The organism is Pseudomonas sp. Irchel s3b5 (assembly GCF_900187435.1).
Lineage (GTDB): Bacteria > Pseudomonadota > Gammaproteobacteria > Pseudomonadales > Pseudomonadaceae > Aquipseudomonas.
In genome coordinates this window covers 1-115,343 of record NZ_FYDY01000014.1, presented here as the reverse complement: position 1 = coordinate 115,343, position 115,343 = coordinate 1, and the positions used below count along the sequence as shown (strand labels likewise).

Annotated in this window: 95 protein-coding genes, 3 tRNA genes and 9 pseudogenes (1 of these 107 running past the window's edge); 60 read left to right on the top strand and 47 right to left on the bottom strand. The window is 55.5% G+C overall.

Annotation, left to right across the window (positions count from 1 at the left end; all coding sequences use genetic code 11):
- Positions 1-882: the 3' portion of an amino acid deaminase gene (locus CKW15_RS16510; protein ID WP_095152438.1), read on the top strand. 336 nt of this gene lie to the left of the window's left edge; only the last 882 of its 1,218 coding nucleotides appear in the window; its start codon lies beyond the left edge, outside the window; it ends in the stop codon at positions 880-882.
- A gap of 95 nt (positions 883-977) precedes the next feature.
- On the opposite strand, the gene CKW15_RS16505 is transcribed toward CKW15_RS16510, so the two are convergent.
- The 12 genes from CKW15_RS16505 to CKW15_RS16450 all read right to left on the bottom strand — a co-directional run bounded on the left by CKW15_RS16505 (position 978) and on the right by CKW15_RS16450 (position 17,122).
- On the bottom strand, positions 978-1,253 hold the full coding sequence (locus CKW15_RS16505; RefSeq protein WP_007898282.1) for a peptidylprolyl isomerase: 276 nt from the start codon (positions 1,251-1,253) through the stop codon (positions 978-980).
- A 68-nt stretch (positions 1,254-1,321) separates the two neighbouring features.
- On the bottom strand, positions 1,322-3,859 hold the full coding sequence (locus CKW15_RS16500) for a PAS domain-containing sensor histidine kinase (RefSeq protein ID WP_095152437.1): 2,538 nt from the start codon (positions 3,857-3,859) through the stop codon (positions 1,322-1,324).
- A gap of 190 nt (positions 3,860-4,049) precedes the next feature.
- Entirely contained in the window at positions 4,050-6,005 is a 1,956-nt protein-coding gene (locus tag CKW15_RS16495) for an acetoacetate--CoA ligase (RefSeq protein ID WP_095152436.1), read from the bottom strand.
- A gap of 188 nt (positions 6,006-6,193) precedes the next feature.
- Positions 6,194-6,967, bottom strand: a complete 774-nt coding sequence (locus CKW15_RS16490) for a 3-hydroxybutyrate dehydrogenase (protein ID WP_095152435.1) — start codon at positions 6,965-6,967, stop codon at positions 6,194-6,196.
- 7 nt (positions 6,968-6,974) lie between these two features.
- A complete protein-coding gene (locus CKW15_RS16485) occupies positions 6,975-8,366 on the bottom strand; it encodes a GntP family permease (protein WP_095152434.1) in 1,392 nt (463 codons plus the stop codon).
- A gap of 287 nt (positions 8,367-8,653) precedes the next feature.
- A complete protein-coding gene (locus CKW15_RS16480; RefSeq protein ID WP_095058114.1) occupies positions 8,654-10,069 on the bottom strand; it encodes a sigma-54-dependent Fis family transcriptional regulator in 1,416 nt (471 codons plus the stop codon).
- Positions 10,070-10,173: 104 nt separating this feature from the next.
- A complete protein-coding gene (locus tag CKW15_RS16475; RefSeq protein WP_095152433.1) occupies positions 10,174-11,751 on the bottom strand; it encodes an ABC transporter ATP-binding protein in 1,578 nt (525 codons plus the stop codon).
- A gap of 14 nt (positions 11,752-11,765) precedes the next feature.
- On the bottom strand, positions 11,766-12,788 hold the full coding sequence (locus CKW15_RS16470) for an ABC transporter permease (RefSeq protein WP_095058116.1): 1,023 nt from the start codon (positions 12,786-12,788) through the stop codon (positions 11,766-11,768).
- Positions 12,788-13,849: a microcin C ABC transporter permease YejB gene (locus CKW15_RS16465; RefSeq protein WP_095058117.1), complete on the bottom strand. Its 1,062-nt coding sequence runs from the start codon at positions 13,847-13,849 to the stop codon at positions 12,788-12,790. Before CKW15_RS16465 ends, CKW15_RS16470 begins: the two co-directional genes overlap by 1 nt.
- Positions 13,849-15,717 (bottom strand): extracellular solute-binding protein, encoded by a 1,869-nt coding sequence (locus tag CKW15_RS16460; RefSeq protein ID WP_095058118.1) that lies wholly within the window; start codon positions 15,715-15,717, stop codon positions 13,849-13,851. The genes CKW15_RS16465 and CKW15_RS16460 overlap by 1 nt, the downstream gene beginning before the upstream one ends.
- Before the next feature lie 133 nt (positions 15,718-15,850).
- A complete protein-coding gene (locus CKW15_RS16455; protein ID WP_003445034.1) occupies positions 15,851-16,132 on the bottom strand; it encodes a peptidylprolyl isomerase in 282 nt (93 codons plus the stop codon).
- A 108-nt stretch (positions 16,133-16,240) separates the two neighbouring features.
- Positions 16,241-17,122 (bottom strand): triacylglycerol lipase, encoded by an 882-nt coding sequence (locus CKW15_RS16450; RefSeq protein WP_095152432.1) that lies wholly within the window; start codon positions 17,120-17,122, stop codon positions 16,241-16,243.
- 338 nt (positions 17,123-17,460) lie between these two features.
- On the opposite strand from CKW15_RS16450, the gene CKW15_RS16445 reads away from it, so the two are divergent.
- Positions 17,461-18,522, top strand: coding sequence for a hypothetical protein (locus tag CKW15_RS16445; protein ID WP_095152431.1), 1,062 nt, complete (start codon positions 17,461-17,463; stop codon positions 18,520-18,522).
- A gap of 57 nt (positions 18,523-18,579) precedes the next feature.
- Here CKW15_RS16445 and CKW15_RS16440 read toward each other — a convergent pair whose 3' ends face one another.
- A complete protein-coding gene (locus CKW15_RS16440) occupies positions 18,580-19,644 on the bottom strand; it encodes a 3-deoxy-7-phosphoheptulonate synthase (protein ID WP_095152430.1) in 1,065 nt (354 codons plus the stop codon).
- Between the two features lie 714 nt (positions 19,645-20,358).
- Between CKW15_RS16440 and uvrY the strand changes: the two genes are divergently transcribed.
- From uvrY to CKW15_RS16420, 4 genes are all read left to right on the top strand, one after another.
- Entirely contained in the window at positions 20,359-21,000 is a 642-nt protein-coding gene (uvrY, locus tag CKW15_RS16435; RefSeq protein WP_095152429.1) for a UvrY/SirA/GacA family response regulator transcription factor, read from the top strand.
- Positions 21,001-21,002: 2 nt separating this feature from the next.
- A complete protein-coding gene (gene uvrC, locus CKW15_RS16430) occupies positions 21,003-22,826 on the top strand; it encodes an excinuclease ABC subunit UvrC (RefSeq protein ID WP_095152428.1) in 1,824 nt (607 codons plus the stop codon).
- A 33-nt stretch (positions 22,827-22,859) separates the two neighbouring features.
- Positions 22,860-23,420, top strand: coding sequence for a CDP-diacylglycerol--glycerol-3-phosphate 3-phosphatidyltransferase (pgsA, locus tag CKW15_RS16425; protein WP_095058124.1), 561 nt, complete (start codon positions 22,860-22,862; stop codon positions 23,418-23,420).
- A 63-nt stretch (positions 23,421-23,483) separates the two neighbouring features.
- Positions 23,484-23,559 (top strand) — tRNA-Gly (locus tag CKW15_RS16420).
- 225 nt (positions 23,560-23,784) lie between these two features.
- On the opposite strand, the gene CKW15_RS16415 is transcribed toward CKW15_RS16420, so the two are convergent.
- The 4 genes from CKW15_RS16415 to CKW15_RS16400 all read right to left on the bottom strand — a co-directional run bounded on the left by CKW15_RS16415 (position 23,785) and on the right by CKW15_RS16400 (position 28,656).
- Positions 23,785-24,498, bottom strand: a complete 714-nt coding sequence (locus tag CKW15_RS16415) for a hypothetical protein (protein ID WP_095055985.1) — start codon at positions 24,496-24,498, stop codon at positions 23,785-23,787.
- Between the two features lie 183 nt (positions 24,499-24,681).
- A complete protein-coding gene (locus tag CKW15_RS16410) occupies positions 24,682-25,947 on the bottom strand; it encodes an MFS transporter (protein ID WP_095152427.1) in 1,266 nt (421 codons plus the stop codon).
- Between the two features lie 33 nt (positions 25,948-25,980).
- A complete protein-coding gene (locus CKW15_RS16405) occupies positions 25,981-27,051 on the bottom strand; it encodes a sugar phosphate isomerase/epimerase (protein ID WP_095152426.1) in 1,071 nt (356 codons plus the stop codon).
- 99 nt (positions 27,052-27,150) lie between these two features.
- On the bottom strand, positions 27,151-28,656 hold the full coding sequence (locus CKW15_RS16400) for a PLP-dependent aminotransferase family protein (protein ID WP_095152425.1): 1,506 nt from the start codon (positions 28,654-28,656) through the stop codon (positions 27,151-27,153).
- A 314-nt stretch (positions 28,657-28,970) separates the two neighbouring features.
- Here CKW15_RS16400 and CKW15_RS16395 point away from each other — a divergent pair.
- From CKW15_RS16395 to CKW15_RS16360, 5 genes and pseudogenes are all read left to right on the top strand, one after another.
- A tRNA-Cys gene (locus CKW15_RS16395) sits at positions 28,971-29,044 on the top strand.
- 565 nt (positions 29,045-29,609) lie between these two features.
- On the top strand, positions 29,610-32,060 hold the full coding sequence (locus tag CKW15_RS28795) for a hypothetical protein (protein ID WP_256583226.1): 2,451 nt from the start codon (positions 29,610-29,612) through the stop codon (positions 32,058-32,060).
- A gap of 1 nt (position 32,061) precedes the next feature.
- Positions 32,062-33,261: an O-antigen ligase gene (locus tag CKW15_RS16375; RefSeq protein WP_159953408.1), complete on the top strand. Its 1,200-nt coding sequence runs from the start codon at positions 32,062-32,064 to the stop codon at positions 33,259-33,261.
- A gap of 245 nt (positions 33,262-33,506) precedes the next feature.
- Positions 33,507-33,591, top strand: a tRNA-Leu gene (locus tag CKW15_RS16370).
- Between the two features lie 541 nt (positions 33,592-34,132).
- Positions 34,133-34,657 (top strand): annotated as a pseudogene (locus CKW15_RS16360) (tyrosine-type recombinase/integrase); the annotation flags it as partial.
- On the opposite strand, the pseudogene CKW15_RS16355 reads toward CKW15_RS16360, so the two are convergent.
- The 3 genes and pseudogenes from CKW15_RS16355 to CKW15_RS16345 all read right to left on the bottom strand — a co-directional run.
- A pseudogene (locus CKW15_RS16355) lies at positions 34,635-34,787 on the bottom strand (AlpA family phage regulatory protein); the annotation flags it as partial. The pseudogenes CKW15_RS16360 and CKW15_RS16355 sit on opposite strands and share 23 nt — an antisense overlap.
- A 295-nt stretch (positions 34,788-35,082) precedes the next feature.
- Positions 35,083-35,832 (bottom strand): hypothetical protein, encoded by a 750-nt coding sequence (locus CKW15_RS16350; RefSeq protein ID WP_095152422.1) that lies wholly within the window; start codon positions 35,830-35,832, stop codon positions 35,083-35,085.
- Between the two features lie 636 nt (positions 35,833-36,468).
- Positions 36,469-37,383, bottom strand: coding sequence for a LysR family transcriptional regulator (locus tag CKW15_RS16345; protein WP_095152450.1), 915 nt, complete (start codon positions 37,381-37,383; stop codon positions 36,469-36,471).
- Between the two features lie 103 nt (positions 37,384-37,486).
- Here CKW15_RS16345 and CKW15_RS16340 point away from each other — a divergent pair, with 103 nt between their 5' ends.
- From CKW15_RS16340 to CKW15_RS16330, 3 genes are all read left to right on the top strand, one after another.
- Entirely contained in the window at positions 37,487-38,539 is a 1,053-nt protein-coding gene (locus CKW15_RS16340) for an aromatic ring-hydroxylating dioxygenase subunit alpha (RefSeq protein ID WP_095152421.1), read from the top strand.
- Between the two features lies 1 nt (position 38,540).
- Positions 38,541-39,497 (top strand): PDR/VanB family oxidoreductase, encoded by a 957-nt coding sequence (locus CKW15_RS16335; RefSeq protein WP_095152420.1) that lies wholly within the window; start codon positions 38,541-38,543, stop codon positions 39,495-39,497.
- A gap of 220 nt (positions 39,498-39,717) precedes the next feature.
- On the top strand, positions 39,718-40,443 hold the full coding sequence (locus tag CKW15_RS16330) for an alpha/beta hydrolase (RefSeq protein ID WP_159953407.1): 726 nt from the start codon (positions 39,718-39,720) through the stop codon (positions 40,441-40,443).
- Between the two features lie 125 nt (positions 40,444-40,568).
- Here the strand turns inward: CKW15_RS16330 and CKW15_RS16325 are convergent, their stop codons facing one another.
- From CKW15_RS16325 to CKW15_RS16310, 4 genes are all read right to left on the bottom strand, one after another.
- Positions 40,569-41,591, bottom strand: a complete 1,023-nt coding sequence (locus CKW15_RS16325) for a transketolase family protein (protein ID WP_095152418.1) — start codon at positions 41,589-41,591, stop codon at positions 40,569-40,571.
- Positions 41,588-42,436, bottom strand: coding sequence for a transketolase (locus CKW15_RS16320; RefSeq protein ID WP_095152417.1), 849 nt, complete (start codon positions 42,434-42,436; stop codon positions 41,588-41,590). The genes CKW15_RS16325 and CKW15_RS16320 overlap by 4 nt, the downstream gene beginning before the upstream one ends.
- A 17-nt stretch (positions 42,437-42,453) precedes the next feature.
- A complete protein-coding gene (locus tag CKW15_RS16315; protein WP_095152416.1) occupies positions 42,454-43,752 on the bottom strand; it encodes an MFS transporter in 1,299 nt (432 codons plus the stop codon).
- A 100-nt stretch (positions 43,753-43,852) separates the two neighbouring features.
- Positions 43,853-44,602, bottom strand: coding sequence for an SDR family NAD(P)-dependent oxidoreductase (locus CKW15_RS16310; RefSeq protein ID WP_090455942.1), 750 nt, complete (start codon positions 44,600-44,602; stop codon positions 43,853-43,855).
- 207 nt (positions 44,603-44,809) lie between these two features.
- Here CKW15_RS16310 and CKW15_RS16305 point away from each other — a divergent pair, with 207 nt between their 5' ends.
- Complete coding sequence (locus CKW15_RS16305) at positions 44,810-45,724, top strand: LysR substrate-binding domain-containing protein (RefSeq protein ID WP_095152415.1); 915 nt, start codon at positions 44,810-44,812, stop codon at positions 45,722-45,724.
- 235 nt (positions 45,725-45,959) lie between these two features.
- Here CKW15_RS16305 and CKW15_RS16300 read toward each other — a convergent pair whose 3' ends face one another.
- The 3 genes from CKW15_RS16300 to CKW15_RS16290 are packed head-to-tail and all read right to left on the bottom strand — an operon-like array spanning position 45,960 to position 49,501.
- A complete protein-coding gene (locus tag CKW15_RS16300; protein ID WP_305883341.1) occupies positions 45,960-47,411 on the bottom strand; it encodes an NAD-dependent succinate-semialdehyde dehydrogenase in 1,452 nt (483 codons plus the stop codon).
- Between the two features lie 28 nt (positions 47,412-47,439).
- On the bottom strand, positions 47,440-48,450 hold the full coding sequence (locus tag CKW15_RS16295) for a dihydrodipicolinate synthase family protein (protein WP_090454380.1): 1,011 nt from the start codon (positions 48,448-48,450) through the stop codon (positions 47,440-47,442).
- A 46-nt stretch (positions 48,451-48,496) separates the two neighbouring features.
- Positions 48,497-49,501 carry an ornithine cyclodeaminase family protein gene (locus CKW15_RS16290; RefSeq protein WP_095152413.1) on the bottom strand — a complete coding sequence of 335 codons (1,005 nt, stop codon included), beginning with the start codon at positions 49,499-49,501 and terminating at the stop codon, positions 48,497-48,499.
- A gap of 518 nt (positions 49,502-50,019) precedes the next feature.
- On the opposite strand from CKW15_RS16290, the gene CKW15_RS16285 reads away from it, so the two are divergent.
- Complete coding sequence (locus CKW15_RS16285; RefSeq protein WP_095152412.1) at positions 50,020-51,132, top strand: FAD-dependent oxidoreductase; 1,113 nt, start codon at positions 50,020-50,022, stop codon at positions 51,130-51,132.
- A 108-nt stretch (positions 51,133-51,240) separates the two neighbouring features.
- On the opposite strand, the gene CKW15_RS16280 is transcribed toward CKW15_RS16285, so the two are convergent.
- Positions 51,241-51,834 (bottom strand): TetR/AcrR family transcriptional regulator, encoded by a 594-nt coding sequence (locus tag CKW15_RS16280; protein ID WP_056723297.1) that lies wholly within the window; start codon positions 51,832-51,834, stop codon positions 51,241-51,243.
- A 332-nt stretch (positions 51,835-52,166) separates the two neighbouring features.
- On the opposite strand from CKW15_RS16280, the gene CKW15_RS16275 reads away from it, so the two are divergent.
- The 7 genes from CKW15_RS16275 to CKW15_RS16245 all read left to right on the top strand — a co-directional run bounded on the left by CKW15_RS16275 (position 52,167) and on the right by CKW15_RS16245 (position 58,239).
- Positions 52,167-52,409 carry a hypothetical protein gene (locus CKW15_RS16275; protein ID WP_095152411.1) on the top strand — a complete coding sequence of 81 codons (243 nt, stop codon included), beginning with the start codon at positions 52,167-52,169 and terminating at the stop codon, positions 52,407-52,409.
- Between the two features lie 2 nt (positions 52,410-52,411).
- Positions 52,412-52,867: a hypothetical protein gene (locus CKW15_RS28125; protein ID WP_143498459.1), complete on the top strand. Its 456-nt coding sequence runs from the start codon at positions 52,412-52,414 to the stop codon at positions 52,865-52,867.
- 3 nt (positions 52,868-52,870) lie between these two features.
- The gene (locus tag CKW15_RS16265; RefSeq protein WP_095152409.1) at positions 52,871-54,547 is read left to right on the top strand and encodes an FAD-binding oxidoreductase; all 1,677 of its coding nucleotides are present in this window, start codon (positions 52,871-52,873) and stop codon (positions 54,545-54,547) included.
- Positions 54,544-54,888, top strand: a complete 345-nt coding sequence (locus tag CKW15_RS16260; RefSeq protein WP_218239568.1) for a cytochrome c — start codon at positions 54,544-54,546, stop codon at positions 54,886-54,888. The genes CKW15_RS16265 and CKW15_RS16260 overlap by 4 nt, the downstream gene beginning before the upstream one ends.
- Positions 54,885-56,057 carry an MFS transporter gene (locus CKW15_RS16255; protein ID WP_143498457.1) on the top strand — a complete coding sequence of 391 codons (1,173 nt, stop codon included), beginning with the start codon at positions 54,885-54,887 and terminating at the stop codon, positions 56,055-56,057. Before CKW15_RS16260 ends, CKW15_RS16255 begins: the two co-directional genes overlap by 4 nt.
- Before the next feature lie 43 nt (positions 56,058-56,100).
- Positions 56,101-56,874, top strand: a complete 774-nt coding sequence (locus CKW15_RS16250) for an SDR family NAD(P)-dependent oxidoreductase (RefSeq protein WP_090454395.1) — start codon at positions 56,101-56,103, stop codon at positions 56,872-56,874.
- Between the two features lie 66 nt (positions 56,875-56,940).
- Positions 56,941-58,239 (top strand): NADH:flavin oxidoreductase, encoded by a 1,299-nt coding sequence (locus tag CKW15_RS16245; protein WP_095152407.1) that lies wholly within the window; start codon positions 56,941-56,943, stop codon positions 58,237-58,239.
- Between the two features lie 122 nt (positions 58,240-58,361).
- Here CKW15_RS16245 and CKW15_RS16240 read toward each other — a convergent pair whose 3' ends face one another.
- The gene (locus CKW15_RS16240; protein WP_095152406.1) at positions 58,362-58,985 is read right to left on the bottom strand and encodes a TetR/AcrR family transcriptional regulator; all 624 of its coding nucleotides are present in this window, start codon (positions 58,983-58,985) and stop codon (positions 58,362-58,364) included.
- A gap of 610 nt (positions 58,986-59,595) precedes the next feature.
- Here CKW15_RS16240 and CKW15_RS16235 point away from each other — a divergent pair.
- The 8 genes and pseudogenes from CKW15_RS16235 to CKW15_RS28785 all read left to right on the top strand — a co-directional run.
- On the top strand, positions 59,596-60,765 hold the full coding sequence (locus CKW15_RS16235) for a p-hydroxyphenylacetate 3-hydroxylase oxygenase component (RefSeq protein WP_095152405.1): 1,170 nt from the start codon (positions 59,596-59,598) through the stop codon (positions 60,763-60,765).
- Between the two features lie 77 nt (positions 60,766-60,842).
- Positions 60,843-61,793, top strand: coding sequence for a p-hydroxyphenylacetate 3-hydroxylase reductase component (locus tag CKW15_RS16230; RefSeq protein ID WP_095152404.1), 951 nt, complete (start codon positions 60,843-60,845; stop codon positions 61,791-61,793).
- Positions 61,794-62,826: 1,033 nt separating this feature from the next.
- Positions 62,827-63,825 (top strand): fumarylacetoacetate hydrolase family protein, encoded by a 999-nt coding sequence (locus tag CKW15_RS16215; RefSeq protein ID WP_095152403.1) that lies wholly within the window; start codon positions 62,827-62,829, stop codon positions 63,823-63,825.
- Between the two features lie 83 nt (positions 63,826-63,908).
- Complete coding sequence (locus tag CKW15_RS16210; protein WP_095152448.1) at positions 63,909-64,838, top strand: VOC family protein; 930 nt, start codon at positions 63,909-63,911, stop codon at positions 64,836-64,838.
- Between the two features lie 18 nt (positions 64,839-64,856).
- Entirely contained in the window at positions 64,857-65,210 is a 354-nt protein-coding gene (locus tag CKW15_RS16205) for a Rieske 2Fe-2S domain-containing protein (protein ID WP_095152402.1), read from the top strand.
- A gap of 131 nt (positions 65,211-65,341) precedes the next feature.
- On the top strand, positions 65,342-66,250 hold the full coding sequence (locus CKW15_RS16200; protein WP_095152401.1) for a transporter: 909 nt from the start codon (positions 65,342-65,344) through the stop codon (positions 66,248-66,250).
- 66 nt (positions 66,251-66,316) lie between these two features.
- The gene (locus CKW15_RS16195; RefSeq protein WP_095152400.1) at positions 66,317-67,546 is read left to right on the top strand and encodes an NAD(P)/FAD-dependent oxidoreductase; all 1,230 of its coding nucleotides are present in this window, start codon (positions 66,317-66,319) and stop codon (positions 67,544-67,546) included.
- Between the two features lie 696 nt (positions 67,547-68,242).
- Positions 68,243-68,995, top strand: a pseudogene (locus tag CKW15_RS28785) (reverse transcriptase domain-containing protein); the annotation flags it as partial.
- Here CKW15_RS28785 and CKW15_RS16185 read toward each other — a convergent pair.
- Positions 68,984-69,372: pseudogene (locus CKW15_RS16185) on the bottom strand (group II intron maturase-specific domain-containing protein); the annotation flags it as partial. The pseudogenes CKW15_RS28785 and CKW15_RS16185 sit on opposite strands and share 12 nt — an antisense overlap.
- Before the next feature lie 189 nt (positions 69,373-69,561).
- Between CKW15_RS16185 and hpaR (CKW15_RS16180) the strand changes: the two are divergent.
- On the top strand, positions 69,562-69,984 hold the full coding sequence (hpaR, locus tag CKW15_RS16180) for a homoprotocatechuate degradation operon regulator HpaR (protein WP_095152399.1): 423 nt from the start codon (positions 69,562-69,564) through the stop codon (positions 69,982-69,984).
- Between the two features lie 64 nt (positions 69,985-70,048).
- Here hpaR (CKW15_RS16180) and hpaI read toward each other — a convergent pair whose 3' ends face one another.
- From hpaI to CKW15_RS16140, 8 genes are all read right to left on the bottom strand, one after another.
- Positions 70,049-70,849 carry a 4-hydroxy-2-oxoheptanedioate aldolase gene (gene hpaI / locus CKW15_RS16175; protein WP_095152398.1) on the bottom strand — a complete coding sequence of 267 codons (801 nt, stop codon included), beginning with the start codon at positions 70,847-70,849 and terminating at the stop codon, positions 70,049-70,051.
- Between the two features lie 18 nt (positions 70,850-70,867).
- Complete coding sequence (hpaH, locus tag CKW15_RS16170; protein WP_090454405.1) at positions 70,868-71,671, bottom strand: 2-oxo-hept-4-ene-1,7-dioate hydratase; 804 nt, start codon at positions 71,669-71,671, stop codon at positions 70,868-70,870.
- Positions 71,672-71,683: 12 nt separating this feature from the next.
- Entirely contained in the window at positions 71,684-72,988 is a 1,305-nt protein-coding gene (locus CKW15_RS16165) for an MFS transporter (protein ID WP_095152397.1), read from the bottom strand.
- A gap of 43 nt (positions 72,989-73,031) precedes the next feature.
- A complete protein-coding gene (locus tag CKW15_RS16160) occupies positions 73,032-73,424 on the bottom strand; it encodes a 5-carboxymethyl-2-hydroxymuconate Delta-isomerase (protein ID WP_095152396.1) in 393 nt (130 codons plus the stop codon).
- Between the two features lie 62 nt (positions 73,425-73,486).
- The gene (gene hpaD, locus CKW15_RS16155; protein WP_095152395.1) at positions 73,487-74,344 is read right to left on the bottom strand and encodes a 3,4-dihydroxyphenylacetate 2,3-dioxygenase; all 858 of its coding nucleotides are present in this window, start codon (positions 74,342-74,344) and stop codon (positions 73,487-73,489) included.
- 107 nt (positions 74,345-74,451) lie between these two features.
- Positions 74,452-75,912, bottom strand: coding sequence for a 5-carboxymethyl-2-hydroxymuconate semialdehyde dehydrogenase (hpaE, locus tag CKW15_RS16150; RefSeq protein ID WP_095152394.1), 1,461 nt, complete (start codon positions 75,910-75,912; stop codon positions 74,452-74,454).
- A gap of 5 nt (positions 75,913-75,917) precedes the next feature.
- Positions 75,918-76,688, bottom strand: coding sequence for a fumarylacetoacetate hydrolase family protein (locus tag CKW15_RS16145; RefSeq protein ID WP_095152393.1), 771 nt, complete (start codon positions 76,686-76,688; stop codon positions 75,918-75,920).
- Positions 76,685-77,359, bottom strand: a complete 675-nt coding sequence (locus CKW15_RS16140) for a fumarylacetoacetate hydrolase family protein (protein WP_095152392.1) — start codon at positions 77,357-77,359, stop codon at positions 76,685-76,687. The genes CKW15_RS16145 and CKW15_RS16140 overlap by 4 nt, the downstream gene beginning before the upstream one ends.
- Positions 77,360-77,536: 177 nt before the next feature.
- Here CKW15_RS16140 and hpaA point away from each other — a divergent pair, with 177 nt between their 5' ends.
- On the top strand, positions 77,537-78,439 hold the full coding sequence (hpaA, locus tag CKW15_RS16135; RefSeq protein ID WP_077431812.1) for a 4-hydroxyphenylacetate catabolism regulatory protein HpaA: 903 nt from the start codon (positions 77,537-77,539) through the stop codon (positions 78,437-78,439).
- Positions 78,440-78,564: 125 nt separating this feature from the next.
- On the top strand, positions 78,565-78,987 hold the full coding sequence (gene hpaR / locus CKW15_RS16130; protein WP_095152391.1) for a homoprotocatechuate degradation operon regulator HpaR: 423 nt from the start codon (positions 78,565-78,567) through the stop codon (positions 78,985-78,987).
- A 59-nt stretch (positions 78,988-79,046) separates the two neighbouring features.
- On the opposite strand, the gene CKW15_RS16125 is transcribed toward hpaR (CKW15_RS16130), so the two are convergent.
- On the bottom strand, positions 79,047-79,610 hold the full coding sequence (locus tag CKW15_RS16125; protein ID WP_159953406.1) for a MarR family winged helix-turn-helix transcriptional regulator: 564 nt from the start codon (positions 79,608-79,610) through the stop codon (positions 79,047-79,049).
- Positions 79,611-79,891: 281 nt separating this feature from the next.
- Here CKW15_RS16125 and CKW15_RS16120 point away from each other — a divergent pair, with 281 nt between their 5' ends.
- From CKW15_RS16120 to CKW15_RS16090, 7 genes are all read left to right on the top strand, one after another.
- Positions 79,892-81,139: a Rieske 2Fe-2S domain-containing protein gene (locus CKW15_RS16120; RefSeq protein ID WP_090454420.1), complete on the top strand. Its 1,248-nt coding sequence runs from the start codon at positions 79,892-79,894 to the stop codon at positions 81,137-81,139.
- Between the two features lie 77 nt (positions 81,140-81,216).
- Positions 81,217-82,176 (top strand): PDR/VanB family oxidoreductase, encoded by a 960-nt coding sequence (locus CKW15_RS16115; protein ID WP_056723249.1) that lies wholly within the window; start codon positions 81,217-81,219, stop codon positions 82,174-82,176.
- Positions 82,177-82,273: 97 nt separating this feature from the next.
- Entirely contained in the window at positions 82,274-83,119 is an 846-nt protein-coding gene (locus tag CKW15_RS16110; RefSeq protein WP_095152389.1) for an ABC transporter substrate-binding protein, read from the top strand.
- 13 nt (positions 83,120-83,132) lie between these two features.
- The gene (locus CKW15_RS16105; protein WP_218239567.1) at positions 83,133-84,122 is read left to right on the top strand and encodes a fumarylacetoacetate hydrolase family protein; all 990 of its coding nucleotides are present in this window, start codon (positions 83,133-83,135) and stop codon (positions 84,120-84,122) included.
- Positions 84,123-84,133: 11 nt separating this feature from the next.
- The gene (locus CKW15_RS16100) at positions 84,134-84,604 is read left to right on the top strand and encodes a PaaI family thioesterase (RefSeq protein WP_056723243.1); all 471 of its coding nucleotides are present in this window, start codon (positions 84,134-84,136) and stop codon (positions 84,602-84,604) included.
- A gap of 55 nt (positions 84,605-84,659) precedes the next feature.
- Positions 84,660-85,199, top strand: coding sequence for a cupin domain-containing protein (locus CKW15_RS16095; protein ID WP_056723418.1), 540 nt, complete (start codon positions 84,660-84,662; stop codon positions 85,197-85,199).
- Complete coding sequence (locus CKW15_RS16090) at positions 85,196-86,122, top strand: 3-keto-5-aminohexanoate cleavage protein (protein ID WP_095152386.1); 927 nt, start codon at positions 85,196-85,198, stop codon at positions 86,120-86,122. Before CKW15_RS16095 ends, CKW15_RS16090 begins: the two co-directional genes overlap by 4 nt.
- 101 nt (positions 86,123-86,223) lie before the next feature.
- Here CKW15_RS16090 and CKW15_RS16085 read toward each other — a convergent pair whose 3' ends face one another.
- Positions 86,224-86,820 (bottom strand): TetR/AcrR family transcriptional regulator, encoded by a 597-nt coding sequence (locus CKW15_RS16085; RefSeq protein ID WP_208601454.1) that lies wholly within the window; start codon positions 86,818-86,820, stop codon positions 86,224-86,226.
- Positions 86,821-87,104: 284 nt separating this feature from the next.
- Between CKW15_RS16085 and CKW15_RS16080 the strand changes: the two genes are divergently transcribed.
- The 10 genes and pseudogenes from CKW15_RS16080 (at position 87,105) to CKW15_RS29080 (ending at position 100,006) form a co-directional block, all read left to right on the top strand.
- Entirely contained in the window at positions 87,105-88,103 is a 999-nt protein-coding gene (locus CKW15_RS16080) for a fumarylacetoacetate hydrolase family protein (RefSeq protein ID WP_095152385.1), read from the top strand.
- Between the two features lie 95 nt (positions 88,104-88,198).
- Positions 88,199-89,125: a VOC family protein gene (locus tag CKW15_RS16075; protein WP_056723238.1), complete on the top strand. Its 927-nt coding sequence runs from the start codon at positions 88,199-88,201 to the stop codon at positions 89,123-89,125.
- Positions 89,126-89,144: 19 nt separating this feature from the next.
- Entirely contained in the window at positions 89,145-89,495 is a 351-nt protein-coding gene (locus tag CKW15_RS16070) for a Rieske 2Fe-2S domain-containing protein (protein WP_095152447.1), read from the top strand.
- Between the two features lie 390 nt (positions 89,496-89,885).
- Positions 89,886-90,482: a transporter gene (locus CKW15_RS16065; RefSeq protein WP_095152384.1), complete on the top strand. Its 597-nt coding sequence runs from the start codon at positions 89,886-89,888 to the stop codon at positions 90,480-90,482.
- 656 nt (positions 90,483-91,138) lie between these two features.
- A complete protein-coding gene (locus CKW15_RS16060) occupies positions 91,139-92,842 on the top strand; it encodes a DUF1302 domain-containing protein (protein ID WP_095152383.1) in 1,704 nt (567 codons plus the stop codon).
- Positions 92,843-92,854: 12 nt separating this feature from the next.
- Positions 92,855-94,216 carry a DUF1329 domain-containing protein gene (locus CKW15_RS16055; RefSeq protein WP_095152382.1) on the top strand — a complete coding sequence of 454 codons (1,362 nt, stop codon included), beginning with the start codon at positions 92,855-92,857 and terminating at the stop codon, positions 94,214-94,216.
- Positions 94,217-94,293: 77 nt separating this feature from the next.
- Positions 94,294-95,397, top strand: a complete 1,104-nt coding sequence (locus CKW15_RS16050; RefSeq protein WP_095152381.1) for a YCF48-related protein — start codon at positions 94,294-94,296, stop codon at positions 95,395-95,397.
- A 4-nt stretch (positions 95,398-95,401) separates the two neighbouring features.
- Positions 95,402-97,864 carry an RND family transporter gene (locus CKW15_RS16045; protein ID WP_095152380.1) on the top strand — a complete coding sequence of 821 codons (2,463 nt, stop codon included), beginning with the start codon at positions 95,402-95,404 and terminating at the stop codon, positions 97,862-97,864.
- Between the two features lie 201 nt (positions 97,865-98,065).
- A pseudogene (locus CKW15_RS29085) lies at positions 98,066-99,148 on the top strand (HAMP domain-containing protein); the annotation flags it as partial.
- Entirely contained in the window at positions 99,143-100,006 is an 864-nt protein-coding gene (locus CKW15_RS29080; protein ID WP_371856299.1) for a methyl-accepting chemotaxis protein, read from the top strand. The pseudogene CKW15_RS29085 and the gene CKW15_RS29080, both read left to right, overlap by 6 nt.
- Here CKW15_RS29080 and CKW15_RS16035 read toward each other — a convergent pair.
- The 6 genes and pseudogenes from CKW15_RS16035 to CKW15_RS16010 all read right to left on the bottom strand — a co-directional run.
- Positions 100,000-100,493 (bottom strand): annotated as a pseudogene (locus CKW15_RS16035) (LysR family transcriptional regulator); the annotation flags it as partial. The gene CKW15_RS29080 and the pseudogene CKW15_RS16035 sit on opposite strands and share 7 nt — an antisense overlap.
- Before the next feature lie 147 nt (positions 100,494-100,640).
- A complete protein-coding gene (locus tag CKW15_RS16030; RefSeq protein ID WP_256583223.1) occupies positions 100,641-101,237 on the bottom strand; it encodes a LuxR C-terminal-related transcriptional regulator in 597 nt (198 codons plus the stop codon).
- Between the two features lie 218 nt (positions 101,238-101,455).
- Positions 101,456-102,781, bottom strand: a complete 1,326-nt coding sequence (locus CKW15_RS16025; RefSeq protein WP_095152378.1) for an MFS transporter — start codon at positions 102,779-102,781, stop codon at positions 101,456-101,458.
- 42 nt (positions 102,782-102,823) lie between these two features.
- The gene (locus CKW15_RS16020) at positions 102,824-102,994 is read right to left on the bottom strand and encodes a DUF2783 domain-containing protein (protein ID WP_256583222.1); all 171 of its coding nucleotides are present in this window, start codon (positions 102,992-102,994) and stop codon (positions 102,824-102,826) included.
- A gap of 8 nt (positions 102,995-103,002) precedes the next feature.
- The gene (locus tag CKW15_RS16015) at positions 103,003-104,715 is read right to left on the bottom strand and encodes an FAD-dependent monooxygenase (RefSeq protein WP_095152376.1); all 1,713 of its coding nucleotides are present in this window, start codon (positions 104,713-104,715) and stop codon (positions 103,003-103,005) included.
- A gap of 152 nt (positions 104,716-104,867) precedes the next feature.
- A pseudogene (locus CKW15_RS16010) lies at positions 104,868-105,248 on the bottom strand (site-specific integrase); the annotation flags it as partial.
- A gap of 61 nt (positions 105,249-105,309) precedes the next feature.
- Between CKW15_RS16010 and CKW15_RS28780 the strand changes: the two are divergent.
- From CKW15_RS28780 to CKW15_RS15965, 9 genes and pseudogenes are all read left to right on the top strand, one after another.
- Positions 105,310-105,420: pseudogene (locus tag CKW15_RS28780) on the top strand (P1 family peptidase); the annotation flags it as partial.
- 253 nt (positions 105,421-105,673) lie between these two features.
- Positions 105,674-106,501, top strand: coding sequence for a helix-turn-helix transcriptional regulator (locus tag CKW15_RS16000; protein WP_056723403.1), 828 nt, complete (start codon positions 105,674-105,676; stop codon positions 106,499-106,501).
- A 222-nt stretch (positions 106,502-106,723) separates the two neighbouring features.
- Positions 106,724-108,268: an ABC transporter substrate-binding protein gene (locus tag CKW15_RS15995; protein WP_095152374.1), complete on the top strand. Its 1,545-nt coding sequence runs from the start codon at positions 106,724-106,726 to the stop codon at positions 108,266-108,268.
- Positions 108,269-108,446: 178 nt separating this feature from the next.
- Positions 108,447-109,463: an ABC transporter permease gene (locus CKW15_RS15990; protein WP_095152373.1), complete on the top strand. Its 1,017-nt coding sequence runs from the start codon at positions 108,447-108,449 to the stop codon at positions 109,461-109,463.
- Positions 109,460-110,344 (top strand): ABC transporter permease, encoded by an 885-nt coding sequence (locus CKW15_RS15985; RefSeq protein WP_095152372.1) that lies wholly within the window; start codon positions 109,460-109,462, stop codon positions 110,342-110,344. The genes CKW15_RS15990 and CKW15_RS15985 overlap by 4 nt, the downstream gene beginning before the upstream one ends.
- The gene (locus CKW15_RS15980) at positions 110,344-111,375 is read left to right on the top strand and encodes an ABC transporter ATP-binding protein (RefSeq protein ID WP_095152371.1); all 1,032 of its coding nucleotides are present in this window, start codon (positions 110,344-110,346) and stop codon (positions 111,373-111,375) included. The genes CKW15_RS15985 and CKW15_RS15980 overlap by 1 nt, the downstream gene beginning before the upstream one ends.
- 24 nt (positions 111,376-111,399) lie before the next feature.
- Positions 111,400-112,356: an ABC transporter ATP-binding protein gene (locus CKW15_RS15975; RefSeq protein ID WP_095152370.1), complete on the top strand. Its 957-nt coding sequence runs from the start codon at positions 111,400-111,402 to the stop codon at positions 112,354-112,356.
- Between the two features lie 6 nt (positions 112,357-112,362).
- The gene (locus tag CKW15_RS15970; protein ID WP_095152369.1) at positions 112,363-113,601 is read left to right on the top strand and encodes a serine hydrolase; all 1,239 of its coding nucleotides are present in this window, start codon (positions 112,363-112,365) and stop codon (positions 113,599-113,601) included.
- A gap of 247 nt (positions 113,602-113,848) precedes the next feature.
- Complete coding sequence (locus CKW15_RS15965; RefSeq protein ID WP_095152368.1) at positions 113,849-115,030, top strand: hypothetical protein; 1,182 nt, start codon at positions 113,849-113,851, stop codon at positions 115,028-115,030.
- Positions 115,031-115,164: 134 nt separating this feature from the next.
- On the opposite strand, the pseudogene CKW15_RS15960 reads toward CKW15_RS15965, so the two are convergent.
- Positions 115,165-115,343, bottom strand: a pseudogene (locus CKW15_RS15960) (IS256 family transposase); the annotation flags it as partial.

Sequence of the window (115,343 nt, the reverse complement as noted above, 5' to 3'; positions counted from 1 at the left end):
ATCGCCGACCTGCTGGCCGACCCGACGTTCGACTTCTATTGCATGGTCGATCACCCGGATAACGTCGCTGACCTCGGCGCGTATTTCGCCTCGCGCGGAGTGCGCCTGAACGTGATGATCGAATACGGCGTGGTGGGTGGGCGTTGCGGTTGCCGCAGCGAACAGGAAGTGCTGGATCTGGCCAAGGCTATCGCGGCGCAGCCGGCATTGGCGCTGACGGGCATCGAAGGTTATGAAGGCGTGATCCACGGGGATCATGCGGTGAGCGGCATTCGTGATTTCGCTTCGTCATTGGTGCGTCTGGCGGTGCAGTTGCAGGACAGCGGCGCATTCGCCATTGCTAAACCGATCATCACCGCGTCGGGTTCGGCCTGGTATGACCTGGTTGCCGAGTCCTTCGAAGCGCAGAACGCGGGTGGGCGTTTCCTTAGCGTACTGCGCCCCGGCAGTTACGTGGCGCATGACCATGGCATCTACAAGGAAGCTCAATGCTGCGTGCTCGACCGCCGCAGCGACTTGCACGAAGGCCTGCGTCCGGCGCTGGAAGTCTGGGCGCACGTGCAGTCGTTGCCGGAACCGGGCTTTGCGGTGATTGCCCTGGGCAAGCGCGACGTGGCCTACGACGCCGGGCTACCGGTGCCGTTGCTGCGTTACAAGGCGGGTGTGGTGCCGGCCAAGGGTGACGATGTCGGCGCCTGCAAGGTGACGGCGGTGATGGATCAGCATGCGTTCATGACCGTGGCGCCGGGTGTGGATTTGCGCGTGGGCGACATCATTTCCTTCGGCACTTCGCATCCGTGCCTGACGTTTGACAAGTGGCGCGTGGGCTGTCTGGTGGATGACCAGTTGAATGTCATCGAGACCATGGAAACCTGTTTCTAAGGGTTCAAGACCACGGCGCGGCCAAGGAACGCATATCAATGTGTGGGGGGCGGCTGGCGAGTCGGGTGATTCAAGTGCCGGAATCCCGGGGGCTCTCAATCCCGGTAAAACACCTGCACCAGGTGATAACCAAACTTGCTCTTGATCGGCCCGTGCACCACCCGCAGCGGTTTCTTGAAAATGACCGCATCGATCACACCGACCATCTGGCCCGGTCGCACTTCACCCAAATCACCCCCGCGCTTGCCGGACGGGCAGGTCGAGTATTTCTTGGCCAGTACATCGAACGCTTCACCCTTGGCGATGCGTTGTTTGAGCTGCTCGGCTTCTTCCGAGGTTTTCACCAGAATGTGGCGGGCTTGAGCTTTCATGGTGCGGTTACCTTGTAGCGGTGGTGGCTATGTGGGTGCCAGCTGGGGGCGCGCGATTATGCCTCAAGTCAGCCCGGTTGACTGATCATCGTACGAATCTTGTTGGCCAGCAGGTCGATGGAGAACGGCTTGGCGACCATGTCCATGCCGTCCTCCAGGAAACCCTGGCGCTCGGCGGCGATTTCCGCATAACCGGTCATGAACAGCACTTTCAGTCCCGGACGATGCTGGCGGGCGATTTCTGCCAGTTGCCGGCCATTCATGCCCGGCAGCCCGACATCGGTGACCAACAGGTCCAGACGCAACCCGGACTCAAGCACGGGCAGCGCACCTTTGGCATCTTCGGCGGCGTGGGCGCGGTAACCGAGCTCGTTCAGCAGATCAAGGACCAGCATGCGCACCGCCGGATCGTCCTCGACCAGCATCACGGTTTCACCGGCAATCGCCGCGGGTGCTTCGCTAACGACCGGTGCAGGTTCTTTTTCTTCCTCGGTCGAATGCAGGCGCGGCAGGTACAACCGCACGCTGGTGCCACGACCGGGCAGGCTGAACAGGCTGACATGGCCACCCGATTGTTGGGCAAAGCCGTAGATCATCGACAGGCCCAGACCGGTGCCCTGGCCGATGGGTTTGGTGGTGAAGAACGGATCGAAAGCCTTGGCCAGCACCGAAGGCGTCATGCCGGTACCGTTATCGCTGACTGCGATCATCACGTAGTCCCCGGCATTGACCGGTTCCAGGGTGGTGATTTCACTGCCGTCGAGATAGGCGTTGGCGGTTTCGATGCGCAGTTCGCCGCCATCGGGCATGGCGTCCCGGGCGTTGATCACCAGGTTGAGCAGCGCATTCTCCAGTTGGCTGACGTCGGTGTTGACCCGCCAGATATTCTCGGCCAGTTGCAATTGGAGTTCGATGTGATTGCCCTTGGTCCTGCTGAGCAGGTCTTCCAGCGAATGGATCAAATCATTGGCGTTGAGCGGTTTGCGGTTGAGCGACTGACGCCTTGAGAACGCCAGCAACCGATGGGTGAGGGCGGCGGCGCGGTTGGCCGAGGACATCGCCGCCTCGGTAAAACGGCCGATCTCTTCGGTTCGCCCTTCGGCAATGAAGCGTTGCATCAGGTCGAGGCTGCCGAGGATGCCGGTGAGCATGTTGTTGAAGTCATGGGCGATACCGCCGGTGAGCTGGCCGACCGCTTCCATTTTCTGCGCGTGGCGCAAGGCGTCTTCGGCGCGCTCGCGTTCGAACATTTCGCTCTGCAGTCGCTCGTTCGCTTCGGCGAGTTGCCGGGTGCGGGCGGCGACCCGCTCCTCGAGGGTTTCGTTAAGAATACGCAGGGCTTCTTCGGTTTTTTTGCGCTCGGTTTCGTCGATCACGAAAATATAGAAACCGTTCACGGCGCCGTCGGCACCGTGGCGCGGCAGGTAATTCATCAACGCCTGACGAATACTGCCGTCGCGGTGTGGCGTGCTGATGCTGAAGCAACCGGGCCTGCCGCACAGGGCTTCGGCGATGTGCGGGGCGCGCAGCGCGTAGGCTTCTTCACCCAGTACTTCAAGAATGGTGCGACCGTAGAGCTCCTGCGGGGTCAGGCCGTACCAGTCGAGGTACGCGGCGTTGTTCAGGCGAAAACGTTCTTCGCGGTCGACGTAACTGATCAGGATCGGCATGGCGTTGATGATCAGTTGCAGCTCGGTCTGGCTCTGGCGCAGCGCCTGTTCGGTGTGTTTGCGCTCGGTCAGGTCCAGGGCGGCACCGAGAAAACGGATCGGTCGGCCATGGTGGTCCTTGTAGCAACGCCCTCGGGCAAACACCCAGCGCAACTGACCGTCGGGTTGCAGCAGGCGGTATTCCTCGGCGTACTCGGTGCCGTGGGTGATGCAGTGCTTGATGCTGCGGGCGATCAGGGCACGGTCTTCGGGGTGCACGCCGTGCAGGTACTCACTGATCGGCAACTGGCCGGCCATGGTCGGGTCGATGCCGTGCAACTGGGCAAAATGCGCGTCAGCGATAAAGCGGTCCTCGCCAATGTCCCAATCCCAGGTGCCGACCGCGTCGGTGGCGGCGAGGGCCAGTTGCAGACGTTCCTCGGTTTCGCGCTGGGCCTTGAGACTGGCCGCAGAACGCTGTTCGAGTTCGAGGGCGATGCGTCGGCGCTCATTGGTTTCGATGGCCGTGACCAGAATGCCCGCGACTTGTGCGCTCTCGTCGCGAATGGGGCTGTAGGTCAGGTCAAGCCAGAAGTCGGAATCCTGGCCCTCACGCTGCAAGGTGAATCGTTGCTCGCTGTAGGTTCGCACCTGGCCTTGCAGGACAGCGCTGTAGATCGGATCGGTGAAGTCTTTCAACTCGGGCCAGGTCTGGTGCGTCGGCTGGCCGAACGCGTGGGGATGTTTGCTGCCGGCCAGCAGGGCGAAGCCGTCGTTGTAGATCTGCGTGAGTTGCGGCCCCCACAGCAACAGCATCGGCATCGGCGAGTGAATCACGATGTCCACGGCGGTTCGCAGGCTCTGCGGCCAGGTGCTTGCCGCGCCCAGCGGACTGTTTGCCCAGTCCAGTCGGGCGATCAAGGCTTGGGCGTCGCTGCCGGTTGGTGTTGATTTCATCAAAGTGTCCTGCGCATGAGTCGCTTTGGCTGGGGCTATTCTTGCACAGGTGACAGGCGCGGGTTGATTCAGAGGCTTGAGCGGTCAATGTAGGCGTGAGCTTGCTCGCGATGGCGTTGGGTCAAATTACATTGATGTCAACTGACACTCCGCTATCGCGAGCAAGCTTGCTCCTACAGGTAATCCCATTTCAATCCATCAGTTCAGGTCGGTCACGGAATTGCTCCAGCGCTTCGGGATTGGCCAGGGCATCGGTGTTTTTTACCTTCTGCCCATGCACCACATTGCGCACCGCCAACTCCATGACCTTGCCGCTGATGGTTCGGGGAACGTCCGTCACCGCGACGATTTTCGCCGGCACGTGGCGTGGTGTGGTGTTGGCGCGAATGACCTGGCGAATCTGCTGTTGCAGTTGCTCATCGAGTTCCACGCCGCCTCGCAACTGCACAAACAGCACCACACGCACGTCATCCTGCCATTGCTGACCAATGGCGACGCTGTCGAGCACTTGCGGGACTTTTTCCACCTGGCGGTAGATTTCCGCCGTACCGATGCGCACGCCACCGGGGTTGAGCACGGCGTCGGAGCGTCCGTGGATCATCATCGCGCCGTGGGACAATTGTTCCGCGTAGTCGCCTTGGGCCCAGACGCCGGGGAACTGGCTGAAATAGGACGTCCGCAGTTTCTCTCCATCCGGATCATTCCACAGCCCGATCGGCATCGCCGGGAAGTGCCGGGTGCACACCAACTCACCTTTCTCGCCGATCACCGGGTGCCCGTCGTCGTTCCACACTTCGACGGCCATGCCCAGGCTCTTGCCCTGTATTTCGCCACGGCGCACCGGTTGCAACGGATTGCCGTTCACGAAGCATGAAACGATGTCGGTGCCCCCCGACATCGACGCCAGGCACAGGTCGGGCTTGAAGTCGCGGTAGACGTAATCGTAACTCTGCGGCGACAGCGCGGAGCCCGTGCACAGCAAAGTTTTCAGGCTGCTCAGGTCGTGGCTTTCCCTGGGCTTCACACCGCTGCTTTCCAGGGTCGCGAGAAACTTGGGGCTGGTGCCGAAGACAGTAATTCGCTCGTCATCGATCAGGTCGACCAGACGCTGCGGGTCAGGCTGGAACGGCGAGCCGTCGTACAGCACCACGGCGCTGCCTACCGCCAGCGCCGAGACCAGCCAGTTCCACATCATCCAGCCGCAGGTGGTGTAGTAGAACAACCGTTCGCCGGGGCCAAGATCGGCATGCAGACCGTGTTCCTTGACGTGTTGCAGCAGCACGCCGCCGGTACTGTGAATGATGCATTTCGGCACACCGGTGGTACCGCTGGAGTAGAGGATGTACAGCGGATGGGCGAACGGCACCGGGACGAAATCCGGTTCGCCGCCGGCCACATAGAAGTCGTCCCACAGCGTGACATTGGCCGTTGTGTGGAAGTCTTCGATGTGCGCTTCCGGCCGTGCGTAAGGCACAACGACCAATTGCCGCAACGACGGCAGGCGTTCGAGGATTTCGTTGACCTTGGCGGTCTGGTCGACGTCGTTGCCGGCATAGCGGTAGCCGGCGCAGGTCAGCAGCACTTTCGGTTCGATCTGGCCGAAACGGTCAACCACGCCCTGGGTGCCGAAGTCCGGAGACGAGCAAGACCAGATCGCACCGAGGCTGGTGGTCGCGAGCATGGCCACCAGGGTCTGCCAGGTGTTGGGCATGCACGCCGCGACCCGGTCGCCCACACGAACACCGGCAGCGATCAAACCGTTTTGAAAACCGGCGACATGTTCCGCCAGCTCGGCCCAGGTCAAGTGTTCGCGTTGGCCGTTCTCACCGACGGCCACCACCGCCACGGCATCGTCGCGACGCCGCAGCAGGTGTTCGGCGAAATTCAGGGTGGCACCGGGAAACCACTCGGCGCTGGGCATCTGCGGCCCTTCGAGCAGCACCGCGTCGGGTTGTTGGTGAAAGCGGATGTCGAAGAAGTCGACGATGGCTTGCCAGAAGTCCCGCCGCTGATCGATGGACCATTGGTGCAGGGCGGGATAGTCGTCGATGTGCAGGCGATGGCGCTGATTGATGAAGCGCCGAAAGGCCTCCATGCGGGTCTTGCCGATGCGTTCGGCGCTGGGTTGCCAGAGGATGTCGGACATGGAATGCCTCTTCTTTTTTATGCCTTCACACAGGCTTGTGTGCCGCAAGCTGTTGTGGCGAGGGAGCTTGCTCCCGCTGGGTGGCGAAGCCACCCCAATAGTCTTGCAGACAATACCGGTTGCCTGGATTTGCGACTGCTGCGCAGCCGAGCGGGAGCAAGCTCCCTCGCCACAAAAGCAGGCGGCAGTTACTGCGCCAACCACCCACCATCGATATTCCACGCCGCACCGCGCACCTGACTCCCCGCATCACTGCACAGGAACAGCACCAGTTCACCCAATTGTGGCGGTGTCACGAATTCCAGCGAGGGCTGCTTTTCGGCCAGTAAATCGTGCTGCGCCTGCTGCGGATCAATCCCGGTCGCGGCGCGGTCATCGATCTGCTTCTGCACCAGCGGCGTCAGCACCCAGCCCGGGCAAATCGCATTGCAGGTGACCTGGGTGGTGGCCGTTTCCAGTGCGACCACTTTGGTCAGACCGATCACCCCATGCTTGGCGGCGACGTAAGCTGCTTTGCCCACCGAACCGACCATCCCGTGCACCGAGGCAATGTTGATCACCCGACCCCAACCCTTGGCACGCATACCCGGCAGGCTCAGCCGGGTACTGTGGAACACCGATGACAGGTTGATCGCAATGATCGAATCCCAGCGTTCCACCGAAAACTCATCGACGGGCGCGACGTGCTGAATGCCGGCGTTGTTGACCAGAATGTCGATGCCGCCGAACTCGCGCTCGGCGTAGGCGATCATGTCGGCGATTTGCGCGGGGTCGCTGACATCGGCCGGGTGATGGCCGACCTTGCCGCCGAACTGTGCCACGTCGGCAATCACTTTGGATGCATCGCCGAACCCGTTGAGGATCAGGTTGGCCCCAGCCTTGGCCAGGCTGAGGGCAATCCCCAGGCCGATGCCGCTGGTGGAGCCGGTGACCAGTGCGGTCTTGCCCGAAAGAGTCGTCATGAATACCTCACACAATGCCAGTGGCGTAGAAGGTGCCGATCACCACGAAAACCGCCAGGGTCTTGATCAGCGTAATACAGAAAATGTCTTTGTAAGCCTCGCGGTGGGTCAGGCCGGTGACCGCCAGCAAGGTAATCACCGCGCCATTGTGCGGCAGGGTGTCCATGCCGCCGCTGGCCATCGACGCCACCCGGTGCATCACTTCCAGGGGAATGTTCGCAGCGTGGGCGGCGCTGATGAATTGCTCGGACATTGCCGCCAGCGCGATGCTCATGCCGCCCGATGCCGAGCCGGTGATACCGGCCAACAGGGTCACGGTAATCGCTTCGTTGACCAGCGGATTGGGAATGCCCTTGAGCCAATCGGCCAGCACCAGGAAGCCTGGCAGCGAGGCGATCACCGCACCGAAGCCGTATTCCGAGGCAGTGTTCATCGCCGCGAGCAGTGCACCGCTGACCGCACTTTTACTGCCTTCAGCCAGTTTGCTGCGAATCGCCTGGAAACCAAACGCGAGCACCATGAGGATGCCCACCAGCAACGCCGCCTGAACCGCCCAGATCGCGGTGAGCTTGGCGATTTCGGTGGTGACCGGCGTGGTCATGCCCGGCAGCGCCAGGCTGTGGGTCTTGCCGTACCACTGCGGAATCCACTGGGTGAAGAGCAGGTTCATGATGCCCACCGCGAGCAACGGCGACAGGGCGAGCCATGGGTTGGGCAGCTTGATGTCGGCGGCGGTTTCCGGTTCGTTGCGCAGGTCCGAGCCATAGCCTTCACCGCTGCGTTGGGCCTTGTTGCGCTGGCGCTGGAGAAACAGCATGCCGGCGCTGAACACGAAGATCGTGCCGATCACACCCAGCCACGGCGCCGCCCACGCGGTGGTGTTGAAGAAGGTGCTGGGAATGATGTTCTGGATCTGCGGCGTGCCGGGCAGGGCGTCCATGGTGAACGAGAACGCGCCGAGGGCGATGGTCGCCGGGATCAGGCGCTTGGGAATGTTGCTTTGGCGGAACATCTCGGCGGCAAATGGATAGACCGCGAAGACCACCACGAACAGCGAGACGCCGCCGTAGGTCAGCAGGGCGCAGACCAGCACGATCACCAGCATGGCCTGACGCGTGCCGAGCAGGCGAATCGCGGCGGCAACGATGGAACGCGAGAACCCCGACAACTCGATCAACTTGCCAAACACCGCACCGAGCAGGAACACCGGGAAATACAGTTTGATGAAGCCGACCATTTTCTCCATGAACACGCCGGTGAAGGCGGGCGCGACGGCAGAAGGGTCGGTGAGCAGGACGGCGCCAAGGGCGGCAATCGGGGCGAAAAGGATAACGCTGTAGCCACGGTAAGCAGCCAGCATCAGCAGCGCGAGGGCTGCCAAGGCAATGATCACACTCATGGTGTGTCTCCTGGGTTGTTATTTTTGTAGGGTGGATCTTTTGTAGGAGAGGCGTATAGCGACTTTCGTGCCAGATAGCTAAGGCGTTGAAATATAAGGATATAGCTGTTTGTTTTGAGTTGAATGAGGATGGTTTGTCTCAAGATTGAGACTTTTGGAGGGAGTGAGGACCTCATCGCGAGCAAGCTCGCTCCTACAGTGGTCCGCGCTCCCACATAAAGCTCCGTCTTCCTGTAGGAGCGAGCTTGTTCGCGATGGATTATCCAATAATTGAGATTTATGTCTCATTAATGAGATTCGGCAATCCCCAACGCCACCATCTTCTTGTACAACGTCGACCGCCCCAGCCCCAGTCGCGCCGCTGCTTGAACCACCTTTCCCCCGCATTGCGCGAGGGTGGATTCAATCAATTGCCGGTCAAACCGTTCCCGGGCTGCACTGAACGTCTCATAAGCAACCGCTTCGAAGGGCGGCGGAGACAGACGTTCAACGGGTGTGAATGTGCCAATGGCTGCCCGCAGATCCGTGGCTGTCAGGCGCAAGTCATCGCTGAGCAGGGCGGCGCGTTCCAGCACGTTGCGCAGCTCACGGATGTTTCCCGGCCAGGCATGCTGGCTCAGCAGCGCCAGGGCTTCGTGGTGCAGTTCATGCTGGCTGCGCAGTTCCTCCAGAATCGCTTCGCTCAGGGCCGGCAGGTCGTCAAGACGGTCGCGCAGGGGCGGTACCTGGATCGGCAAGACGTTGAGGCGGTAGTACAAATCGGCACGAAACTCACCGCGTTTGATCGCGGCTTCGAGGTCGGTGGAGGTTGCGGCAATCACCCGCACATCGCTCTGGATCACTTCATTGGAGCCGACGGGTTCGAACTCCTTTTCCTGCAACACCCGCAGCAGTTTGCTTTGCAGGGGCAGCGGCATGTCGCCGATTTCATCGAGAAACAAGGTGCCGCCCTGGGCGATTTGCAGTTTGCCGGCACGCCCCTTGCGGTCGGCGCCGGTAAAGGCGCCGGGCGCCGTGCCGAAAAATTCGGCTTCCAGCAATGATTCCGGAATAGCCGCGCTGTTGATGCTGACAAACGCCTTGTGCGCCCGCGGCGACGCATTGTGGATCGCCTGGGCCAGCAATTCCTTGCCGGTACCGGTTTCGCCGAGCAGCAACACAGGCGATTCCGTACTCGCACTACGACGTGCCCGACGTTTGACTTCCAGGCTGGCGGCGCTGGTGCCAATGAAATGAGCGAAGTTGTATTTGGTTTGCCGCGCGCGCAGCAGTGAACGGGTAGAGGCCAGTTCTTCCTGCATGCTCATGTAGCGCTTGAGCATCGGCGACAGGCTGCGCAATTCGTCGAACAGGGCGAAGCCGATGGCGCCGATCACCACGCCGGCATCGTCATGAATCGGCAGGCGCATGACCACCAGTGGTTCTTTGGAGGTGTCTTGCATGTCGAGCAAAATCGGCCGGCCGGTGCGCACCACTTCGCGCAACAGGCTGCCGGGGATCACGCTTTCGCAGGCCTTGCCGATCGCGCTTTCAGCCGACTCCAGGCCGAAGCGCCGGGCGTAGCGCTCGTTCATCCAGACGATGTTGGCGTCACGGTCGACGATCACCGTGCCTTCACTCGACTGCTCGATGATCTCGAACAATGAGCGGATCGCCAGCAGGCGCACGCGCTGGTAGTCCTTAAGGCTTTCGGTGGTGTTCATCGGTATTGATCCTTGTTTCTCGTTGACTGTTCGGGCCCCATCGTCGGAACGCCGCCCGGGGCAAGCCCGCGATGGCTGCGACACGGTTCAACTGCCAGGCGCGATTATGCCTGCCCCAACATCGCCGCTGCCATTAGCTCTTTGGTGTACGGGTGCTGCGGCGAATCGAACACATCATGGCTGGCGCCGCGTTCCACCACTTTGCCGTCCTTGATCACGATCATGTCGTGGGCAAGCGCGCGCACCACTGCCAGGTCATGGCTGATGAACAGGTAGGTCAAACCGTGTTTTTCCTGAAGCTGGCGAAGCAGGGCGACGACCTGTTTTTGCACGGTGCGGTCCAGCGCCGACGTCGGTTCGTCGAGCAGGATCAATGCCGGTTTCAGCACCAGCGCCCGGGCAATGGCGATGCGCTGACGTTGGCCGCCGGAAAATTCGTGGGGGTAGCGATGGCGGCTTTGCGGGTCGAGCCCGACTTCTTGCAACGCCCGGATCACTTCGGCGTTGCATTGCTCCGTCGTCAACTGGCTGTGCACTTCAAGGCCTTCGCTGATGATTTGCGCCACCGACATGCGCGGGCTGAGGCTGCCAAACGGATCCTGGAACACCACCTGCATCTTCTTGCGCCACGGACGCAGCTGCTTTTGCGTCAGCTCCTCCAGCGCTTCGCCCTGAAAGCGAATGCCGCCTTCGGAGTCGAGCAGGCGCAGGATCGCCTGACCCAGCGTGGACTTTCCGGAGCCGGATTCACCGACAATACCCAGCGTCTTGCCGCGCTGAATGTTCAGGCTGATGCCATCCACGGCGCGCAGATAGGTCTTGCGCTGAAACAGTCCGCCACTGACCGGAAACTGCACCCGCAAATCATCCACCTCCAGCACGTTTTCGCGTTCGTCCCGGGGCAGGGCTTCGCCCTCCGGTTCGGCGTTCAGCAGCACGCAGCTGTAAGGGTGTTTCGGTTCGGTGAACAGGGTTTCGCACGACGCCTGTTCGACGATTTCCCCGGCCTTCATCACGCACACGCGCTGGGCGATGCTGCGCACTAGATTGAGGTCGTGACTGATCAGCAGCAGCGACATGCCCAGCCGTTGCTGCAAGGATTTGAGCAGCAGCAGGATTTTGCGCTGCACCGTCACATCAAGCGCCGTGGTGGGTTCGTCGGCGATCAACAGTTCCGGCTCGCAGGCCAGGGCCATGGCAATCATCACCCGCTGGCGCTGCCCGCCGGACAGTTGATGGGGATAGGCTTTCAGTCGCTCCTGGGGTTTTTGGATGCCCACCAGCTGCAGCAATTCAAGAATCCGCGCCTGCGCCGCTTTCCCGGCCATGCCTTTGTGCACCAGCAGCGTTTCACCGATCTGCTTTTCGATGCTGTGCAGCGGGTTGAGCGAAGTCATCGGCTCCTGAAAGATCATTGCGATGCGGTCGCCGCGCAGTTTGCGCAATTTTCCGGCATCGGCCCCTACCAGTTCCTGGCCGCGATAGCGGATGCTGCCGGTTGTCTCGGTGCCGCATTCGGGCAGCAATTGCAGGATCGAATGGGCCGTGACGGACTTACCCGAGCCGGACTCGCCCACCAGCGCGAGGCATTCGCCGGGGCGGATGTCCAGGCACAGGTTGCGCACCACGGTCTGGCCGCTGAAGGCGACGCTGAGGTCACGGATTTCGATCAGGTTGGTCATTTCAAGTTTCCGCTTCAAGAGCGCGGGTCAAAGGCATCGCGCAAGGCTTCGCCAATAAACACCAGTAAAGAAAGAATCAGCGCCAGGGTGAAAAACGCCGTCAGGCCCAGCCATGGCGCTTGCAGGTTCTGCTTGCCTTGGCCGATCAGTTCGCCCAGCGAAGCACTGCCCGCCGGCATGCCGAACCCGAGAAAATCCAGCGCCGTCAGGGTCGAAATGGCACCGGTCAGAATGAAAGGCAAATAACTCAGCGTCGCATTCATGGCGTTGGGCAGGATGTGTCGCACGATCACTTTTCGGTCGCTCAGGCCAAGTGCCCGTGCGGCTTTGACGTATTCCAGATTGCGCCCGCGCAGGAACTCGGCGCGCACCACGTCCACTAGGGCCAGCCAGGAAAACAGCGTCATGATCCCCAGCAGCCACCAGAAATTCGGCTCGACAAAACCGGACAAAATGATCAGCAGGTACAGCACCGGCAACCCGGACCAGACTTCCAGCAATCGTTGACCCAGCAGATCGACCCAGCCGCCGTAATACCCTTGCAGGGCACCGGCGGCGATACCGATCAGGGCGCTGACAAACGTCAACATCAAGGCAAACAGAATCGACACCCGCGCACCGAAAATCACCCGGGCCAGCACGTCCCGTGACTGGTCATCGGTGCCCAGCCAGTTCACGCTGGTCGGCGGGCTCGGGGCGGGTTTGATCAAGTCGTAATTCGGCGTGTCGTCGCTGAACGGAATCGGCGGAAACAGCAGCCAGCCGCCATCCTTTTTAATCAGCTGCTGTACGTAATCACTGCGGTAGTCGGCCTGGAATGGCAGTTGCCCGCCGAACTCCTGCTCGGTGTAGCGCTTGAGCGCCGGGAAATACCACTGACCCTGATAACTGACGATCAGCGGTTTGTCGTTGGCGATCAGTTCGCCGCCGAGGGTCAGTGCGAACAGACCGATAAACAGCCACAGCGACCACCAGCCACGACGGTTTTTCTTGAAACGCTCGAATCGACGACGCGCCAATGGGGAAAGCGTGAGCATCAGGCGTTCCTCGCGGCAAAGTCGATACGCGGGTCGACCAGGGTGTAGCAGAGGTCGCCGACGAGTTTTATCAGAAGGCCGAACAAGGTGAAGATGAAGAGCGAGCCGAACACCACCGGATAGTCCCGCGACACAGCCGCTTCGTAACTCATGCGGCCCAGGCCATCGAGGGAGAAAATCACTTCGATCAGCAACGAGCCGGCAAAAAATACGCTAATGAACGCCTGCGGAATCCCCGACACCACCAGCAACATCGCGTTGCGGAACACATGGCCGTACAACACGCGGCGCTCGCTCAAGCCCTTGGCGCGGGCGGTGACCACGTATTGTCGGGTGATTTCATTGAGGAACGAGTTTTTGGTCAGGATGGTCAGCGTTGCGAAACCACCGATCACCAGCGCCGTCACCGGCAGTACCAGGTGCCAGAAGTAATCGGCGACTTTACCGACGGTCGACAACGAGTCGAAATTGTCCGAGACCAGTCCGCGAACCGGGAACCAGTTCAACGAGGTGCCTCCGGCAAACACTACGATCAGGAACATGGCGAACAGGAACGCCGGCATGGCGTAGCCGATGATGATCGCCGTGCTGCTCCAGATATCGAAATGGCTGCCGTGATGCACGGCCTTGCGAATGCCCAGCGGGATCGACACCAGATAAGTGATCAGCGTTGCCCAGAGCCCGAGGGAAATGGTGACCGGCATTTTTTCCAGGATCAGGTCGGTGACCGTGGCGCCACGAAAGAAGCTCTTGCCGAAATCCAGCCGGGCGTAACTGGTGAGCATCAGCCACAGACGCTCGTGCGCGGGTTTGTCGAAGCCGTACTGTTTTTCGATGTCTTTTATCAATTGAGGATCGAGGCCGCGACTGGCCCGGGACGTGCTGCTCACGGAGTCACCGGAACCGCCACCGACCGCGGCGCCGCCAATGCCTTGCAGGTGCGCGATGGCTTGTTCCACTGGCCCGCCCGGTGCGGCCTGGACGATCACGAAATTGACCAGAAGAATGATCACCAGCGTCGGAATGATCAGCAGCAGACGCCGCAGTATGTATGCCCACATCAGTGCGGTCCTCCGGGTCTGCCACGGCGAATGCGCTCGGCCGTCATTTCCTGATTGGTCAACGGTGTGGTGCTCATTTCCCACCAGCTCTCGATGGCTTCGTCATTGCTCGCTTGCACATTCGGGATGCCAAAGCGGTTCCACCAGACGGTGGAGGTGCCAGGCGGGTAGTAGTTGGGAATCCAGTAGTAATTCCACTGCAATACACGGTCGAGGGCGTGGGCATAGTGCAGCATGTCAGCCTGGGTGTTGGCGCGCACCAGTCCGGCGATCAGGGAGTCCACCGCGGGGTTCTTCAACACCATGTAGTTGTTGGAGCCGGGGTCGGTGGCGGCGGCCGAGCCGAAATAATTGAACAGTTCGCCTCCGGGCGAAGTGGTCACCGGATAGCCGGTGACGATCATGTCGTAATCTCGGCTCATCAGGCGATTGACGTACTGGGATGAGTCGATGCGGCGGATATTCAGTTCGATGCCGATCTGCTTCAGCGTGCGCTTATAGGGCAACAGCAAACGGTCCATGCCGTTCTGGCTGATCAGGAACGTGAAGCTCAGCGGTTCACCGTCGGCGTTCACCAGTTGATCACCATCGGGTTTCCAGCCGGCCTGTTCGAGCAGGTCCAGGGCTTGCAGTTGCTTGTCGCGAATCACGCCGCTGCCATCGGTTTTCGGCGCCTCGAACACTTTGCTGAAAACTTCGTCGGGAATCTGTCCGCGCAGCGGTTCGAGGATCGCCAGTTCTCCGGCATCCGGCAGTTGCCGGGCGGCGAGGTCGGTGTTGGAGAAGTAGCTTTGCTGGCGGATGTACAGGTTGCGCATCATCTGCCGGTTGCTCCATTCGAAGTCCCACAGCATCACCAGCGCCTGACGTACCCGACGGTCCTGGAACATCGGTTTTTGCAGGTTGAACACGAAGCCTTGAGACGGTTGCGGCGCCTCGGTGGCGAGGTGGGCTTTTTGCAGGCGACCGTCGCTCAAGGCCGGACTTTCGTAGCCGATGGAATAACCGGTGGCGGAAAACTCACGGTTGTAGTCGTAGGCGCCACCGCGCAGGACTTGGCGCGCGACGTCGGTATCACCGAAATACTCGAGGCTGAAATGATCGAAGTTGTACAAGCCGCGGCTGACGGGCAACTCCTTGCCCCACCAATCGGGGTTGCGCTCGAACGTGATGCTGCGACCCGAATCGACTTTGCCTACTTTATAGGGGCCGCTGCCCAGCGGCGGTTCATAACCGCCACCGCCGGCAAAATCCCGGGTCTTCCACCAATGCTCGGGAAACACCGGCAAGGTTGCGATGTCGAGGGGCAGGGTGCGGTTTTCGTTGTTCTTGAAGTCAAAGCGAACGACCAGTGGCGATTCCACTTCGACGCCTTTGACGTCGGCGAATTGAGTGCGATAGCGCAGGCTGCCCTGGGTCATCAGCAGGTCGAAGGTATAGCGCACGTCTTCGGCGGTGATGGGCTTGCCGTCGGCAAAACGCGCCTTGGGATTGAGGTAGAAACGCAGGGACAGGCGGTCATCGGAACGCTCCATCTTCTGCGCCACCAGACCGTACACCGTGTAGGGCTCGTCCAGTGAACGCTGGGCCAGCGGTGAATACAGCAAACCATCGATCTGTGTGACGCCGATGCCTTTATCGATGTAGGGCAGGACATGGTCGAAGTGGCCGATTTCAATCGCTGAACGACGCATCGTGCCGCCCTTGGGGGCTTGCGGGTTGGTGTAGGCAAAATGACTGAAACCGGCTGGGTACTTGGCCGGTTCGCCGTAGACGGTCATTGCGTGTTGCGGCGCTGCGTTCACACCAACGGCGCCCAACAGCAGGGCCACGGCAGTGAACAATAAAATAGGGAAAGCCAGTCGCATTGTCAGCCTTAAAGCCGGGGGATAAACGATGATTTGTACGCTAGCGGCGCGTCCCTCGCCAGCCGTATTAACGTACCTGAAACACAACGGCCCACCAAATGGCGGGCCGTTGTGCGAAAAACTCAAGCGTTGATCAGTCCTGGCGGCTGGTCACTTCCAGCAGGTGGTAACCGAACTGGGTCTTCACCGGGCCTTGCACGACGTTGATTGGCGCGCTGAAAACAACGGTGTCGAATTCCTTGACCATCTGGCCTGGACCGAACGAACCGAGGTCACCGCCCTGGCGGCTGGATGGGCAAGTGGAGTTAGCCTTGGCAACTTCGGCGAAGTCGGCGCCGCCTTCGATTTGGGCCTTGAGTTCGTTGCACTTGTCTTCGCTGGCAACAAGGATGTGACGGGCAGTGGCTTTAGCCATGGGAAAATTCTCCATTCAGTGTTTTGCAAAGTGCTGAGCCTACCGGATTCAGGGCGCTATTTCTCCTCAAAAGTTCCAACCTGCGCGGGACCCGGAGCAAGGTGTCTGTCACAGGCCGACCTCTCTCAAGCGTTCGGCATGCTCCACAAACAGTTCAACCGGATCGATGTTCGTGCGCAGTTGACCCGCCGGCTGGCTGATAGTGTCCAGATGATCCAGGGCGTAGTCGGAGCGGATCACCGTGCCCAAATGGGAACTGAAGCGTCCGACCATGCCATCGTTCTGATCGGCTTCGGTGATGAAGTAGCGGGAAAAAGCACGGCACAGGGTGTGGAACGGGTCGAGCGCGTTAACACCTTCGGCGAGCACATTGGGCTGAAGGACACCGCTCCATGAGTAATAGCGAACGCCATCGACCAGCTCTCGACCCTCGCCACCCCAGGTTTTGGGTAAGCCCTGTGGGTACTTGTCGTTGAAGGCGCCTACGCCTTCGGTGGTCAGGGCATTCAGTGCAGCGACTGCGTTGCGCGCCAGGTAATGGTCGTTGCTGAGGGTTGCCAGGAAGTCGGCAAACAAGGTCACGACCGCCTCGGCAACTTGTTCCGGCAAGCGCCCGGGTGTCAGCGCCTTGCGCAGGAAATCAGCCAGTTCCGAACCGTGATTCGGCCCGCTGACCGACGTCACCGAAGCGACCCTGCCTGGCGCAACCGCTGCAGCATAGCGTGCAGCGAGTGCGCCCTGACTGTGTCCGATCAGGTTGACTTTACTTGCGCCTGTTCCTTCCAGTACCCGCTCGATTTGCGCCAGTAGTTGGTCGCCACGAACTTCATTGCTATGAATGGCTGACAGTTGCGGCACGAATACCCTTGCGCCGCTGTTTCGCAGGGCCTGTTTGATGTCATGGAAGAGTTCGAATTTGCCGATTCGTTCGACTCCGAACAGACCATGGATCAGCAGGATTGGGTGGCAGGTGTTTGCATTCCGTTGCATGTTCGTACCTTTTCGCAGCAGTTCGTGGGAGGTGCAGTGCGCTTCACTCTAAAACACTCAACGCTGGCGCGATGTATGAAAAGTCCGCTGAAAACCGATGAAAACGGTATAGATCCGGTATGAAAACACGCATGTATTTGCGGTCTTGGTCGGATTATCTGGACGTCTATATGGCTCGACAGCGCGCATTCCAACGCAAATGCCTACTTTGCAAACGTCGATTTTCCGAGCAAAACAGCGCGAGCGCCCGACATCACAATTGAAAGGCGTGGGGTTCAATAGTCGTCATTCGAAGCCGGCCAACCGATCGGCGTTATTCCAAGGACTGGAGAGAAAGAATGAGTACTCACGAAACCGATCCCCTTATTGTCACGCAGCCACACTTACCCCTTCCTCAATTGGTACAAGCGCAAAACGGCGTGTTGAATCCGGCGGATAGAAAGGCAGTGGTCAAAGTGGGGCCTTATCCCGGTATGGCGTGTGGCGACAAACTGCTGTTGACCTGGGCAGGCCTGGATACGGATGGCCTTGCTTACAAGTACCAAGTCTCGCGATTCGTCAGTGAGAGCAGGGTGGGCGAAGAAATAGTCTTCAATATCAGCGACAGGCATATTGCGGCACTGGATGGGGGTTCCCTCGAAATCCATTACGCACTCAGCACTGCACGCTTCGCCGAACCGGTGCATTCCGGTGTTTTACAACTGAGTGTGGGCGATATCAGGTCTGATCTGCTGCCAGCGACGGCGAATGACGCTGTTGGCGGAACACTCGACCCTGAGCGGGTAAAGGAAGGAGCGCTCGTCACCATCAGGCCTTACGCACGAATGGCCGCGGGAGACTGGGTTCTGTTCACTTGGTCGGGTGTTACGCCCGAGGCCAGTTTCAGTGATGTGCTGAAAGTCGAGGCGTTTGCCGTGGGGGGTGAGCTGTCATTCTGGGTCGGCCCGGAATTTGTAACGCCCAATCTCGGTGCCACGGTGACGTTCGGTTACTGCGTTAAACAACAAGGCCAGGCACACCTTTATTCGGAGCCAGCACAGCTGTTGATCGGCAGCCTGGAGCGGGGTGCGCTTGCATCACCTGTCGTGCTGGAAGCTGAGGAAGGTTGGCTTGATCTTCAGGACACGCTGGATGGCGTAACCATCGTGATCGAAGATGCCCAAGCCGAAGATGGCGAACTGGTTTACCTGAAATGCGACGGGGACGATTTCTTTCACCGCGACGATCGCGAAATAACGAGGGAAACAGCCGGTCAAGCCGTGGTGTTCATTGTTCCTTACCGGTTTTGGAGGGAGCATTCGGGCTCAACGATTCGAGTTTCCTACCAGGTCGAACGCCTCGACGATAGCAGTCAGCAATCGGACGTGACGTTGGTGCAGGTGCAACCGCAAATCGGGTAAGAATCCGTAGCCGTCATCCAGTGCTCGGTATGAGGCTGGATGACGGGGCATCAGTGTTTACGCTCGCAGTCGATCTGCGGCCCGGAGCAACAGGTGTTCCGTACCGGTCCAGCCAAGGCAGCCATCGGTGACGGACACCCCGTATTGCATTGACGCACCCAGGGGTTGGCATCTTTCGAACAAATGACTTTCGATCATCATGCCGATCAGTGAACGGTCGCCTTGCAAACGCTGTTCAAGGACATCATCGAACACAGCAGGTTGGCGCAATGGGTCCTTGCCGCTATTGGCATGGCTGCAATCGACCATGATCCGGGCGGGAATCTTCAATCGAGTCAGATCGCTGTGCACCTGGGCGACACTGGCGCGATCGTAGTTCGGTCCACGATGGCCGCCACGTAGTACCAAATGAGTATCTGCATTACCGGGCGTTTGAATGATCGCCGGGTGGCCTTGGCTATCGACACCAAAATGCCGATGCGGATGGGCGGCCGAACGCATGGCATCAGTGGCCACACCAACGCCACCGTCGGTGCCGTTCTTGAAACCGACCGGCATGCTCAGGCCGCTGGCCATTTCCCGGTGGATCTGCGATTCGGTCGTACGGGCCCCAATGGCTACCCAGCTGAGTAAATCGTCAAAGTAGCCGGCCGCCATCGGTTGCAACAGCTCGGTAGCAACCGGCAGGCCCAGACGGAGCATTTCACGCATCAGTTCACGGGACAGCGTCAGGCCGCCAGCCATGTCATCGCTGCCATCCAGTCGCGGATCGTAGGCCAGGCCTTTCCAGCCGACAGTGGTACGGGGTTTTTCGACATAGGCACGCATCACCAACAACATCTGGTCGCTGACTTCAGTGGCCAGGCGGGCAAGCTTGCCAGCGTATTCAAGAGCTGATTCGGGATCGTGAATCGAGCAAGGGCCGACGATGACCAAAAGACGGGAATCTTCACCGTTAAGGATCGCGCGAACCGCTTGGCGGTGCGCATTGACCTGATGGATCAACGCATTGCTCAGAGGAAGTTGCTGTTTGAGTTGCAATGAGCTGGGCAGGCGCGAGGTCAGCGCTTCATTGGCCGGGCTCAGTGTGGACAGCGGTAGTGCGCAGACGGAGGAGTTCATATGAATGGCTTCCTGGGCTGAAGGCGGGGTCATGCCCGCGCAATCGGCCCTACTGGGGTGTTCGACAATTGGCCGGATCGGCTGCGTGTATGTGCTTGCCACCTGTGGGTGACCGATCGGAGGCGGCAGGCTGTCCCGAGCGGAGGGTGGTAAATCGCCAGGCGGTAAAACTGTCGTAACGGTAATAAGTGGCGTAGTTCATTGCGTTGATCCTCTGAATGTCTGGTGTGTCGCTAAAAATGACAGGGCTGAAAAAACAAAACCCCCGGTCGGGAGGCCGACCGGGGGTTGAGAAATCTCTGGTGGCGACCCGTTTGAAGTGGGCGCCGTGTGGGTATCAGGCGCGTCAGTGGCTAAACCAATACCCAAAATAAAAGCTGATCGGGGCACAAGCGTCATTTACCCGGGCAGCCGCAACCGAGCGCAGGGCGCTGGCGGTACGAAGCTGTGAAAGGGTGTTGAGCATGACGTGTCTCCAATGGATGCGCCGAGCTTACTAGAGGCCGGTACGCAGATTCAATCAGAAATTGCTATCGATCGTCGTTGGCGACTTCTATCACTTGAGTGCCTGTACAGGCGCGAGACGCCTGGCGTCTGCGACAAGCGTTTGAAGATGAATTGAAACTTTTTATCTGACGCTTTCCGCTAGGTCTGCCAGTCGCTTTTTGCTAAGGTGTCTGGCAACCCAATAAGACCATATTGCGAGGTGTCTGCTTGATTAGGGTGCTAGTAGTCGATGACCATGATCTCGTTCGTACAGGCATTACACGAATGCTGGCTGACATCGATGGCCTGCAAGTGGTCGGCCAGGCTGAATCGGGTGAAGAGTCCCTGATCAAGGCGCGTGAGCTGAAACCCGATGTGGTGTTGATGGACGTCAAGATGCCCGGTATTGGCGGTCTTGAAGCCACCCGAAAATTGTTGCGCAGCCATCCGGACATCAAAGTCGTCGCGGTGACCGTCTGTGAGGAAGACCCGTTTCCTACACGGCTGTTGCAAGCCGGTGCCGCGGGCTACCTGACCAAGGGCGCCGGGTTGCCGGAAATGGTCCAGGCCATTCGCCTGGTGTTTGCCGGACAACGCTACATCAGCCCGCAGATTGCACAGCAACTGGCCATCAAATCTTTTCAGCCGACCAACGATTCTCCCTTCGATACCCTGTCGGAGCGAGAAATCCAGATCGCATTGATGATTGTCGGTTGCCAGAAAGTGCAGATCATTTCCGACAAACTGTGCCTCTCCCCAAAAACCGTGAACACCTACCGTTACCGCATCTTCGAAAAGCTTTCGATCAGCAGTGATGTCGAGTTGACGCTGTTGGCGGTTCGACACGGCATGGTTGACGCCAGCCTCTGAAAATGACCGAAACCTTTGATCCAAGCGCCTTTCTGTCAACGGTCAGTGGGCGTCCCGGCGTGTACCGCATGTTCGATAGCGAGGCGCGGCTGCTTTACGTCGGTAAAGCCAAAAACCTCAAGAATCGCCTCTCGAGTTACTTTCGCAAATCGGGCCTTGCCCCCAAGACCGCCGCTTTGGTGGCGCGTATCGCGCAAGTCGAAACGACCATCACGGCCAACGAAACCGAAGCCTTGCTGCTTGAGCAGACGCTGATCAAAGAGTGGCGGCCGCCCTACAACATCCTGTTGCGCGACGACAAATCCTATCCTTATGTCTATCTCTCGGACGGTGACTTTCCACGTCTGAGCATTCATCGCGGCGCGAAAAAGGGTAAGGGCAAGTATTTCGGGCCTTATCCCAGCGCGGGGGCCATTCGCGAAAGCTTGAGTCTGTTACAAAAGACGTTTTTTGTTCGCCAATGCGAAGACAGTTATTACAAGAACCGGACGCGTCCATGCCTGCAATACCAGATCAAACGGTGTAAGGCTCCCTGTGTCGGTCTGGTTGAGCCCGAGGTCTACGCGGAAGATGTGCGGCACTCGGTGATGTTCCTTGAGGGGCGCAGCAATGCGCTGACCGATGAGTTGTCCGCCGGGATGGAAGACGCCGCGGTCAATCTGGAGTTCGAGCGCGCCGCCGAGTTGCGTGATCAGATCGCCTTGCTTCGCCGGGTTCAGGATCAGCAGAGCATGGAAGGCGGAACGGGCGACGTCGATGTGATCGCAGCCTTCGTCAACCCGGGCGGCGCCTGTGTTCATCTGATCAGTGTGCGGGGCGGGCGGGTGCTCGGGAGCAAGAACTTCTTCCCCCAAGTGGGTATCGAGGAAGACGTTTCCGAAGTCATGGCTGCTTTTTTGGGTCAGTACTACATCACCAGTCCCGAGCGCGATTTGCCCAGTGAATTGATTGTTAACGTGGTTCACGACGACTTTCCGACACTGATCACCGCCATCGATGAGCTGCGCGGTCGGGAGCTGACCATCAGCCATCGGGTGCGCGGGACGCGGGCGCGTTGGCAGCAACTGGCGGTGACCAATGCCGAGCAGGCGTTGGGTGCTCGCCTGGCCAACCGCCAGCATGTCGCCGCTCGCTTTGAAGCGCTGGCAGAAGTCCTGAAGCTGGACGAGCCGCCGCAGCGCCTTGAGTGTTATGACATCAGTCACTCCAGCGGTGAAGCGACCGTGGCGTCCTGCGTGGTCTTTGGACCAGAAGGCCCGATCAAATCCGACTACCGTCGCTACAACATCGAAGGCGTTACGGCAGGCGACGATTACGCGGCAATGCACCAGGCGTTGACTCGACGCTTCAGCAAATTGAAGGACGGGGAGGGCAAGTTGCCGGACATCCTTCTGGTGGACGGTGGTAAAGGTCAGTTGTCCATGGCTCGCGATGTGCTCAACGAGTTGGCCGTACCCGATCTGATCTTGTTGGGTGTGGCCAAGGGTGCGACGCGCAAGGCAGGCTTCGAAACCCTCTATCTCAATGATGCTGCCCATGAATTCACCTTGCGCGGCGACTCGCCGGCATTGCATCTGATTCAGCAGATCAGGGACGAAGCCCACCGTTTTGCAATTACCGGGCACCGCGCCCGTCGCGGAAAAACGCGTCGGACGTCTACACTAGAGGGCGTGGCTGGCGTTGGACCTACACGTCGGCGTGACTTGTTGAAACATTTTGGTGGATTGCAGGAGCTGTCTCGTGCCAGCATCGAAGAAATTGCCAAAGCCCCCGGGATCAGTAAAAAGCTCGCAGAGTTGATTTATGCAAATCTGCACAGCGAGTAGAATGCCCCCCTCACCTCGTAGCCAGTTGTGCCGATGAATATCCCTAATCTGATTACCGTTCTACGCGTTCTGCTCATACCGATCTTCATTTTGCTGTTCTACTTGCCTTATCAGTGGAGCTACATGGCATCTGCCTCGGTGTTCGCTTTCGCTGCTGCCACCGATTGGCTGGACGGGTATCTGGCCCGCCGTCTGGAGCAAAGCACGCCGTTCGGGGCTTTTCTCGATCCGGTTGCCGACAAGCTGATGGTTGCTGTTGCCCTGGTTTTGCTGGTGCAGGAGCACGGCAATTTGTGGCTCACGCTACCCGCCGCCGTCATCATCGGTCGCGAGATTGTCGTCTCGGCACTGCGCGAATGGATGGCCGAACTCGGTGCCCGTGCCCACGTCGCCGTATCGAATCTGGGCAAATGGAAAACGGCTGCGCAGATGCTGGCGCTGGTGATCCTGCTAGCCAATCCATCGAACTTCAGCTTCTGGGTTCTGATGGGCTATGCGTTGCTGATGGTGTCCGCCGGGCTGACGTTGTGGTCCATGGTCCAATACTTGCGGGCCGCTTGGCCGCATCTGAAGACCGACGTGGAAAAGAAATAAAACTTTTTTGAATCAAGGGGTTGACGGGGCTTCTGGATTCTATAGAATGCGCCACACCAAGACGCGGGAATAGCTCAGTTGGTAGAGCACGACCTTGCCAAGGTCGGGGTCGCGAGTTCGAGTCTCGTTTCCCGCTCCAAATATTGTTTTTCGGTTCTCTGTTGAGTGCTGCGAAACCAGAAGAAAAGAGGCTTAGGCCTCTTTTTTTTCGTCTCGAAAAAAGCTACCCGCAGCTACGAATTTCAAGTAGATCAATGAGTACCTCGAAATACGGGTTTTGCGGGTAGCAGTAGATAACGCATTGTCAACGCCGTACATCTCTCCTCATTCGGGAAAACCGTACCCTCAAGGATTTTGATGGAGGTCAGTCCGGCTTTTTCAGAGTGTCAGTACCCGTGACCATACGGATTCTGACTTTAGGGACCTGCCGTTTCTCAAACACAATGCCCTCTTTTCCTTCGCTTCGTTTTTCCACCAGATAAAGCACATCATCGCTTTCTCCGACGATGCAGCCGGTCACAAGATCCAGGCTGTTGAGTTGAACGGACGATGGTGTGCACTGACGCAGTTCGTTGTACGCGGCCAGTTCGGCGCGTTCTATCGATTGGGAGACCGTCATCTTCCAGATACTCCAGAATCCAAGGGCGACCAGGCTGATCAGCAACGAGGCAATGACGGGTTCTCTGGATCTTTTGAAACGCTTTTCCAGCCATAGCGCCAGTCTGTAACCACGACTCTCGGGATTAGGATTTACTGAAGGTGAGGCGCGGTCGGGGTTCTCGAAGAAATGCATCATCGTTGAGAATACGGCCACTGCTGCGATTGCAATGAGGAGGGCGGTGAATATGATCAGGATATTGACACCGCCATATACCGCATACATATAGCTGTCAAACCCTAGTCGTGTAACGGGTACGCCTAACTTACTGTTGATCACTTCCAGATAGACATAGCCGCTTGTAAAAAACAGAGCGAACAGCAGAGCGACAATCGATAAACTTTCGAACTTTACTGCTCGCCATAGTCTTGCATAGCTCAAGGGAGCAATACCGGTGACGACGCGATTCTCGTTATTCATGGAGAGTCCTTTCCTGGGTGGGTGGCGAGTCTAGCGAGCACCTTCGGTGCTGCCTAGATTGTGTGTATCGCCAAACATTACCTGATCGCATAGGCGATCCATGAACAACGCAAAACGCCACTCAATAGAGTGGCGTTTTTGTGTCTGCGCGTTATTCAGGGTTACGTTAACTCGAAGGCAAGATCAGGCCTGCGCAGTGTTCATTTCTCCAGTGATTACGGGTTTTTTGCGCACTGCTTTATAGAGCAGGCTGGACACCATGAAGCCCGCAATGGCCAGTATGCTCATCAGCGTGAAGACATAGTTGTAACCCTGCTGGCCGGGGAAGTGGTCGAGGATCGAACCATAGATGACGTAGGCAAACATGCCCGGTGCATAGCCGATCAGGCAGCCGATGCCGAAGGCCGAGCCGGTGATGTGCTGGGGAATGCCGACTTCACCCATGGGGGCCCAGAACACGCCGCGCATGGAGAACACGATCAGGGCGAAGGACAGGGTTGCGGCCATGCCCGCATAGATGAAGCCCGGGCTTTTCGGAATCAGCATGATCACGCCCATCAGTGGTAGCAGCGCCAGGAATGCCCACTTCAGGTAGCGGCTGGTGCTCTTGAACTGTTTATCGGCAATGAAACCGCCGGCCGGCCCGCCGAGGATCTTCAGGAAGTACTGGTTGATGATGCCGTAGGCGCCCACCAATGCCACGGGCAATCCGTACATTTCCTTGAGGTAAGGAATGAAGTAAGTCAGGCCGCAGTAGACGATGTAGACCATGAACACGTTGAGGCTGACCAGCCAGATTCCCGGTACCTTGATCGCTTCCATCAGGTTCACCAGACCATTCTTCGGCTTGGCCACCGACGGTGCGTTACCGCCCTTGAGCAGGAAGAAGGTCAGGGTGCCGGCCAGAATGTCGATGACCGAGTAGAACAGAATCGCAGACTTCAGGCCGGTTTCACCCGAACCCATGGCGACGAAAACGCCCAGTGCGGAAAAGGCCACCAGCGTATCAACCACGCCACGTCCGCCTTCGAGCAGGCCGAACAACCGGCCTTGCTCCTGATCGTCACCCAGGTTGCGGATGGCTTTGAGCAGCGATGGCCAGAACAGGCAGTCGGCACACACGGCCAACAGACTGAACACGATCAACAGATTGCTGAACGGTGGAAAGGTCGCCAGGTACAACCCCAGTCCACCGGTGCCGATCAGGCCGAGGGGGATCAGTTTGCGCGTGTCATAGCGATCGGCGAGCAGGCCACCGACCACAAACAGGGCGGTGGCGATAATCGCGTTGGCACTCAGCAGAACACCGATTTCGGTGTGGCTCAAGCCCATGAATTCCTGCATGGGCACATAGAAGGCATCCTTGAGGTTCGCCAGCTTGTAGATGGTGCCGCCACCAAGAATGAGGATCAGGAATCTGAGCCATTTGGCCTTGTTTTGAATTGTCATTATTGTTCTCCGGGCGTAATCGGGTCGTCAGGTTCACGCGTTGGAAGGGGAGGCCAGCGTCAGTTCGGCCAGGGTGCGCAATTCGGCCAGCACGCTACGGACATAGGCGACCTGGTTGTTCGCCCAACGGTGTTCATCGGCCAGCATTCGCTCAAGGGAGTAGCCGTTCGGGAGCGGCGTTTCGCTCATTTCCCGGTAGGCAATAAACGGGTCGGCCGCTTCAGTGCTCTGGCGGAAGGCCGGGGCCACGTAGTGGTTTTCCTGCTCGAGAATGAACGCAATCACCTGTGGGGTGGATTCGCCGAGCATCAACAGCTCGAACAGCATGCGGGCGCTGGGCAGATCGTCTTCGTCGCTGCCCTGCAGGACACCGTAATGACCGAAACCGTTTTGCTCGGGGACGATGCGTACACCTTTGAGGTGTGTCTGGCGGATGTGCGGCGCCATGGTGCGCAGGGCCTGCAAGGGCTGTTCGCAGGCATTGATCATGTTGCCGAAGTCGAACAGTGCGTGCAGGCGAGGGTGGTTGAGACGGTTGAGCAGCTGCGCGATCTCGTTGCTCTTGAGTTCTTCATGCTGTTCGAAATCAAAAAACAGATCGTGCTCATCAGCCTGCTGCGCGAGGTAGTGCAGATCGGTTTCGATCACGCCCATGACGTGCGACAGCGTGCCCTCGTAACGTGAGTAGACACGGATGTTGCGCACGCCCAGGGTTCTGGCGATGGCAATCACCTGGTCGACGTCTTTTTTCCGCGTGCTGCTGATCTCCAGGTGCAGATCCAGCTCAAGCGCTTTGGCCTTGGCGGCGAACGCCTCGAGCTGCACGGATGACATCTGGCTCAGGCTGTTTTCCTCACCGTCGAGCAAGTGCAGGCTCAGGCCTTGCAGCTCGTGGCGATAGGCGAAATCCAGCAGGTCGGCAGGGGTAACACGACCGTGGGTGAGGTTGGTCAGTAGCGGGTAAGCGTGGGCAAACAGCCGCATTTGGCCGAGACGTTCAAGCAGCCGCCGGGCCAGGGCATCGGTCAGCGCGGGAACTGCGCCGTGTTCGACCACCTTATGGCTCAGCAAGGCGTTGAATCGTTCCTGGATCTTATTGTTCATTAGAGTCGTTCCTGGTTCAGACACCGTGCCTTTATCGCGCCAGTCAGGAACTCTCGATAGATCCATTATCAGTTAATTGATAAGGCCACTTGTCTCACATCAAGCGGTCGGTGGCAGATAACCCAATGTGCGCAAGGCATTGGCCAGCGCTTCGACACGTTCCCGGGCCTGGTTTTCAGGCGTGCCGGCAAAGCCGATCAACAGAGCTGGCGCCAAGGCATGCTTGATGCGGTAGTCGCTCAAGGCGTAGGTGTGAATGTTGTGCCGGGCCAGTTGCCGGGCGATGTCGGTGTCGCTGAGTTCCGGGGGTAGCCAGGCGATCAGGTGCATGCCGGCATCCGTCGGAGTGATCCTGAAAAAGCTGCCGATCTGTTGTTCAAGCTGTTCGATCAATGCTTGCTGGCGCGCCTTGTACAGCGCACGCATGCGGCGGATGTGCCCCAGGAAGTGGCCTTCGCCCATGAAGTCCGCCGTCGTCGCCTGAAGCAGCGTGGGCGGGCTGCGATCCATGACTGCGCGCAGGGTACAGAAGGGTTCGACCAGCGCCTGCGGCAGAATCACGTAACCCAGGCGCAGTGACGGAAAGAGCACTTTGCTGAACGTTCCGACGTAGATCACCCGGGCCATCTGGTCCATGGCATACAGCGCCGGGAGGAGGCGGCCACTGTAGCGAAACTCACTGTCGCAATCGTCCTCGATGATCCAGCTCTGGTGCTCCGCAGCCCAATCGATGAGTGCCTGGCGTCGCGCATAACTGAGGGTGACACCCAGCGGATGCTGGCGTGAAGGCGTACAAAACACCAGGCGGGCATCAGGGCACTCGGTCAGGCCTTGCTGGACATCGATCCCCTGTTCATCGATACGCAACGGGACCACCTGAGCGCCTTGGGCTTGCAGGGCAATGCGCGCGGCGATGTGCCCCGGGTCCTCCATCCAGACGCTGTCCTGCGGATTGAGCAGCAGCATGCCCAACAGGTTGAATGCTTGCTGCGCGCCGGAAACGATCACCACTTGTCCGGCATCGCAATCGATGCCGCGTGCATCGAAGACGTATTCGGCAATCGCTGCGCGGAACGCCTGCAAACCTTGCAACTCGCCATAACCAAGAATGGCTTTGGTTGGCTTGAGCAGGTGACGGTTCATCAGGCGCCGCCAGATCGCCTGCGGGAATGCCTCATAAGTGCTGTGGCTGGGCAGGAAGGAGGTCGGGGTCGTAGGGTCCCAATCGGTATAAGACACCCCGCGAAAATGATCGCTGCGCAGCGATAGCATCGACTGGCTCAGGTCTGACAGGCGTGGCGGCTGGGGCTGTTGCTCGTCCTCGATACCCCGGCTTTCCCACTCAGTGCCGACATACGTGCCGGCGCCGGTGCGCGAGGCCAGAAAACCTTCGGCAATCAACTGATCGAAAGCATTGAGAATGGTGATCCGCGATAACCCCAACTCGTTGCTCAAGGTCCGGGTCGACGGCAGGCGCACGCCCCCTTGGATTCTGCCGTTGAGTATCTGTTTGCGAATCTGCAGATACAGTTGGCGGTACAGGGGAATCGCACTGGCACGGTCCAGCTCGATAGCCGACAGCAGCAAACCTGCGGGGGATTTCATGGCATGCTCGTCTGGGTGAAATGGGATATTAACTGGAAACCGTCAGGCGACGGGCAGGCAAGGGTATCGAGCGATACCTCATAAGTCATCCGTCTGTCGTTGATGTTCGACGCAATCCGCAAACCTGGCGCCAGATTTTTTTTTGAAATCAAGGGGTTGCCAGCCTCAAGAAATCAGTACATAATTCACGCCATCGAAAGCACTGACGGCTAAAAAAGCTGAATGTTTTCAAGGGGATAGCGAAGTGTGGTAGTGCTTCACACTCCAAGTTTTTACGCATTTGATGTTGTGCTACCTGACAGCAAATGTTTTGAGGCCGAGTAGCAAAATGGTTATGCAGCGGATTGCAAATCCGCCTACGCCGGTTCGATTCCGACCTCGGCCTCCACTATAAATAGCCCCGTAGATCAGTGATCTACGGGGTTTTTTATTGCCTTCGAAAAAGTGAAGTGTTCCGCAATTTTTTGAATGTATTCCGCAATTGGCTGGTAATTTTCTATCGTGATGGGCTGTAGTCGACCCAGAGCTGCCGGTGGCGAAAGGCAGAGATCGGCCATAAGCGGAAGCTCAGCAATATCAATATCTTGGTCTATCCCTGATTGTTTTGCGATCGACCTGACGAAAGGGGGCTTCGACTCGCGGCGAAAGTACATGGACAGTAATGCAGTTCGATATGATGGCGTGTCTCATGCTGGTGCAAGAGAATATCGGTGAAGAAACTCGCTTGGGGAAAACGTTAAGGGTGACTGTGTTTTCGGGCGCGACCAGCGCAACCAGCGCAACCACGCGATAGCCGTGACTTGAACTGAGGGATTTCAACTACGCCAACAGTTCGGCGGGCTAATCCCATGAAGTTCGGCTGGAACGACACTCCAATGCTGTCAATATTCGCAGAGTCCATTAATATGGCCCTTTGCGCACCATCTTACTTATCGCCCTGCGCTAAGGTTGCCATGTTACTGGACGACACCAATAACCCTTGGGCTGCCAAGGCACGCTCCCTGGATCGCTATCGCTGGCTGTTGTTGCGCGCGCGCTATAGCCTGATCGGCAGCGCCTTGCGTTTCGCCCGCGAGCAGACCGGCGACTGGTTGTTCGGTCAGCGCGCCAAGCGCCGCCTGGCCGCCGCTGTGATGGCCGAACCCTGCGATTTTCTGCTGTTGCAGTCGGCGCCCAAGGTGATCAAGTTCCAGCGCAAGAAACTGCTGATCGAGGGGCTGCGCTCGAGTGGCCATACCTTGGTGGAAACGGCCCTTGAGGAGCCAAGGACCATTCTCCGCCTGCGCATGCTCAAACGTCCGCCGTGCAGTGTGCCAACCCGTTACTTCGGCCATGCTGCCTACGCCGAATGGCTGGTAGAGCACCATCAGCCGCGCATTTTGCTCAACGACCGCAATGGCAGCCTCTACGCACCGTTCCTGCGCCTTTCACTGAATGCCCGTCAGCGCCTGCTGGTGCACCTGGCCCACGCGACCACGGTGGAACATTCGCAGCGCCTGGGCATGAACGACTATGACTACAACTTTCTGTTCGGCCAGAGTTCGCTCGAAGCCCTGCAGGCGCGTGAGCTGCGCTTCGGTAACTCGACAGCGGTGCTGGTTGGCTCGCATATGATCGACAGCGCCTTCGACCTGCCGTTGGCCCAAGCCGAGAACCGTGTGATGCTAATCCTCGGTATCGGCCCGGATAAGGAAAAGGAACCAGGCTACCGGCGCACTTACGAGATGCTGCGTGACTGGACGGCCGCGAATCCGGACTACCAGGTGCTGATCAAGATGCATCCGCGCAGTCAGGGACCCTTTTGGCAGGAGGCCGCCGCCGAACTCGACAATCTGAAGGTGCTGGCGCCGACCTGTGGCCTGGCTGAAGCGTTGGCCCAGGCCTCGCTGGTGGTCAATATCATGTCCAATGCGGTGATAGAGGCAGGCCTGGCCGGCCGACCTGTGTTGTATTGCAACCTCAGCAAGGATCGCGACATCTTCGGCCAGGAGCGTTTCTTCGGCTCGGTGGTGGATAGCATCAGTGCGCTGCAGGCTCGTGTGGCCGAGGTAATGGACGATTATGCCGGGGCCGCGAGCCAGGCGCGGACGTTCGCTTGCTTCCATCTGGCACATGGCGTGTTGGGGCTGCCGATGAATCAGCAGGCGCTGACAGCCTTGCTGGACGGGGGCGACTTGTCTTCCAGCATCGAGCACCACCCCTTGCTCGCTACCAAAAACCCAATGCCCCATCGTTCTATGCGTCACGTTGAGCATATTGCCGGCAGTGCCGAACCAAATTCACAGGGAGGCTCATCGAGCCGTATGTTGTTCTTCTCTCTGGCCAAGCACCAGAGTCTCTATTTCCAGCGTCTGCTCGATGAGACCGAACTCAGAGGCAAAGTGATAGTACCCGGCAGGATGCCCTGGCCGCGACCTTGGCAGTTGCCGCGCATTCTCAAATGTATCGATTGGGCGCACTTGCTCGAAGAGAAGTGCCAAGAGCGAAGGGTCAAGCGCAAGTACGAAGGCGTTTTCTTTCGTCTGCTGCTGCGTCTGGAGTTGGCTTGGGTCGGCCTGCGGGTCTTGGCGCTGGTGGAGCGCGAACAGCCGACGACGGTAATCATGTGGAATGGCTCCCATCGCTACTGCCAGTTGCTGCGCTCGGTTCTGCCGGTCGGCTGTCGGACTTTTTTCTTCGAAAATGGTCTGTTGCCTAATACCACCACACTCGATCCCCAGGGCGTCAACTTTCATAACTCGGTACCGCGCGAAGCCGAGTTCTATCGCCGTTATCAAGCTCCGGCTGATGCTGCTACAGCCCAGACCACTCTGGTGCCGCGCAAGCCACGCTCGACAGGAGTTGAGCCCATTGAGTTGCCCGAGCATTTCGTGTTCATCCCATTCCAGGATGATCGCGATACTCAGGTTCGCCTATTTTCACCTTGGGTGGGCAATATGTGCGAACTGTTCGCTCTCGGCGAGCGGCTTGCAGCCGAAACCGGCATGATCGTGGTGTTCAAGGAGCATCCATCCAGTCGCGAATCCTATCCTCAGTTGCATCAGCGTTGCCATGAGCGGTTGCTGTTCGCCAACGGCAACAGTACCCAAGAGCTGATTCAGTCCAGCGAGTTCGTGATTACTCTCAATTCCACTGTCGGCCTGGAGAGTCTGTTACTGGGCAAGCCGGTGCTGACTCTCGGGCAGGCGTTCTTCAATATTCCAGGGTTGGTGATGCATGCGGACTCCGCCGCCGAGCTGATGGAGATCGCACGGATTTTCCCCGACTGGCCGCTGGAAGCGTGTATCCGCGAACACTTCCTAAGCTATATGGCCGCGGAGTACTGCGTGCAGGGTGACTGGAAGAATGCCGACCAGGCCCAGCTGCAGCGAGCGGCTGCACGAATTATCCGACAGGAGCGTTGAAGTGCTGAAAGGTCTGGTTTTGCGTCAGGAGGTGTTGGCGCGTTGGGCGGCTATCGGTCTGTTGATCTTTCTCTGTGTGCCGTGGTTGATAACGAGCGACAAGCACTATCACCAGTTGCTCTATGTATTTCTCTGCTTGCCTACGCTGTTGGCGCTGTGTCTGGGTGACTTTCGCAAGAAATTGAAGCACCCGGAAATGCTCCTGTTCGCGGCATTGGCAGCATGGACACTGCTGATTGTACTGCTCAAGGGGGACCATCCGGAAAAGGCCAAGATGCCCTTTTATGTGTTGTTGACACTCCTGGGTGTTGTGCTGGCAGCGCAGGGCTCGCGCTGGTCGCTGGAGCAACTGCTGGCAGGCAGTGCTGTAGTTGGCGCATTGGGAGCCATCGCCTCCATTGCGTATTTCTACTGGATCCTTGAACCGGTGCCGGGATTGCGGATTGCCACGCCGGGGTTGTGGGATACACCGATCATGGCCGCCCATGCGACAGGGGCGCTGGCGCTGCTGGGGCTCTTCATCTTTCGGTGTCAGGGGCAGAAACCCGGGGTGGTGCCGCTGGTTGTTATCGCTCTGGCCTATATGGCTTTTCTCGGGCTCAACCAGACGCGGGGCGTTTGGCTGGCATTGTTTGTTGCACTCGTGGTGATGGTGCTCGTATCGCGGTCGCGTCTGTGGTGGGCGCTCCTGCTGCTGGTTCTGGTCGGAGTGGTAGGCGTGCTGATGTTCGAATCGCAGATGGTGCTCCAGCGCGGCCTGTCGTACCGGCCGACCCTGTGGGCTGGGGGGGTACAGTTGATTCGCGAGCATTGGCTGCTGGGGGTGGGGTTCGAGCCATTTAAAATTGCAGTGCCAGAATTACAAATGTCGTTCAAGCACCCGCACAACCTGTTTCTGGATACTGGCGTGCGTCTGGGATTGCCGGGTCTGTTCCTGTTTCTACTGCTTTGGGGCGCGACTGCGCGGCGCGCTTGGCTGAACCGTGAAAGCACCCTGGGTCGTGCGCTGCTAGCGTTGTGGACCTTTTCCAGCGTGGCGTTGCTCACTGATGGCATCGGTCTGTGGCTCAAGCCTAATGCCGACTGGCTGATCATGTGGCTGCCCATAGCCTTGGCCATGGTGCTGGCGGCTAGGCAGTCCGCCAGTATTCAGCCAGGCAATTCCATAGGCTTGGGTGTGACTAACACTGGCATTAGATAGCGGCAAAGTCGGTGCGAATGCTGCTTGCGAGTCAGCGTACCGCCTGCTTTGGAGACCCGGATGGCCAGGCCTTTGATTTCCGTGTCGTACACCAGGATGTCGGCTTAGCCGTCCGGGCACGTCAGGTTGTTCAATGCGGACTTGGCAAAATTGATTTTCCTGGCCATAAGGGGGGCTTATTTCCTAAGTGATTGATTCTGGTTTTGTTTTAGGGTTAAATCAGCGCCTGCTTTTGCATTTCCCATGCCCCGATGGTGAAATTGGTAGACACATCAGACTTAAAATCTGCCGCCGCAGGGCGTGCCGGTTCGATTCCGGCTCGGGGCACCATCTCGCTTCATCAAAAAACACCACTATCTGTCACCAGCGTCTAACGAGACCCTGGTGTTTTTTGCTGTCTGCGATTTGGCATCCGGCACCTTAAATTTGGTTGCTAGGTTGGGAGCTATTTGGGAGCCGACTTGGGAGCTTTGCTGGTAGCTTTTGCCATTCCTGGCACGCCACGCTCAGCTCTCACCCGCGCTTCATTACGCGCCAAGAATGTCCGTAAGTTATTGATTTGACAAGTTTATAAGCCTGTAAGCACGGGCAAGGGCCGGTCTCGGCGCTCAACTGCTTTTGTATGCTAGCGAGGGGCAGGATGACTTAAAATCCCCCGCTCGTAAGGGCGTGCCGGTTCGATTCCGGCTTCGGGCACCATCTTGCATTCCACTGAGCGCTTTTAAATTCTCTGGAAGCCTTGAAAAACCTGCCTTCTGGCGGGTTTTTTCGTTTTAGCATTCCGTCGGATTCTTGTCCATTCTTCTCTAATCCAGTCATTTAGAGGGTAGAGTTAGGGGTAGTCTTTGGTTCGATTAAGGATAGTACCCTTATGTCGCGCACAACTGCTCCGCTTACCGACGCTGCTTGCCGTTTAGCCAAGCCAACAGACCGTCCCTACAAGCTTTTCGACGGTGACGGTCTCTATCTCCTAATCCAACCCAATGGCCGTAAAGGCTGGCGTCTAAGGTACGTAAAGCCTGACGGCCGGGAGGGGTTGACCTCCCTCGGCAGCTATCCTGTGATTGGCCTTGCCGATGCGCGCCAGAAGCGTTTAGATGCGAAGCGGATGCTCGCAGACGGCATTGATCCCGTTGAGAACAAACGTAAAGCCAAAACGGAAGATGCTGTCAGCGGCCGTACCTTTGAAAGCGTTGCATTGGACTGGCACAAGAACATGTCGGCCAGATGGACACCCGACCATTCCAAGAATGTATTGAACCGTCTGAATAACTATGTTTTCCCGTTTATCGGTGCCCGCGCGATTGCTGATCTCGATACTTATGATCTGATGCAACCTTTGGAAGTGATCAGAAAACGAGGAACGATTGACGTCGCCTTAAGGGTACAAAGATACCCTCCTTCATCAAGTTGTAGATATGTGCACGCTTGAAACCGGTTTTTCGCTCCACCTCGTCACGCCGCATGATGTGACGTTCTACTTGCAGTTGAGGTTCTTCAACGATGGGTGAGGATTGGCTGGACATGATGGTCACTCCTGGTGCCGATAGGCACGTGGTGGGAAGTCACCTGAATTGAATAACAGACGCGGGTGGAAAGTCATTGCATTGCAATCAACGGTATTGCAATGCAATGTCGTTGATTCCAAGACAGTCATATAAAGCACTACGCTCGGCTTTACGGCGATTCATAAACTATCGTGGTAGATCGTGGGTTTTCTAACTGAAGATATTAATTGTTTGTTTGTATTTTAGGTGTGTTCGGCTATTAGTTTTGTTAGTTTTGTTGATTTAGTTGTGTAAAGAAAGACTTTAATTTCATTCAAGATTTAGGAAGGCTGCGTCTTGCGGCGGCGAACTTTGCATCCAGCGTTCTTTTGCTCAGGCCCTGCACTCCATCGTAATGAGCTGTTATTGAATTAACAATTGCTGCTTGACTGTCAAAAATGGAGTGTCTTCTTCCTGATTGAGTGGAGCCAAGAATCGTTTCGATTAATGCACCTATAATAATCAGAAGGCTGCCATTGCTTTGCTCGTTGAGTGGGTTGTTCAAGTTGATATGCATGTTTAAGTTCTCTTTTTCTAGTTTTAGATTTTTGATTTCGTCTAGCATTATTCTGATTGTATTTGTAGCATTCTTTAATTCTGACTCAAGTGCGTCTTTGTCCGCGCGAATTGTTAAATAGGTGCCAATGCTCATGATTTTTTCGTTTTCCTTGGAGGGGCCAAATAAAAAAGCTGGGCGTTGTTCAGGATAATAACGGGCCATCCACGATCTAAGATCGGTGTGCCGTATGGTAGTTAGGTTGCAGTCGGTAGGCGTTCCGGGCGCAACTGTTATTCCTAAAATTCCATAAGGGAGTTCATGATTAACAATGGCGTCTCGAATTATTTCGTTTTTTTCGCGCAGGCAAGGCCACTGTGGGAATAACCTTGAGAGCGTCGGGGGTGAAAAAGAAGTTGCGCTAAGAATGGCTGTTTCGTATGCCATCAGATTGCACCATCGGATCGCTACATCAATAGGGCGATAAAACACTTTTGGTGTGGGTTCAAAGTTATTCGGGTTAGGCACGTATATGACCTCCTGTCTTTAAGGGAAGTCGCCGAATACGTGTCTAGTTTGTAATGTGGGTGGCTAAGGTGCCTATTTGGCGACTTTTGATGATTTTCTTTTTTTTGATCATTAATTAGTGTTTTTTCATACTGGTCAATTTCGGAATTCCTAGATTAAGATCGCTACGATGATCTGCTGCATTTTTTGTAATCTCACACCATTTGGCAACAGCTTTCGAACGGATCTGTTTGGAGTATAAAAAAGCTGAATAAATGATGTATTGAAAAAAGGTACAATAGAGCAAGATTGTCAACGTGCCAAGATGATTTAATAAATACATACTATGCACGATACTCATGGTAAAGGTTTGACCTAAGCGTACTGAGTGCTTGCACTCATAATTCAACACCATAGCCTGGTATTTTTGGTGGGCGCAGATGGATGCCGCATTGCCGATGATGAAATTCCACCCACGTTTACCCTAATTTCGAAAGGGTAAAGTTTCATTTAAGGCAATTTTAGAACGCTCCGAAGCATGTCACCTGTAATGAGCGATTTGGTGACTGAGGTAAAGCCCTCGTCGCAATGATTTATTCTTGTCGGCTTGTCGACAATCAAGTGTTGCGATCAACAGTTTACAAAAAATCAGGCCCCTTAGCTCATGTAACGGTCGAAAAGACGCTTTACCAACTGGCGCAGCCATATATTTCCGGGGTCATGATGATAGCGCGGGTGCCAATACTGTCGCAGGTATAAGCTGGGGGAATTGATCGGCGTTTTTATCACCTTGACCGCGTTGTAGCGCAGAAAAGTCTGCCCCAGCTCACTGGGCACGGTCGAGATTAAGCTTGGGTTTTTCTCCAGTATCATCGGGACAGTTATGAAATGTGGAGTTGTAAGGTAAATTTCTCTTCGATACCCCAGCTCATCGATGAATTGGTCGTAGCGGCTGCTGCTGTCTGATAGCACAACTGAAACATGTTTCATGCCCAGAAATTCTTCAAGGCTCAGCTCATCGACCGGATAGGCGCAGCTGATAATAGTGCAAAAAGAGTGCACGAACAGCTCTTGTTGAAAAAGGTTAGGGTTCTGGATGTAGTGGGACCCTATAGCAAGGTCTGTATCACCTTTCTCCAGTGAATTGGCAATATGCTCGCTGGGCAGTTGAGACGTTCGAATTCGGCAATTAGGGGCCACTTTCTGAAGTTCTGCAATCAGCCTTGGCAAAAAGACCAACTCACCCATATCTGTCATACAAAGGCTGAAGACCCTGGTGGACGTCATAGGGTCGAAACTGGCCTGTGCCAACAGCTTGTGTTGTACGGCAGAAACGATCTCCAGAACTGAATCCCCCATCTCCTCTGCGAACGGCGTCGGTTTCATTGCATCGCCAATACGGACGAAGAGAGGGTCTTCATAGAACTCCCGTAGACGTCGTAGTGCGTGGCTCATAGCGCTCTGCGTCAAGCCAAGATGCTCTGCTGCTCTAGATACATTGCGTTCTCGCAGAAGCGCGTCGAATGCGAGCAGCAGGTTTAGATCGAATTTCTTACCATGAATGGTATGCATGTTCTGTATTAGCTCCATGATCTATGCGCATACATGATCCACCTCTAGCATAGAGTCAGCAAGGAAAGTTTCCAGAACAAAAACAAGAAATGAGGTCAAGGTCATGCTTCTTCGTAACGCTTGGTATGTAGCTGCTTGGTCGAGTGAGATTCCGGTCGACGAGCTTCTTGCAAGAACGATTCTTAATGTACCAGTGGCGCTATGGCGGGATAGCTCCGGAAAAGTTGTGGCTTTCGAGGACCGTTGCTGTCACCGAGGTGCTCCACTATCGAAAGGACGCCTGGAAGGCGATCAGCTTCGGTGTATGTATCATGGTCTTCTATTTGATACGACGGGGCGCTGCGTCGAAATACCCGGACAAGAACGCATTCCTCCGCAGGCTAAAGTGCGCACATTCCCAGTCGTGGAGAAGCACAAGTGGATCTGGATCTGGGTGGGTGATGCCAGCCTGGCGGATCCGTCCCAGATCCCTGATACACATTGGCTGGATGACCCTGAGTGGCGAAGCCTTGAGGGTTACACCTATTACACCACCAACTACCTGCTGATCGCGGATAATCTGCTTGACCTCGCACATTTGCCCTACGTTCATCCGAACACGCTGGGCGGTGATGAGGCCTATGCGGCTTGTATACCTCAGGTCGAAAAGCTGGAGAACGGCGTACGAGTAACGCGTTGGGGTGAAGATATTAAACCTGCACCGTTCGTGCAGAAAATCAAAAATTATCCGGGGCCCGTTGATCGTTGGAATATCTACGATTTCGTGCTGCCGAGCATCTTCCTGATGGATTCGGGAATGCAGCCCAGTGGCCACAATGCCAAGGCGGGAAATCGAGTCAATGCTGCAGAGTTCCGCAGCACTCAGGCGCTGACCCCGGAGACGGACGAGTCCACGCACTACTTCTTTTCACAGCCTCATAATTTCGCCATTGATGACCCCGAGGTGACGCTGGCAATCCACAACCAGGTCGTCACAGCGTTCCAGGAGGACAGCGATATGATTCATGCGCAAGATCGCATGTTGAAGTTGACTTCCGATTTCAAAATGATTCCGATCGGAGCTGACGCTGCTCTTTTGTATTTTAGATGGCTGGTGGCGAATGCTTATAAGGCTGAGCAGGCAATAAGCAATCCCGTCAAGATCCAGGAGGTCTGAGATGAGCGACTGGAACCGCGTTCGAGTGATGGCGATAGTGAAAGCTGCTGACGCCATTATGGATATCCGCTTGCTGGCCTTGGACGGTCAACCTCTTCCTGTGGCCGACGCGGGCTCGCACATTGATGTTCGCCTGCCAAATGGTCTGATCAGGCAATACTCCGTTCACCGGTACGATCCTTCGGACGGAAGCTACTCAATTGGGGTCGGTTTGTCTGAGCCGTCACGGGGTGGCTCAGCGTTCATTCATGCACATCTGCGAGTTGGCGACCTGCTCGAAATTAGCGCGGTTCGCAATAACTTCCCGCTGGCACACGACGCAAGCACCTATTTTTTTATCGCCGGCGGTATCGGCATTACGCCGATTCTTAGCATGATTCGTTGGTGCGATGCGAATGACAAACCATGGCAACTTCTCTATTGCGTCCGATCCCGGTCCCGGGCTGCTTACATCGAGCATCTTCCTCGTGGCGGAAAATTAGTATTTCACTCGGATGACGAAATGGCTGGTCGTCCCGATCTGCAGGCGTTTACTCGACAAGCAAAGGCAACGGACCACCTCTATTGCTGTGGGCCGTCACCGCTCATGAATGCGGTACGGGATGCCGCACAGGCTTACCTGCCTTCCGGTCAGGTGCATTTCGAGTTGTTTAGTGCACCTGAGTCGGACGCACCTGAAATGGAACAGAACAAAAGCTTCGTAGTGGAACTTGCTCGCAGTGGCATGGAGTTAACCGTGCCAGCTGATACCAGCCTTCTAGATGCACTCGAAGAGGTGGGGATAATGGTGCCTTATTCCTGCCGGGAGGGCCTTTGCCGTACCTGTGAGTGCCGGGTGCTAGCGGGTGAAGTTGATCATAGGGACTATGTCCTCAGCGAAGAGGAGCGTGCTTCCAATGCGGTCATTCTGCAGTGTGTTTCACGTGCCAAGTCATCAAGGCTGGTGCTTGATATCTGACTGACACTCCACGTCACTCTTTGATTGGTAGGCAAGAATGAGTAGTTGTGAACTGAATGCTATTCGTAATGAACTGCTCTCTCGACGAGAAAATCCTCCTGGGTCGCTGCAGCAGGCTCGTATAGGTTTTGACCACTTGTGCAAGCGTTTTTCGCCTCCGCCTGATTGCAGCTCCACGGCGTCGACGCTCGGTGGAGTTCCTGCGCGGAAGTTAACCTGTGTGGATTCCCAGCGCTCTTTGCTCTATGTCCACGGTGGTGGTTTCATGGTGGGCAGCGCTGAAGGTTTTGAGGGAATCGCCGGCACGCTTGCTGCCGGTACATCTTCCACGGCTTACGTGGTTGATTATCGACTGACACCTGAACATGCATACCCTGCTGCACAGCAAGATGTTCTGACTGCGTATGCGGCGTTACTCGCTAAATGCGAAGGAGCAAACGATATTGCATTGGTGGGGGATTCGGCGGGAGGCCATTTGATCATGGCCGCCCTGATTCACGCCAGGACCATGGGAATGGAAATGCCAGGTTGCGTGGTGCTGTTTTCTCCTTGGCTGGATCTGGCTCTTACCGGAGAAAGCATCCATACCAAGATTGCAGTGGACTGCTTTCTTACACCTCAGAAGTTGCAAGCCAGTGCTGACGCCTACCTGGTAGATCAGGTCGAGACTGCTATCTTGGAGGCTGACCTGCAGGGGTTACCGCCAATGATGATTCAAGTGGGGGAGTGTGAAATCCTTCTTGATGATGCAGTACGTCTGGCGAGAAACGCAGGATCAGCGGGCGTGGACACCAGGCTGGAGGTATGGCCCGGTATGTTTCATGTCTGGCAGGCACATGCGCCGGTGCTCTCCGAGGGGCGTGAGGCGCTCGCCGCTGCCGTCAATTTCATAAACGGGGTGCTGGTACGGCAAGGGGCGTTGGCGGTTGACTCTCGTTGCAGGTGATTGCTTTGAGCTACCGAATCAGAAAGCCCGTCTGGTTTCATAGTCATGACTTTAGAGGCTGAGGAAGTTTACTAACTTGCATCGAGTTGAACGGCACCTGGGGGGCAGGTGCCTTTGGAGTGCGGTTACAACCAACCTTTAATCTGTGCGCAAACGGCTCGAGTTGAGATTCCGTAACGATCATGCAACGTCGGCAGGGCACCTGCGTCAAGGAACGCGTCGGGCAAAGCAATCTGCCTGAAAGTTGGCGTCACTCCGTTACGCAGCAGCACCCCTGCAACGGCCTCGCCAAGACCGCCAATGATCGAACTGTTTTCTGCTGTGACCACCAGCCGACCTGGCTTCCTTGCCTCGGCAAGAATGGTTTGCACATCCAGGGGTTTGATCGTTGGTACGTGCAGCACGGCGACATCGACGCCGTCGGTTTGCAGTGCCTTGGCGGCTTCCAGTGCGCGCATGGTCATCAGGCCGGTGGAGATGATCAGAACGTCGTTACCGGTGCGCAGGGTCTTGGCTTTGCCGATCTCGAACTTGTAGCCGTACTCGTCCAGCACCAGTGGCACATTGCCGCGCAGCAAACGCATGTACACCGGCCCCTGATGCGCGGCGATGGCGGGCACGGCCTGTTCGATTTCGAGTGCATCGCACGGATCGACGATCATCAAGTTAGGCATGGCGCGGAAGATCGCCAGGTCGTCCGTAGCCTGGTGGCTTGGGCCGTAACCAGTGGTTAGGCCGGGCAGGCCGCAGACGATCTTGACGTTGAGGTTTTCCTCGGCGATGGCCATGCAGATGAAGTCATAGGCGCGACGGGAGGCAAACACGGCGTAGGTAGTGGCGAACGGCACGAAACCTTCCCGGGCCATACCCGCAGCTGCGCTCATCAGCAACTGCTCGGCCATGCCCATTTGATAGAAGCGATCCGGATGAGCTTTGGCGAAGATGTGCAGGTCGGTGTACTTGGACAAGTCGGCGGACAGGCCGACGATATCCGAGCGTTGATCCGCCAATGCAGCCAATGCATGCCCAAAAGGGGCCGACTTGGTAGCTTGGCCTTCGGAGGCAATGGAAGCGATCATCGCCGAGGTAGTCAGGCGTTTTTTGATTGGCTCGCCAGTCGAAGTCGGCGTGTTAGCGGCGTTGCTCATTGGTCTTTTCCTTCTTCAAGGTTGCTCAGTGCCAGATCCCACTCGTGTTCTTCCACGCGAATGAAATGCGTCTTCTCGCGGGTTTCCAGGAAGGGGACGCCTTTGCCCATTTTGGTGTCGCAGATGATCACGCGGGGTTGGGCGCCGGGATGATTGCGTGCGGCATCGAAGGCGGTGACGAGTGCATCAAGGTCATTGCCATCGACGCGCTGAGTGAACCAACCAAAGGCTTGCCAGCGATCGACGATGGGTTCGAACGACAGGATTTCACTGGAGTAACCATCGGCTTGTTGGTTGTTGACGTCGACGATGGCGATCAAGTTGTCGAGTTTCCAATGCGAGGCCGACATCACCGCTTCCCAGGTCGAGCCTTCATTCAACTCGCCGTCCGACAGCAGGTTGTAAACGAAGGAGGGCGAGCCCTTGCGCTTGAGGCCCAGGCAGGCACCGACCGCGATACCCAGGCCCTGGCCCAAGGAGCCACCGGTGATTTCCATGCCCGGGGTGTAGGCGGCCATGCCCGACATCGGCAGACGGCTGTCATCCGAACCGTAAGTTTCCAGCTCGTCGAGCGGGATGATTTCGGCTTCGATCAAGGCCGCGTACAGCGCAATGGCGTAGTGACCGATGGAGAGATAGAAGCGATCACGCTGTTCCCATTCAGGATCTGCAGGCCGATGGTTCATGGCATGGAAGTAGGAGACTGCCAGCAGGTCGGCAGCACCGAGGGCCTGGCCAACATAGCCCTGTCCCTGTACTTGGCCCATTCGCAGCGCATGGCGGCGAATGTTGTGCGCGCGTTCAACCAGGGTCGTAGATGAAGCGAGTGAAGGATTAGTAGTCATGGTGAAACTCCATTAACTCAACGATTGACCAAGGCGGCGGGGATGCGCAGTACCAGAGCGGCCCCCGCGAACAGCACACCAGTGATCAGGTACATGCCGATGGCGCTTGAGCCGGTGATTGTGGTGATCCAGCCGATCAGATAAGGCGAGCAGAACCCGGCGAGGTTGGCGAAGCTGTTGACCGCTGCGATGCCGGCGGCGGCAGAAACGCCCCCAAGCAGCGTGGTCGGTAACATCCAGAACAATGAGGTCGCAGACAAAATGCCGGATGCGGCCAAGCAAAGACTGAGGATGGACAGCGTTGGATTTCCACCCATCAGCGCTGCCAGACTCAGGCCAATAGCACCGGCAATCATCGGAATGATAAGGTGCCAGCGGCGCTCGCGATGCTTGTCACCACTGCGTCCAACCAGCAGCATGGCGGCAATGGCGCAGAGGTAAGGCAGGCTGGTCAGAAAGCCGATATGCAGTGGATCGGAAACGCCTGAATTGCGTACCAGAGTGGGCAGCCAGAAGGTGATTGCGTACTGTCCCATCACCACACAGAAGTAGATGGCAGCCAGCAACCACAGACGACGATCGCGAATGAATTCACCGACTGAGGCATGGGTGACTTTCTGCTGATCGTCTTCAGCCAACTCCCGAGTGATCAGGGCTTTTTCTTCGTCATTGAGCCAGGTGGCCTGATGCACTCCGTCTTTGAGGTAGCTCAGTACCAGAAGACCGACAACGACCGTGGGTACAGCCTCCAACACGAACATCCATTGCCAGCCTGCCCAGCCATGCATGCCGGCGAAGTGATTCATGATCCAGCCGGAGAGGGGGCCACCCACCATCCCCGACAGAGGAATGGCGATGAACCACAACACGGTCATGCGTGCGCGACGATAGGATGGAAACCAGTAGGTGAGGTACAGCAACAGGCCAGGCGCGAGACCGGCTTCGGCAATGCCTAAAAGAAAGCGAAGGGCGTAGAACTGCCAGGCGGTTTCGACGAAGGCGAACAGAGCGGAAACGATGCCCCAGGTGATCATGATGCGCGCGATCCAGACCCGCGCCCCGACCTTGTGCAAGATGATGTTGCTAGGCACTTCACAGAGGAAATAGCCGATGAAGAACATGCCGGCGCCAAGCCCGTAGACCGTTTCGCTAAGCGCCAGATCGTTCATCATTTGCAGCTTGGCAAAGCCGACGTTGACGCGATCAAGGTAAGCGCACAGGTAGCACAGCATCAGGAAGGGCATCAAGCGCCAGGCCGTTTTCCGGTAGGCGTTGGAACGCACGGTCGAAACCGCTTCGAGCGACAGGGTAGTCATGATGGTCTGATCTCTTGTTTTTATTGACTGCCAGGCCATGAGACCCGGCTACGTCATCGATCCAGAACCGCACGAGCCGCAAAGGCCCGCCCAGGTGTACTCAATGAATCAGCATGCCGCCGTTCACATCCAGAGTGATGCCTGTGAGGTAAGAGGATAGGTCGCTGGCCAGGAACAGGGCGGCGTTGGCGACATCCTGTGCTGCACCGAGTCGGCCCAGGGGAATGCCGTCGATGATCGCGTGGCGGCGATCGTCCTGCATCAGGCCACCGGTGATGTCGGTGTGAATCAAACCGGGGGCGATGGAGTTGACGCGAATGTTGTCCGGCCCCAGTTCCCGTGCCATGGCTTTGCCCAGACCCAGCACACCGGCTTTGGCCGCACTGTAATGAGGGCCTCCAAAGATGCCGCCGCCCCGCTGAGCAGAAACGGAAGACATGCACACAATGCTGCCGGAAGATTGTTGGCGCATGTGCGGAATCACGGCCTGCGACATCAGCAGGGTGCCGCGCAGACTGACGTCCAGCACCTTGTCGTAATCTGAAGGGCGGATGTCCAGAGTCTTGAGTGGCTGAGTAATGCCGGCATTGTTGACGAGGACGTCGATGCGGCCGAAGTGCTCGATGATTTTGGCAACGGCCTGCTGAACCTGCGATTCGTCAGCAACGTTGGCCGCAAGACCGAGATGACCTTCGCCCAAGGAAGCAGCGGCATCACGGGCAGCGGATTCATCCAGGTCAAGGATCACGACGTGAGCGCCCTGTTGCGCGAAGGTGGTCGCTGTCGCGCGGCCAATCCCACGTGCGGAGGCTGCACCGGTGATGATCGCGACTTTGCCTTGGAGAAGCATGGGAGTACCTCATTGTTCTTATTGGAGAGTGCTATTGGGTCGATCCGCAGCGAATCGATGACTCAGCTTGTGCTCCACTCCGTTCCTGAGCAATAACGCGAACTTCACTGTGTGCTGAAAAAAATTCAGCACTCGTCATTTGTGCAGTTGGATGGTTGAATGGCTAGATGCCCGGCTCAGGCTATTTACAGCGGAAAAATCATCACCATGCGTTCAACCGGCGAAGTACCCCCGACACTGCCACCCCTGAAAGCCATTCAGGCCTTTGAGCAGACAGCGCGCTTTGGCAATGTCGCCCGCGCTGCCGAATTGCTGGATTTAACGCCTTCGGCGGTCAGCCACCAATTGGCCAAGCTTGAGGCGATGATCGGGCGACAGCTGTTTTTCCGAACCGCCAGAGGTGTGACCCTGACGCCGGTGGGCGAGCAGTATCTGACCGAGGTGTCCGGCATCCTGCACAGCCTTGCCGTGGCGACCGAGCGCGCGACCAGTGACTTCAGCCTCGATTGCCTGCGCTTGCACTCATCGCCCAGTTTCGGACTGCTGTGGCTGATGCCGCGCCTGGAGCAATTCCGCCAGAGTCATCCTGACATCCAGCTCAACCTTTCGTGTTCCTATGAGTCACTGCACTTCAGTCGGGACAAGATCGACGTGGACATCCGCCACGGAATGCCCAACTGGCCCAGTTTCGAAGTGCGCACGGTGCGCAATGAAAAAATCGCGGTCATGGCGTCTCCCAAACTCCTGGAAAAACGACCCATTCGTGCTGTTGCGGATTTGCTGGACTGCAACCTGATTCTGTCGGAGGCGACGCTCATTAAGTGGCCACAGTTGTTTGCACAACATGGACTATCGCGCCCTGAAAAGCCTTACACACTGAGTTTTGACCGTTCCTATATGACGCTGGAGGCAGCCAGCCACGGGCTTGGATTCGCCCTGGAAAGCACACTGCTTGCGCAGGATTATCTAGCGCGTGGAACGTTGGTCGAGGTAGTGCCGCAGTTGAGTGCGGCAATCACTGCACACCACCTGGTTTTCCCGAAAGCGCATTCCAACTTCCCAAGGGTCAGAAGATTTCTGGAGTGGATGCAGGCGGAGTTGGGGCATGACTTCAATTATTGAACTGGATGTCATTACACGCCGCATCTCATCAGATTGCCTAGCGAGTGTCTGCTTTTGGGCGTGGTATCAGATGCGTAACTTGTGTCGATCTCGTAGAGCGAGACGAGGGTTTGGAGCCCCACTGATACGCCTTATCAGTGAGGCCATTGAGCAAAATTTACAGCGCCGTGATGAATGCGTATAGGTGAGGGCGCATGTTTTATAGACATACACCTCCTCACCTACTATCGCCGGCTTACAAGCCGCCCAGTGCGACGTACTTGATTTCCAGGTAGTCGTCGATCCCGTATTTTGAGCCTTCCCGGCCAAGTCCGGAGCTCTTCACGCCGCCAAAGGGTGCAACTTCTGTGGAGATCATCCCCTCGTTGACGCCCACCATGCCAAACTCAAGATTGTCGACGACACGGAAGATCAGGCCGACGTCACGTGCGTACACATAGGCTGCCAAGCCAAAAGGTGTGTCGTTGGCCATCGCAATTGCCTCGTCCTCAGTCTCGAAACGGAAGAGGGGAGCGACAGGGCCGAAGGTCTCATCATTGAATATCAGTGCATCGCGTGACACATCGGTGAGCACTGTTGGCTCGAAGTAACTACCGCCCAAGGGGTGACGCTTGCCTCCGGTAGCAATGCGTGCACCTTTTTCCACCGCATCAGCAATGTGCTCTTCGACCTTTTGCACTGCATCCCCATTGATGAGCGGACCCAGTACCACACCGTCATCCATGCCATTACCGACCCTGAGCGCAGCGGCTGCATCCGCGAGCTTCTTCGCAAACTGATCGTAAACACCCGATTGAACGAGCATGCGGTTGGCGGCAACGCAGGCTTGACCTGTGTTGCGGTACTTGGCGGCAATTGCACCTTTCACTGCGGCATCGATATCAGCATCGTCAAAGACGATGAACGGCGCGTTGCCGCCCAGTTCCATACTCGCCTTTTTGATGGTCGGAGCGCACTGGGCCAGCAGCAGCGATCCAACTTCGGTCGAACCTGTGAAGGACAACTTGCGAACGACCGGGTTTGCGGTGAGCTCCCCGCCGATTGCGCGGGCCGAGCCCGTGACGACGTTACACACACCAGGCGGCAGACCGGCGCGCTCGGCGAGTACGGCCAAAGCTAGTGCCGAAAGGGGGGTCTGACTGGCCGGCTTGATAACTCCAGCGCAACCAACCGCCCAGCCCGGACCGGCTTTGCGTGTAATCATCGCGGAGGGGAAGTTCCACGGTGTGATGGCTGCAAAAACACCGATAGGGGCTTTCTGCACGAGAATGCGCCGACCGTCCACATTCTGCGGAATGATGTCGCCATTCACGCGCTTCGCCTCTTCCCCGAACCATTCGATGAAACTTGCGGCGTAAAGGATTTCGCCACGGGATTCCACCAAGGGCTTACCCTGTTCGGCCGTCAGGATGACCGCCAGGTCCTCGATGTTTTCAAGCATTAGCTCATAGAGCTTGCGCAGGACCTTTGCACGCTCCTTTGGCAGGGTCTTGCGCCATCCCTGCATGGCGCGTTCGGCCGCTGCGATTGAGCGGCGAGTCTCGGTCTCTCCACCGTTTGGTACGCGCGCTACCAATTCACCAGTGGCTGGATTGCGGATCTCGATTGTCTGACCACTGTCTGCCTGGACCCATTCGCCGTCGATCAACATTGCCTGACGCAGCAGGTCGGGGTCTTTCAGATTCAAGGTTGCGGTGCTATTCATCGGGCAGACCTCAAATGGAGTTACGACCGATGAAGAAGGCTTCATCGAGGTCGGTGGTCGGGTTCAATCCAGCAGCTTCCAGCCCTTTACGTAGCACAGCCATGTCGCGCTGGTACACGCGTTGGGTCGGGTGCGGCATAGGACCACCGTTATAACCCTGCAACCAGCCTTGGTATTTCCACATCATGCGATTGAGAAGCCCGTTTGCCGCCATTGGCAGGCTTGCAAACGCTTTACGTGCCGGATCCATTTTGTACCAGAGTTGAGTTGCCTCATCGTAGTTGCCCGCACGGATCAACTTGTGGATCTGTGGTAGCAATGGGCCGTAGTAAGAGGAGTAGTTGGTTCCGCAGAATGGGATGTCCATCACTTGTGCCAAAGGCACGTACTCATATTCAAGCGGAGATGAGATAACGACTTCTTCATGGAACTCGCGGTGAACTTCGATCGCCGACATGATGTAAGGCAGTCCGCCTTCGGCTTTGATTGCAACGACGTTGGGGATCTCGTCGACCATGCGACGTAGCACCGCCAGAGGAATATCGGCAGGGTGCAAGCGGCTGAAACCCCAGGCGGGAAGCGGGAAGATGATTACGCCCAGGTTCGTCGCGTCGCAGATCGCCTTGGTGTACTCGAAAACTTCGTCATAGGACTTCGGATAGAAGAACGGAGGATAGCCAAGCAGTACAAGGTCGGCGCCGGCAGCTTCGGCTCGCTTCACGGCCTCAATGTTATCTTCCAGCGTGTTGAACACCGCGTGGTGAACGATCACGAGACGGCCGGCTGCTTGATCGGCCATGATTTGACAGAACTCACCGTACTGCTCTTGGGTGATGGCTACCTCCGAGCAGGACAGCGAACCGACGAAGCCGTGCTTGATTGCTAGTTCTACGTCGTGGCGAATGGCTTTCTCATTGATGCGTTTGAAGTCGGAGGTCATTGTTGGAATCGTAACGTTGGCGACCCCAACGAGTTTTTCGCGTGCCCAGTCTCGAGCGTCCTTCTTATTGTAATTGGCCATGTAAGGCTCCTGTTAGTCAGGGTTGGTGATAGTCGTTGCTGTTCGCTCAGCGCTTTGTTTCAAAATCGATTGGCAGTGGTGTTGCGAGCCCTGCTTCAAGTGCCTTGGTCAAGATGAGTTCCGCTACCACAATGTCTTGAAGACCACCGCCGACTGACTTGAACATCGGGGCCTTGGCTTGCTTCAACTGCTCACTGCAGGCACCACTCATCAGGTCAGACAGGCTGAAGGCTTTGTGTCGAAATTCGATCCCGGCGGTATGGGCAGCAAGCATGTCTCCTGTTTCTTCCAGCACTTCTTCCAGGGTGTCGCAGATGATCAAGTCACTGCGCTCTACGACGGAAATGTCTATTTCACGCTGCTCCGGGATGGTCGAGCCGATCGAAACGACTGTGGCCCCCGACTTCAACCAATCGCCAAACAGAATCGGCTTTTCATCACGCGAGCGTGCGGCGGTGAGCACAATGTCGGCGCCTTCCACGGCCTCTTGTGCTGAGCCAACACCCCGGGCGGGCACACCGAGATCTCTTGTCGCAGCTGCGGCAAATGCTTCGCGACGTTCGGGAGTCGGACTGAAGACGACAATTTCCGTTAGTTCGCGGACGCTGGCGAAAGCACGGATGTGCATCGAAGCTTCCAACCCACTTCCTATGACGGCAAGACGAGCAGGTTTCTGTGGAGCGAGGCGGTCAAGGGCTGCTGCCGACGTAGCTGCAGTCCGGAATCCAGTCACCAGATTTGCGTCAATGAAAGCAGCAATGCGATTGGTCGTCCGGTCGAAGAGGACAATGACGTACTCGATTCCCGGTGGCGCATCTCCCATGTTCGAGCCCATCAGCTTGGCACCGAAGTAACGTCCTCCTGCTGGAATAGCCGGCAAGGTGCGTAGCCAGGTTTTCTCAAGACTTGCAACGGTTCGGGGTGGAGTAGCCCTAGCTGGCAAGTGTTGCCCGTAAGCGGCCTGAAGCGCGGCGATCGCATCTTTCCAACGGAAAACTTCCTGCGCGGCAGCGCTTGAAACGAACACGGGAGACTGGGAATTTGCGGTCATACGACGAGCTCCGGAAAGGCAGAGAAAGTTGAAGGAAAACGCGAGCCGGCCTGGTGAGGCGCGCTCCGAGTAGGGTTGTAAACTTAACTCAAACAACATAAACAAAACGATGCGTATACAAAGTATTGTTGGCTTGTAACGCTATTGTCAATGGCTTTTAGGACTAAAGCTCGGTTCGATTTGAGATGGTTGCGAAATCAAAACGGAACGTATAGATTTGATATGAGTTCAGCAACCCTGATGCCTGAGGAGCGCTATGACGCTGGGAGGGTGGGTGATTGAGGGGCTGGAGGGTGCTAACCAACGGATGGATTCGGCGGCCGCGTTACAGGTGCGTGTATTCGACTGAGCGTGTGATCTGCGCGACGCCTTCGGCTCACCGCAGAAGACTACAACGAGGGCTTTGTTCGGTCGCGGATGTCTCTAGCCGAGGCGTACTTCGATTCACCAATCTGCCAAACAAGCTGTGTCATTGAATAACAGTTACCACCCGCCAAAGAAGCGGAGAGGAGACAAGAATGAGTCAAGTTAAGCGCGTTTTGATTGTAGGCAGCGGAATCGGCGGTGCCACCGCAGCTTATGCGCTGCGCAGGGCAGGAGTGGACGTCCACTGTATCGATATCAAACCGGGGATTCCCTCGGCAGGGTCGGGCATTTGCCTGTTACACAACACGGTCCGAGCATTGAACATGATCGGATTGGCGGAGCCTTGTCTTGACAGTGGTATGCGATTCGACGCTTTTCGGCAGTTTGATTCCTCTGGTCAGCTCCTGCGTTCGGATCCTGCACCTCCCAGCTGTGGCATCCGTCGGCCAGAACTTGCTCGAATCCTGGAATCGGCAGCGCTAGGGGCAGGGGCGGTTCTGGATAAAGGGTTGACGATTGAACATCTCGACGACCGTGGGGACTGCGTCGAAGTTAAATTCTCGGATGGTCGAGAGGCTACCTATGACTTGGTTGTGGCTGCAGATGGCGCCTACTCCAAGCTCCGCGATCAGGTTTTCGGTGCCGAGTGCAGGCCGCATTTTGCAGGTCAGAGTGTATGGCGTTTCAATGCGCCGCGTCCGGCTCAGATTGATGGGTTCTGTTTGTACCGCAGCCCGTCAGGGAAAACAGTGGGTTCATTCCCGACATCGGAGGACACCTGCTACCTGTTTTATCTCGAGAACAGTGTGGAGCCTCTGCGGGTACCAGAGGATCAAGCGAGCGCGATGATTCGCGAGCGCCTTGCCGAATATACCGCGCCCGCTGTATTGGAAGCTCTTGACCAGGTGACCGATGCCAAGCAGGTTATCTTCCGTCCGCTGGATATCACTCTGGTGCCGGCACCTTGGTACCGTGGCCGTGTAGTGCTCATCGGCGATGCTGCACATTCTCCAACGCCGCATATGACGTCGGGAGGTGGGATGGCCATCGAAGATGCCGTGGTGCTTGCAGACTGCGTATCCAAGACTCAATCGGTTAACGAGGCATTGGCGATGTATAGCGAGCGCCGATTTGAACGATGCAAAATCATTTGTGACGCGTCATTGCAACTTTGTCGCTTTGAGCAGGAAGATCCACTGAAAAATAGAGAGAAGTCGGCAGCTCTATTGCTGAAAACCTATCAATATTTGGGGCAGCCTATCTAGACCATCAGTTTGACGTTATCTATCAAAGAGTCCCGATTCACCTCTCAAGGTGAATGGGGACTGAGTCAACTCATACTTTTATAACGATCAGCAGCCAAGCAGGGCTGTTCAGTTTTCTGAGTTCGTTACTCCCAGCAAGTGGTAAATGTAGTCGATATGCGACTTAGCAAATTCCTCGTTTAATGGGGCGTGACCAACCAACAAGCGCATGTAGACTGCTGAGTAGATTATGTCCATAAGCGACTCGACATCGGTATCGCTTGGGATCTCACCGCTGCGTTTCCATTCTTCAAGTGTTTCTTTAACTATCGCGCGTCGCCCATAGTGGAATCTCTCTCGAAAGGCTCGTAATACTGAAGGGTCAGATTGTCCCTCGGCTATGATTTGAGCAAGGATTCGGCCTGGCCAACCAGAAAACTGCTCTACCAGTGTGCGGAAATGAGCAGCAATGGCCTTTTTTGGGCCGAGTTCAATTGGCAGTGGAGTCTTGAGAAGATGGTTTTCAATGAATGCGTCAATCACGAGCAGCGCTTTAGAGTCCCACCATCTGTAGATCGTTGCTTTGCTGACCCCGGCTTCCTTTGCAATTGCCTCAATCGAGATGGCCTGAATAGAGTTCTCGTGTAGCAACTTTATGGTCGAATTCAGTATTTGCAGCCGAGTAGCTTCGCTGCGTGGTCGTCCTAAAGACTTCTCCTGCATAAAGTATTCCTTAATAAATGACTAATTTTAACAGGAGCGTAATGCTGCATGTGCTCACTCTGCTGCGTGGGCGGCTGCCTGCTGAAATCAAGCTGAGGCGTTTCTGATCGTAGCCAACAGACCACTCAAGAAGCAATGTAAAAAACGCTTTGAGTCTGGTCGGGCGAATGCGGGAGGCCCGTGTGGGCTGACTCTGTAGGCAGATGAAGGCTGCCAGCTGACGAAATAGTAAACAGTTAGGTTGCACAAAACGGTACGGATCGTATATGTTTGTTTCGCGCATATGAAGCCTGTCACGGGCATAACAACAAGAACGCGCGGAGGAGACAAACATGCATCAGGGTTCGAGCCTGAAAGGCGATGTTGCGACCGATACCATTGTGGGCCGTATCTGGCACTCGACCAGTGAACAGGTGGCTGAACGCGACAAGCACTTCGCGCCCGCTGATTTCCAATACTTCCCCATCAACGCTGCTTCGACGCGCTATACCACCGGCTCGATCCTCGACGCCGATCTCAGTCTCTTAATCGGAGTTCAGAGCTCCGCTACATTCCTCAGCATTTTCGGGGAGTGAGCATGTCGATCCCCAATATTTCCAATCTTAGATTTGGGCGGCGCCAGTTTCTCGTGTCCACCGCAAGTGCCGCGACGCTCGCCATGCTGGGGGCGCTACCGGTGCTCGCGAAGCCATCCCGAGAGATCATTCTAGAACCATTCGACCCCAGTCAGTTTGATGTTCGCTTTGTAGTGACGGACCGCCGATTGCCGCAAAGCCTTGCTTTCGCCATTGAGCATGCCAAAAAAGATAGTGCGCGGCTTGAAGTCACGAATGGACTCACGAGGCTTTGGCAGGAATCGCTCGTACCGTTTTGGCGTGAGCAAGGTGGCGCTGTCGCCGGACTCACTACGCGCGAGGTTTGGCATTGCCTTGCAGAACAAGCACGCAGCCAGTCGCGCCGTACGGTTGTGCTGCATCAGTACGACGTACCGGCGAGCCAACCCAATCCTTTGGTTTCATGGATCATCGCGTGAATTATGAGAACACCCCCGAATGTTTCCCCCGAAGTTTTTTCCGTCGCACTACAGGCGTTTGCTGGTGTAGTCGGAAAAGAATGGGTCTTCGTTGAGGACGAGGATCTGTTTCCCTACCGTGATTCTTATTCCCCGCTGCGCGACACGCCCGAGGATCGAAGCGCATCAGCTGCCGTGGCGCCCGGTTCGGTTGAAGAGGTGCAGGCGGTCGTGCGCATTGCCGATAAGCACCGCATACCGCTTTATACGATTTCCACCGGCAAAAACCTCGGCTACGGCGGTTCAGCGCCCAATCATGGCGGCAGTGTTGTGCTGGATCTGAAGCGGATGAACCGCATCATTGAGGTCAACGAAAGCAACGGCTACGCAATCGTGGAGCCCGGCGTCAGCTATTTCGATCTGTATAACTACATCCAGGAACGTGGCCTGAAAGTGTGGTTGGATGTCGCCGACCCGGGCTGGGGCAGTGTGGTTGGCAATGCGCTTGACCATGGTGTAGGTCACACGCTGTCGCGCTTTCGCAATCATTTCGATTCGCACTGCGGCATGGAGGTGGTGCTGGCCAATGGGGAGATGGTTCGCACAGGAATGGGAGCGCTACCCGGTTCCCAGACGTGGGGACAATTCAAGATGGGGATGGGGCCGATCCTGGACGGCATTTTTTCCCAGTCCAATTTCGGCGTTGTCACCAAGATGGGCATCTGGTTGATGCCGGCACCCGAGGCCTTCATGCACGGCATGGTGATGGCCGCGCGTTATGACGATCTGCACGCCGTAGTGGAATTGCTCAAGTACGTCGAGAACACCGGCTTAGCCTCTGGTGCGCCGGAAATGGGCAGTCCACTGCTCGGCATCAGCAATTACACGAAACATCTTGTAGACGCCTTTTACGAAGGTCCGCCGCAGCTGCAGAAGCAGCATGCTGATCTGATTGCGAAAGCCAGTGTCGGTTACTCGGCTGAACTGCAGAAGTATGGGCTGGACAACAACATTCCTTACTGGGTGCTTAACCTGAAGTTCTACGGACCACCGAAGGTGATCCAGGCCCAGTGGGAGGCGGTACAGGAGCTGGCGGAAAAATCGATCAAGGGTGTTCGCTTTCAGGCTGGCCAGATTCAGAGCGATCCGCACAAAGCTTCCGCTGAGTGGACGGTTTACCCTCAGGATGTGGGTGTACCGAATATGGATTTCTTCGGCATGGGAACACGTGCAGGAGGCAACCCGCATCCGATGCGCGGCCATATGTGGTTCTCTCCGGTTATTCCACAGACTGCGCAAGGCATTCTCGAAGCCAATCGCGTCTTCGAAGAAGCGTACCGGACCCTGCCTGCGCTGCAGAATGTACCGATCTGGAACCTCAGGCCTTTTGCGTTGCCTGCGCCGTTTTTCGAGCGTGCTTTCCTTTTCATCGTAGGTTTCCCGATCACCGATGATACGGCGATGAACAAAGCCTCCATCAAGGCGTATCGGACGCTGCTCGATATCGGCGCACAGCATGGCTGGGGCGAATATCGTTGCCACCCAGAATTCCAGGACCAGGCCATGGGCCTGTATTCGTACAACAACAACAGCCTGCTGCGCTTGAACGAGGTCATCAAGGACGCCATCGATCCTAACGGAACTCTTTCGCCGGGCCGCTACGGCATATGGCCCAAGCACTTGAGGAAGGGCGCCAAATGAAGACGAATTGTCTCATCGTGCTGATGATGCTGGCAGGCCTGGCAGTCGCCTCCGAACCGGCCAGGGACGTCGAACCGGGTCAGCGTGGAAAGCAGGTTTTCGATCAGTGGTGTGCGATCTGTCACGCCGCAGCTCCACGCATGCCCGGCACTGCTTCGCTGGCGGCCAAGTATGGCGGCAGCTTACCGGCTGCATTGGAAGACCGCACTGACATGCCCCCGGCCTTCATCAAGTATTTCGTTCGCAACGGCGTACTGATCATGCCGGCATTTCGTAAAACCGAAATAGCCGACGCCGACCTTCAATTGCTCGCCGACTACCTAAAGGCTAAAGACCAATGAGCTCACATTCTGTTTCTGAAACTCTGAGCAAGACTGCTAGCAATCGTCGAGAATCCCGCAACGGTACCGCAGCGCTCGTCATAGGGCATTGCGCTGGCCTGATGGATATCACCACTTTACCGATCTGGGTCGGAATCGTCCTGATCGGGCAGCTGGCACTTGATCCTCAGAGTGCAGGTTTCCTGCTGACGCTTTTCCTGGGGTCGGTCGTACTTAGCAGCCTGTGTATCGCACCAAAACTATCCCGACTCAACCGCAAGCGCATAGCATCGGCGGCTTATGCAGTGGCTGGTATGGCCTTCGCCAGTATGCCAAGCGTAAGTGGCAGCTATATCCTTTTGGCTTCGGCGCATGTCGTCGCAGGCCTAGCGGTCGGCTGCGGTCTGTCGATAGTTCACGGGACGATGGGTGGTACTGCCAATCCGCACCGCACAGCGGCGATGGCTTTTACTACCCTGAGCCTGGTGTCCATTCTGGTGATGGCGACACTGCCTCCGCTAGTGGGCAGGATCGGCCCGAACATATTCTTCTATACGATGTCGGGCATCATGTTCACTGCCGCACTGGCCGCACTGCTGGCTTTTCCGAACGTCGCCCGCACGGTCCAGCACGATCGATCCGCGTTCGCCAAGTTGCCTACGCGAGTATGGTTCGGCATCGCCGGCGTGAGTCTACTGATGGTGAGCCATTCGATGGTCTTCGGCTTCATCGAGCGTGTAGGGGGCTGGCACGGATTCAGCGCGGCGCAGATCACCACGGTGCTTGTCATCAGTGGCTTCGTGAATCTCGTACCTGTCGCGCTTTCCAGCCTCCTCGAACGCCACTTGTCGGCCTCGGGCGTAGTCATAGCTGGCCCTCTGATCCAAGCCATTGCAGCTGTCGCTGTGACCCAGTTCAGTGGCTACGGGGTTTACATCGTAGCAACCTCAGTTCTCATCGCCGTCGTCACATTTACCCATGTCTTCGCATTCGGGGTGCTGGCGCGTCTGGATCCGTCCGGTCGCGTGGTCGCGGCCACCCCGGTGATGGTCATGGCAGGTTCGGCTACTGGCCCACTCCTTGGGGGCGTGCTCGCCCTGCATGTTGGCTATGGCAGCTTGGGTTGGGCGGCGTTGGTATTGGGGCTTTTGTCCGCCCTCTGCTTTCGCCTTGGTACCCGTAAGGCGTGATGAAAAACAACAACAGTATGAAGTCCCTTACTAGAGGATTGGTATGAGCAAGCGATTGCAGGACAAGGTCGTTTTACTGACCGGCATTGGCAGTGGAATGGGGCGCGAGACAGCTCGGCTGTTCGCTAGCGAAGGTGCGATCGTCGTCGGCTGCGACATCAATCCCCAGACGGCCGCAGAAACCGCGAAACTGGTAGAAAGCGATGGTCATTCCATCGACGTGGTTGCTCCTGTTGACCTCAGCGACCGCGACGATGTAGCGCGTTGGATCGATGGTGCTGCCGCTCGGCATGGCCGCATTGACGCACTTTATAATAATGCCAGTCTGCCGCGTTTTGCGCCTTTTGCGGTGCAGAGCGACGCCGACTATGTCTTCACCATCCAGAATGAACTCGATCTTGTCTGGCGTGCTTGCCAGCTTGCCTGGCCGTATCTGGTGAAGTCCAAAGGTGCCATTGTCAACATCGGCTCCGGTGCTGGCATGCAGGGAGCGAGAGCGCTTCCGCAGGCTGCACATGCCGCGGCGAAAGGTGCGGTCCTTGCCCTGACGCGCCAACTGGCCGCAGAAGGCATCGCTGTTGGTGTACGGGTTAACTCGGTCAGCCCTGGTGTAATGAACACCCCGCCGGTTCAGGCGATGTATCGGGAGTTTGGCGACAAGGCACCCGTGGCCCCGATCGTGGAGCGCACCCTGACGGGTAAGCCGGGCGAGCCGATCGCTGTCGCTTGGGCAGGCCTTTACCTGACCTCTGATGAGTCTAAATGGGTCACCGGGATCAATATTCCCGTGGACGGTGGCGCCAGCTCAATCATGTAAGTCGATTCGGATTCAGTTGATTGAACCCGGCAAGCCGACCCTATACAGGCAAGAGTAGCTTTGACCATGACCAACATTTCGATGAATACAAGCGATGCAGCCAAGGTGCTGGCAAGCCCGCTGCAGATCAATGGATTGCAGATTAAAAACCGCATCATCCTTGGGCCGATGGCGGTACTTCGCCCGACCGAGGACGGCCGCCCAAGTGAGCAGACCATCGCGTTCCTCAAGCGTCGTGCGCAGGGCGGGGTGGGCCTGGTCATCGTTGGTGGATCGGTATGCAGCGAACGAGCCTGGAATGAGTCGCCGTTTTCGCCAAACCTTCGCTTTGACAAAGACGCATTCGTCGATGACCTCAAGCGTGTGTCCGATGCTGTACATGAATGTGGTGCGGCAGTGTTCGCGCAGCTGTTTCCGAGCTTCGGCCGCATGGGCGTGCCGCGCAACGGTCAGTGGATTTTGGCGGCCAGCCCGAAGCCGGTGAACCTGGGGGCTGGCGGCTTGCCCAACCATCTCTATATCCCCGGTGGCCGAATAACACCAGTGCCACACGAGGCCAGCATCCAGGAGATCAAGGACATCGAGGCGAGCGTCGTCGCCGGTGCACGCCGGGCCAAAGCTAGTGGTTTCGATGGTGTCGAGATTGGCGCACACATGTGCTACTTCTACTCGTCCTTTTTGTCCCCGCTGGCCAATCAACGCACCGATGAATACGGTGGTTCGGTTGCGAATCGCGCTCGAGCCTTACGCGATGTGGTTGCAGCAGTGCGCGCCGAAGTCGGCCCGGATTATCCGGTGGGGGTGCGCATGAGTGTGAATGACCATATGCCCGACGGTCAGGGGCCGCAGGGTTACGCTGAGGTCGCAGCGCACATCGCCGAAGTCGGCCTGGACTTCATCTCGCTAAGCGAGGGCAACTACGAGTCGATGCGTGACAATGTGCCGAGTACTTCCGGCAATATGCTGAACCACGGGGAGCCGCAGGCCTTCCGCAAGGCACTGGGTAGCGGGGTGCTCCTGTTCCTTTCCAGTACTCCAGATCCCCGGCAAGCGGCGGCGGCTATTTGGGACGGCGATGTCGATGCAAGCATGCTGGCACGACAGATGCTGGCCGACCCTGATTATGCGTTGAAGGTCATCGAAGGTCGTGAGGCTGAGATCGTGTGGTGCGACCATGCCAATTCCTGTTTACGCAGGCTGATACTCAACGCGCCGGTTGCCTGTCATAAAAACCCGGAGATGGGACGCGAGGATCCGAAAGCCAAACGTTCCAGTCCGGTTCAGAACCTGGGCGTCTGGGTAGCCGGTAACAATGTGCTGATGGGCGTTGCCGATAAGCTCGTCCGCGCTACGCAAAAGAAATGACCCAATTGGGGCGAGCATTTCGATCAGTCTTATAGCGAGATGAGCGGGGTGTTCGTTTCCAATGGCTCGACGTCGGTATCCGATCAACTCAACGCCTGCGCACTGAACTTGATGAATAACGACTAGGCCTCGGGGTCAGTGCTCTTAACACCCAGTAAGTGGTACACAAAGTTTATGTGCGACTCGGCAAATGCTTGGTTAAGTGGGGCGTGTCCAATCATGAGTCGCATGTAAACGGCCCCGTAAATCAAGTCCATCAGTATCTCGATATCCGTATCGGGAGATATCTCGCCGCTCACCCTCCATTCCTCTAGCGTTTCTCGAATTATCGCGCGCCTTCCATAATGAAACCGCTCTCGAAAATCTCTCAAAGTAGAGGGGTCTGACTGACCTTCCGCGAGTATTTGTGCGACCAGTCGACCAGCCCAACCAGAGTATTGGTCTACGAGGGAGCGGAAGTGCTGAGCAATTGCCTCTCTCGGACCCAGTTCTCGTGGCAAGGCTGTCTTCAACATTTGGTTCTCTATGAACGCATCGATAACGACTAACGCTTTGGAGTCCCACCACCGGTATATGGTTGATTTACTAACGCCAGCTTCTCGTGCTATCGCCTCGATTGAGATGGCTTGAATGGATTTTTCCTGCAGCAGCCTGATGGTGGCATCCAGGATCTGACGGCGTGTAGCTTCGCTTCGTGGGCGACCCACTATCGATTTGGTGGTCGATACAGGTTTTTTAGTCGACATTTTCAAGATCCCTTACCCAGGTGCATTTGTTTCTAAAAAACAAAAGCCCAGGATGGCTCTCGTCAAGGAAATAATTAGTATACGCAGTGTTTAGTATATTGCCTGTGCGTGAAAAATTCTACCTTGGCTGTGCTCAATCCAGCAGGAAAATGTTCGCTCGTATTAATCTTTTTTTGTTGTTTAAAGCGCGGGTTAGGGTGCTCTAGCAGAAGGCTTTGTTACAGTGAAAATTGCTTCGCTTGGTCGACACTCTGCAAGTCATTGCGTTTCGTTTGTATGAGGTTTTTCGCTCGGATCTGTTGTCGGCAAGTCGGCGGCGCGGGGGGGGGGGGGCGAGTCAGGAGGGAAGGGCAGTGGCCATCTTTAAACAGTCAGCGATGAACATCACTTCCAGGTCCATTCTTCTTCGCGTTTTGTTCGTTGCTTAAAGACTCTATGAAAAGTGCAATCTTCTATTTGTAACGTGCATTTTTCGTAGTGCCCCAGCACCTCATACTGACCGGGTGCTCACGCGCTTACCCGCTTGCCATCTAGCGTACGGTGCCTTCTGGCGCTGTTCGCAAGCGACTGCCAAGAGGGGCGCCACTATCCAATAATAATGAGACCGCCCATGAAAACTCCAAACCCGCTGCTGGAAGACCTAAAAGGTGTTCTGCCTACTATCGCGGCTAATGCCTTCGAGGCCGAACGCGCGCGTTGTGTTCCCACCGATAATATCGCTTTGCTCAAAGGCATTGGTATGCACCATGCGTTGCAGCCGAAAAAGTACGGCGGCATGGAGATCTCTCTGCCTCAGTTTGCCGACTGCATCGCATTGTTGGCCGGTTCCTGTGCCAGCACGGCCTGGGCCATGAGCCTTCTATGTACTCACAGTCATCAAATCGCAATGTTTTCCAGCAAGCTGCAGGATGAGATGTGGGGAAATGACCCCGATGCTACTGCCAGTAGCAGCATCGCGCCTTTTGGGCGCACCGAGGAGGTGGAGGGAGGCGTCACTTTCAGTGGTGAGATGGGATGGAGTTCAGGCTGTGATCATGCCGAATGGGCGATCATGGGGTTCTTTCGTGAGAATGCTGGAGGCACTCGGGATTATTGTTTCGCGGTGCTGCCAAGTAGTGACTACGAAATCCGTGATGACTGGTTTGCCGTTGGTATGCGTGGCAGCGGTAGCAAAACCCTGATCGTCAAGAATGCTTTCGTGCCCGAGCACCGAATCCAGAAAGCCAAGGACATGATCGAAGGCAAGTCGGCGGGCTTTGGTTTGTATCCGGACAGCAAGATTTTCTTCGCCCCTTATCGGCCTTATTTCGCCAGCGGTTTTTCGACTGTCAGCCTGGGTATTGCCGAGCGCATGTTGGATGTCTTTCGCGAGAAAACCCGCAACCGCGTCCGTGCCTACACCGGTGCCGCTGTCGGCGCAGCCACCCCGGCATTGATGCGCCTGGCCGAATCCACGCATCAAGTTGCGGCTGCCCGAGCGTTGCTGGAAAAAAGCTGGGAGGAGATTGCCGAATACAGCGAGCGCCACGAGTACCCTAGCCGCACCACGCTCACGTTCTGGCGTACCAATCAAGGCTATGCCACGAAAATGTGTATCCAGGCTGTGGACCGTCTGATGGAAGCGGCCGGCGGCGGCGCCTGGTTTGAAACCAACGAGTTGCAACGCCTATTCCGCGACGCACATCTTACGGGGGCGCACGCCTATACCGACTATGACGTTTGTGCACAGATACTTGGTCGCGAACTGATGGGTCTTGAGCCCGATCCCTCAATGGCCTAAGGCCGTTCGCCCTAAAGCCACAAGCCCCTCATAAAAATAATCAGAGCGCGCCCAGGGGGCGTGCTCGGGAGTCTTGCATGTCCGATATTAATGAAATTGCAGCTTCTTCTGCCTTCGATTCGCGTGCATTTCGCCGCGCCTTAGGTAACTTCGCCACCGGTGTGACAGTGGTGACAGCCGCCGATCACGATGGCCGAAAAGTGGGGGTGACGGCCAATAGCTTCAACTCGGTGTCGCTCGATCCGCCGTTGATTCTCTGGAGTATCGATAAGCGATCAACCAGTCATGATGTATTTGCTGCCGCTACCCACTTTGCCGTGAATGTGCTTGCTGCAGATCAAATTGATTTGTCGAACAATTTTGCCCGTCCGAAAGACGATCGTTTTGCTGGCATCGAATACGAGTCAGGTCACGGAGGGGCGCCCATTCTTGCTGATTGCTCCGCGCGTTTTCAGTGCGAAAAATATCAGCAGGTGGACGGTGGTGATCATTGGATCATGATTGGCAAGGTGGTGGCTTTCGATGATTTTGGTCGTTCGCCGTTGCTGTACCACCAGGGTGCATACTCCATGGTGCTGCCCCACACGCGCATGACCACGAGTGGTGAAGGTCAGCCGCCTAGCAGTCACTTCCAAGGGCGTCTGAACCATAATCTTTACTACCTTATGACTCAGGCGTTGCGCGCTTATCAAGCAAGCTATCAGCCGCGGCAATTGTCCACCGGTTTACGAACCAGTGAGGCACGTATGCTGATGGTGCTGGAAAATGATGCGGGTCTAAGCCTCACCGATTTGCAGCGCGAGGTGGCAATGCCAGTGCGGGAAATCGAGGAAGCCGTTGTCAATCTCACTCGCAAGGGGTTGGTCTGTGAAGAAGGCGGGCATTTGCGTCTGACGGTTAAAGGTATCGATGAAACAGAAGGGTTGTGGTCAATTGCCCGTGAACAGCAGGACGAAGTTTTCAGGCAATTTAGCGACGACCAATTGGAAACCTTCAAGACCGTGTTGAAAGCGGTTATCAGGCGCTGACCTGATTTAGTTAACAATCAAAACAGACGGCGCCCAAAGCGCCGTTTTTTATGGCTGCGCCAGGCATGGCGCGTAGCGCCGTGACTGGCGCTGTCAGGTTCACTATTTGGTGAACTGGACGACTTGGAGGTGGAAGTCCTCTACACACCCGGCAAGAGGAAGTGTTAGCCAGAGGCAGGGGTGTCGCGGGCGACTGCGAATCTGAAGGAAGCCCGAGGCAAATTGCTGGCCTGACGAACAGGAAGCGGATAGAGGCGGCGCAGCGGGGTAAGACGGCCCACACCGTCAAAGCCGAATACTTACACGGAACGCTGTGACGTATATCCGACAGGCATAAGCAGGAAGGTCGCGCGATTTACCTTGGGAGATCTGCAGGTTTGCCGCCGTGCTATCGAGCGCGGCGAGGCGATGGGATGAACCTGCAGAAGTCAGCCGAGGCCGTAGTAAGTGGCGGAAAAAAAACCACGCCACTAAGGGCCGAACAGGTTATGCCGCCAGTAGGCGTCAGAGTCTCGTCGAATGTCGAAATGCAGAAATTTCTTCGAGGAAGAACTTTCACCCAAAGTCCCAGACGGTATCCGAGGATGACGGCTGGCAGTGCGCAGGCATCGACGGTGGCTATGACGTGGACGAACGCGGAGCCGGGCACGCTGATGGCGCAGGTGCTTGCACCGGCCTTCGTGGGCGACCGACCGCTGCTTTGTCGTTCGGTGCGGTGTTTTTAACCGGCATAAATTGCTTCCTTCGCTATCTAAGACTGCTATCGCTTGGGCGCCAGTAGATCAACCTGACTTAGAATCCTAAAACGATACGGCTCGGCCAGTATTCTGCTTGATCTTTTACATTTCTACTACCATAAATCGCCAAATATTCGGGCTTTAAGAGTCGTATAGCAAAGGAACCTGAGCCTGCAAAGGTAGCGAATAATACGCTTTTTTCTCTCTTTACAAAACGGTACGAGCTGTATAGTCTTTGCGTGCAATATCAGGTGTTGATCCATTCGACCTGACTGACAAGTAAAGAAGGGGTTCATATGAAGCTTGGTCGTATCTCTGTCGACGGTCCGGATGGGGCCACGCCACGATTGGTGCTGGTTGTTCCTGAGGAGCAGCGAGTCATCGATCTCCGCCGTACCCTTCTTTGGGAGCTTGAGCAGGAAGGCGCGTCCTACGATTCCGCACTCCGCTACGCAGAAGGCGTGTTCCCAGGTAGCATGTCGGCCGCAATCGGTTTGGGTAACTCATTTACCCAGGTCGCAGAAAGGATCAACAAATCTCGTCCGGACCGCTATTCCCTTCCCTTCGACAAGGTGACCTGGCTTCCCTCGTCCGACCCTTCTGTCGTTCGCGATGGCTTGACCTTCGTGGGGCACATTAAGGGCTTCCATGAAAAAATTGGTCACGCGCCAAATCCATGCTTGCTCCAAATTCCGGGCTACTTCAAGGGTACGCCTCACACCGTGATTGGCCATGAAGCAGAAGTAGCTTGGCCAGGGTACATCCAGCACATGGATTATGAGCTGGAGTTGGGCTATGTCATCGGCCGCCAAGCTCGCAATCTCCACCCTGACAATGCGCTGGACCACCTGTTTGGTATCACGATCTTCAACGATTTCAGCGCTCGCGACCGTCAGGCCATCGAGATGCCAATTGGCATGGGGCCTACCAAATGCAAGGACTTTGCCTATGGGATTGGACCTTGGATCACTACAGTGGACGAGTTTGCCGATCTTGATCGGATTGGTATGGAAGTTAGAGTTAATGGTGAGGTTTGGGGCAAGGGTGACAGCTCCAACAAGCTCTGGACAATTGCCGAGCTTCTGGCTTGGGCCAGCTTGGGAGAGGTGCTCGTGCCGGGCGACGTAATCGGCTCAGGAACGATGGGTGGTGGTTCGGCTCTGGAGCTTGATCGTAAGCTACAGCCTGGCGATGTTGTTGAGCTTATCGTCGAAGGCGTGGGGACACTGCGCAACAAAATGGGCCAGCCTCAAGAAGGGATCTGGTGGCCAGAGGAACGCAAGCCGTTCATGTAATGGGAGGAGCAGTATGGGTTCGTCATATCAAACCCATACTGGCCGGTAAGGCTGCGAAAAAAATAAAAATAATAGGTGATCAGATGAATATTCTTGGCCCGGATACGCTAATTTTTGGTGTCGATGATGTATCTCTCTGCGAGCAGTTTTTAACGGACTACGGCCTGACTGCCGTAGGCGACGGTCGATTTGAGGCTCTGGATGGAACTGGCGTGGTAATACGCCATCGCTCAGACCCCAGCCTCCCCGCCTGGGAACTGCCCACCGCCAACATGCTGAGAAAAACCATCTATGGCGTGAAGGACAGTTCGGTCCTGGAGCAAATCAAGGAAGAATTTAAGACCGATCGGGAGGTCAAGGTATTGCTCGATGGCTCTCTCGAAATCACCGACGACCTCGGCTTCGTACTCGGTTTCCAAGTCTCGATTCGTAAGACTATTGATCTGCCCGCTGAACGAGTGAATGCACCAGGGCATGTCCATCGCCCTGCAAACGTCACTGGTGTCTCCATTGACACAACTGAACCTACCCCACGCCCGCGCACGCTGTCCCATGTCGTGTACTTTGTTCCAGACGCCGAGAAGGCTGAACAGTTTTATGCGAATCGTCTGGGCTTTAAGGTGACAGACAAATTCATTGGGATGGGGCCATTCCTTCGTCCTGCTGGGACCGCGGATCACCATACTCTGTTCTTGATCCAGACTCCGCCACAACTGCAAGGCTGTGAGCATTTCACCTTCCACATGGGGGGGCCTACCGAGGTGCTTCGTGCGGGCTACGCATTTGCCGCGAAAGGTTACGAGTCATTCTGGGGCCCCGGCCGTCATCGCTTTGGCTCAAATTGGTTCTGGTACTTCAACAGCCCAATGGGCTGCCATATTGAATACGATGCCGATATGGATCAACACGACGATTCATGGGAAGCACGACTGGCGCCAGGAATTGTTGATAATTCGCAGGTATTCCTCTTCCATTGGCGAGAAAAATGGGCGCCAGGTGGTAAGCCGAACTAATCGAATAGCGTGGGCGCCATGATGACGAAAGTTTGCCATATTTCAGATATACATCTTGGTTGCTCGCTAGGTTTCCAATTAACAGGTCATGGCAGCGATCAGTTTTTCATCGTGAATAATGGGGGAACAATGGTAGGGTATTGGAATTCTTGCCCACACTGGCCGGGATCGACGCTGCCATTTAAGAAGGATGAATATCTGGACACCTCAGCGATGTTCATCATCTGTCGTGGGCATGGAGCAGCATTCGATATTAAACCTGGGGTCTGTGTGAGTGGGCCCTGCGTTAGTGAAAGCTTAAAAAAAATTGATCTGCGAATTGATTCTTGTGGAAATATTTTATTAAGGGATCTCGCTGAAGGTGCCATGTAAATACTGAAGCTCCTCTCGGTGGAATGCTCTCGGTAATGTTTCAGATTGTGCGAAGTTATGTGGCTAATGTTGCTTTGCTCGTTAGGAGCGAATGCGTTCTGTTGCATTAAATAAAAATAAAAAGGTGCTTTATGAGTGCGCAAAAAAATGTAGTGCTTTCCGCAGTTTTTGTCACCGTGGCGCTTGCCCAAAGCAACGCACTAGCCCTAGAAAATGGTACCTCTGGCTACCCTAGGGGGATCGTTACCGTAATGAGCGGCGCAGTAGGTGCGCCTGGTGAGACACATGTGTATTCCTATAACACTCATACAGACATTGACTCTATTAGAGATGGCAAAGGGAACAAGGTTTTCCCAAAAGCAAAGGGTTCTGTTAATGCTCATGCTCTGCGGGTGGTTCACACCCTAAAAGATGCACCTACCCTTTTTGGTGGAAACATCTCGCTCCAGATGGCAGTCCCATATGTCGATGGGAGCGTAGATATCCCCGTTTTGGGGTCTTTTATGAAAGACTCGTCAAGCGGATTCGGTGATCCCCTTTTTGGTGCGATAGTTAGTTGGGCTTCTCCCACCTATCTACATAATGTTGAAGTCGATCTTATTGCGCCTTGGGGTAAATACGATGAGCGCTCACTGATAAATCCAGGGGCGAATAACTCGGCAGCATATTTGGCCTATTGTTTTACATGGTTTCCCCTCCAATATCTGGAAGTTAGCTCGAAAATAAGTGTCAATTATAGTTTCGAGAACCACGCGACAGATTATCAGTCGGGCGTGCAAGTTGTGGCGGACTATGGCCTGAACTATCGTTTAGGTCAAAATTGGCTAGCAGGGATCGGTGGCTTCGTGTCTTCGCAACTAAATGATGATCAATTGAATGGCCAAGATGTGGGGAACCGCTCACGCTCGGCTAAAGTTGGGCCACAGGTTGGTTATGCTAGCCGAGACTGGGGAGTTTTTGCTGCTTACCAGAAAGATGTTTACGCCAGGAATTCCCCAAGTGGTGATACGATGATGGTTAACGGGTTCATAAAATTTTAATTCCAAGTGAATGCCGGAAGAATTCCAAACTTAGAGTAGATCAGAATAAGTGGAGAGGTAAGCATAATGTCAAATAATAACAATCAATGGCGCCCTGGTCGTCGAGTCGCAATCGTGGGGGCCGGTCCTGGAGGAGTGTCTGCCGCTATTGCTATGCTGAAACAAGGTTACGATGTAAGGATCTTCGAACGAAATCCAGAACCAAAGCCACTCGGGGGGGCAGTATTGCTTAGTACACCTGTCCTCGCAATTCTCAAGTCGTACGGAATCGAAATGAGCAACTTCGGCTCTTACACGACAGTTGAATTTCAGAACAGCAAGGGCGAGTATCGTGCCGATATTCCGTTTAATCCATCTGTCGAAAAAGCGTTTGGCATCAAAGGATGGTATTACGGTGTTCTGCGCTCCAGTGCGTTCGCAAAAATGCTGGACCTACTTCCGGAAGGTATAATCGTCCCAGGCTCGGATTTTGAATCCTATCATGAGCATGACGCTGGCATTAGTGTAAGGTTCGCCAATGGTACTTGTGTCGAGGCCGATATATTGGTCGGGTCTGATGGAGTTCGTTCTGCCGTATGTCGCCAGGCGTTTGGTGAACAGGATCTTTTCCACGTCGGTGTGCGAGTATGGTTGGCCTGGTGCGATCCAATCGATGGAATTCCGCCTAATTCTGGCGTGATCTCTCACTCTCATAAATATCAGGCAAGTTTCTTTCCTATGCTGCACGATGGGAAGCCAGGGTATGAGTGGTGGATTGTTGAACCGGCGTCAGAGAAAACCGCTCGGCCAAAAGATCCTCAACAATATATTCGTAATATTGTTAAGAACTGGGCAGATCCAATTCCAAGGCTTGTCGAGGCCACTAATTTCAATTCTCAGATTTTTTGCTGGGACGTCTACAATAAGCCATCCATGAAGACGTGGAGCAAAGGCCGAGTTGTTTGCTTAGGTGATGCAGCTCACCCAGTATCTCCCTATGCAGCTTATGGTATGGGCATGGCGATTGAAGATGGGTACTTCCTGGCAAAATTCCTCAAAGGTCGAGATCTATCCGACCTGAGTACGGTTAAAGACTCGTTCAGTAAGTTTGAAGAGCAGCGGGTTGCGTACACAAATCATCATGTGGAGTTTGCTCGTAAACTCGGGAACTTCTTCCATCACATGCCATACCCGCTTGCCAAAATGAGGGACTTCTTCTTGGATAATACCGGGTTTCTCAATAAAATGTTGACCAAGGATTATATTGAGGACTCAGAAAAGATGAGTCTTTCTTTGTCAGAGTTGCACGTCAATTGATCGTTTTGGGCGGTAGCTCCTACCGCCCATATCCTATTTTGCGACACTATCTTTTTGATACTGGAATTCGATATTTAGTCTTTTCAGGGATGTGGCGCATGCCTGCTCGAAAATTCCGCTTTTCATAGTCGATGCACCTGTATTTATTGATATGGTGGAGCATGCTAAGAAACATCGAGTTAGGCCCGCGATATATGTTAAGCTTTGGTGCGATTGCTTTCATTGTAATCTTGCTTGGCTATTTTTCATTATGTTAAGTTGGGAGGATGTCAGAGCAGTCAGAAGTAATCGGGGAAAAGTGGCTTCCAAACATTGTTTTGTTAAGCAATATGGTTAAAGTCCAGTTGAAATCTCATATAGTCATGAGTCAACTTGTAACTTTGACCGATCCTGCTCAGCAAAAAATACACTGAATTACCTTCGGGGATTGAAGGTATAAATTGCAGGCCTTAAGCAAAACGTTGGGGCTGGGCTCCCAGAGCCAAGTGACCGTGAGGAGTATGATAAATTTAATACGGCTGAAAAACGCTATACCGCGGAACAAAATCGGATTTTAAGTTTTATTCAGAATAGTTAATGGGTGGCGGCCACTGAGTTATTCAGCGGAGAGATTGTGGCTCATGGCGCACAGTTTTCTCAGATGTCAGATAATCTGATGAAAATCAATATGGTTGGATACAGTCAAGCCTCCAGCGCACAGCATGGGCAATGAGCCTGCTTTGTACTCACTCACACCAGATGGCGATGTTCTCGGCCAAGTTGCAAGAAGAGGTGTGGGGCACGAATCCTGATTCTACCGCTAGCAGTAGTATTGCCCCCTTCGGTCGCACTGAGGAAGTGGAAGGCGGCGTGACCTTCAGCTGGGAAATGGGCTGGAGTTCAGGGTGCGACCACGCGGAGTGGGCGATTATGGGTTTCCGACGAAAAAACGTCGAAGGTACCCAGGCTTACTGCTTTGCAATCCTGCCTCGTCTCGACTACGAGATCCATGACGATTGGTACGCTATCGGCATGCGTGGCAGCGGTAGCAAAACTTTGATCGTCAAAGATGCCTTTGTGCCTGAACATCGTATCCAAAAAGCGAAGGATAAGCGTGTGCTCAGACTGATCCGTCGCTACCTCGAAGCCGGGATAATGTCGGGCGGTATCACCAGCCGACGGCAGGAAAGGACGCTGCAAGGCGGCCCGCTCTCGCCGTTGCTGTCGAACATCCTGCTCAACGAACTCGACCGCGAGCCGGAACGGCGGGGTCATCGCTTCGTGCGTTATGCCGATGACGCGAACATTTATGTGCGCAGCCAGCGGGCTGGCGAACGAGTGATGGCCAGTGTTGAGCGTTTCCTGAGCCAGCGCCTGAAACTGGTGCTGAATCGGAAAAAGAGCCGCGTGGAACGGCCTTGGACCTGCGACTACCTGGGTTATGGCATGAGCTGGCATCAGCAACCTAAGCCGATCCCACAGCTTCTTTGGTAGCACCTGATTCATATGTGACTCTCCCGAGTTCCACCATGGACACCGGCCATTGAATGTCGATGTGCAGGCGCGTGCTTCGTTGAGCCCAAGACGCATTAGTTGCGCGCCCTCGTGGAGGGCCGCTTCCATTGACGCTATATGGCACACCGAAGTTTGTGCCGCACCCAGCCATCAAGCTCCTCAAGGGGCCGTTTGCTCTGACTTAGCTTGAAGTAGCCAGCCCAACCACGCAGCACGGGGTTTATTCGCTCGATGGCATGTTTCATCGAGCGGCCCCGTACCCGGCGCAGCAGCTCCCTGAGCCGGTCGCGCAAGCGACGCAGGCTTAAGGTTGTCACTCTCAGTTTGAACTGGTCTCGATACTGGATACGATCAACCGGCTTAGCCGCATGACCTGAACCGACGTATACGGAACCGTACGTACGGTGGTGTGAGAGGACGGCGGCTGTGAAGCCGCCTCCTACTCGATAAGTAAGAAGCTTTATGGCTATTTTGGCGTGATAATATTATTAACATGATAACTAATTTCGAGCCGTTCTTAAATGCCCAAGCGCCGACAGTCTCTGACACTCAACTTGCTCCAGGCCCGTGAAGTCGCCATGAGCTTTTTCCGGCCCTCGCTGAAGGATATAGGCCTCACTGAACAACAATGGCGGGTTATGCGGATTCTCAGTCAGCAGGGCGAATTGGAAATTAATCGCTTGGCGGACTTGGCGTGTATTCTCAAACCCAGCATGACAGGCGTACTGGTGCGGATGGAGACCGCAGAGCTGGTCGAGCGACGGCGCTCAGAGCTTGATCAGCGTCGAGTACTGGTGAAACTAACCGATGCCGGTGATAGCTGTTTCGACAGTATGAGTGGTCGCATGGAAGAGAACTATGAGCGCTTGCAGGAGCGCTTCGGCGCGGAAAAATTGCAGACGTTGTTGGGGTTGCTCAACGATTTGAAGTCACTGAAGCGTTGATATGCGGGGGGTCACTGCTGGCGGAAACGACCGCCAGCAGCGACTATCTGCAATTGACCTGAAATTAGTAGACGCCGCCGGTACTGAGGGTGGCCGGGGTGTTTCTGAACTTGCTTGTCAGTGCTTGCAGGCCTTGCATCAGTACGGAGGTGTCGACGCCGACCGCTACGAATGCCGCGCCGAGCGCGATGTAGCGTCTGGCTAATCTTTCGTCGGCGCTGAGAATGCCGGGCGCTTTGCCGGCATCGCGGATTCGTATGATGGTGTCTTCAATTACTGCTTGAACTTCGGGATGGCCCGGGTTACCGCGATGGCCCATCGCAGCGCTGAGGTCGGCAGGGCCGATAAACACCCCGTCAACGCCTTCGACGTTGACGATGGCATCCAGATTCTCCAGGCCTTTCAGGCTTTCAATCTGCACCAGCAGGCATATTTGCTCGTCAGCCTTGTCCAAGTAGCCGGGCACGCTGTTCCAGCGCGACGCCCGCGCCAACGCGCTGCCTACACCGCGCACGCCACTGGGTGGATAGTGCACGGCACGCACCAGCTCTCGCGCTTGTTCGGCGCTTTCGACCATTGGTATCAGCAAAGTCTGGGTGCCGATGTCCAAAATCTGTTTGATCAACGTCGTGTCGCCAGCGACAGGGCGGATCACCGGATGACTGGCGTAGGGCGCTATCGCCTGCAGTTGGCCAAGCATGCTGCGTACGTCATTGGGCGCATGCTCGCCGTCTATCAACAGCCAATCAAAGTCGGCATTGGCTGCCAGCTCCGCGCAGTAAGGGTTGGCCAGGCCGAGCCAAAGGCCGATCTGTGCCTTGCCACTTTTCAGGCGTTGCTTGAATGTGTTGATGGGCATATCCATGAATCAGTCCTCCAGGAGTCAGACGAAGCGGCAGGAAATGGAGCCCAGCATGTCGTAGTCGACATGGAAGGTATCGCCTGGGCTGGCAGACACTGGACGGGTAAACGACCCGCCCAGAATAATTTGCCCCGGTTGTAACGTGACGTCGTAGGGGGCGAGCTTGTTGGCCAGCCAGGCGACACCTTTCGCGGGATGATTGAGCACGGCGGCAGAAACCCCTGATTCCTCGATCACGCCATTGCGGTACAAAACGGCTGGCACCTTACGCAGGTCGACCTCATGAGGGCGCACAGCACGCCCACCCATGACCACTCCTGCGTTCGCCGCATTGTCGGAAATGGTGTCGAAGACCTTGCGCGTGGCTTTGGTTTCGGGGTCGATCTGCTGGATTCGCGCATCAATGATTTCCAGGGCAGGGATCACCCATTCAGTAGCATCCAGCACATCGAAAATAGTGACGTTGGGGCCTTTGAGCGGCTTGCCGAGGATGAATGCCAGCTCCACTTCAACCCGCGGTACGATAAATCGATTAAAGGGGATATCGGTGCCTTCGTCGAACAGCATGTCGTCAAGCAACGCCCCGTAATCAGGTTCTGAAATATTTGATGAAACCTGCATCGCCCGAGAGGTCAGGCCAATCTTGTGCCCCACCAGCTTGCGTCCGTTCTTTATTTTCTGCGCCACCCAGGCTCGCTGAATGGCATAGGCATCTTCGATGGTGATCTGTGGATGTGCGAGGGAGAACTGCCCGACTTGCTCACGAGTGCGTTCGGCGTTGTCCAGTTGAGCAGCGGCTTGCTGGATGAGTTCTTGATCGAGCATGACGTGGATCTCTTAATGAGGATTGACGATGGCGGCGGGCGTGCGCAGCACTAGAAAGGCGCCTGCGACGATCAAGGTCGCGAGGACGTAGAGGGCAAGACTGGCGTTGTGGGTGGTGTCACGCATCCAGCCAATCAGATTGGGTGTCAGAAACGAGGCAATGCTTCCCAAAGAACTGATCAAGGCGATGCCCGCCGCCTGGGTACTGTTCGACAGGAATGCGGGTGGTAACTGCCAAAACATCGGCAGTGCGGCGCTCGCGCCCATACCCGCAATCACCAATCCGCCGATTACCATGAAGGGATCGTCAGGCAAAAGTCCGGCTACGGCGATACCGAGAGCTGACATGAGCAATGGCACACTCAAGTGCCACCGGCGTTCACGACGCCGGTCCGATGAGCGTCCGCAGGCGATCATGAAACCGCAGCCTGCCAGATAGGGCAGGGCACTGAGCAGGCCTACCTTGCCGTCGCTGCCAATCCCGGAGCTGTGAATCAGGGTAGGCATCCAGAAAGCTAGCGTGTTGACCGCCAACATGACCGCGCAATAGATACCCACCAGTAGCCAGACCTGCGGATTTCGCAGGATTGCGCCAAACGAGAGGATGGATTTGCGTTGCTCTTCGCTAGCCAATTGGTTGCGCAGTTGGTCTTTCTGCTCTTTGCTCAGCCAGCTGACCGACTCGAAGTTGTCAGGCAACACCTTGAGTACCAGCAAGCCGAGAAGCACGACTGGCGCGCCTTCAATCAGGAACATCCACTGCCACCCACGTAGGCCCCCGACATCATGAAAGCCTTGCAGGATACCGCCCGATAGGGGGCCACCGATGACCCCGGCCAGCGGCACGGCAATGGCAAACAACGCGGTTACTTGTGCGCGCCTGCTGGCCGGATACCAGCGATTCAGGTACACCAGAATGCCTGGGAAAAATCCGGCCTCGGCGACGCCGAGCAAGAAGCGCAACGCGTAGAAACCCTCAGCGCTCTTGATCAACAGCATGCTGGTCGACAGGGTCCCCCAGACGACCATCAACAAAGCGATCCAGCGTCGTGGCCCGATGCGGTCCAGAGCGATGTTGCTGGGTACACCGAACATCGCGTAGGCGATAAAAAACAGGCCCGCACCAAAGCCGTAGACGGTATCGCTGAACTGCAGGTCGGCGCCCATCTGCATCTTGGCGAAACCAATGTTGATCCGATCAAGATGAGCAAACAGGTAACACACCAGCAGCAGTGGCATCAGCCGCCAGGTCACTGTGCGGTGAGTCGACGTTGCGGCATCGCTCAAAGGCTGTGTAGCGGAAGTGGCTATGCTCATGATTTTGTACTTTTTGTGAGAGAGGCCGATGGGGGAGGGCTTGCTAATTCGCCTGCTGATTGAGGAAGGCATGCACGTTGTTGAGCTTAAAGTTCAGCTCGGGGTGCAGTTCTATCATTTCAAACGACAGCGCCAGCAGGCGTTCTGCCTGCAACGGTGCAAAGTGGGCGGTAATGACTTCGAACAGTTTTTCAGCGACCTGTTGGCGTGTCGCCAGGTCGCGGCCATGGCCTACCTTCAGCGTCATGTGAACGAAGGCGTAATCGTGTTTGCCGTCGGCCATACGCCACGTATCCAGTCGAACGCCTCGGCTACGGATTCCCCCCAGCGGAAATACACCACTGCTCCCAAGTGTCGCGTGGACTTTTTCAAAAAGGCCCGGCAAGTCGGCCTGTTGCTCGATGTTGTCGGTGTATTCAGCAATAAAATGCGGCATTGTGCCCTCCTGGGAGGTAGTTGCACTGAGCGGCGGGCGCGACCCTGCCGCTTGAGCGAAATTCAGAGCGGGAAAATGGCGTTGATCTGGCCGGTTCCGGAGCTGCCAAAGGGCTCCGTGAGGACTTCGACCGGCTTGTTGTAGTCCGGACCACCCAGCAGACCTAGGAGCATGGCGGTGTCGTGCATCTTGCCTTCGCCGAAGCAGTGTTCGGCGTAATCAGGAAGCATCGCGCAGAATTCTTTGAATCGACCTTCACGCCACAGCTTGACCACGTGCATGTCGACCTGCTTGTCGAATTCACGCGTCCAGTTGTGGATATTGGCTTCCGCCTCGCGATCGTCAGAGAAACGATGCGACAGAGAACCGGAGGCCAGCACCAGGACTTTGCGGTCGCTCTTCTCGATTGCGCGGCGTACGGCGGCGCCGAAAGTGAAGCTGTCTTCCAGGCGATGCCAGGCACACCAGGCCGCGATGGAAATTACTTTGAGTTTTTCGGCTGCAGGTACATCCATGTGCATGTAGCGCATGGGCACCAGGGTGCCGTATTCCAACTCCAGACTCGGGATGTTATGCGACAGCGTACGCACACCGGCTGCGTTGGCTTCCTCAGCGATCAGTTGTCCGAGCTCCGGGCAGCCAGGGTAGTGGTAAACCATATCCTTGATGAAATGCGGTAGTTCATTGCTTGTGTAAACACCACTGAAGTGCTCACCGTTGTTCACGTGGTAGCCGCTGTTCACCAGCCAGTGGACGTCGAACACTACGGCGGTGTCGGCACCCAGTTCGCGCGCGCGACGGCCTATTTCCTTATGTCCGGCGATAGCGGCAGCACGGCAACCGTGGTGTTTGCCCGGCAGCTCGGACAGGTACATCGACGGGACATGACAGACTTTTGCAGCCAGGACGACTTCGCCCATGATGATTCTCCTGAAATTATTCTTGTCAGTTCAGTTCAGCGGCCAGTGAAAACTGCGATGAGCCGATGCGCGCCTCATCGCAGCCTTCAGCAGCGGCTATCGGCTGCTCATAGTCCCCAGCGAGGAATGTGATGATTGCCCATGGAAATGCAAACGTTCTTGATTTCGGCGAAAACCTCGAAGCTGTACTGGCCGCCTTCGCGTCCGGTGCCGGAACCTTTCACGCCACCAAACGGCTGACGCAAGTCCCGCACGTTCTGGCTATTGATGAATACCATGCCGGCTTCGATGCCGTAGGCCAGGCGATGCGCCTTACCGATGTCCTGAGTCCAGATGTACGACGCCAGGCCGTATTCGGTGTCGTTCGCCAGTTGCAAGGCCTCGGCTTCATCCTTAAACGGAATCAGGCACACCACCGGACCGAAGATTTCTTCCTGGGCAATGCGCATTTTATTGTTCACATCGGCGAACACCGTCGGCTGGATAAACTGACCTCTGCTCAAGTGGGCTGGCAGGTTGGCCGGACGTTCCAAGCCGCCGGCGAGGAGGGTGGCGCCTTCTTCGATGCCGATTTTGATGTAGCCGGTGACCTTGTCGTAGTGGGCCTGGGTGATCATCGAGCCGACCTGGGTTTTCGGGTCTTGCGGATCACCAACGATCAAGCGTTTGGCACGTGCCGCGAACTCAGCCACGAACTGCGGGTAAACACTTTCCTGAATGAAGATGCGGCTACCGGCGGTGCAGCGCTCGCCATTGAGCGAGAAGATGGTGAACAACGCCGCGTCGAGGGCACGCTCCAGATCGGCATCTTCAAAGATCAATACCGGTGACTTGCCGCCCAGTTCCATGGAGTACTTTTTCAGGCCGGCGGTTTGCATGATTTTCTTGCCGGTGGCGGTGCCGCCGGTGAAGGAAATAGCTCGTACGTCCGGGTGCCGAACCAGGGCATCACCGGCAGTGGCACCATAGCCCTGAATGACGTTGAGTACACCGTTCGGAATGCCGGCTTCGACGGCCAGGCGACCCAGTTCGTTGGCCGTCAGCGGCGACAGCTCGGACATTTTCAGCACGGCAGTGTTGCCCAGTGCCAGGCACGGCGCAGTCTTCCAGGTAGCCGTCATGAACGGCACGTTCCAGGGTGACACCAGGCCGCAAACGCCCACCGGTTGGTACAAGGTGTAGTTGAGCATCTGGTCGTCGACCGGGTAACTGTGTCCGTCCATGCGGGTGCAGACTTCAGCGAAAAAATCGAAGTTGTGCGAGGCGCGAGGGATCAACACGTTCTTGGTCTGATGGATCGGCAAGCCCGTGTCCAGGGTTTCCAGCTCGGCCAGATGTGGAACGTTTTGCTCAATCAACTCGCCAAGTTTGCGCATCAGTCGTGCGCGCTCTTTGGCGGGCGTATTGGCCCACTTAGGAAAGGCTTCCTTGGCCGCCGCCACTGCTTGTGCGACTTCTTCAGCTCCGCCACTGGCCACTTCACCAATCGCTTCGCCGGTGGCCGGATTGTAGTTGGTGAAGGTATCTTTGCTTTCGACCTCACGGCCATTGATCCAATGTTTGATCATCTTGCTCAAGCCTCTTTACGAGCGGAGAAGAATTCCGCTTCGCTGACAATTCGATTAACGAGGCGACCAACGCCTTCGACTTCCACGATCACTTCATCGCCTGGAACTACGTCTGCAAGGCCTTCCGGCGTACCGGTGGCGATCATGTCGCCTGGCTGCAGGGTCATGAAACTGGACAGGTATTCGATCAGGTAAGGGATGTCGAAGATCATGTCTTTGGTCGAGCCTTCCTGGCGCAGCTCACCATTGATCCAGGTGCGCAGTTTCAGATTGCTCGGATCGGGAACATCTGCAACATCGACGATCCACGGACCGACCGGCGTCGTGGCGTCACGGTTTTTTACCCGCAGATTCGGGCGGTAGTAGTTTTCCAGGTAATCGCGGATCGCGTAGTCGTTGCAGACCGTGTAACCCGCCAGGTATTCCAGGGCGTTTTCACGTTTGACGTTGCGTGCAGGCTTGCCGATGACCGCAACCAGCTCGCACTCATAGTGCATGTAGGCAACATTGTCAGGCCGCCAGGTGATCTGATTGTGGCCGGTGTAGGTCCCTGGTGATTTAACGAACACCAAAGGTTCGGTTGGCGGCGCGAAGGCAAGTTCGGCAGCGTGATCGGCATAGTTCAGGCCGAGGGCAAACATGTTGCCATTGGCCGGCGGCAGCCACTCGACCTGCTCTTCGCTGAGGGAGCGGCCATCGGTCAAATGCACGATGTTGTCTGCATCAACCGTGACGGAATGTATTTGACTTTCGAATCGTATACGAGCGTGTTTCATACGGTGCCCTCCTGCTCGGCAACGATGACATTGGTCAGGCATCCCAGACCTTGGATTTCTACGTCTACGCGGTCACCAGGCAGGACATCGACACGACCCAAAGGTGTGCCGGTGATCAAAACATCTCCGGCATACAAGGTCATGAACTCGCTGATTTCGGCGATTAACTGAGGAATCTTGCGTACGAAGTTTGCGGTGGAGTCTTCTTGTCGAAGCTCGCCATTGACTCGTAGTTGCAGGGACAAGTCGTGCGGATTGGAAAGCTGTTCACGCGGTACGAACTCCGGGCCGATGGCACAGAAACCATCGCGACATTTTGCTTTCACGGCAGGGCGGTAGTAACTCTGTTCCGGAAGGCTGAATTCGTTGACGATGGTATAGCCAGCAACATGATCCAGAGCCTCGTCAGCGCTGACTCGACTCGCATCTTTGCCAATCACCACCCCCAGAGCCGGCCCAGGCTGCAATGAAATTCCTGCACCAGGATGCACCACGGCGCCGCCATGTACGTTGCGCGTATTGGGCGTCTTGATGAACAGAACCGGTTTGACGGGCAGCTTTTGGTACGGCGATTGCTCGAATTCAGAAAGGCGCTTCAGCAGCAATCCCTGGTAGTTCAGCGCTACACCGAGCAAGGTGCCGGTCGCGATGTCATGCAAGGCATGGCTCATGCTTCTCTCCTGGCAGTGGCGGGACGGGAGGTGTCCGGCCTAATTATTGTTAACATGTTATCGTTATAATTAATATGTTAATGATCGTCAAGCGCCTTATTGTTCATGGCGATTTACTCGCAACGAGTGCACCATGGGAGCGGGGGATGTCTGGACAAGAAAAATGAGAAATGTGTGATGAACGATCGGTATCCAATTCCTAACATCAACATCGGCCAGGTCTACGATCAGCGTTACAGCGATAGCGAAGTGCATTACGACAAGCTCGGCAACCTGGCGGGTTTCTTTGGTCGCAACATGCCAGTGCACCGCCACGATCGATTTTTTCAGGTGCATTACGTCAAGAGCGGAACGGTGAGGGTTTATCTAGATGATCAGCAGTACGTCGAGTCTGGCCCCATGTTTTTTCTTACCCCACCGACGATTCCCCATTCCTTCGTGACGGAGGCGGACAGCGATGGCCACGTGCTCACCGTTCGCCAGCAGTTGATCTGGCAATTGATCGAAAGCGATCCTGGGCTGGCATTGGGGCCGCAACTTCCCGCAGCCTGTGTGGCGCTTGATCACCTCAAGCCTGAGCAGCAAAGCGAATCGCGGCGTCTGGCATTTTTATTCGAAGAGCTGCGAGGGGAGATGAACGGTGGGGCCGCCGGTCACAGCGCAGCGGTGCTAAGCCTGACTCGACTGATCATGGTCAGCGTATTAAGGCTGTGCGCAAACCCTCTCGAAGCGACGCCTACGCGACGTGAAGACTTGCAGATCTTTCATCGATTCAATGCACTGATTGAAGAGCATTATCTGGAGCACTGGGCGCTTGGCCGTTATGCGCAGGCCATTGGCGTTACCGAAGCTCGGCTTAACGATGTCTGTAGGCGTATTGCCGATTTGCCGTCCAAACGCCTAGTGTTCGAAAGGGTCATGCAGGAAGCCAAGCGTTTGCTGTTGTTCACGGGCAGCTCGGCAAATGAAATCTGCTACCTGCTGGGTTTCAGGGATCCGGCGTATTTCAATCGTTTTTTCCAACGCAACGCACAAATGACGCCAGGAGAGTATCGCCTGCGACATTCGGGGTTTCGCTAATGACCTGTATTTAGGGTGACTGCAGCGGGGTTGTTTCTGGGGACAGGTGCGCGGCGACCTCCAGCCGGTTGCGCTACTGAAGCACCAACCGTAAGCTGTTGGCTGGTTCACATAGTCCACTCAATATGCCCAATCCCAGACCTTCCCTGACACTCACTTTGCTCCAGGCTCGCGAAGCGGTTATGACGTTTTTCCGTCCTGGCCTGAACGATCATGACTTGACCGAGCAGCAGTGGCGAGTCATTCGAATTCTTCGCCAACAGGGCGAACTGGAAAGTCATCAGTTGGCACATCAGGCTTGTATTCTAAAGCCCAGCATGAGTGGTGTGCTCAAGCGCCTGGAGCGCGACGGACTGGTCATTCGCAGGAAATCGGCTGAAGATCAGCGCCGCATTTTCCTCAATCTGACCGAGCAAGGGTATGAATGCTTTTTGTCGATGAGCGAAGGGATGGAGCGCAATTACCTCGAGATCCAGCGGCAGTTTGGTGAGAAAAAATTGCAGAAACTGCTCCAATTACTCGAAGATCTTAAAAAGATCAAGCCCTGAAAGGGGTGACTGCTTTTCCAATCGGCGACATCCACTCATCCACCGTTTTGGACTGCTCATCACAGACCAGAATCGTCAGAGCGTGCGAGCGGGTTTTCACTAAGGGGAGTAATCTCCATCCACCCGGCCTCCAACGAATGCAACAGATGGCCAATCTGATCAAGCTCACCTTCTTTGCTATCGAGCGAATCGAGGCATTTTGAACTCGATTCCGCCAGACGGGTGATAGCGACATCTACCAAACGCATTCCTTCCTCACTCAATTGAATCAATTGGCCTCGGCGATCACGTGGATCGGGAATACGGTTGGCGACGCCGCGTTCTACCAATTTGTCCGCTCGATAGGTGGCGGCGCCCGACGTCACCTTCAGCAGACGAAAGACATCGGTAGGGCGCATGCAGTAAGGCGGGCCGCTTCGCCGTAAAGCGAACAGCAGCATGAGATCCTTCATCCCCAGTTCAAGGTCGTCCGCGATTACCTCTATGTGGTGATCGATCAACATGGCGAGGCTTCGGATTCGGAGTGTAATCGCCAATCCAAGGTGATCCAGATCCGGACGTTCGTTACGCCATGCTTGCGCAACGGCCTCAGGGCTGGCGGCAGGAAACAATAAATCGCTCATGCAAAATCCATCAGGTGGCTTTGAGGTGATCATACCTCAGTGTGAACCGGGTGTGCCCTGCAGCTATGGCGCTGCCAGGGCTGTCATTGAGGCGATGAACCTCAGTGCACGGGAGTCGACGGAGCGCTCACGGCAAAGCGTTAACATGCTAACGAATTTTCTTGACGAGCTCTAAAAGCGAGAATAGCCTAAAACTATCTTAAAGACTGAGATACTTTGTTATTAAGATAGTTTTGGCCGCTTAGCTGCGGCTCTTCTAAAAAACAAGAACGGGGCTCGCTATGCTGACCGCTGAACAGAACCGCCTGCTGACGGACGTTTCCCCTGGCACACCTCTGCACAGGTATTGGAAAAGACAATGGATTCCAGCGCTGCGCAGTGAGGCGCTTGAGCCGGGAGGAACGCCACAACGTGTCGAATTGCTATGCGAAAAATATGTCGCCTTTCGCGCGGATGATGGTCATGTCGGATTCCTCCATGAGGCATGTCCCCATCGCGGCGTTTCGCTCGCGCTCGGTAGAAATGAAGGTAACCGCCTGACTTGCATCTTCCACGGCTGGAGTTTTGACACGCAGGGCAACTGCACCAAAATGCCAACCGAGAAGGACCAAGCTTTTTGCAAAAAGGTAAAGGGGCAAGGGTTCGAGGTGCGAGAGGGGGGCGGTATTGTGTGGGTGTACTTGGGTGAGGGCGAAGCGCCGGCCTTCACTGATTATGCATTCACCTATTTTGATCGTAAGCACGCCAGACCGCGGGCTTCCTATAACGAAGCGAACTGGTTGCAAAACGTCGAAACGTTAATGGACTCGGCCCATATCGGACTGCTGCACCATGACACCACGGCGAACCCGGAGCTTCCCCAGGCCGGGCTCCAGCTCGTCACTGGCAACGACACCCCCAAGTACACGCTCGAGAGCAAGCCGTATGGCTTACGGTCGTATTCGTTGCGCACCACGGGTCAGGAGCAGGACTACCTTCGGGTGACCGAGTTTGTAGCACCGGCGAGCGCGTTCATTGGTACCACCGAACAAGAAGCGGGATTTCTGATCATCGTAGTGCCGGTTAACAATACGCGCAGTCTTCAGTGGTATGTCTATTGGGATTCGCGCCAACCTATCGATGAAAACCTCCCGGATTTCGCGCTGGATGGTACTGATGAATCCGACGACAACTTCGCAGCGTCCCGCCAAGGTCTTCTCAACTATGGGCAAGATCGCGAAGCAATGCGTGCCGGTCGGAGCTGGACAGGCGTTCCGGGCGTTATTTTTGAGGATTACGCCGTTGCCGAGAGCATTCCCATTGTCGATCGGACGCGAGAGTTCCTGGGTAGCGGGGATCTCGCAATTGTCCGTTTACGGCGTGAATTGATGGAGCGGATTCGTCAATCGGAAGCCAATGAAGACAGCGTCCAGGCGCAGGCGAGCGACTACCGTTCATTGAGAGCGTTGGCTGACATGATTCCTGTTGGGACCGTCATTCAGGACTACACGGAGCAGAAGCGTCAAGAGCGCAGAATGACTTATCTCTGAGCCCGTCAGGCCGTCAGCTCGATGAGCTGGCGGCCGAACGCTCCACTAACAATCCATGGTTCGGGCTAGGTTGCGAAATGCCAAACACATTCCAGGTGTACATCAAATCAGTCACCCATGAGGCAGATGGGGTACTGGCGTATGAGCTAAAAGGGCTGGAGGGTGTGACGCTTCCTGCATTTACTCCAGGGGCGCACATTGACGTCATTGCTGAGGGTATTCCTCTGCGTAGTTACTCCTTGCTGAACGATCCTTCCGAGAGAAATCGTTACGTCATAGCGGTAGCCAAAGACCCTAAAAGTCGTGGTGGATCGATCATGATTCACGAACGCTTGCGTCCTGGGGACAGGTTGCAGGTCAGTGAGCCAAGAAACCTGTTCCCCCTTGCTGAAGGCGAGCACCGTTCTGTGCTGATCGCGGGTGGGATAGGGGTTACGCCGCTTTGGTGTATGGCGCAGTACTTGAATAGCAAAAAAATGGACTGGGAGCTGCATTACTTTGCTCGTAGCGTTAACCACGCCGCGTTGATCGACGCGATGCAAGGCCACATCACCCAGGACAAGGTCCAGTTGCTGTTGGGGTACGACGTGGAGGCTACCGTCGCTCACATTCAGGAGGTTTTCCGTGGTGATGATGGAACCCGACATTACTATTGTTGTGGGCCGGCTGGGATGATTCAGGTCTATTCCGAGCAAGCAAAGGCGCTGTCCATCTCTGATGGCAGGGTTCACTTCGAGAGCTTTATACCGCTGCAGGAAGCCGCGACGTCGGGTGGGTATGAGATCGTACTGGCGAGGACCGGGAAGACTCTCAGGATGGAGCAGGGCAAAAGCATACTCGATGCGCTGATTGAAAACGGTGTTGAGATGATGCATTCCTGTCGCGAAGGCATCTGTGGTGCTTGTGAAGTGCGGGTGCTGGAGGGCACGCCAGACCATCGCGATTCAATTCTCAGCGAGGCGGAAAAGCAGGCAGGCAAGACGCTCTTTGTCTGCTGCTCGGGAAGCAAGACACCTCGTATGGTGTTAGACCTGTAATACCCCCCTTCTGACGGCTTAATCAATCGATGGTCACCTCGTTGACAATACGGTACGTATAGTTTTATATGTGAGGTAATTTCAACGAGAATAAAAAATGTCCAACGACTCTCTTCGAGTGATGTGGTTTGTCCCTCCTGCTATTGCGGTATCAGCCTCGTGGCAAACGCCGGCGGATTTGCGTATCGAGTCTTCGATGACTCAATCGTCTGATGAGCAGTACTCGTCACTCTGTGCAGGAGAGGTCGACGCGGTCGTAACGTCAATCGACAACGTTTTGCACTGGAACCGCCGGCAAGGTCCACAAGACTTCGTGGTGATTGCTCAGATTGAAACCACCACGCCGTTACAACTGGTCGGTTCCTCGGCGCTATCCGCTCCTGCAGATTTGCGCGGTGCCAACATTCTGGTGGACGCCCCCGAGAACGGTTTTGTCATTGCCCTTCGAGCGCTACTCAAGGAAGCAGGGCTCCGCGCTGACGATTATCGCCTGACACCCGTTGGCGGGGTGCGTGAGCGGTTTGCGGCTCTTGTTGCGGGGGAGGGGGATGCGACCTTGCTCGGGCCGCCGTTCGACACCATGGCGGTTCAGCGGGGACTCAAAACTATTGCAACGATTCAGGGTGTATTTACCAATTTTCCTGGTCAAGGACTGGTCGTGAGGAAGTCGGCTAGTCAGGCGAATGACGCCCTGAAAGCGTGGGTACGCATCCTCAACGCAACACTTACGACCATGCCTGGCGACACGGTAAAGCTGACAGAGGCTTTGGAGCTGCTTGGCATGCCTGTCGAAGCAGTAAAAGCAATGGTGAATACATTTCCTGAAACGCTGACGCCTTCTCGCGAGGGTCTTGAGCTTCTTATTGGGCAGAGGGCGTTGCTAGGGTTGCCCGGCGCGGATTTTACCTATGAGCAAATTGTCGACGTCTCATTCTTACAATAATTCGGAGGTACACTTGAAGAAGTTCTCGCTCGGTACATTTTCTTTAAAAGCCAATCCACAGCAACGCTTTGCTGGCCTGGTTATTGACGCAAAGGTTATCCCAGTCAGTCGCGTGGCTGAGGAGTTCGGAGTTGATATTCTCCGAGAAAAAAGTGTGCTGTCGCTACTTGAAAACTGGAATGCCAGTTACTCCGCGCTCGAATCGATTGTCAATAAAGTCATTACGTCGTCCTGGTATGATGAAAATCAACTCACGTTTCGCCCTGCAGTTGATCTGCCGCGTCAAGTGTTCTGCACAGGCGCAAACTATCGAAAGCATGTAGTGGATTTGACCGTCGATTCAAATGTCGGTCCAGAAGGGCTAAGCAAGGAAGAATTGAGGACTTGGGCTGAAGACATGATGGATGACAGGGTCGCTAATGGAGAGCCCTATGTATTTACCAAGCCCGTCTCTGCCATTTCGGGAGCCTATGACGACTTGGTTCTTCCTCCCACTACCAGCAAGCCTGACTGGGAGCTTGAGTTGGCCGTAGTGATAGGCAAGGAGGGCTACAATATCCGTGTGGAAGATGCCATGGATTATGTAGCCGGTTACACAATCGTCAATGACATTTCGGCTCGCGACCTCATTCCACGCACTGATTACAAGATGCTCGGTACTGACTGGCTCAGATCGAAAGGGCAACCAGGCTTTCTTCCGCTTGGTCCGTATCTGGTTCCCAAGCAGTTCGTTGAAGATCCCCACAGCCTCTCGATGCAACTGACAGTGTCCGGCAAAATAATGCAGGATGAGACGACGGCAGATATGCTTTTTGGGATTGAACAACAAATCGCATACATCTCGAAGTACGCAAAGCTATTGCCCGGCGATGTGATTTGTACAGGCTCCCCTGCAGGTAATGGAACTCATTACAATCGTTTCTTGCGCGACGGCGACATTATGATTGGCACAATTGCCGGACTGGGTGCGCAACGGCAGAACTGCATCAGTCATTCAGGTTGAGGTAACGTCTTGTGCAAAAAATCATTGACAACCCAGACCGAGCTTTTTTGGAGCGTGCTATTTCAGAAGCCCAATTTGACATCCCGTTTGAATTGACTGCTGGATTAAGTGCACTTGGCGCGAGGTTGATTAATGGCGGCCTTGGCATTGTCGAACTTAGTTTCGAAGCGCCATTAACATCCCTTCAGGGAAATGGCGTTGTATCCGGTGGCACATTGATGACCATGCTCGACTATGCCATGGCTTTTGCAGTACTCAGCACGCTGCCCTGTGGGCAAACCTGTGCCACTACCAGCATTACGGTGAATATGCAGGCGGCTGCGAAGCCATCGTTGTTGAAAGCAAAGGCAACAGTTGAACGTGTGGGTCGTCAAATTGCGTTCGCCAGGGCCGAACTTCATGACCCTCAGCGAGAAGTGCTGATCGCCAGTTCGTCAGCAACATTTGTGGTTATGCCAGTGAGTCGCCTAAAGGCGGTATGACTCAAAAAATTTGATTAATAACGAAACTAAACGAACCGTTTTTTGAGGTTGCATGATGAATAACATTACCGAAGTGGCTTATAAGCCAGTACGGAGGATTGTCACTGGTCACAACGAAGCTGGTGAGTCGATTATCACCAGTGACGCCAATACACCAAATGTTCTGGCACAAGCTGGTAAGCCGGTTGCACAGGTCGTCTGGGCAACGGGTGTTGGGCGTGCGGGCGGTTTGGATCCAGCGCCAGCCGGACATAAATTTGGTTTTCATTCTGATGAGGGTTCGCTCCTTCGAATAGTCGACTTCCCGCCAGATGAAGTTTATGACCAGGAAAAGTTGGTCGAATTTCTTGATAGTGAAGGTGTGCGCGACAAGAAAAAGCCTCGACATTTCTGGTTCCACAAAACGCAATCCCTTGATTACGCCGTGGTACTCGAGGGCGAGATTGTCGCGATGATGGATCACGGTGAGACCGTTATGCGGCCAGGAGACGTACTGGTACAGCGCGCAACCAACCACAGTTGGTCGAATCGTTCCGGGCGTAACTGTCGAATGCTGTTCGTCCTGTTAGCGCTAAAAGAAGGAGAAGAACTGTGAGAAAAATTATAATAACCGCCGCTATCACGGGCGGGGCACATACGCCGTCGATGTCTCCTCATCTCCCGGTTACTCCTCAGGAGATTGGCGATCAGGCGATCGAAGCGGTAAAAGCGGGAGCGGCGATCGTTCATCTTCACGCTCGAAACCCTGAGGATGGTCGTCCTACTGGCGATCCTGAAATCTTTCGTCAATTCGTCTCGAGAATTAAGGCCGAAACGGATGCCATCGTGAACATTTCTACGGGCGGTGGTGGCCCGGGAATGGCAATTAGCGAGCGTGCGGCGGCGGGTGTAGCGCTACAGCCGGAAATGTGCTCCCTGAACATGGGGTCTATAAACCTCAACCTTTCCGAAATGGCCAGCAAGGATCGAGAGTGGCGTTACAGCTGGGAAGTGGAGCATCTTAATGCCACAAAGGATCTGGTCTTCCGCAATACTTTTTCCGATATCGAATGGATCCTGCGAACCATTGGTGATACCGGTACCCGCTTTGAGTTCGAGTGTTACGACGTCAGCCACTTGTACACGCTGAAGTATTTCCTGGATAAAGGACTGGTTAAGCCGCCATTGTTCATCCAGACAATTTTTGGATTGCGCGGTGCCATGGGGGCTCATATCGAAGATGTGATGCATCAGAAGCGAACCGCAGATCGTCTATTTGGTGATCAGTATCACTGGTCAGTATTGGGCGCAGGTAAAGACCAGATGTCGCTAGCGACTCTCGCGGCCATTATGGGCGGCAACGTCAGAGTGGGTCTTGAAGATAGCTTGTACATCGGGCGCGGTGAGTTGGCGGTTTCTAATGCCGCACAAGTGCGGAAAATCCGAAGTATCGTGGAACAGTTGGGGTTTGAAATCGCTACGCCTCAAGAGGCAAGGGAAATGCTCGCGCTAAAAGGAAAGGCAAATACTAACTTCTAATTCTTTATCCAGCAGCTCCCTCCAGTGAGTCGCACCTTATGTTGTGAAATATACAAGCCGGCCATTAGGTCGGCTTTTTAGTATGGAAATCATGGCGATTTTCAGGGTTTCGAGCCCAACAACTCGCATATGTAATTGATATGTGATTCAGCAAAGGATTCGTCCAGAGGCGCGTGACCTATCAACAGGCGCATATAAACCGGTCCATAGATCAAATCCATAAGTACTTCGACATTTGAACCTTTTGAAATGTCGCCGCTGTTTTTCCATTCGTCAAGCATCTCTCTGACGACTGCTCTACGGCCGTAATGAAATCGCTCACGGAAGACGCGAAGGATGGCTGGATCAGATTGACCCTCGGCGATAATTTGAGCGACGAGCCGGCCAGGCCATCCTGAATATTGGTTCACCAAAGAATGGAAATGGTGTGCTATGGCGTCGCGTGGGCGCATGCCTCGAGGAAACGTTGTTTTAATCAAATGCTGCTCAATAAACGCATCGATTACCACAGAAGCCTTGGATTCCCACCATCTATAAATGGTCGCCTTGCTGACTCCTGCCTCTCGAGCGATCGCTTCAATAGAAATCGCTTGAATCGATTTGTCTTGAAGGAGGCTGATAGCAGCCTCCAGGATCTGTCTGCGCGTCGCTTCACTACGAGGACGTCCAGCAGGCGATGAGGTGTTCTTAAGCTGCATTGATGGGTTCCTTGGCTCCGCGGCCTGGGGATGTTCTGGCTGATTCATTGCGTGCACTTATAAACAAAACGAGACGATCAGTATATTTGTCGCAAGACAAAATTACCAATTCGGTGTTAGGTTCCAAATTCCGATAGAAAAGACAAAGCAACAGGGGCCATAGAGGTAGATCTATCGAGAAAAGCGCTAATTTTTGATCTTTACAAAACGGTGCGTGTCGTATAGCTTTGAACCCTGAAAACCTGGTTCAGGTTCATTCGAGTCAATAAAAAGAGGAAGATCACATGAAGCTCGGCCGAATTTCTGTTAACGGGCCCGACGGCGCCGAAGCCCGTTTGGTGCTGGTAGTTCCTGAAGAGAATCGGGTCATCGACCTGAAACGCGCGCTCCATGAACAGTTGGTCAAGGAAGGCTCTTCCCGGGAATCCGCTCTGCAATATGCCAATGCTGTTTTCCCTGGCAGTATGTCGGCGGCAATTGCACTGGGCACACCGTTTACCCAGGCTGCTGAAAAGATCAACGCAAAGCGGCCAGATGCACATTCAATCTCATTCGATAGCGTGAATTGGTTGCCAGCCTCGGATCCCTCAGTGGTGCGGGATGGGCTGACTTTCGTTGGCCATATCAAGGGCTTCCATGAAAAGATTGGCGCGCCGCCTACTCCAAATCTTTTGAAGGTGCCTGGCTACTTCAAAGGAACCCCGCATACGGTCATTGGGCATGAGGCTGAAGTTCCTTGGCCGGGATACATTCAGTACATGGACTACGAGCTTGAGCTTGGTTACGTCATCGGCAAGCGTGCAGAAAGTCTGCGTCCTGAAAACGCGCTTGATCATCTGTTTGGCATCACCATCTTCAACGACTTCAGTGCCCGCGATTGTCAGGCGGTCGAAATGCCGATTGGGATGGGTCCCACCAAGTGTAAAGATTTCGCCTACGGTATAGGGCCTTGGATTACCACAGTCGATGAATTCAAAGACCTGGACCGGATCGGTATGGAAGTTCGCGTCAATGGCGAGACTTGGGGTAAGGGTGATAGCTCCAATAAGCTGTGGACGGTTGGCGAACTCATCGCATGGGCCAGTCTTGGTGAAGTTATCGTTCCTGGCGATGTGATCGGTTCGGGTACCATGGGCGGTGGTTCAGCTTTGGAGCTTGATCGTAGGCTCCAGCCAGGTGATGTCGTCGAAATGATCGTTGAGGGGGTCGGCACCCTGCGCAACACAATGGGGCAACCGATCCCGGATCTTTGGTGGCCCGAAGAACGCAAGCCATTCATGTGACGCGTAGTTAAAACTCACGCGCGCATCAGAGATTTCAGGCCCGGCAATGGTTCGGGCCTGACATAACAAAAACGCATTCTTTGATAGGTGTTGAAATGAACATCCTTGGCCCGGACACTTTGTATTTTGGTGTTGACGATGTCGCGCTAAGTGAGCGCTTCCTGGAAGATTACGGCCTTGAGCCGGTAGGGGGCGGACGCTTTGAGGCATTGGATGGAACTGGTGTAGTTATCAAACATCGTGACGATCCGTCGCTACCTGCCTGGAATTTGCCGACCGCAAACATGCTGCGCAAGACAATGTATGGCGTAAAAGACATCGCGACTCTCGCGAGCATCCGGAAGGAATTTGAGGGCGAGCGTGAAGTCAAGGTTCTGGCCGATGGTTCACTGGAGTTAGTGGACGATCTCGGATTCGCTCTGGGCTTTCAAGTTTCGATCAGAAAGCCGCACAAACTGCCCGCCGAGCGCGTAAACGCGCCGGGAGATATTCACCGTCCTGCGAACAAAACCGGTGTGGATGAAAGTTCCGAGCTCGCTCCCAAGCCACGAACGCTCTCTCACGTTGTCTATTTCGTTCCAGATATCGAAAAGGCAGAGCGCTTCTATGCGGATCGTCTGGGCTTCAAACTCACCGACAAATTTGTCGGGATGGGTCCATTTCTGCGTCCTGCGGGTACTTTCGACCACCACACCCTTTTCTTCATTCAAACCCCGCCGCATTTGCAGGGATGCGAGCACTTTACCTTCCATATGGGGGGGCCTCAGGAAGTACTGCAAGCCGGCTATGCGTTTGCAGCTAAAGGTTATGAGTCATATTGGGGGCCGGGGCGACATAAGTTTGGGTCTAACTGGTTCTGGTACTTCAACACCCCGTTAGGCTGCCACATTGAATACGACGCTGATATGGATCAGCACGACGATGACTGGTCGCCGCGCGTAGCTCCTGCAATCATGGATAACTCCCAGGTGTTCCTCTTCCAATGGCGTGAAAAATGGGCTCCTGGCGGCAAGCCTGATTAATAAGGGGGGTAAGTTGAAGATGGCAAAATCTGATCGCCGCAGGCTTTGCCATCTCGAGCAAATTGCGCCAGGCCAATCTTTGGGGTTCAGGAAGGAAAGCACAGGTCCCGACGACATTTTTTTAGTCAATGACTGCGGAAACATCTATGGCTATAAAAATTCTTGTCCCCATTGGCCCGGTTCAACTATGCCAGTTCGCAAGAATCGATATCTCGACAGCGAGTCCAGTCATATCGTTTGTAGTGGTCATGGTGCGTTGTTTGAAATTAGTTCGGGGTTGTGCATAAAAGGCCCCTGTATTGGCTTGCGTTTGACTCCTGTGAGTTTGGAGATTACCGAGATGAAAGAAATATTTTTACTGGAAGAGTAGCATCCAGAGGGTTTTTGGCAGATCCCTATATTATTTGATTGCGTCAATTTCCATTGCCAAAAACAAAAACAAGAAAAGAACGCGTGATGAAGACTCCAGCTGATTTTCGCCTGGTGATTTTTTTGGTGTACTGCTGTTTGCCGCCAAATCGATGGCGCTTGAAGGAGGTGCTTCCAGTTATCCATTGGGTATTGTAACTGTCATGAGTGGGGCAGTAGGTGCTCCAGGTGAAATCCACGCCTATACATACAATAAAACTGTTGCCATAGATTCAATTCGAGATAGGCAAGGAGATAAGGTATTTCAAAAGGCTAAAGGAAGAGTTCACGCTCATGCTTTGAGATTAGTACATACGCTTGATGGGCCAACACTACTTGGCGGGAACGTTTCATTGCAGCTCGCAGTTCCTTAGTTGCCGGTCACCTGGATGTTCCTGCATTGGGAGCATTTGGTAGAGACTCCTCGAATGGAATGGGCGACCCATTATTCGGTGCCTTGGTCAGCTGGCAGTCTCCAACCTATCTTCATAACCTGGAGTTGGATTTTGTAGCGCCTTGGGGCAAATATGATGACCACGCCTTGATTAATCCAGGAAACAATAGTAAGGCAATTTATGCTGCTTACGCCTTTACCTGGTTTCCAATGCCGCAAGTTGAGGTCAGCTCGAAGATCAGTGTCAACTACAGTTACGAAAATCCAAAGACTGACTATAAATCTGGAGTGCAGGTCGTTGCAGACTATGGATTTAACTATCGACTGACCCAGAACTGGCTGGCAGGTATTGGTGGATATTTGTCGACTCAGTTAAATGATTACCAGTCCCACGGGAATGATGTAGGTAATCGAACCAGATCCATAAAGGTCGGCCCGCAAGTGGGCTACGCAAGTCGGGATTTTGGCGTAGTACTCGGCTATCAAAAAAATGTTTATGCTCGAAATGCTTCGGAAGGCGACACGGTGATGCTCAATGGAATGTTTAAATTTTAATTAGGTGCTGCAATTTTACGCTTGGCTTCTAGTGCAAGCGTTTTTTTTAAAAAATCATTGTGGCGATTTGGCTTTATTGCCCCTGACGCCATCTGCCATTCAGCGCGTGTCGATTCTTAGGTATAGAGAATCGATACATGACGCTATTTTGTTCCTTTCAGGTTGAACTCTTAACCTCAACTTTTCTTGCAGTTACCTTGCAGAACATAACAAATGGAAACGTACAAAACGGTACGTTCTGTTTTGTTTGTAATTTTCGCCGCTTAGCAGATGAACGGTGAGATTGCGCCTGCGCGTTGTCTGTTCACCCGGCAGGAAAGGGGTCGGCAACTTTCAAACCTCAAAAGATCACAACTATCTGTCTTTCAGCGCTGTCTGTTGGTGGATCCTCGGATTTAGACGCTGCCTGGGTAACGAGATGCCAGCCACCCCCCAACAGGGAACCGTAGGCAAAACACATCACCCCGGGGCTTGACAGGCCTGGTTGATAGCTGTAAGTATACGAAACGTCCCGTATCGTATAATTTGATGGGGATAGTCATATCGCTGATGCTCGGTGAGACCCGAATAGGTATATGAGTTTTCGGAAGGAGCGGTTAAGTAGCGTAAATTTTCAGTTAAGCGAAGCCTAATACAAAAACAAAAGAGGTTCGTATATGCGTGTAATAAAGTCTACTGCGTACTCATATCCGTCGCCTTCAGGGCGGCCAAAGTTTCTATCATGCGTTCTAGCAGGCGGTGCGCTGAGTGTGATATCGATGAGTGCAAGTGCATTTCAAATTGATACGGGCGACAATGATCTTAGTGCACGCTGGGATAACACCCTCAAGTACAGTTCTGCATGGCGTCTGAAGGACCCAAGCAGCAAGCTTTCGAAAAGCGAAGTCAGCCTGAACCAGGATGACGGTGACCGTGCTTTTGATAAGGGCCTTATCTCTAACCGTTTTGACCTGCTCTCGGAAATGGATATCGGTTACCGTAATTTTGGTGGTCGTCTAAGCGGGGCAGCCTGGTTCGACACCGAATACCAGAAGGACAACGATAACAACAACCCCGCGCGCGCGAATCAGGTGTCGGTTGCCTATGACGAATTCACTGATGACACTCGACATCTGCACGGCGGTGATGGTGAATTATTAGATGCATTCGTCTACTGGAATGGTGAAGTTGCGGATCGAGCTTTGTCCTTTCGTTTGGGTCGTCATGGCCTGATTTGGGGGGAAAGTCTGTTTTTCGGGGCCAACGGGATTGCTGGCGGAATGGCTCCGGTGGACGTGGTAAAGGCTATTTCAGTACCCAATACCCAGTTTAAGGAAATCACCAGACCAGTTAGTCAGTTGTCTACTTCCTACCAACTTACTGATGCGCTTTCGTTGGGTGCGTTCTATCAGTTTGAGTGGGAGGAAACACGATTACCTGCGGCGGGTAGCTATTTTTCCACCCTCGATATGATGGGAGAGGGGGCTGAGCGCCTGATTGTCGGGGAGCCATTCCCTGATTTTCTCGGTGGTAATCCAAGCAGCCCTGCGGCCTTTTTTCATGGTAAGGACAAAAAAGCCCGGAGTTCTGGACAGGGTGGCCTGCAGTTACGCTATGCAGCTGAAACGGTTGATTACGGGCTTTATGCTATCCAATACCATGATAAAACCCCGCAGTTGTACCTCCGTCCTGGCGTAGGCGCCCCTAATTTTGCAACCGGACAAGTAGGTGAGTTCTTCTGGGTGTATCCGGAGGATATACGCGCACTGGGCGCAAGTTTTACCACGTCAGTGGGTGAGTATAACTTTGCCGGGGAAGCGTCTATGCGCTGGAATATGCCCCTGGTATCGAATGGTCAGGTCGTACTGCCAGATGTAGACGCTGACAATGACAATCATCCACTTTACGCGGTCGGGCGGACTGCCCACGTGAATTTGAACGTGCTCGCATCTCTCGAGCCAACTTTCATATCCAATGAGGCCAGTTTGATCGGTGAAATTGCCTGGAACCGTTTGTTGAAGGTTACTGAAAACCGATCAGCACTGGATCCGAATGCTACAGATGACGGGGTAGGGCTAAAGTTGGTGTATACACCAACTTATCGTCAGGTCTTCCCGGGCGTCGATCTTGGTGTTCCGCTAGGTGTCAGCTACTTCCCAATGGGTAAGTCGGCTGTAGTTGGCGCTTTCGGTTCTGATAAAGGTGGTGATTTCAATATCGGTGTAACCGCCACCTACCTTGATCGTGTCACTTGTGGTTTGACGTACACACATTATTACGGTCCATCTGACACTACGCTCAATGAGGCCAGCCAGTTTAATTATAAGCAATCATTTAAAGATCGGGATTACCTGGCCTTCTCTATCAAGAGCACTTTCTAAGAGGACTTGAACATGATTTCTCGAATTAAATTCAGTGCTGCTTATCTCTTCATAATGAGTGCTATTGCTTTTAGTGCGTCCGCGATGGCTACCGGAGTGGATGATTTAGGCAAAAGTCTGACCCCCTTTGGCGCTGAGCGGGCTGGTAACGCGGATAAAACTATCCCGGCATGGGAGGGTGGATATACCACCGTTGATCCGTCTTATCAGAAGGGTGGTAAGCGTGGCGATCCTTTCGCCGCGGATAAACCACTGTTCAGCATTACTTCGAAGAACATGGCTCAATACGCAGATAATCTGAGCGATGGTGTTAAAGAAATGTTCAAACGGTATCCAGACACCTATCGAATGGATATCTACCCAACACGTCGAACAGCAGCGGCTCCGCAGTGGGTATATGACAATACAGCCAAGAATGCGGTTAATGCCAAGCTGGTAGAGGGTAGCGCGGGTCCAATGCCCGAAGGGGCTTATGGCGGTATCCCGTTTCCGATTCCGAAAAATGGTGACGAGGCGATGTGGAACCATCTGCTGAGTTGGAGCGGTACCTCCATTACGCGGGACGCTCGCTTTTATTTGATGACTGCTGATGGTCAACAGGTAATGACTACCGATGGTAAGGCTATCCAAGAGATGCCGTATTACTTTCAGGATGGCTCGGCGCAGACTTTCGATGGCGATTACTGGATGATTCGCCTGCTTAATATTGGTCCACCGATTCGTGCTGGTGAGCAGGCGATGGATCGGGCCAATCTCAATGCCGATAAATCACAGACGCATATCTACCTTGCCGGCCAACGGCGAGTGCGCAAGGTACCTAACTCCTGCTGCGACACGCCAGCGCCTTCAACAGCAGGCGTGATGGCCTATGATGAACTGTCCGTTTATAAAGGGCGGCTCAACCGGTTCAATTGGAAGTTAGTAGGTAAAAAGGAACTTTATATTCCCTATAACACCAATAAATTCTTTACCGCAGGCAAACCGGAAGACGTACTTGGTAAGCGGCATCTTAATCCAGACGTCTTGCGCTGGGAACTGCATCGTGTGTGGGTTGTCGAGGCAAATCTGAAGCCTGGCGAGCGCCATCAAATGGTTAAGAGCCGTTACTACCTGGATGAAGATACCTGGCAAGCGCTGTTGGGCGATCGTTGGGATGCAAGTGGTCAATTGGCCAAAACGCTGTGGGCGCTACCGGCAGTCATGCCAGATATTCCTGCTCAGGCTTCTGTCTCGTCGGGGTTCTATGACTTTATGTCCGGTACTTGGTTTGTACTTGACCTGCTCACTGGACAGTCCTCGCAATGGGGGATTGTCGAGCGTTTCAAGAAGTCTGACTTCTCGCCAACAGTAATGGCGGGGCAGGGTGTGCGTTAACGCTAAGACTCTCTGAAAAGCACCGACAATCTCAGTTGTCGGTGCTTTTGCGACACGCGGTTCAAGAGATAATAAAAATGATAATAAACAGTCGTTTAAGTGCCTTGGCGTTAGCTTTGGCTTTGTCTGCTTTAGCTTCGCTTGCTTGTGCTGAGGGTGGAGCCGTAGGCTCTGTCCTGAGCTCATCGGCGATGCAAATCGCCACACCCGCTCATGCTGTTTTGATTGATTTGGCACGTGCTGGTGATCGACTGATTGCGGTTGGTGAAAGAGGCGTCATTGTACTTTCCGATGACAATGGCCAGTCCTGGAGACAGGTGCAGGTACCGGTCTCAGTCAGTCTGGTTGCGGTTCAGTTCATCGATGACGAACATGGCTGGGCGGTCGGACACGGTGGCACAGTGTTGGCCACTGCTGACGGTGGTGAGCGCTGGAGCCTCCAGCTTACGGGTATACAGGCTGCAGAGATTGAGTTAAAGGCAGCTCAAGATATAAAGGCTAATGCAGTCGCTGCCGACGCGGCTGATATGCGCATTTCCAATGCCGAACGCCTGGTAGCAGATGGGCCGGATAAACCATTCCTGGCGCTGCATTTTCTTGATGCCAGCCACGGCCTCGTAGCCGGCTCTTACGGAATGGTTTTTTCTACTCAGGATGGTGGGGCAACATGGCAATCGCTGATAGGCAGCATCGAAAATCCGTCGCTTGTGCACATCTACGCGATCGCTCGGAAAGACCACCTTTGGTTTCTTGCCGGTGAACAAGGTTATGTAGCTCGCTCAACAGATGACGGAAAGTCTTTCACACAATTGCCAAGCCCATATAACGGTAGCTTTTTCACTGCGAATGTACGGGGTGACGGAGCTCTGCTGATCGCGGGACTTAAAGGCCATGCCTATTTGTCGTCTGATGATGGTGCCAGCTTTAATCAATTGAAGATGTCTAGGCCGAGTTCAATCAGTAGTTCCGCTCGATTGCCAGATGGAAGTGTATTGCTAGCCAATCAAACTGGTGATGTGTTCAGTAGCTCCACCTCAAATGGTTTAGCACTTAACCCGGTGGGCAATCCGCTGGGAATTCCCGTGAGCAGCATTGTTGAGGCGGTCGACGGTAGTCTGATTACCTCCGGTTTTGCTGGTTTGTCACGTTTTTCACATCCCGCCACTGAAGTTTCGGAGTGAGCATATGAATTCCGCTCGTCATCCTTCCCTGCCTGAGTCAGGCATATTTGATCCAAGGTCAGGGACCTTGGTTGAGCGTGCTTTATTCAACCATCGCCACTGGGTGCTTCTGCTATGTCTGCTGACGACGGTCCTGCTCGGCTGGCAATCCACTCGACTGGGATTGAACGCTAGTTTCGAGAAGATGATCCCGACTGGTCATCCCTATATTGCCAATTATCTAGCCAATCAAAAGGAGCTCTCCGGACTCGGTAATACGGTGCGTATCGCGGTTGCAAACAAGAAGGGGGATATCTACGACACTGATTACCTGCGTACTTTGCAGTCCATGAACGATCGTATCTTTTTGCTGCCAGGCGTGGACCGCGTGTACATGAAGTCGCTATGGACGCCTTCCACACGCTGGGTTTCGGTGACGGAGGATGGGCTTGATGGTGGACCGGTCATTCCTGACAAGTACGACGGCAGCCCCGCATCCCTCGCTGAGTTACGAAGCAATGTGCAGTTGTCCAACGAGATAGGCCAACTGGTAGCCTTCGACCAGCGGTCCAGCATCATTTCCATTCCTTTGCTCTCACGCACGCCGGAGGGGCAGCCCCTCGACTACGCCAAACTTTCTGCTCAGTTGGAAGCGCTTCGCGCCGAGTTTCAAAGCGACAACATTGACATTCACATCACGGGGTTCGCAAAGAAGGTAGGGGACCTGATAGATGGGCTGGGGCAAATCATGCTGTTCTTTGCCGCCGCCATTGCTATCACGACAGTAGTGCTCTATGGCTACACCCGATGCCTGCGGAGCACATTTCTGGTCGTGCTTTGCTCGGTAGTGGCAGTTGTCTGGCAGCTTGGTTTGCTGCCGTTGCTGGGGTATGAGCTTGACCCATATTCGGTCCTGGTGCCCTTTCTGGTGTTTGCCATTGGCATGAGTCATGGCGCCCAGAAAATGAACGGCATCATGCAGGATATTGGTCGCGGCATGCACCGAGTGGTTGCCGCGCGCTTCACGTTTCGTCGCCTGTTTCTCGCCGGTCTGACTGCACTGCTTTGTGATGCGGTGGGATTCGCCGTGTTAATGATCATTCAGATTAAAGTCATTCAAGATTTGGCCATTATCGCTAGCATCGGCGTTGCGGTGCTGATTTTCACCAACCTCATTTTGCTACCCGTCCTGCTCTCCTATGTCGGCGTCAATCGCTGCGCAGCCGAACTAAGCCTCAAGAGCGAACGGGCCGAGCAGAGTGGTCAAGCGCGACACGTTTTTTGGCGATTCCTTGATCTATTTACTCGAAAACCATGGGCCTTGATCAGCGTAGTTGTCAGCCTGGTGGCTGCTGTGCTGGGCTTTATGGTCAGCTTGCATCTGGCAATTGGCGATCTTGATGCGGGAGCGCCAGAGCTACGTCCAGACTCGCGTTACAATCTGGACGATGCCTTCATGACCCGCAGCTACGGGGCCAGCAGTGACCTGTTTGCCATAATGGTGAAGACGCCGAAGAGTGCCTGCTCTCGCTACGACATCTTGCGCAAGGTCGATGATTTAGATTGGCAGTTGCGTAGTTTGCCCGGTGTAGATTCAACCAACTCCATGGCGCTGCTAAATCGTCGTATGTTGGTAGGCCTGTCTGAGGGCAACTCGAAGTGGTACGAGCTGCAAAACAACCAGGCAATGCTCAACATGATTACCGCCAGCGCGCCACGTGGACTTTACAACGAGTCCTGCAGCCTGCTGACGCTTTACGTTTTTCTCAAAGACCATAAGGCTGAAACCCTTTCGCGCCTGGTTAATCACGTCGAAGCTTTTGCAGCGGCTAATGACACCGATGAAGTCAAATTCCAGCTTGCTGCCGGTTCTGCAGGAATAGAGGCGGCAACTAACATTGTGGTCAAAGAGGCCAACCGCGAAATGCTGTTTTGGGTGTACGGCGCGGTTATTTTGCTCTGCCTCATCACCTTCAGGTCTTGGCGAGCGACTTTGTGTGCCGTAATTCCGCTTATGCTCACGTCGATACTGTGTGAGGCATTGATGGTCGGGTTAGGTATTGGCGTAAAAGTGGCGACGTTGCCGGTAATCGCTCTAGGTGTCGGTATCGGGGTTGATTACGCGCTGTATGTAATGACCATCATGCTGGGTTTCTTGCGCGAAGGAAAAAGCCTCTCGGAAGCTTACTACCGTGCCTTGGTTTCCACTGGGAAGGTCGTAATGCTCACAGGGATAACTTTGGCGATAGGTGTTGGTACCTGGATATTTTCCCCCATCAAGTTCCAGGCTGACATGGGTGTTCTCCTGGCGTTCATGTTTGTCTGGAACATGGTGGGGGCTCTTCTCCTGCTGCCGGCACTGGCTTACTTTCTTTTGCCTTCCACCCCCCGTACCGATGCTTCCAGCAGCAAGGTGGCCAACCCGATGGCGTTGAGTGAACAACCCACTTCAGCTCATCCACTGCGTCTGCACAGCGCCAACTCCTGATCATCGCGCCACGGCGTATTACGGTTGATCAAGGGCTTTCATAACAACTGCGGCGGGGGAATATAGCGCGCGGATAATCCTGGACCTGGTTCAGGTTTTTTTCCGGCCATTGACGCTGCCTACGTTGGGCAGGCCGTAGCGGCTCCTTCAGTGGACATGTTTCCCTGTCCCCTGGCGCACCACCACTAGCATGAAGAGGGGATGGGTATGTCTTTGGTGAACCGGTTACTGGGTAATCTCTCGGTAGGAGCTAAGCTGTCGATCGGTTTTGGCTTGGTGCTGCTATTCACTCTCGGGGTGGGAATTACCGCGTTTCATTCTTTGAGTTTGTTGGGGGCACGCGGTGAACAACTCCGTACTGAGGACTGGATTCAAACGTTGATCCTGCAGGCTCGAATCGCGGAAAAAGAATATGCGCTAAATCTTTCTCCTCTGGCGCAGGATCAAGTGCGAAGTGCAATTGACCAGCTCATTCGCCATTTTGATGATCTCCCCCAAAAAAACAGCGCTGAGATAGCGATGCGGGATGCGTCCAGCGACTATTTGAAGCAATTCCTGAGTTATGCCGAGTCTCTTCAGCGAGCACGCGAGGCTCGCTTGCGCATGCAAATACTCGCCCAGACAGCGGGTGAGAGCTTCACCTTGGTATTTCTCGATCAGCTGGATGCATTGAGCGAGCAACAAGAACAAGGAGCCTCTCCAGGCAGTGGGAAACTGTTGTTGCTGGAACAGACCACCGCTCTGCGTGACAAGCTGGCGAAGCTCCGTGACAGCGAACTTTATTATTCGTTGGATGGTGAGGAGCGCTTCCGTAGCGATTGGGAGATGAGCATGAGCGACCTGCTGTCTTCAATGCAGGTGCTCAATCTTGATGATCAGGAAAAGGTTTCGCTGCAGGCTGCAAGCAACGCTTTGGGAGATTATCGAAAAGCCTTCGAACAGTTCGTTGCCAGCCGCAAGCAAATAGCACTTAGTAGCGAAGCGATGAACACGCAAACCCAGCAAGTCAGCGGGTTGCTGGATAAGGCCAACCAATTTCAGAGCCAGGCGATTCAACGCGATAGTCGCAGCGCATTCCTTCAGCTTGGCCTTATCAGCCTGCTGGCATTAGCGTTGGGTGTTGGCGCCAGTCTATTAATACGCCACTTGATACTGCAGCCTTTACGTCGGGTTGTTCATTTGGCGCAACAGGTTGCTGCAGGCGACCTAAATTGTGCGCTTGACGGTAGTAGCGGTCGCCATGATGAGCTTGGGCAGCTATTGGATACGGTCAATGGCATGCTAGGTAGTTTGAGAGGTTTGGTGGGTCGAATTGGTTCCGGGGTAGGCCTGCTCAATGGAACGGCAGGGAGTCTGGCAGAAGTCATTCAGCGCAGCAGCCGGGGTGTTGAAAGACAACGACAGGAGACTGAAATCGCCGCAACCGCAATGCAGCAAATGACCGCGATGGCCAGCGAAGTTGCGCATAATGTCAAGGAGGCTAGTGCTGCCGTCACTCTTGCCGATGGCCAGGCGCGTGAAGGTGACGATTTGGCACGCCAAGCGGGTTCCAAGATCGATCAATTAGCTTTGGAAATGACCGGCTGCGCTGATGCCATGCAATCTTTGCTTCTGGAAAGTACCGCCATAGGCGGTGTACTTGACGTTATTAAGGCTGTAGCAGAGCAGACAAATTTACTGGCATTAAATGCGGCCATAGAAGCTGCGCGAGCGGGTGAACATGGTCGTGGATTCGCGGTAGTTGCTGACGAAGTGCGTGGATTGGCGCGCCGCACACAGCGTTCTACTGCGGAAATCGAAGGCTTGATCAGTCGACTGCGTGGGGTTGCCCATCAGGCAACTGAGCGGCTTCAAGGGAGTCATGTACTAACAGGAGAAACAGTGATCCTTGCTGGTCAGGCATCTCAGGCATTGACGCGTATTACCCGCGCGGTATCAAGCATTGAGCAGATGAACAAACAAATCTCGGCGGCAGCGGAGCAACAACAAGTTTTGGCACAACAGGCGAGCCAGAACATAGTGCGGGTGCGCGAGGTGGCAGAGGAAAGCGCCCAGGAAAGTGTGAAATTGCAGCAGTTGACGCTCGAACTCCAGCAAGTGGATCAGGAGTTGAATGCAGCGGTCGGTCACTTCCGCACGTAAGTATTTTCATCCAGTAGCGAGTTACGCTCCAGCGTATACCCCCTTCGAGCTGGAACTGGCTGGCCAGATCAATTCGCCGTGCGTTGAGCTGCGCCGCCGAGTGGCCGGAAAGCATTTCCACCAGATGCAGTTGAATGTCCGGATAACGCGTACGCATTGCGTTGATCAACGGCAACGCGAGCACCGTCGCGGTAGTCGGCGGTAAGCCGACGCTCACATAACCGCTCATTCGCCCGCGATGGGCGGCCATGATCGCGTTTTCCGCCTGGCGTAGCGTCAACTGGGCATGGTGTAAAAACGCAAATCCTGCGCTAGTGGGCGTCACGCCGGTGGAGGTTCGATTCAGGAGGCGGGTGCACAGTTCGCTTTCCAGCTTGTAGATTTTTTGACTGAGGGCTGACACACCAATGTCCAGTTCAAGTGCTGCACGCCCCAGGCTGCCAAGCTCAATGATTTTTACGAAATAGCGCAGTTGTCTCAATTCCAATGTGGCTGCTCCCTGCGAATGTGTTGTTCCAATACTTGAACGTTTGCCACGCGAGTTACGAAGTCGAAATAGCCACCCATCGCTAGCAGTCAATGAAAGATGCTCAGACTCGCGGTTGTTCCCCAATGCTCAGTAATCAACGCCTGTTCAGGACCAACGACCTCTCACTACCAGCCCCAGCAATTCTCGATGTCCGCTGACTCCCACCTTTCGATAAAGTCGCTTGATGTAGGTAGCGGCGCTTGAGCGCTGGATGCCCATCAGAGGCGCAATGTCTTCCGCCCCCAGGCCACTGAGCAAATGCCTGAGCAGTTCACGGTCCCGACGAGTCAGTTCAGGAAAGAGCAACTCGACGCGTTGACTTAACAAGGACGGCATTTGATTGGCTTCGATAAAAGCGCGATAGTGCAAACGCGTTACTTGAATCAGTAACGGCGCAACCGACTCGATAAATTCAATTTCGTGCTGATTAAAATTGCCGTGCTCACGACCTCGATAGAAGTTGATCGACAGCCAGGCCCCGCCTTCTTCCTGATGATTGAGCAAAGCCATGCGTTGGGAGATTTGCGGTTGCTCGTAGCAGACCCGCCGATAGTCACGATGGGTGATATCTTCAACTGACTGAAGCTGAGCCAGGATTCGCGCGCTGCCGTATTTTGCCCGATGGTCGAGCATCGCTTGGCGGTTGCCGTCCAGGCTGTGAAAACGCTCGACGTAGTCCCGAGAGATACGCGATATCTGCACGAGTCTTGCCTGATCGGAACACGACAACACCTGCGGCTCCTGGCCTTGCGGATAAGCGAAAATTGTACATTGAGCCAGCGGCATTTCACCCCGTACCAGGGTCAGTAACTCTGCCGCCAACCAGGTTCGGCAGTCCTCGCCTACCCGAGCCAATAGATGAGCAATTTCCCCCGTCGTCAATGGGCTCTGATGGTAAACGTTGGTAAGCAGCCAGTGGTTCATTCAGGGATGAGTTCACGTGATGAAGGTTGGCGTTCGTGGGGTAGTGTGCGTACCAGCATTGCAGCCACCAGTAACAGCAGCGCAGCGTACAGACAACCGGCGGTATAGGTATGGGTAAGGTCTTTCAGCCAGCCGACCACTAAGGGGTTAAGGGCAGACCCCAGATTACCCACGGCATTGATCACCGCGATGCCCACCGCCCTGGCTTGAAAACTCAATGAGCGATCCGGCAGGGTCCAGAAAATCGACATGGCCGTGTAGGAGCCCGTCGCCGCCATGCAGACCCCGGCCAGTTGCACGATCGGCTCACTCGACAGGGCCGTGCAACACCAGCCTGTTGCAGCCAGCAGCATTGGAAGCGCCAGGTGCCAACGCCGCTCCTGGGTCAGGTCCGAGTGTCGGCCCCAGAGGATCATGCCAATGATGGTGCATATTTGCGGAATTGCCGACAACAATCCGATCAGCGTATTGCTCTGGCCAGTGCTGAAGCTCTTGACGATCAACGGCGTCCAGACTGCGATCATCGCCAAGGTGTTGACCAGGCAAAAGTACACCAGACAGAACAGAATCACCGATGGCGACAGCAACTCACGTCCCCAGTGAGCGTGAGGGGAAGGGGCCTGACGGTCACGCTCGATCAACTCGGCCAACTGCAGCTTCTCATCGACGCTCAACCAGTGTGCCTTGCGCGGCTGATCATCCAGATAACCGTACACCGCCAGACCGAGTAAGACGCTGGGTAGTCCTTCAAGAAGAAACAGCCATTGCCAGCCTGCCATGCCCCAGTGGCCATCCAGCCCCAAAATGGCGCCGGACAAGACCGAGCCAAAGCCCGCGGTAAACGGCATGGCGATCATGAACAGCGCATTGGCACGAGCCCGGTACGCTGCCGGAAACCAGAACGTCATGTACAACAGCACACCGGGCAGAAATCCTGCCTCGGTGACACCTACCAACGCACGCAACCAATACAGGCTGGCCGCGTCATGCGCAAACAGGGTGGCGGTCGACGCCACGCCCCAGGCAATCATCAGGCTGCCAATCCAGCGACGGGCGCCGAGTTTCGCGAGAGCCATGTTGCTGGGGATGCCGCAGGCGATGTAGGCCAGGTAAAAAATCGTCGTTGCCATACCGAACTGGGTACTGCTCAAACCCAGATCGTCCATCATCGTCAGCCCGGCGAAGCCGATGTTGATACGGTCCAGAAATGAAAAAACGAAACAGATGAACAGAAACCACAGCAGGCGTTTCGAGACTTTGGCGATGACCAGCGGCTGAGCGCCGGCCTCCTCGCCAGGGGGCACAGCAGGACGAGATGGCATAGGGGTGATCCTGTTCTTGTAATTATTGGCTGGCGCGAAGCTTTACAGGTCTTGTCCGGCGCATCTGATCAGTGCGTCGAAGCGCTCGGCATCGTTCAGTGCCTCGGCCGCCAGTAGTGCCAGCTTGACCAGAAACAACTCGCTGTCGTTACCCGTACGATCAATCGCCTCGGCAAGTCGGTCATAGGCGCGTTCGAGGTCTGTTACGTTCATTGACTGGCTCATGGGCGGTCACTCCCGTTGTGGCCAAGGGCCTGGTTCAATCCATGGCGCAAACGCTCGCCATCCAGATGCAACCAGCGCGCGCAGACATGCTGGTCCGGGCGCGCCAGATAGGCGGCGCCTGCGTGCTTCACGCCGTAACGCGTGCTGAACAGATTGTCGCAATCGGTCAGGGTCAGGTCGGCGTGTTGCACCTGCAGGACTCCATTCATGGCGATCGCGATCACTTGTATCGGCAGTCCCTGGCGGCGCAGCGCCTGGACTTGTGCAACGACTTCGACATCGAGTGCCGCCGCGTCAGTGAAGCAAATCAAATGATAAGCGGGCGCCAGCTCATCGAAAAAATAGTGCTGCTCTGCCAGACGTACATTCAGCAACGGTGCACCGTTGCGCGGCCCGCCGGTAAACAATTGATTATCGTCGTTCACCGCGTTGAGTTGTGAATCGGCATAATCGTGAGCCCTTGAAGTCCGCCAGTGATAGAGCGGGCGCACGAACTCCCGGGTCAACGACAGCGATAGCACCGCATCGCGCAACAGTCGATAACCGCGGCTAGGCGGCGCCATGAACCGCGTGCTCTTGCCTGCCTCTTCAATGATTTCACGAGCAGCCTTGACCCGTTCGTCACTGTAAGAAGCCAGCAGTCCGGCACCGGCCAGGCCTTTGATGTGCAGGGCCAGTTTCCAGCCCAGGTCGTGGCAATCCTGGAAGCCGGTATTGGCCCCGCGCACGCCGAAAATCGGTAACAGGTGCGCCGCGTCTCCGGCGAAAATCACGCGGTCGTTGATGTACTCCGCCAGGGTCAGCGCCCGGGCCGAGTACACCGAACTCCAATCCAGCTCCCAGACCGGGTTCTCGACGCCGAGCATTGCCAGTTGCGCATTGATGCGCTCACGCAAGGAGTCCGGGTGCAGCGCCTGCTCGGGCGTTTCGTCCACGGGCAATTGGTAATCGATACGCCAGATATCACCGGGCTCGCGGTGCATCAACACGGTGTTGCCGGGGTTCCAGGCGGGATCGAAAAACGCCAGGCGTTCGGTCGGCAGATCGAGCTTGATGCGGATGTCGGCAATCACGAACCGCCCTTCATAGGACGCCCCTTCAAGCTTGAGCCCCAGCAACGAGCGCAGTCCGGAGCGGGCGCCATCGGCGGCCACCACCCAATCGGCCTCCAGGCTATAGGTATCGCCCGGGGTATCGACTTGCAAGACGGCACCGTCGACGCCTTGCTCGATATCGATGACTTTATTGCCCCAACGCATTTCGATCAGCGGCTGTACCTGGACGGCCTCCACCAGATGTTGCTCCAGATACTGCTGTTGCAAGTTGGTCATCGGCGCAAAACGATCGTGCGGATCGACCGGAGCTTCCATGCGAAAAACCCGCTGGCCGCGGTAGTAGGAATTGCCGAAACGCCAGGGCAGGCCCTGCTCGGTCACCGCCCCGGACACCCCCACTTGCTGGAAAATCTCCATGGAACGACGGGTGAACACAATCGCGCGGCTGCCTTCACAGACTTGCTGTTCAGCGGCCAGAACAGTGCTTCTGATACCGTAGCGCGCCAGTTCGAGCGCCAGCGTCAGGCCAATAGGTCCAGCACCCACAATCGCAACGGGCGAGCGATTGACGATGCTTGGGGACGGTACGAAAGCAGGATAAACCTGATAGGGAAAATACAGAGATCGATGGGGTACGATTTGAGGCTGATGCATGGTCCGGCGGCTCCCGGTTTATTGTTATCGGGGACAAATCTTGTCTTCGAGCCACTCTAAACCGGAGCGCTCGGAAAGATGTCCCCTGAAGGGGACATCTTTCCGAGCGCTGGTATTGACCAACTGCTAGAAAATCGCCAACCGGTAGTGACTTATGAAGGCGGTAGGGATCCAGTCGCGGTATACGTTGGAAAAGACATCATCGACTCGGCTGGTGGATGCTCGTAGGTTGAGGACAAGACAGCACTGACTCGATCGCCCTACAGGTTCCAGGCACGCTTCTTCTCTTCGGCATAGTCGTGATGTAGGTAATGGCGCCTCACCCGCGAACCGGCCAGCACATGGTTTTGGCAGCGGTCGATGACGTCCAGGCTGACACCCAAGGCTTGCTTCATGGTCGCCTCCGTACGGCGCAGGTCATGCGGAGTCCAGTCGCCGTTTTGGCCGTCGGCAAGGACCAGGGTATCGTCATGGCACCGTCTGGAGAGGGCCTTGCGGTTTTTGAACCGGGCCTGGCGATCGCCGACCTGTTTATATGGCGCGCTGTCTCTGAGCACTCTGGTTTCCGCGATGCTGGCGCCATTGACCAGTCGGCTGGCCAATGATGCGCGGCTGCTGCCGCACCAATGCAGGTGTCTGGCGCAACGTGCCAACCCAGGCCTCGCTCGCACCGGTGGTGCTAATGAAGACTACAGCGGTGACATCTTGGGTAGTAATAGGGGCGAATTACAAATATGCAGCCGATGGTAATTCTACCGAGGCGTCAGGAATCGCTGGATAAGTTTGTGTATTTGTTGAGACGCTATGGTCGGGCTCAATGCTCGCGTCGATCACGGGTTGGCAATACCGAGCTTCTGCGCCACTTTCAGACACGGTCTTGCACGGAGCTTTTGAAGCCGTGACCCCAAGCGACGATTAGTTCAGCATGTTGTCAATTCTGGCGTTAGGAATACTCTTTATGGTCAGTTCCAGTTCATCCCAGTCGATGCAAGACTTCAGTCAAAACTTGCGCCTTCTCTGCGGATATTATAAGTCGGTGGCTAAGGTGTGCCGCTCCCTTGATATCAACCGCCAGCAGTTCAACAAATATTTGGGGGCGCAAGCGACTCCCTCGTCCTTTACCCTGCGCAAGATCTGCACTTTTTTTGGGGTGGATGAGGAGGAAATATTCTCCGAGCATGAATCCTTCCGCGCTCTGCTCAACAGGCAACGTACGGCGCGAGAGCCGGACAGTGCGGTACCAGCCGATTTTTTCCCGAGCTCCGCGCAGGAGTTGTCGAAGTACCAGGGTTACTACTTTGTCTATTTGATGTCGCCTGCCGCGCCGGGGGAGGTGATCAAGTCGATTACCCGCTTGACCCGCTCCGGCGAAAAGATCCTGAGTAAAACGTACGAGCGGATGAGGCTGGGCGATGACCAGCTGAACAGTTTCGGCATCAATAAATATCGTGGGTTCTGCTTTGCCTCATCGGATCTGATTTACATCGTCGAGCGCGAGTACCTCTCGTCCCGGGGCTATATCTGGTCAGCGCTTTATCCCTCCTACCGCAGTCGTTTCCGTTTTCTCAACGGCTTGGTACTCGGCGTTTCGGGTGACAATTTCCGCCGACCTTTTGGTGCCCATATCGTATTTGAGCACCTAGGCGAATCGATCGACCTGCGTAACGCTCTCACCAGTTGCAGCTGTTTTCCGATTGATGCCCCTGAGATTCCCGACGAGGTGAGGTCGCGGCTGCTGGTACATCCATCAGAAGGTGAGTTCAACCTCGTCCCTCCGCTGTTTTAATCTTTTTTTAAAATTGACGCTAGGTGACGCTTTGGGGCGTCACTTGGCGTTTTTTTATTCGTGCTCGCGAAATTGAGCTGGCCGTGCGGCAGATCGATAATGCCATACACCACTCAAATGTCAGTTTCGTTAACGGCCAATCACATCAACTATTCCAGTTGAATGAGTTCCTGCTTCTAGAAGTGATCCGCTGCGCCCACCATAAAAATAAGAGGAACATCTATGAGATTCAAAAGAACATTGATGGCGGGGTTGATGGCGCTGTCCATTACTGCGCCATTGACCAGTGGTTTGGTGTATGCGGCAAACAATACCTTGGTTGTCGCTGATCGAGCCTCTTTCAAGGATTGGGATCCTGCATCGGCTTTTTCGGAGGAAGTGCGGGTACTTGGCAATATCTACGAGACTCTAGTTGTATATAACGCGCCAGGCAGTGCTGAGGAGTTTTCCCCCGGGCTCGCCACGTCCTGGGAAAGCAGCGACAACGGCAAGACCTGGACCTTCAAGCTGCGGCACGGCGTTAAATTTCATGATGGTTCGGCCTTTAATGCCGCAGCCGTTAAAAAGTCCATTGAGTACGTCAAGCAGCTGAAACAGGGCGCTGCATTTGTATGGAACGGTCTGGATGCCGTCGAGGCCCTCGCTGACGATACGGTAGTGCTCAAGTTTAAGAGTCCCACTCCGGCCAATCTGATCGCGGCAGGTCAGTATGCGGCTTACATCATTGCCCCGGCGGCGGTGGAGAAAGGTCATGACTGGATGATGGCTCCCAACGCCATCGGTACCGGTCCCTACAAACTTGGGCAGGTCGAACAGGGCCAGCAAGTGGTGCTTGAGCGATTCGATGGCTACTGGGGAGGTTGGAAAGAAGGGCAATTTGATCGGGTCATCGTGAAGGTCGTGTCCGAAGCTGCCACTCGTACCCAGATGATCAAAAATGGCGAGGCCGGTGTCGCTTGGGATATCCCTCTTGATCAGCTCAAGGTGTTGGGAGAGAACCCCTCCATCAAGGTGAGCACCGCGCCTTCGTGGAAGAACTTTCAATTTTTGATCAATACCCAGAAGTACCCTACGAACAACCTGGCATTTCGTCAGGCGCTGCAGTACCTCTGGGACTATGAAAGTGTCACCAAAGATATTTTGCATGGCTACGGCAGCGTTCCCAAGGGGCCTTTGCCCACCAGTATCTGGGGGCATGCCAGCGTGCCTATGGCCTCTTACGATCTGGATAAAGCCCGACAATTGTTGGAAGCCTCCGGTGTACCTAAGCAGGACTGGAAGGTCTCGATGCAGTACATCAGTGGCATCTATGCAAACGCTGCTGAACTATTCCAGGCCACGGCTTCTCAGGTTGGCGTTGAGGTGGAGTTACTCCCCGGCGAGTGGGGTGTGATCTGGGATAAGGCAAAGAAGCTGGATACCGCTCCCAACATGCAGTCTATGGCTTGGTGGCCGACGTATCCGACACCCAGCGATTGGCTTTTCAGTGAGTTCCATACAGAAAAAACCACGCTATTCAATCTGTCTCACTACAGCAACCCAAACTTTGATCAGTTGATCGAAGAGGCGTCGGCGTTAGAGGGCAGTGATCGGGCCAAGTCCACTGAAAAGTACGTGCAGGCCCAGCAGATACTGGCCAAGGACGCTCCTGCGATCTGGTACGCCGACGTGCAGCAGATACGTGTCTCCCGCAAAGACATCAAGGGTATGGAAAAGAGCCTGAATCCTGCTTATGAGGCGATTCTCTACTACAACCTGAATCGCTGAATGCTGAGTCGTCTTTGATGAAGTGGTACGTGTAATACCTGATTTGCCATGTAAATCGATAACCAGGCAGTTAGTTAATTTGCCTGGTTATTCCCTCAAGGGTTAATTCGCTTTTGGGGGTTTTTAGTAGGGCGTAAGAAGTCAGGGTCAAGTTTTTTAGCCACAAGGGGTATTCCAAATGGCGAAGTATATAGCTCAGCGATTGATAGTGATGTTCTTCATTCTTTTGGGAGTGTTGACCATCACCTTCGTTCTGAGCCGAGCTCTTCCGGGTTCCCCGGTAGAAATGATGCTGGGAAACCACCCCACGGTGGAGCAGATTGCCGTCGCACGGGAAAAACTGGGGTTGGATAAGCCTCTGCCGATCCAATACTTCAATTACATCGGTGATCTTCTCCGAGGTGATTTTGGCACTAGTCTGCGCACCGGGCGGCCGGTGGTGGAGGAAGTGGTCAGGCGGGTTGGTGCGACTTTTGAACTGACATTCCTGGCAATGTTCTGGGTGGTGGTGCTAGGGGTGCCGATCGGTGTCATCTCAGCGGCGCGGCAAAACTCAGTGGTCGACAATGCGGCACGAGCGGGGTCCATCGCCGGGACGGCGTTTCCAGTTTTCATCCTGGCCATGGGCTTGCAGTTACTGTTCTACGGCAAGCTCAACTGGCTGCCACTACAAGGACGTATCGATGCTTCCATTCTTCTCGATAGCCCTTTTGAGCGTGTAACAGGCTTTTACCTGATTGACACGCTGCTGGCCGGTAATTTCGTAGCACTGTGGAGCGCCATCAAACACCTGACGCTACCCGTGCTCACCCTGGTCATCGTGACCTTGGCCACTGTCACCCGGATCACCCGAAACATGATGGTGGAGGTGCTATCCGAGGAGTACATCCGTACGGCCGTTTCTTACGGTGTACCCAAGTGGCGTATCCATTACGCCTATGCCCTGAAGGCGACAATGATTCCGCTCCTGACAGTGGTGGGCCTGACCTTCGGTTACCTGCTCGGTGGTGCGGTAGTTGTTGAGTTCATTTTCGATTGGCCTGGCCTGGGCGGCTTCGTGGTGTTTTCGATTGCCCAGAATGATTTCCCCGCTGTGATGGGCGCCACCTTGGTGCTGGCCACGACGTATCTGTCGATCAACCTGATCGTTGATCTCTTGTATCACCTTGTTGATCCGAGGTTGCGAGTCCAATGAGTATCCAAGACGTATCCCTGTCCATGCCCTCGCGAGCCCCATCATGGCGTATCAAGGCCCTGGCGTTTGCCAGCGACAACAAGTTGTTTGTATTCGGCGCGCTGTTATTGCTGCTGATCATCCTGGCGGCAGTCTTCGCCCCTTGGCTTGCACCTTATGAGCCGAACAAGATTGTCTTTTCCCAGAAATTGCTGGCACCCAACTGGGCACACTGGATGGGCACCGACGAGTTTGGTCGCGACATTCTTTCACGGGTGCTTTATGGCGCACGCACGTCGCTGATCATCGGAGTGAGCGTGACTCTGATTGCGATGCTGATCGGGATTCCGATTGGGCTTGTTTCCGGTTACTTCGGTGGTCGAGTCGATACGCTGCTGATGCGTTTATCAGATGTGTTCCTGGCCTTTCCGCCGCTGTTGTTGCCGATCGCTATCACCGCTGCGCTGGGATCGGGATTGGCCAACGCCATGTTAGCGCTCGCTGTCTCCTGGTTTCCCTGGTACGCGAGGATCATGCGCGGTGCGGTAGTACGGGTTCGGTCAGAAACCTATATCCATGCCGCCCGTTCCATGGGTGTCAGTCACTGCCGTATTTTGCTTCGCCATGTACTGCCCAATGCCACCACGCCTGTGATCGTGCAGGGCTCCATGGACTTTGGTTACACCATTCTCGCCGCTGCCTCGCTGAGCTTTATCGGGCTGGGGGCCAAGCCGCCCATGATCGAATGGGGGCTGATGGCCGCGGCGTCGCGCTCGCAGTTACTTGAGAATCCCTGGACGGTGCTGTTTCCCGGAGTGGCAATTTTTGTCCTGGTGCTGGCCGTCAACCTGGTGGGTGACGGGCTGCGCGATGTGCTCGATCCAAAGAAGGGGACGCGCTGATGATCGACGAATCCTTGCAATATTCTGCTTTCGAGCGTCTCGCCGCTTCGAATAACGACGCAGCTCAAGACCTGGTGCTGGAAGTGGAAGGGCTGACGGTGTCTTTCCCTGGTTTGTTCAAGACCGTAAAGGCCGTACGCGGCATCGACCTTAAGGTAAGGCGCGGTGAGATCCTCGGGTTGGTGGGGGAGTCGGGCTCGGGCAAGTCTATGACGGCCATGTCTTGCCTTGGATTGATGCCTGAAGCCGCTCGGCTGGAAGGCAGTGTCAGGGTCGCCGGACAACAGGTCAACGGCGCCTCGGCATCGCAGCTGGCGGCTTTGCGTGGCGGTGGTGCGGCGATGATCTTCCAGAATCCGATGAAGGCGCTCAACCCGTTCTTCACCATCGGGCGGCAGATGTTCGACGTCATCGGCTGCCATCGGCAACTGAGTAAGGCACAAATCCGCGCCGAGGCGCTGAGCTCGTTGGAAGCGGTGAGCATGCCCGACCCCCCTCTGGCGCTAGCCAAGTACCCGCACCAGATGTCTGGCGGTCAGTTGCAGCGAGTGGTGATTGCCATGGCGCTGGCCTGTCGGCCGAAACTGCTGATCGCCGATGAGCCGACCACGGCGCTGGACGTCACCGTGCAGGCGCAGATCATCGCTCTGCTGCGCAAGCTGGCACGGGAGCAGGACCTGGCGATTCTGTTTATCACCCATAACCTGGGGGTAGTGGCTTCGCTCTGTGACCGGGTGGCGGTGATGTATGCCGGCGAAGTGGTGGAGAGCGGTCCAGTGGGCGAGGTGTTCAAGCGACCTGCACACCCCTACACCCTTAAGTTGATGGGCACCGTGCCCAAGTTGGGGCAGGGACCCCAAGCCCTGGGCTTCATCCCAGGGCAGGTGCCGAACATGGCGGCTCCCCCGGCTGGCTGTGCCTTCAACCCACGTTGTGAACGCGCCACCGGACGCTGCAATCACGCTGCGCCGAGGGTTGTCATCGGCAAGGAGCACTGGGCAGCTTGCCACAACATATTGGTCAAGGTGTGAGGCTTCTGTGAAAGGTAAACGGCTATGAATAACAACAAGCAGCCCGCACTGTTGAGCGTCAATCAGTTGCACAAGACCTACGCCAGCCGCGATGGCCTGGTGACGGCCATTGACCACATCAGCCTGGAGGTGCAGGTCGGTGAGACGGTCGCGCTGGTGGGGGAATCCGGTTGTGGCAAAAGTACGGTGGCCGCGACCTTGCTCGGTCTGCTGCCAGCCGATAGTGGGCAAATTCTGGTTGAAGGTCGGCCGCTGCCCACTGATGCCAGGGCGCGGGGCAGGAGCTTGAGTATGGTGTTCCAGAACCCGTACGCCTCGCTGAACCCGAAAATGACGATCAAGGCGATTGTTGCCGAGCCGCTGAAGGTTGCCTTTGGTCTGCGCGGTAGCGCCTTGCACGCGCGCATTCTCACGCTGTTGGGAAATGTGGGGATGGGCGAGGAGCACATGGAGCGCTATCCCCATGAATTCTCCGGTGGTCAGTTGCAGCGCATCGCTATCGCTCGGGCCCTGGCGCTGGAGTCGAAACTGCTGATCCTCGATGAGCCTACGGCGGCGCTCGACGTTTCGGTCCAGGCCCAAGTGCTGCAACTGCTCAAGACGCTGCAGAACGACAATGGCCTGAGCTACCTGTTTATCAGCCACGACCTTGCGACGGTCGAGTATCTGGCGCAGCAAGTACTGGTGATGTACTTGGGGCGCATCGTCGAGGCCGGGCCTGTGGAGCAGGTGTTTGGCCGACCGCGTCATCCCTACACGCGTGCGCTGCTCAATTCCGTGCCCTCCATCGACCCGGAGCGCCGTGACGAGTTGCAAATCCTGAGTGGCGAGATCCCCAGCCCCTTGAACCGGCCTGCCGGATGCCACTTCGCGCCCCGTTGCCCGCAGGCCAGTGAGCGCTGCCGCCGAGAAGTGCCGGCCGAGACCCAGGATAACCGCCACCGCTTTTCTTGCCACCACCCTCTGAACGATGAGAGCTGAACCCCTATGTACAATAAAAAAGATATGACCGCTCCCGGCATTGGTTATCAGGACCTAAGTTTGATGCAGGGCTATCCGCCGTCCCGGGAAAAGCAAGTTGGCCTGCATAATTGGGACAGTCCGCCCTATAACCGCTGGTCGTTCCAGCACATGAGCCAGTTGTTTCCGGTGGCCGCTATTCATCGCAGTCCTGGACCGGTCACTGAACTCGAGCGCAACGAACGCTCACTGGACGACGTACGTTTCCAGCGGGTCGACGGCGGACAAACCGATCTGGCGACCTTCCTGACCGATAGCTACACCGATGGTTTTTTGGTGCTTCATCAAGGCAAGGTGGTTTCGGAGCAGTATTTCAACGGTATGCAGCCGCACACGTTGCATCTGTTGCAATCGGTATCCAAGACCGTCGTCGGTAGCCTGGTCGGCAGGTTGATCGGCCAGGGCCAAATCGATCCCCAAGCGCGTGTCAGTGACTATGTGCCCGAGCTTTTGGCAAGCGGCTATGGCGACGCCCGGGTACAGGATCTGCTGGATATGCGCACGGGAGTGAGATTCAGAGAGGACTACACCGATCCGGATGCTGAATTCATCCAGTTGGATATCGCCTCGGGTTGGCGTGAACGGGGAGAGCGGGAGTCACCTGACAGCATTTATGGTTTGTTGAAGTCGCTGAGTAAGGACCGTGAACATGGCCAGTTCTTTGAGTATCGCTCAGTGGATACCGACGTGCTGGCCTGGGTCTGTGAGCGGGCCTGCGGCGAGCGGCTCCCTGTTTTATTGAGCCGGGAGATCTGGTCAAGACTGGGGGCAGAGCAAGACGCGAATATCACCCTCGATTGCGTTGGAACTGCATTGGCCGATGGCGGGATGAGCGCCACGCTGCGTGATCTGGCGCGCTTTGCCCAGATGTATCTGCAGGGTGGACATTTCAACGGTCAACAGATTGTTCCAGAGGAGTTTGTGCGTGCATGCGGCCGTGGTTCCACACCGGCTTTTGAAGTCCTCTATGGCTTCTATGTCAAACACTTTCCTGACGCCGCCTATAGCAATCAGTGCTGGGTGCTGGACAGTGAACAGGGTACCTATTCGGCGCGCGGAGTATTTGGGCAGAGTATCTATTGGGATCCGGCTTCTGAAGTGACAATCGTAAAGCTTTCCAGTTGGCCGGACTTTATCAATGCAGAGTGGACGTTGAATACCTTCCGTGCTTGTGCCGCTGTGGTTGAAGAACTGCAACGCAGCTGACGCGGGAGTGTGAATGACCGCGGCTTGTCAGGCACCTCCCAGCCTTGGTGAAGAGGTGCGGTGTGCAGGCTCGGCATAGCTACACCCAGACCCGGCTGGCCGCCGGCGGCTGACCCTCCCGGCCCTCACTTGGACGCTGTTTGCAGCCTTCGTTCTGGTGGGCCCTACCCCTTTCATCCAGACCGCGCTTTTGCCGTGGCCGGGATGAGTGTTGCCAACAATAAAATAAATAAGAGACGGAGCGACCATGAACTTGAACACCACCCGGGCCTTGCGCTCATTGACCCCGCTGGCGCTGTTGGGGGCCCTTTCCACCCCTGCGATGGCGATCCAGGTCACCGACAACCTCGATCTCGGCGGTGCCGTCCGGGCGCGTTGGGACTATGACCCGGATCGCGACATCCAGAAGTTCAACTTCGACACCGCGATCCTCAGCGCCAAGTACAACTCAGATACCTGGATCGGCGAGGCCCAATACCGTTTCTACGGTCGAGCCTACCCTTACGAGTACACAGAGAATGTCGGTGACGTCCAGTTCGCCGAATTGGCGTGGATCGGCTACAAGTTCAACCCCGACCAGCAGGTTCAAGTCGGCCTGAACCAGCTGCCGTTCGGTTTGCAGCCGTACTTCGGCAGCACGTTCTACCAAACCCTGGGCAGCGTCATAGGACTGGAAGACGTGGAAGAAGTCGGCGCCAAGTACATCCAGCAAAGCGGCGACTGGAATATTCAGGCCGGTTACTACCTGCGCCCCGCTTGGCAGGGTAAAGGCACTAGCAATGGTGAAACCTACTCCACCGTGGTCTCCGAAGCGGACAGCTATGTCATCGACGGTAGCAACAACCAGGAACGCAACACAGTGGTCCTTCGGGTGGCCAAGGCGCTGGACCTGGGACCGTGGAAGTCCGAAGTCGGGATCTCCGGCCTGACCTCGTCCCTGGAGAACCGCGACACCAACAACGATGGCCGGCGCAATGCCATGGCGGTGCACTACATCGGCAAGAACGGCCCATGGGGCGTACAACTGCAAGCCGCGCGACAGCAGATGTCCCCGCGCAACCCCGGCACCGATGAACTGGTGACTTTCGGCAGTTACGACGCCACCTTCAACGTCGCCAGTCGCGGCAACTTGTACGTGGCGGATGTAAGCTATGACGTCAGCGGCAAGTATCTGTTCGATCAGATCAGCGGTGTGAAGCTGTACGCCAACTACAGCGCCTTCGATAAATCTGCGGACGATTTCAAGACCTCGCAACGGATGATTTTCGGCACCTCGTTCTCCCTCAGCAAACTATGGATCGCCACGGAATGGTTGTACGGCAAGAATGATCCGGTCATCGGTGGCGGCAGCCTCACCCAGAGTCTGGGGGCTGGTGGTAGTAACCAGTGGGAAAACCAGTTGTACATGAACATCGGGTATTACTTCTGATCCGGATTTTTTGGCAACAGCCCTAATGTCCTTTTCGCGAGCGGGCTCGCTCCCACAGGTTTAGCGCATAATCGGGACTGTCAGATATTTTGTGTGCAGGCCGGTAACGGCCTGCCGTTAGGCAGGCCATTCTTTTACCAGGCAGGCCTGATAAATCGATCTCCGTACAGAATCGCGAATTGATTCATCGCACTTTTCCAGTCATGGGCCGCTGAGCCCCAGTTTGCTGTGATGTTGCGCAGCCCAAGCCAGATCAGTTTTGTCGCCGCATCGTCGGTTGGGAAGTGACCTCGGGTCTTGATGATCTTGCGCA

What these genes read in the sequence shown, in the direction of transcription:
- CKW15_RS16095 (WP_056723418.1), top strand. Translation starts at nt 84,660, where the DNA reads ATGAATAACATTACCGAAGTGGCTTATAAGCCAGTACGGAGGATTGTC.
- CKW15_RS16275 (WP_095152411.1), top strand. Translation starts at nt 52,167, where the DNA reads ATGCATCAGGGTTCGAGCCTGAAAGGCGATGTTGCGACCGATACCATT.
- CKW15_RS16250 (WP_090454395.1), top strand. Translation starts at nt 56,101, where the DNA reads ATGAGCAAGCGATTGCAGGACAAGGTCGTTTTACTGACCGGCATTGGC.
- CKW15_RS16495 (WP_095152436.1), bottom strand. Translation starts at nt 6,005, where the DNA reads ATGTCCGACATCCTCTGGCAACCCAGCGCCGAACGCATCGGCAAGACC.
- CKW15_RS15980 (WP_095152371.1), top strand. Translation starts at nt 110,344, where the DNA reads ATGATCGACGAATCCTTGCAATATTCTGCTTTCGAGCGTCTCGCCGCT.
- CKW15_RS16235 (WP_095152405.1), top strand. Translation starts at nt 59,596, where the DNA reads ATGAAAACTCCAAACCCGCTGCTGGAAGACCTAAAAGGTGTTCTGCCT.
- hpaR (WP_095152391.1), top strand. Translation starts at nt 78,565, where the DNA reads ATGCCCAATCCCAGACCTTCCCTGACACTCACTTTGCTCCAGGCTCGC.
- CKW15_RS16200 (WP_095152401.1), top strand. Translation starts at nt 65,342, where the DNA reads ATGAGTGCGCAAAAAAATGTAGTGCTTTCCGCAGTTTTTGTCACCGTG.
- CKW15_RS16290 (WP_095152413.1), bottom strand. Translation starts at nt 49,501, where the DNA reads ATGACCGCAAATTCCCAGTCTCCCGTGTTCGTTTCAAGCGCTGCCGCG.
- CKW15_RS15985 (WP_095152372.1), top strand. Translation starts at nt 109,460, where the DNA reads ATGAGTATCCAAGACGTATCCCTGTCCATGCCCTCGCGAGCCCCATCA.
- CKW15_RS16075 (WP_056723238.1), top strand. Translation starts at nt 88,199, where the DNA reads ATGAACATCCTTGGCCCGGACACTTTGTATTTTGGTGTTGACGATGTC.
- CKW15_RS16445 (WP_095152431.1), top strand. Translation starts at nt 17,461, where the DNA reads ATGAGTACTCACGAAACCGATCCCCTTATTGTCACGCAGCCACACTTA.
- CKW15_RS16280 (WP_056723297.1), bottom strand. Translation starts at nt 51,834, where the DNA reads ATGCAGGAGAAGTCTTTAGGACGACCACGCAGCGAAGCTACTCGGCTG.
- CKW15_RS28125 (WP_143498459.1), top strand. Translation starts at nt 52,412, where the DNA reads ATGTCGATCCCCAATATTTCCAATCTTAGATTTGGGCGGCGCCAGTTT.
- CKW15_RS16310 (WP_090455942.1), bottom strand. Translation starts at nt 44,602, where the DNA reads ATGCTTCTCCAAGGCAAAGTCGCGATCATCACCGGTGCAGCCTCCGCA.
- CKW15_RS16140 (WP_095152392.1), bottom strand. Translation starts at nt 77,359, where the DNA reads ATGAGCCATGCCTTGCATGACATCGCGACCGGCACCTTGCTCGGTGTA.
- CKW15_RS16245 (WP_095152407.1), top strand. Translation starts at nt 56,941, where the DNA reads ATGACCAACATTTCGATGAATACAAGCGATGCAGCCAAGGTGCTGGCA.
- CKW15_RS16325 (WP_095152418.1), bottom strand. Translation starts at nt 41,591, where the DNA reads ATGAGCAACGCCGCTAACACGCCGACTTCGACTGGCGAGCCAATCAAA.
- CKW15_RS16115 (WP_056723249.1), top strand. Translation starts at nt 81,217, where the DNA reads ATGCCAAACACATTCCAGGTGTACATCAAATCAGTCACCCATGAGGCA.
- CKW15_RS15965 (WP_095152368.1), top strand. Translation starts at nt 113,849, where the DNA reads ATGAACTTGAACACCACCCGGGCCTTGCGCTCATTGACCCCGCTGGCG.
- CKW15_RS16460 (WP_095058118.1), bottom strand. Translation starts at nt 15,717, where the DNA reads ATGCGACTGGCTTTCCCTATTTTATTGTTCACTGCCGTGGCCCTGCTG.
- CKW15_RS16490 (WP_095152435.1), bottom strand. Translation starts at nt 6,967, where the DNA reads ATGACGACTCTTTCGGGCAAGACCGCACTGGTCACCGGCTCCACCAGC.
- CKW15_RS16440 (WP_095152430.1), bottom strand. Translation starts at nt 19,644, where the DNA reads ATGAACTCCTCCGTCTGCGCACTACCGCTGTCCACACTGAGCCCGGCC.
- CKW15_RS16315 (WP_095152416.1), bottom strand. Translation starts at nt 43,752, where the DNA reads ATGACTACCCTGTCGCTCGAAGCGGTTTCGACCGTGCGTTCCAACGCC.
- CKW15_RS16050 (WP_095152381.1), top strand. Translation starts at nt 94,294, where the DNA reads ATGATAATAAACAGTCGTTTAAGTGCCTTGGCGTTAGCTTTGGCTTTG.
- CKW15_RS16125 (WP_159953406.1), bottom strand. Translation starts at nt 79,610, where the DNA reads ATGAGCGATTTATTGTTTCCTGCCGCCAGCCCTGAGGCCGTTGCGCAA.
- CKW15_RS16480 (WP_095058114.1), bottom strand. Translation starts at nt 10,069, where the DNA reads ATGAACACCACCGAAAGCCTTAAGGACTACCAGCGCGTGCGCCTGCTG.
- CKW15_RS16060 (WP_095152383.1), top strand. Translation starts at nt 91,139, where the DNA reads ATGCGTGTAATAAAGTCTACTGCGTACTCATATCCGTCGCCTTCAGGG.
- uvrC (WP_095152428.1), top strand. Translation starts at nt 21,003, where the DNA reads ATGACCGAAACCTTTGATCCAAGCGCCTTTCTGTCAACGGTCAGTGGG.
- CKW15_RS16205 (WP_095152402.1), top strand. Translation starts at nt 64,857, where the DNA reads ATGATGACGAAAGTTTGCCATATTTCAGATATACATCTTGGTTGCTCG.
- CKW15_RS29080 (WP_371856299.1), top strand. Translation starts at nt 99,143, where the DNA reads ATGCTAGGTAGTTTGAGAGGTTTGGTGGGTCGAATTGGTTCCGGGGTA.
- CKW15_RS16405 (WP_095152426.1), bottom strand. Translation starts at nt 27,051, where the DNA reads ATGAACAATAAGATCCAGGAACGATTCAACGCCTTGCTGAGCCATAAG.
- CKW15_RS16265 (WP_095152409.1), top strand. Translation starts at nt 52,871, where the DNA reads ATGAGAACACCCCCGAATGTTTCCCCCGAAGTTTTTTCCGTCGCACTA.
- CKW15_RS16215 (WP_095152403.1), top strand. Translation starts at nt 62,827, where the DNA reads ATGAAGCTTGGTCGTATCTCTGTCGACGGTCCGGATGGGGCCACGCCA.
- hpaR (WP_095152399.1), top strand. Translation starts at nt 69,562, where the DNA reads ATGCCCAAGCGCCGACAGTCTCTGACACTCAACTTGCTCCAGGCCCGT.
- CKW15_RS16260 (WP_218239568.1), top strand. Translation starts at nt 54,544, where the DNA reads ATGAAGACGAATTGTCTCATCGTGCTGATGATGCTGGCAGGCCTGGCA.
- CKW15_RS16505 (WP_007898282.1), bottom strand. Translation starts at nt 1,253, where the DNA reads ATGAAAGCTCAAGCCCGCCACATTCTGGTGAAAACCTCGGAAGAAGCC.
- CKW15_RS16195 (WP_095152400.1), top strand. Translation starts at nt 66,317, where the DNA reads ATGTCAAATAATAACAATCAATGGCGCCCTGGTCGTCGAGTCGCAATC.
- CKW15_RS16000 (WP_056723403.1), top strand. Translation starts at nt 105,674, where the DNA reads ATGGTCAGTTCCAGTTCATCCCAGTCGATGCAAGACTTCAGTCAAAAC.
- CKW15_RS16345 (WP_095152450.1), bottom strand. Translation starts at nt 37,383, where the DNA reads ATGCATACCATTCATGGTAAGAAATTCGATCTAAACCTGCTGCTCGCA.
- CKW15_RS16020 (WP_256583222.1), bottom strand. Translation starts at nt 102,994, where the DNA reads ATGAACGTAACAGACCTCGAACGCGCCTATGACCGACTTGCCGAGGCG.
- CKW15_RS16210 (WP_095152448.1), top strand. Translation starts at nt 63,909, where the DNA reads ATGAATATTCTTGGCCCGGATACGCTAATTTTTGGTGTCGATGATGTA.
- CKW15_RS16230 (WP_095152404.1), top strand. Translation starts at nt 60,843, where the DNA reads ATGTCCGATATTAATGAAATTGCAGCTTCTTCTGCCTTCGATTCGCGT.
- CKW15_RS16145 (WP_095152393.1), bottom strand. Translation starts at nt 76,688, where the DNA reads ATGAAACACGCTCGTATACGATTCGAAAGTCAAATACATTCCGTCACG.
- CKW15_RS16160 (WP_095152396.1), bottom strand. Translation starts at nt 73,424, where the DNA reads ATGCCGCATTTTATTGCTGAATACACCGACAACATCGAGCAACAGGCC.
- CKW15_RS16085 (WP_208601454.1), bottom strand. Translation starts at nt 86,820, where the DNA reads ATGCAGCTTAAGAACACCTCATCGCCTGCTGGACGTCCTCGTAGTGAA.
- CKW15_RS15990 (WP_095152373.1), top strand. Translation starts at nt 108,447, where the DNA reads ATGGCGAAGTATATAGCTCAGCGATTGATAGTGATGTTCTTCATTCTT.
- CKW15_RS16080 (WP_095152385.1), top strand. Translation starts at nt 87,105, where the DNA reads ATGAAGCTCGGCCGAATTTCTGTTAACGGGCCCGACGGCGCCGAAGCC.
- CKW15_RS15995 (WP_095152374.1), top strand. Translation starts at nt 106,724, where the DNA reads ATGAGATTCAAAAGAACATTGATGGCGGGGTTGATGGCGCTGTCCATT.
- CKW15_RS16055 (WP_095152382.1), top strand. Translation starts at nt 92,855, where the DNA reads ATGATTTCTCGAATTAAATTCAGTGCTGCTTATCTCTTCATAATGAGT.
- CKW15_RS16025 (WP_095152378.1), bottom strand. Translation starts at nt 102,781, where the DNA reads ATGCCATCTCGTCCTGCTGTGCCCCCTGGCGAGGAGGCCGGCGCTCAG.
- CKW15_RS16400 (WP_095152425.1), bottom strand. Translation starts at nt 28,656, where the DNA reads ATGAAATCCCCCGCAGGTTTGCTGCTGTCGGCTATCGAGCTGGACCGT.
- hpaE (WP_095152394.1), bottom strand. Translation starts at nt 75,912, where the DNA reads ATGATCAAACATTGGATCAATGGCCGTGAGGTCGAAAGCAAAGATACC.
- CKW15_RS16465 (WP_095058117.1), bottom strand. Translation starts at nt 13,849, where the DNA reads ATGTGGGCATACATACTGCGGCGTCTGCTGCTGATCATTCCGACGCTG.
- CKW15_RS16255 (WP_143498457.1), top strand. Translation starts at nt 54,885, where the DNA reads ATGAGCTCACATTCTGTTTCTGAAACTCTGAGCAAGACTGCTAGCAAT.
- CKW15_RS16415 (WP_095055985.1), bottom strand. Translation starts at nt 24,498, where the DNA reads ATGAATAACGAGAATCGCGTCGTCACCGGTATTGCTCCCTTGAGCTAT.
- CKW15_RS16475 (WP_095152433.1), bottom strand. Translation starts at nt 11,751, where the DNA reads ATGACCAACCTGATCGAAATCCGTGACCTCAGCGTCGCCTTCAGCGGC.
- CKW15_RS16305 (WP_095152415.1), top strand. Translation starts at nt 44,810, where the DNA reads ATGCGTTCAACCGGCGAAGTACCCCCGACACTGCCACCCCTGAAAGCC.
- hpaH (WP_090454405.1), bottom strand. Translation starts at nt 71,671, where the DNA reads ATGCTCGATCAAGAACTCATCCAGCAAGCCGCTGCTCAACTGGACAAC.
- CKW15_RS16410 (WP_095152427.1), bottom strand. Translation starts at nt 25,947, where the DNA reads ATGACAATTCAAAACAAGGCCAAATGGCTCAGATTCCTGATCCTCATT.
- CKW15_RS16240 (WP_095152406.1), bottom strand. Translation starts at nt 58,985, where the DNA reads ATGTCGACTAAAAAACCTGTATCGACCACCAAATCGATAGTGGGTCGC.
- CKW15_RS16285 (WP_095152412.1), top strand. Translation starts at nt 50,020, where the DNA reads ATGAGTCAAGTTAAGCGCGTTTTGATTGTAGGCAGCGGAATCGGCGGT.
- CKW15_RS15970 (WP_095152369.1), top strand. Translation starts at nt 112,363, where the DNA reads ATGTACAATAAAAAAGATATGACCGCTCCCGGCATTGGTTATCAGGAC.
- CKW15_RS16450 (WP_095152432.1), bottom strand. Translation starts at nt 17,122, where the DNA reads ATGCAACGGAATGCAAACACCTGCCACCCAATCCTGCTGATCCATGGT.
- CKW15_RS16470 (WP_095058116.1), bottom strand. Translation starts at nt 12,788, where the DNA reads ATGCTCACGCTTTCCCCATTGGCGCGTCGTCGATTCGAGCGTTTCAAG.
- CKW15_RS16485 (WP_095152434.1), bottom strand. Translation starts at nt 8,366, where the DNA reads ATGAGTGTGATCATTGCCTTGGCAGCCCTCGCGCTGCTGATGCTGGCT.
- CKW15_RS16500 (WP_095152437.1), bottom strand. Translation starts at nt 3,859, where the DNA reads ATGAAATCAACACCAACCGGCAGCGACGCCCAAGCCTTGATCGCCCGA.
- CKW15_RS16320 (WP_095152417.1), bottom strand. Translation starts at nt 42,436, where the DNA reads ATGACTACTAATCCTTCACTCGCTTCATCTACGACCCTGGTTGAACGC.
- CKW15_RS16335 (WP_095152420.1), top strand. Translation starts at nt 38,541, where the DNA reads ATGAGCGACTGGAACCGCGTTCGAGTGATGGCGATAGTGAAAGCTGCT.
- CKW15_RS16295 (WP_090454380.1), bottom strand. Translation starts at nt 48,450, where the DNA reads ATGGCCAATTACAATAAGAAGGACGCTCGAGACTGGGCACGCGAAAAA.
- hpaD (WP_095152395.1), bottom strand. Translation starts at nt 74,344, where the DNA reads ATGGGCGAAGTCGTCCTGGCTGCAAAAGTCTGTCATGTCCCGTCGATG.
- CKW15_RS16045 (WP_095152380.1), top strand. Translation starts at nt 95,402, where the DNA reads ATGAATTCCGCTCGTCATCCTTCCCTGCCTGAGTCAGGCATATTTGAT.
- CKW15_RS16455 (WP_003445034.1), bottom strand. Translation starts at nt 16,132, where the DNA reads ATGGCTAAAGCCACTGCCCGTCACATCCTTGTTGCCAGCGAAGACAAG.
- CKW15_RS16015 (WP_095152376.1), bottom strand. Translation starts at nt 104,715, where the DNA reads ATGCATCAGCCTCAAATCGTACCCCATCGATCTCTGTATTTTCCCTAT.
- CKW15_RS28795 (WP_256583226.1), top strand. Translation starts at nt 29,610, where the DNA reads ATGTTACTGGACGACACCAATAACCCTTGGGCTGCCAAGGCACGCTCC.
- CKW15_RS16120 (WP_090454420.1), top strand. Translation starts at nt 79,892, where the DNA reads ATGCTGACCGCTGAACAGAACCGCCTGCTGACGGACGTTTCCCCTGGC.
- CKW15_RS16070 (WP_095152447.1), top strand. Translation starts at nt 89,145, where the DNA reads ATGGCAAAATCTGATCGCCGCAGGCTTTGCCATCTCGAGCAAATTGCG.
- CKW15_RS16165 (WP_095152397.1), bottom strand. Translation starts at nt 72,988, where the DNA reads ATGAGCATAGCCACTTCCGCTACACAGCCTTTGAGCGATGCCGCAACG.
- hpaA (WP_077431812.1), top strand. Translation starts at nt 77,537, where the DNA reads ATGAACGATCGGTATCCAATTCCTAACATCAACATCGGCCAGGTCTAC.
- CKW15_RS16110 (WP_095152389.1), top strand. Translation starts at nt 82,274, where the DNA reads ATGTCCAACGACTCTCTTCGAGTGATGTGGTTTGTCCCTCCTGCTATT.
- hpaI (WP_095152398.1), bottom strand. Translation starts at nt 70,849, where the DNA reads ATGGATATGCCCATCAACACATTCAAGCAACGCCTGAAAAGTGGCAAG.
- CKW15_RS15975 (WP_095152370.1), top strand. Translation starts at nt 111,400, where the DNA reads ATGAATAACAACAAGCAGCCCGCACTGTTGAGCGTCAATCAGTTGCAC.
- pgsA (WP_095058124.1), top strand. Translation starts at nt 22,860, where the DNA reads ATGAATATCCCTAATCTGATTACCGTTCTACGCGTTCTGCTCATACCG.
- CKW15_RS16340 (WP_095152421.1), top strand. Translation starts at nt 37,487, where the DNA reads ATGCTTCTTCGTAACGCTTGGTATGTAGCTGCTTGGTCGAGTGAGATT.